Below are 110,609 nucleotides of genomic sequence, written 5' to 3'. Positions count from 1 at the left end.
CGTACCGTGCGGATCACGACCCTTGGCGCTCTTCCCCAGATGCTGCCACCCCGCCCCGAAATGCGAGAGCCGTGGCTCATCACCTTCGCCGCGCCCGAAGAACGAAGCCTGCAGATCACACCGGAAGGGCCGGTCGCAAGCGTTGTCTGGCAATGGCACCTGCGACCCAAGACCGGCGAGCCGGGCGTGCTACCGGAAATCCGGATCCCCTGGTTCGATACGCGGGCGCGCGAGATGCGTGAGGCGGTGATCCCGGCAGTCCCCTTCGGTTATGCGAGCTTTGGACGGGCCATTGGTGGCGCGGTCTGGTTTGAGGATCGTTCGGTCGCAATCTTGGCAACGGCCGCCGCTCTGGGCTTGTTGATCGGGCTTGCCTTCATCATCGGCGCTGACTGCTTGCCAAGTGCCGTCGCGCTCCTCGCCAGCCCCAAGACGAGACGCGACATCCCCGCTGCCGGAGCGGACGCCGCCGACCCGCTGCATCCGAAGCCGCGCGGCAAGGCGCTGACAGACTAGTTCGAACCGGTCTCGGCGCGGACAGTGACGCTCTCGTTCGTGCCGAGGCGAGCTGACGCCAGTCTGCGAGAGCCGCGATGCGGTGTTGGCCTCGATGTGAGCTCTGCTGGAGAGGCTGCGTTCCTGGTTGAAGTGGTTGTGGACCTGGAAATGGGAGGTGGCGAAGGTCTGCAGACGTCGCATCCACCTAAACGGAGCATCGCGCGCTCCCGCCTGCGCAGTCATAGGTGCGAATTCTGAGCCCGGTTGTTAAGCCATCGCCCCGCCGACTGAAGCTCCGATTGCCCACGATCTGTCCGGCTGCGCGATCCCGGTGGACGGATGGACCGCCCCGTGACGAGGCTCGGTTGAAGTCCAATGTCGGGTAGCTCGTCGGGCGAGCCTGGCTGTTGTTGCCGATTGTGGCATGATGCCGAGGTGAATGCCGCGACGTCGTTCCGAAGTAGGGAGATCATCCATGCCCGCTGCTCGTCGTCTTCTCCTTTCCGCCATCTTGCTGATGCCGTTTCCAGCGACCGCGCAGTCGGGGTTGGAACTGGTTGAGAGCACCTGTTCCGCATGCCACTCGACCGATCTGATCGAGCGCAGCATGGGTTATACCAAGGATGGCTGGCGGGCGCTGATCGACACGATGATCGAACTGGATCCCGAGAACTCCGCGACCATAGTCGCCTATCTGGCCGAGGTCCGGCCGCCGCGCGACGACCGCGCCCCGACGCTGATCGAGGGCCCGGTCCAGCTCGATTGGCAGGCCTGGTCAGGGCCGATGCTCGGCCAGCGCGCGCGCGACCCGGTCGAGGCTCCCGATGGCACGATCTGGTGGACAGGGCAATGGGCGGACGTGGTGTCCCGTCTCGACCCGGCAAGCGGCGAGATCATCGAGTTTCCGCTGCCTTCGGGCGCGCGCGCCCACACCGTGACCGCCGACGCCAGCGGGCGCATCTGGTACACAGGCAACGGCAACGGCACGATGGGCGTGGTCGATCCGACGACGGGCGAGATCACCGAGTATCGGATGCCGGATCCTTCCGCGCGTGATCCGCACTCGGCCATTGTTGCTGCCGATGGCCGCGTTTTCTTCACGCTCCAACATTCGAACATGGCGGGCCGTCTCGACCCGGCAAGCGGCGAGGTTGACCTCGTGACCATGCCGGTCGCCCAGTCGCGGCCCTATGGCATTAAGCTCGCGCCCGACGGCGGCGTCTGGATCGCTGCGAACGGCGCACCGCGCCTTTACCGACTCGATCCCGACACGCTGTCGGTCGAGGAGCACCCGGTTTCCGACGAGGGCACCACCATCCGCCGTCTCGTCGTCGCCGAAGACGGAACGATCTGGTACGTCAATTCGTCGCTCGGCCGGATCGGCCACTACGACCCGGCTACCGGCGAGAACCGCGAATGGCCAAGCCCTTCGGGACCCGACAGCCACCCATACGCGATCGCGTTGATCGACGGTGTCGTCTGGTACAACGAGTCCGGCAAGCGGCCCGACACGCTGGTGAGGTTCGATCCGGCCACCGAAACCTTCCAGTCCTGGGCGATCCCGTCAGGCAATTTGGCGACCGCGCCCGTCTACGCTGGAATCGTGCGCCATATGCGTCCGACCAGCGACGGCGGCCTCCTGATCCACCAGAGTGCGACCAACACGGTTCTCAAGGTAAGGGTCCGCCCAGAAAGCTGACGGAGAGCAGATGATCGTTGTGAGATGATCGTCCCGGCGCCGACCTTGCGGCAATGCTGGGCGCGTGCAGAAAAAGTGAGAGCAGGCAACGGCGAACGCGGTCCCTCCGTTGTGCGTCAGACCGCGTTTTCAGGCGAAGACCGACCAGCCGGTGCGCTCGGAGAGCCGTTCCAGCGCGCGGGTGCCCTGTTTCGAGTTGCCGAAGTCGTTTAGTCCCGGCGACCAGACCGCGATCGAGGCGACATTCGGAACCACCGCGAGAATGCCGCCGCCAACTCCGCTTTTGCCAGGGAAGCCGACACGGTAGGCGAACTCGCCCGAGCCGTCATAATGCCCGCAGGTCATCATCAGCGCGTTGATGCTGCGGACCCTCTCGGTGGGGATCAGCCGCTGGTCGCCGAAGGCACTGCACAGGAACCGCCCCGCCCGGGCAAGCTGGACGCAGGTCATCTCGATCGCGCAGTGGTGGAAATATGTCCCAAGCACGAGCGCGCACTCGCCCCGCAGGTTGCCGCAGGATCGCAGGAAATGCGCGATCGCGTAGTTGCGATCGCCCGTCCGCTCCTCAGAGCGCGCGACGCGGTCGTTGATCCAGATATCGTCATCCTCCGCGGCCGATCGGATGAAGCGCAGGATTTCAGCGAGCGTGTCGCGCGGTTTGCGGCCCTCGAGGATCGCATCGGTGGTGACGATCGCACCCGCATTGACGAACGGGTTGCGAGGGGTGCCGTTCTCGACCTCGAGCTGAATGATCGAGTTGAAGGGGTTGCCCGAAGGTTCCTTTCCTACCCGCCGCCACAACAGGTCGCCATGGCGGCCGAGCGCGAGCGCCAGCGTGAAGACCTTCGAGACGCTCTGGATCGAGAAGCGGGTCATCGCATCGCCGGTTGAGACAGTTTCTCCGGCCGCAGTGCAGACGGACATCGCAAACTGGTTGGGCCGGATATCGGCGAGCTCGGGGATATAGCTTGCGACGTTGCCCCAGTCGTTCTCGGCGCGGACTTCGGCCTCGATGTCGGCGAGTATCGCGCCGATGTCCTTGGCGGCTGAGCGGGTACGGCCCATGGCGAAATCTCCGCTGTCTGGCGTCGGGCCAATCGGTCCGGTTGAACCTGAGCGAGACCACGCCGCTCGCTTGGCCGCAACCGGAAAGTTGACGCATCTGCGCGCGATATTCGGGGTAAAGGCGCACAACCGATCAATGCGCTTGCGCAGGCATTCGGCCGTGAACATGGGACCGAAACTGTTCCACTAGAAGCGCACATCCTCATGACCGCCAGGCAGATAATCTCGGGCTGGTTTTGAAATAGCGGAGAGGATTGGGAGGTCGCGATTCCGCCGCGAGCGGGGTTGCTCTGACAGAACCCTCGGGGAAACTAGCCCTGCATTTTGCATCCTCGACTGAGTTCTGCTGGATGTGCCCGGCTGCATGAAGCCAGAAAGCGCGCTAGATGTCATTTCATTGGGGTCTGTGGATCCTGGCTCGATTCTCCCCGCGGGCGCCGGGCCACTGAAGGAGGGACACCCGCGGAATCCCTAAGGGCGGAGGACGACATGAAAGCGCGGACCGTAGGCGGCGAGAGGCCGCAACGCCTAACGCCAGAGGATCGTCGACGCCTGATCATCGAGACGACGATCGCCGGCCTTGCGCGAGGTGGACCTGAGCACTGGACTCTGCGCCAGGTCTCGCGCGACCTTGGCGTCGCGCCCAGCTTGATCACCTATTTCTTTTCCACCTGGAGCGATCTTCTCGTCGGCGCCTACCAGGAGCTTGCCGAACGGTTCGAGGCGCAGTTCTCCGAGATCGCGAATCGATCTGGCCTTTCGGCGCGAGACCGCCTCGATCTCTACATCGACGCCTTCTTTTCCGATGCCTGGATGGGCGAGGACATCGCCGGCGTCTACGTCGCCTTCTGGGCGCTCGGCCGGAGCGAAACGCGATTGCGGGCAGAGATGGAGCGTTTTTCCGACATGACCCGCCGCGACCTCTTCCCGCTGATCCAGGAGCACGCGGCGGACTGCGGCTTCGAGGGCGACATCGCGACCGTGGCCGAGACCTTCCTCTTCCTGATTTCCGGCCTCTGGTACGAAGCCGCGGTCAATCCCGGGTCGGTCCGGAATCCGGGGCCCGGCGACCGCGCGCGGAGCTTCATCGACTTCGCGTTTCGGCACACCTGAAGGGCGCATTCGACGAGCCGCTTGCCCGCCTCCTTGGTTAACTGTACAACTGTTCAATAGAAGGGGCCGCATCCGGCAATCTTCCCTTCGTCGGAACGCATGGCTGCGTCCGATTCCGAGGAAGCGCGCCATGAGTGACCGACGGCGAGCGCGGCGACGCAACGAGATGACAACCGGAGCCCACCGGCCGTCGAAGCCGGTCTTCCGCCAGCCTCGTCTATCCTACCGCCCGGTCGAGATCCTGCCCGCCGACCGGATCGAGGCGATCCACGAAGCCTCGCTTCGGATCCTGCGCGACATCGGCATCCGCATCCTCTCGGACGAGGCGCGGCGCATCCTGCGCGAGGCCGGGGCCATGGTCGACGAGGCGAGCATGATCGCCCGTCTCGACCCGGGCCTCGTAATGGAAAGGGTCGCGCTGGCGCCGGAACGCTTCACACTCGAGGCGCGCAACCCTGCGAAGTCGCTCAAGGTCGGGGGCGAGCATCTCGTGTTCACCTCGGTCGCGGGACCTGCGTTCACGGCCGATCTCGACAGGGGGCGGCGGGCCGGCACGCTGGCCGAGATGCGCGACTACCTGCGACTGATCCAGGGGTTCGACGCGATCCACCAGGAGGGCGGTGGTCCGTTCGAGGCGCTGGATGTCCCCGAGCAGGTCCGCCACCTCGATCTCCAGGTCGCGCAGATCACGCTGATGGACAAGAACTGGGCGCCATGGACGCTGGGTCGCGTCCGTGTCCGCGACGCCGTCGAGATGGCGGCGAGGGCACTCGGGACGACCCGCGACGGGCTGGCGGATCGGGTCGTCCTCGCGGGGGTCATCAATACGAACTCGCCTCTCATGCTCGACGTGCCGATGGCCGAGGCGCTGATCGAGCTCGCGCGGCACGGGCAGGCCGCCATCGTCACGCCGTTCACGCTGGCCGGGGCGATGGCGCCCGTCACGCTCACAGGTGCGCTTGCGCTGCAGAACGCCGAGGCGCTGGCCGGGATCGTCCTCGCGCAATGCGTCCGGCCGGGCGTGCCGGTCGGCTACGGCGCCTTCACGACCAATGTCGACATGCGAACGGGCTCGCCCGCCTTCGGGACGCCCGAATACGCGCAGGCGGCGCAGATCTCGGGTCAGCTCGCGAGGCGCTACCGCATCCCCTTCCGCTCCTCCGGCGGCACCGCATCCAACAGCTGCGACGCGCAGGCCGCCTACGAAAGCCAGATGTCCCTCTGGGGCGCGGTCATGGGCGGATCGCACATGATCAAGCACGCAGCCGGATGGCTGAACGGAGGGCTCACCGCCTCGTTCGAGAAGCTCGTGCTCGACGCCGAGACGCTGGCGATGATGGCGGCCTATCTCGACCCGCCCGAGGCGGGTGACGACGCCCTGGCGCTCGACGCGATCGCAACTGTCGGCCATGGCGGGCACTTCTTCGGTGCGCCCCATACGCTCGAGCGCTACCGGACCGCCTTCTATGCGCCGCTCGTCTCGGACTGGAGCAATTTCGAGACCTGGTCCGAGCGTGGCGCCGAGAGCGCGACGCTCCGGGCGAACCGGATCTGGAAACAGCGCCTCGCCGACTACGAGGAGCCGCCGCTCGATGCCGCGATCCGAGACGCGGTGCTCGACTACGCGGCGCGGCGCAAACGCGAGATCGGCGCGGGACAAGACGTGCCGGATTGTTGAGAGGAGGAGCGCAAATGGATGGTGTGACGCACGCCGAGGTGCTGAGCGATGAACTGGCCGTGCCGCTGCGCCGGGCGCTCGAGGCCGATTACGAGCACGCTATCGCGATGCCGGGTGCCTTCTACCTGTCAGAGGACCTGCTCGCGATCGAGCGCGCGCAGCTCTTCGGCCGGGAATGGATCTGCGTCGGGCGAGCCGACGAGATCCCCGAGCCGGGCGACTTCATGACCTACGACATCCTCGGCGAGCCGGTCGTGGCGATCCGCGGCGAGGACGGCGCGATCCGCGCGCTCTCGAATGTCTGCCGGCATCGTGCCATGCCGATCCTCGAGGGCAAGGGCCGGGCGCGCCGCATGGTCTGCCCCTACCATGCCTGGACCTACGACGCGCAGGGGCAGCTGATCGGGGCGCCGCACCTCCAGCACCGCACCGATTTCGACAAGCGCGCCTGCCGCCTGCCGGAGTTTCGCTGCGAGGTCTGGCAGGGCTTCGTCTTCGTGACGCTCGATCCCGACACTCCGCCGCTCGCGCCGCGGCTCGCGCCGCTCGACGCGATCATCCGGAACTATCACTTCGAGGCGATGAAGACCCTCTACGTCACCTGGGAGACATGGTCGACGAACTGGAAGTCGCTGATCGAGAACTTCATGGAGGGCTACCATCTCTCGCCGCTGCACAAGGAGACGCTGCATCCGGTGAACCCGACCCGCCTCTGCCGGCACTTTCCCGAAGGCGACGCGCATTTCGGCTACTTCGTGGGATTTTCGCCCGAGATGGAGCGCGTGAGAAGGGGGCATCCAGACCTCTCGGAGGATGAGCTTGATACTTGCGTGATGTTCTCGGTCCCGCCCAACCTCGTGGTCGGTGGGGCGTCCGACTACAGCTCGTTCCTCTGCATCGAACCGGTGACGACGAACAGCTGCCGCGTCCGCCTCGGGCTGTTCTTCCATGGCGACGACTGGCCCGAGGATGCTGTCGAGAAGGCGACCCGCCTCTTCCATGACACGATGGATGAAGACAAGCTCGTCCTCGACCAGCTCGCGCGGGGGCTCGGCTCGGCGCACTACACGCCGGGCCCGCTTGCGCCCGCCGCCTACGAGGGCTGCGTCCACGATCTCCATCGCTATGTGGCGCGCCGTCTGCTCGGCGTGCTCGAGGGGCTTCGCGAGGATGCCTGAGGATTGCCAATGGCTGGCCGCCCGGGCGGGGCGCAATCTGCGCCTCGCGAGACGCTCGTCAGGGTTTTCGCCGGTCGGGCGCGGACCGCCGCCGCTCCGATCCTGCGACAACGCATCCGGCCGAAGGCCGTAACCGCCCGAGGGGCGCCCATGAACAAACGAGGTGGCCGCGCGGGAAGACCGAGAAATCGATCCGAGACAGAGAGGATTCCCATGACCAAGCAGATGATGACGGACCGTCCGCTGCACCCGCTTGCGCGGACATTCGCCGAGGCGTTCCGCGGGGGCCGCATGGACAGGCGCGAATATCTCGCCTCGATGATGACACTCGGCGTGACGGCGGCCGGCGCCTTTTCGCTCGGCGGCCTCGCGCTGCCGACGCCGGCACGCTCCGAGACGCCGAAGAAGGGCGGCACGCTCCGCATCGCGACGCCTGTGCGCGCAGCCGGGCTCAAGGATCCGCGGACCTTCGACTGGGACGCCCATGTCTCGCGCCAGTCCTGCGAGTATCTCGTACGGTGGGAGCGCGATGCGACCTTCACGCCCTGGCTGCTCGAGAGCTGGGAGGTGAACGACGACGCCACCGAATACACGCTTTCGCTCCGCAAGGGGATCAAGTGGTCGAACGGCGACGACTTCACCTCGGAGGACGTGGTCTTCAACATCACCCGCTGGTGCGACAAGACCGTCGAGGGCAACTCCATGGCCGCGCGGATGGCCACCCTCGTCGACGACGCGACGGGGCAGGCTCGCGAGGGCGCGATAGAGGCAGTCGACGCCCAGACGGTCCGGCTCCGCCCCTCGACCTCGGACATCACGCTGATCGCCGGGTTCACGGATTACCCCGCTCTGATCCTGCACCGGAGCTTCGACCCTGAGGGCGACCTGATCGCACAGTTCAACCTCGGAACCGGTCCCTTCCATATCGAGGAGTACGAACCCACCGTCCGTGCCCGCGTCGTTCGGCGCGAGGGCTACTGGCGGGGTGACGCCTATCTCGACGCGGTCGAGTTCATCGACTACGGCACCGATCCCGTCGCGATGATCTCGGCTTTCGAGGCCGGCGAGATCGATGCGAACGAGATCAGCCATGCCGACCAGTACGCCGTGCTCGAGGATCTCGGCCTCATTCGCAGCGAGATCGCGACCGGCTCGACCATCGTCTGCCGGTTCAACAACACGACGCCGCCCTACGACGACCCGCGCGTCCGACGGGCCTGCCAGCTCGCGGTCGACAACGCGATCGTGCTGCGCCTCGGCATCGACGACGCGGGCGTCGTCGCCGAGAACCACCATGTCGGCCCCATGCATATCGAATACTTCCCGCTCCCGCCCTTCGAGCACGACCCAGAGCAGGCCCGCGCCCTGCTGGCCGACGCCGGGATGTCCGACCACGAGTTCGAGCTCATCTCGATCGACGACGACTGGCGACGCAACACGACCGACGCAATCGCCGCGCAGATGCGCGGTGCAGGCCTGAAGGTGAAGCGCACGGTGATCCCCGGCGATACGTTCTGGAACGACTGGACGAAATACCCGGCCTCGACGACCGACTGGACGCCGCGCCCGCTCGGTGTGCAGGTGCTCGCGCTCGCCTACCGCTCGGGCGAGGCGTGGAACGAGTCAGGGTTCTCGAACCCCGAGTTCGACGCGGCGCTGGCCGAGGCGCTGGGCCTTCCCGATCCCGACAAGCGCCGCGTGGTGATGGAGCGGGTCGAGCGGATCCTGCAGGACTCGGGCACCCTCGTTCAGCCGTTCTGGCGCAACATCGCGCGCCATATGACGCCCAAGGTCCGTGACTTCGAGGCTCACCAGGCCGAAGAGTTCCATCTCGAGCGCGTCTGGCTCGACGCCTGAGCCGAACGCTCCGGGTGGTGCGCACGGCGCCACCCGGCCAGCTTCGGAGGGTTTCCCGCTCCAGCCTGCGTCCCGTCAAACCGGTGCCTCGCATGACATCCCACTTCACCGGGCGCACGATCGCCGTCATCCTGCTCAGCACCGGGCTGATCTTCGTCGGGAACGGCATGTTCCAGACGATGCTCCCGATGCGGGCCGAGCGCGAGGGCTTTTCGACCGGGCTGATCGGCTTTCTCGGCAGCGCCTATTTCGCGGGCTTCATCGCGGGCTGCGTGATCGGCCCGCCGCTGATCCGGGCGGTCGGGCATATCCGCGCCTATGCCGGGATCGTGGCGATCCTCGCGGCGATCGTGCTGCTCTTCCCGGTCTGGGTCGCGGCGCTGCCCTGGCTCGCGCTGCGTTTCCTGACCGGCATCTGCCTCGCCATTGCCGTGATGGTCGTCGAGAGCTGGCTCAACGACCAGACAACGAACGCAATGCGCGGGCGCATCCTTTCAGTCTACATCATCGTTACCAATGTCGGCTGGATCTCGGGTCAGCTTGGCGTGAACCTCGCCGACCTGCTCGGCGCGACGCTCTTCATCCTGGTCGCCGTGGCGGTCTGCCTGTCGGTCGCCCCCGTGGCGCTGACGCCGACCCGCGAGCCCGAGCCGGTGCCGCGTGCCGGGCTCGACATTCGCGCGCTCTTCGGCCTCTCGCCGGTCGGGACGATCGGCTGCTTCCTCGTCGGGATGATCGAGGGGGCGTTCTGGACGCTCGGGCCGCTCTTCGGTCAGCTGCGCGGCTTCGGCGTCTTCGAGATCACGCTCTTGATGGGTGTCTTCGTGCTCGGGGGCACGTTGACGCAATGGCCGATCGGGTTGCTCTCGGATCGCTTTGACCGGCGGCTCGTCATCCTGCCCGTCGTGATCGCGACGGCCATTTCAGGGCTCGCGCTCGCGTCGGTGGAGGAGGTCGGGCTCTGGGCGATGCTCGCGCTCGGCCTCGCGCATGGCGGGCTGATGATCCCGATCTACTCGCTCTGCGTGGCCCATGTGAACGACGGCGCGGCGGCCGACCGCTTCGTGCAGGTGAGCGGGGGGCTCCTGCTAATCTACTCGATCGGCGCGGCGCTCGGCCCGGTGCTTGCCGCGCCCCTGATGGATCGCCTCGGAGCGGGCTGGCTCTTCGTCTTCATCTCCATCGTGCTCGGCTGTTTCGCCGCCGTGGTCCTCTGGCGGCTTGGTGTCGCCCGTCGCCGCATCCTTCCGCATCGCGGCCGCTTCGCGCCCGTGCCGCGGACGACGCAGTCTATCTACGAGTTCGAGAGCCCGCTTGTCGGCGACGAGCGCGGTCGGGACGGGACGCCCTGACGGGTCCCGCCCGGCGCCTCTCAGGCGGCTCGGCCGTAGAAGCCGATGCGTTCCTCGTCCGAGAAGCGCACGCCCGGCTTCTCGTAATAGGAGAAGACCGCGATCACCCGGTCCACCGGCCCCTCGACCGGCGTGACCCGGTGGGCCGTGTTCTTGCCCCGGAAGACATTGAGTGTGCCCGCCGAGGCGAGCATCGACTGCACCTCGTCGTCCTCGCCCTGCAGCATCCGGGCGACGCCCTTGTAGTTCGGATCGTCGTCGCTCCTGAGCGCGTTTCGGTACTCGAAGACGCCACCCTTCGTCGGCGCCTGCAGAAGCAGCGTCGTCGTGAACTCCGAGCGGTCGAAATGCCAGTTGAGCGCTTCGCCCTCGGAATAGCGCATCACGTTCGCGCAGGCGATCCGGTCGTCCATCGGGTAGAGCGCGGACTTGTCCATCGTCGCCGCGAGGAAGGCCGCCATTGCTGGCCAGTCGTAGACGGCCACTGGCAGGCTGCCCTCGATCTGGTCGGCGCAGATCGTCTGGTTCGACGTCTCGAAGAGACGGAGCGCGGGGTGGTCCGGCGAGAGCCCCGGAATCTCCTTCCGGAAGTAGATGTTGTGTGAGCGCTTGTGCCGGAAGGCCGAGGCATCAAGCACGGGTACGATCTGGCTGAGCGCCCGCGCGACCGCCTCCGGCCGCATGAAGCCTTCGAGGTTGAACATACCCTCCTGCGCGAGCTCCTGCCGGCAGCGCTCGACGAGCGCCGTCCATTCCGGGCTGCCGGGCCGGTCGAGCGGATAGCGGTCGAGATCCAGTATATCGTGCATGGCCGTCACCTCCCTGCCTTGGCTGCACAGACAAGCGTAGGGCGAGAAAAACTACCTGCAATCTAGAATTATCGACAGTAGGATTAGAAAATCTAAGCAATGCGGCTACCATGAAGCTCCCACCGCTGAATGCCCTCAGAGCTTTCGAGGCTGCCTCACGCAACGGCACCTATGTGGCCGCCGCGGCCGAGCTCGGCGTCTCACCCGCGGCCGTGAGCCAGCAGGTCCGCAACCTCGAGCGATTTTTCGGCAAGCGCCTCTTCGAGCGCCACCACAACCGTGTTGCCCTGACCGAGGCCGGCCGCGAGGTCCAGGCGGGCGCGTCTGACGCCTTTCGTCGGATCGCCGATCTGAACGAACAGGTCCTCTCCGGCCGAATGCCAAGCCGGGAGGCCCGCATCGTGATAAGCGCGCCACCGTCGCTGGTCGAGCGCTGGTTGGCGGGTCGCATCGCGCGGTTTGTCGAGCACGAGCCGGCGGTCCGGATCGAGATCCGCGTCGAGGAGGATCCGGTCGACTTCCGCACCCGCGGTCTCGATCTCAGGATCTGCTACGGCATGCGGCTCTATCCCGAGCTAGACGTCCGCCCGCTCTTCGAGGACCACGTGGCGCCCGTCGCGAGCCCCGGCTTCCTCGCCCGGCACGGCATCGCGCCGGGCGAGGATCTCTCCGGGCTTCGTGACTCGCACTTCATCCTCACCGACTGGGGTCCGAGCTTCGCGACGCACCCGACCTGGCGGGACTGGTTCCGCGCGACAGGCACCGAGAGGCGCGAAGTCGCCCCGGCGCATTTCGCCGGCTCGTCGAGCTTGGCGCTGGAGATGGCGAGCCGCGGGATGGGTATAGCGCTTGGTCAGCTTGGTCTCGCGGGGAGGGAGCTCGACGCAGGATCGCTGCTGCGGCTCGACGAGCGCTCGCTCGCGCTGGGACATCCATACTGTACCGTTACCCGACCCGGACGGAGTAAGGGCGAGCGTCTTGGGAAGCTGTTGACGATGCTCGAGGCCTGACCGGTCCCGGATGCCGTCGATGTGCTGTCAGACGAATGCGAGCCAGTCTCAGTTTGCCGGGGGCAGGGGCGTTTCGGGCCGCGCGGAGAGCGTGCCACTCGGCAAGAGCGGCAATGCGGCTGGCCTCAAGGTATTCTCTGCTGGAGGGGCTGCGGTCCTGGTTAAGCTGGTTGGTGACGCCAGCGTGGACGGTGCTGAACTTCCTCAGACGTCGCATGCGCCGCAGCCGGAGCATCGCGCCCGCCATTCGGAATGGTAATTGCGAGTTTTCTGCGCGTTCATCGAGCCAGCGGCCTGTGTCCTGCCGTGCGTCGGCACGGATCTCATTCAGTGCGGCACCATAGGACCGGAGTTTGTCCGTAACGATGGCCTCGGGCCGACCATGCTTTCGCGTGGTTTTCCTGAGGGGTTGGAGCGCTGCCTTCTTGTCCCGGGTTTTTGTGAAGAATCGTTCGAGCGCGTCGCCTTCATGGTCGACGGCCCGCCAGAGGTAGTCCCGCTTGCCGTTGGTCTTCACGAAGATCTCGTCGAGATGCCAACGCCAGCGGCTGAACTTCATCCCCTCGATCCGGGGGCTGGTCTTGAAGTCATTTACGGAATGCGTCTCGTCATGCCCGGACTCTAGCGAGCACCAGGCTCCGTCTCAAGTCGCGTACGCCCGACAAAATCGTTGGGTTTGGCCATCCCGCGAGGGTAGGGGGGCAAGTTTGCTCTGACGGACCCTTCAACGTCTTTCCAAGATCCGCACAGCGCGCTCAGCCGTCATCGCCTCCCACGGAGCTTTCGGAAGCGAGAAGGCGAAAGCCCTTCGGGGGGCGCCGCCGTTCAGATGGGTCGGCAATGGGAGCAGAGGCAGCTGACCTGTGAACCATGTCACATCGCCGCGACGCGAAAATGGTTACGGTCAAGATCAACAGTGATGCGCCCCGCCAAACTTCAGAGATGGGAGCGCCGGCGATGCAATACGCAATCTTCCCGACCATAATCCTCGCCGTCTTCGCGGTGATGATCGGATTCTTCGTGTAGCGCTTGTGTCGTGATTGCCTTGTCTCGTCGCCTCGGCGCCGGAATCCGAGGCGCCCGCACCGGTTCTGCCGGTGGTCGATCAGATACGTGGCATCCTCCAGGTCGGGAAGAGCGACGATTGCTGGATGAAGGCGCGCGTGTCGACCCCGGAGAAGAGGCCGTCTCTCGTGATGAACGCCGTCTTCCAGCCTCGCGCCGCGGCGCCGATGATGTCGGTGTGCAAGGTGTCGCCGCACATCACGATCCGCTCGCGGGGGACGCCCGGAAGCGACGTTTCCACCATCCGGTAGACCTCCGGGAAGGGCTTGCCGAAGAAGTGGACCGAGCCAACGCCCCGGTCGGCGAGGAGATGCCCGAAATGTCCGGGCTCGAGGGAGAAGCGGTCGCCGCGCGGGGCGACGAGATCCGCGTTGGCGATCAGCAGCGGGCGCGGCCGGTCGAGAAGCGTTCGCTCGAGGATTGCTTGGCGGGCCGGAGTCCAGGTCGCCGTCGAGAGGAACAGGATGCCGTCGCAGCGATCGTAGTCGGCGCTGTCATCGGCGAGACGGCACGAAGCGGAGGGAACGTCCGACAGGTCGTCCGACGGCGCGGCGATGCAGCCCCAGAGGCCGCCGGTGACGTGGGCGAGCGCCGCATCGCGGCTGGTTACGATCTCATCGGCCGGGACGGCGATGCCGAGCTTCCGGAACTTCACCTCCGTCAGCGCCCTGCCGAAGCTCGCGGCGTTGGTGAGGATCCTGATGCTGCATCCCTTCGCCCGAAGCTCGTCGAGCCGTGATGCAGCGCCAGCGATTGGCGTGTCGCCCACGTTCAGCACGCCGAACGCGTCGAAGACGAACGCGTCGGCTTCGTCCGCGATCTCGAGCAGCGACCCGACATCTCTCGTGTCCGAGGCGAGATGGACTTCCGGCAGCCTGTGTCGGATTTCCTCGTAGCGGCCGAAGATGCTGGTGACGTCGTCCATCGATGGGGGGCTCCGCTTCGGCGATCCGTACGGGTTCGCCTAGTCCCGATCCTACCTGTCGACTCATAAAATGGAAGAAAAAACGACAAAAATACAAAACTTCCGTGACGTCCGGATCGAGCGCGCAGGCGCAACTATCCGATTTAACAAATTAAATCGAAATCTCCGCCTCTGGGGTCATGATTCGCGGTGTGTCAGGCCGGGCAAAAATGTTGTTTTGTGGCTTTTGCCGCGATACCGTTCGTTCAAGCGCGGAGGAATCATGGCGTCCAAGAAGATCAGGCGTCGCGACCTCATTCAGCAGGTCGTCCAGGAACGCGGGGGGGTCAGCGTGGGGGCGCTCGCGGACATGCTCGGGGTGTCGACGCAGACGATCCGGCGCGATCTCGACCGGCTCTGCGACGGCAAGAACCTTCTGCGCGCCCATGGGCGGATCGAACTCGCCGCCGACCGTCTCAACACGCCCTTCGACCAGCGCGCCGGCACGAACCTCGTCGGCAAGCGGGCGATCGCGGAGGTGGCCGCTTCACGCATCCCCAACGGCGCCACGCTCTTCATCTCGATCGGCTCGACCGCCCTCAGCGTCGCCCGCGCGCTGCGTGGCAGGAAGGAACTGACCGTCATCACCAACAATCTCAGCGCAGCAATGGCGCTGAGCGAGGAGGTGTCGAACCGTATCATTCTGCCCGGCGGCGAACTGCGCCTGCCGGACCGCGACATCATCGGCGAGGACGTGATCGAATTCTTTGGCCGCTTCCGCGCGGAATACGCGATCTTCGGTGCCGCTGGCGTAGCAGGCGACGGCGGGCTGCTCGAGTTTCACCCGGCCGAAGTGCGCGCCTGCGACAGGCTGCGTGATAACGCCCGGACCTCGATCCTCGTGATCGACCGCACGAAATTCGGACGCCTTGCACCCGCCCTCGGCGGGAACATCGCCGATGTCGACCTCGTCGTCTGCGATCGCCCGCCGCCCGAGCCCTATGACGCGCTCACCGAGGCGCTCGCGGACCGGATCGTCTTTGCCGAGGAGGGAGAGTGACCGTGACCGCACCGTTCGTTCTCGTCGAGGGTGTCGCGAAGAGCTGGAACGGACAGCTCGGCGTCGAGGGCGTCTCCCTCTCGATACCGCGCGGCGCCTTCGTCGCGCTGCTCGGTCCGTCGGGCTGCGGGAAGTCGACCACGCTCCGCCTTCTCTCAGGGCTCGAACTGCCCGACGCGGGTCGCATCAGCATCGACGGGCGCGACGTGACGACGGCAGCGCCATCCGAGCGAAACCTTTCGATGGTCTTCCAGTCCTACGCGCTCTTTCCGCATCTGAGCGTGGCAGAGAACGTTGTCTTCGGGCTCAAGGTCCGCCGCGTGCCGCGCGCCGAGCGGGCCGAGAAACTGAGGCGTGCGCTCGAGATCACCGGGCTTCTCGGCTACGAGGCGCGCAAGCCGGGCGAGCTTTCGGGCGGCCAGCGCCAGCGCGTCGCGCTCGCACGGGCGATCGTGGCGGGGCAGCCGCTCTGCCTGATGGACGAACCGCTCTCGAACCTCGACGCCAAGCTGCGGGCCTCGGTCCGCAAGGACATCAAGAAGCTCCAGGTCGATCTCGGCATCACCGTCGTCTACGTCACCCACGATCAGACCGAGGCCATGAGCATGGCTGACATGGTCGTGCTGATGAAGGACGGGCACATCCAGCAGACCGGTGCGCCAGAAGATCTCTACTATCGGCCGGCCAACACCTTCGTGGCCGAGTTCGTTGGCGCGCCACCGATGGCGCTGATAGACGCCGCGGTCCTTCCGGGTTTCGGGCGGGCCGAGCGGATCGGCCTCAGGGCCGAGAACGTCGTCCTCGCAGATCCCGGGCAGGGCCGGCTGACCTGCCGCGTCTCGGAGTGCGAGTTCCTCGGCTCCGAGACGTTCATCGGCCTGAGTCACCCCGCCGCGACCGGCCTCACCGTAAGCCTGCCTGGATTGCGGCACATCCCCGCCGGCCAGGAGCTCGAGATCGGCTTCAGGGACGAGGATCTGCACTTCTTCGACGCTGAGGGCCGCAGGATCGGATCGACAGAGAATGCCGATGCCGAATGAGGCGGGGCCGAAACCACGACTGAAACAAGGGAGGATCACATGACACTGATGAAGAGGCTTGCCGCCGGGTGTGCCGTCGCGACGATGCTCGCTGCGCCTGCCGCCGCCGAAACGGAGTTGACGATGTATTACCCGATCGCCGTCGGCGGTGCGCTGACGGAGGTTGTGAACGGCATCGTCGCCGAGTTCGAGGCGGCGAACCCCGATATCAAGGTCAACGCCATCTATTCGGGGAACTACGATGACACGCGCGTCAGGGCGCTTTCGGCGCTGGCCTCGGGCGAGCCCGCGCAGCTTGCGGTCATGTTCTCGATCGATGCCTACGACCTGATCGAGCAGGACATCGTGATGCCCTTCGAGGAGATCGAGGGGGCGGACGCCGCGTGGCTCGACAGCTTCTATCCCGCGCTGATGGCGAACGGTCGGGTTGAGGGCAAGACCTGGGGCATCCCGTTCCAGCGCTCGACCATCGTCGCATACTACAACAAGGACAAATTCCGGGAGGCTGGCCTCGACCCAGAGAGTCCGCCCAAGACCTGGGATGACCTCGTCACCATGGGCAAGGCGCTCACCAAGGACGGCACCTCGGGCCTGATGATCCCCTCGACCGGGTATCCCTACTGGATGTTCCAGGCGCTCGCGATCCAGAACGGCAAGGAGCTCATGTCTAACGACGGGCTCACGACCTACTTCGACGACCCGGCGGTGATCGAGGCGCTGGAGTTCTGGAGATCGCTATCGACCGAGCACGGCATCATGCCGGAAGGGACCGTCGAATGGGGCACGCTGCGGCAGGCCTTCCTCGAGGGCCAGACCGCGATGATGTGGCACTCGACCGGCAACCTGACGGCGGTCAAGAACGCCGCCTCCTTCGACTTCGGCGTGGCCGAGCTTCCGGCCAATGTCCGGCCCGGATCGCCGACCGGGGGCGGCAATTTCTACGTCTTCAAGGACACGACGGACGAGGAGCGCCAGGCGGCCCTCAAGTTGATCAAGTTCATGACCTCGCCCGAGCAGGCCGCCGCCTGGTCGATCGCGACCGGCTACATGGGCGTGTCGCCGGCTGCCTACGAGACCGAGGCGCTCAAGGCATATACGACCGAGTTCCCGCCCGCGCTGGTCGCCCGCAACCAACTCGAGAACGCGGTCGCCGAGTTCTCGACCTTCGAGACGGCGCGGGTTCGCGAGGGGCTGAACAACGCCATCCAGGCCGCGCTGACCGGGACGAAGACCCCCGCCGAGGCGCTCGCCGAGGCGCAAGAGGCTGCCGTGCGCCTTCTGCGCGACTACCAGTAACCATCCCGCGGGCGCCGGATGCCTCCGGCGCCCGCGTTCCCATCCGAGACAGGACCATGGCGCATCATGTGAACCTTGAACGGCGACGGCAGGCCATCTACGGCTGGATCCTGCTCTCACCGGCCGCGATCCTGCTCACGACCTTCGCCTTCTATCCCTCGCTCGCGACATTCTGGGCGAGCCTGATGAGTCGAGGCACCCGGCGCAAGCCTCCGGAGTTCGTCGGCGGGCGGAACTACAGTGATCTGTTCGCCGACCCGACCTTCTGGGTCGTGGTCAAGAACAACCTGATCTATGCCGGCGCGACGATCCCGATCTCGATCTCGATCGCGCTCGCCATGGCGCTCTGGGCCAATTCGAAGATCCCCGCGCGCGGCTTCGTGCGCACCGCCTATTTCACGCCGACGGTCCTGCCGATGATCGCTGCCGCGAACCTCTGGCTCTTCTTCTACACGCCCGGGCTCGGCGTGCTCGACCAGATCGGCTCGCTCTTCGGGCTGCCTTCGGTCAACTGGCTCGGCCAGCCCGAGACTGCGCTCTGGGCCATCATCATCGTCACGATCTGGAAGGAGGCGGGGTTCTTCATGATCTTCTACCTCGCCGCCCTGCAGACGATCCCCGAGGATCTCAAGGAGGCCGCCGACATCGAGGGGGCGAGCCGCTGGACCTACACGCGCCGGATCGTGTTGCCGCTCCTGATGCCGACGACGCTCTTCATCGTCGTCAACGCGCTCATCAATTCGGTGAAGCTGATCGACCACCTCTTCATCCTGACGAAAGGGGGGCCGAACGACGCATCGAAGCTGATCCTCTACTACATCTGGGAAATGGCCTTCGCCTTCTTCGACGCGCCGCAGGCGGCCGCGATGACGATCCTCGTCCTAGCCGTCCTCGGCATCGTCGCCGCGATCAAGTTCACCTATCTCGACAAGCGGACGCATTACCAATGAAGGCGCTCTCGCAGCATATCGAGGCATTCGGCGCGATGGTCCTGGCGCTGGTCTGGATCTCGCCGCTTCTATTCGCCTTCTGGGCGGCGTTTCACACCACCTCGGACGCGGTGAACTTCAACCTGTCCGCGGCCTGGACGCTCGACAACTTCCGCACCGCTTGGGCCGGCGCGCCTTGGCTGCGCTATTTCCTCAACACCTTCCTGCTCGTGAGCGTCGTGCTGATCGGGCAGTTCGTGATCACGACGCTCGCGGGCTTCGCGTTCGCGAAGGTGGCCTTTACGGGAAAGGACATCGTGTTCATCCTCGTCCTGATGCAGCTCTTCATCCTGCCCGAGGTGCTGATCGTCGAGAACTACGCCATGGTCTCGCGGATCGGTCTCTTTGACACGATCCTCGGCGTCGGGATGCCCTACATGGCCTCGGCCTTCGGGATCTTCCTGATGCGCCAGGCCTTCAAGTCTGTCCCGATCGAGCTGCACGAAGCCGCGCGGGTCGAGGGGTGCGGTTGGTTCGGCATTCTACTGCGCGTCTATGTGCCTCTCGCCCGTCCGACCTACCTCGCTTATGCGCTGGTGTCGGTCTCGACGCACTGGAACAACTTCCTCTGGCCGTTGATCGTGACGAACTCGCCCGATACGCGGCCGCTGACCGTCGGTCTCTCGATCTTCGGTGCGCCCGAGAACGGCGTCGACATCTCGGTGATCTCGGCCGCGACGATGATGTCAGTGGCGCCGCTCCTCGTGGCTTTCCTCGTCTTCCAGCGCCAGTTCGTGCAGGCCTTCCTCAGGGCCGGGATCAAGTAAGCGATGGCCCGGCTCCTCCAGCTTTCGGATCTGCATGTGGTCGCGCCGGGCGCGCGGGCCTCGGACGTGCTCGACACGCGGGCACTGCTGCGCTCGGCGATCGACCGCCTTCTCGGCAGCCTCGATGCGATCGGCCCGCTCGATGCCGTCCTGGTGACGGGGGATGTCAGCGACGACGGCAGCGCCGCGAGCTACGATTTCGCGCGCGCCGAACTCGGGCGGCTCGACCTGCCGCTCCTCGTCGTGCCCGGCAACCACGACCAGCGTGACGCGCTCCGCGACGCCTTCGCGGACGCTGCCCCTATGCCACGCGAGGGTCTGATCGACTGGGTCGCGGACCTGCCGGGATGTCGGATCGTCGGGCTCGACACGCTGGTGGAGGGGCAGGGCGGCGGCCGGCTGCGCGTCGAGACCCTCGACCTCCTCGGCGAGGCCGTCCGTGGCTCGCCGCACGAGGCACTGGTCGTTGCACTTCACCATCCGCCGTTGCGGACCGGGATCCGCTTCATGGATGCGATCGGGCTCGAGAACTCCGGGGCGCTCGCCGGATGTCTCGACGGCGCGTCCTGCTTCGTCCAGGTGGTCGCGGGGCATGTTCATGGCGTCTATCATGGCCGGGTCGGCCGCTGGCCGGTGTCGACGGCGCCCGCGCTTTGCAGCGCTTTCGCGCTCGACCGGCGGGTGGAGGCGCCGGTGGGTTTCTGGACCGGGCCGAAGGGCTGTGCGGTGATCGATACCGGACCAGATGGGATCTGGACGGCGATCTTGCTCGAGGATGCCGATGGCCCCTATGCCTTCTAGCTGTAGGCGCGGACTGGCCTGTCTCGCCGAGCGGGAGCGGCGCTGATGGAAAGCGCACCAACCCTCTTCGTCCTGAACATGGCGGCGGCCGCGGCCCTGCTGATCTGGGCAGTGCGCCTCGTACGGACCGGGTTCGAGCGGGCGTTCGGCGGGGAACTGCGGCTCTGGCTGCGCCGGTCTACCGCCAACCGCCTCGCGGCCGCGGTCTCCGGCGGGCTTGCGGCAATCCTGATGCAGAGCTCTACGGCCGTCACCATGCTGATGGCGGGCTTCGTCTCGTCCGGTGCGATCGGGGGCGTGTCGGGCCTCGCCATCGTCCTTGGCGCCGATGTGGGCTCGGCCGTCGTTGCCATGGTGCTGAACTCGCGTCTCGCCGCGGTGACCCCGCTCCTCATGCTGACCGGCGTCCTGATCTTCCTCCGAAGCTCGCGCCGGCAACTTAGGCAGATAGGGCGCATCTTCATCGGCCTCGCGCTCGTATTCCTCTCGCTCGATCTCATCAGGGCCTCCAGCCTGCCCCTCGTCGAGAGCGAAGGCGCGCGGACGGCGATGCTCTATCTTGCGGGCGATCCTGTCACCGCCTTCGTGTTGGCGGCGTGCTTCGCCTGGCTCGTGCATTCGAGCGTGGCAGCCGTCCTCCTGTTCGCGACACTTGCGAGCGAAGGCCTTCTCCCGACCGAGGCTGCGCTCGCGATGGTTCTCGGCGCCAACCTCGGTGGGTCTTTCATCGCTGTCGTGCTGACACTCAAGGCCGATGCGATTGTGCGCCGGGTGGTCTGGGTCAATCTCGCCCTGCGCGGCGGTGGTGCCGCGATCGCGCTCATCCTGGTCGCCAGGTCCGTCATCCCGACCGATATCTTCGGCGACGATCCGGGCCATAGGGCGCTCCTCCTGCATCTCGCGTTCAACGCGGCGCTCCTTCTCGTCTGCCTGCCGCTCGTCGGCGTGCTCATGCGCGTGGCAACCGCGGTGATCCCCGCGCCGCGCGACGCCAGGTCGGGTGGGGTCAGCCGCACGGCGCTCGACACGTCGCTCCAGGACCAGCCGAAGCGCGCCTTTGCCTGCGCCGTTCGGGAACTCGTCCATATGGGGAACCGGACCGAGATCATGCTGCGCCAGGCGATCGAACTCTTCGTGCGTTACGATGACGTCGCGGCGCAGGCGATCCAGGACGAGTTCAGGACCGTCGCCAGGATGTCGCTCGATCTCAGGATCTATCTCGCCGGAGTTCGCAGCCGCGACGGAGAAGGAGATTTCGGAACGCGGGCCTTCGATCTCTCCGGCATGGCAATGAACCTTGAGGCGGCCGCCGATACGATTGCGCGGAAGATCGTCGATCTCGCCTACCGGATGCAAGACGAGAAACTCAGGTTCTCCGACGACGGCTGGCGCGAGCTCTGCGACTTCCACGACCGGGTGCTGAGGAACGTTCAGCACGGGATCGCCGTCCTCATGTCCGAGGATGTCGGGCTGGCGCGGGAACTCGTCGAACAGAAGGAGGGGATCCGCGAGGCGGCCCAGACGCTCGAGCATAAGCATCTCCAGAGGTTGCAGCAGGGCCTCGCACCGTCGATCGAGACGAGCGCGATCCATCTCGACCTCCTCAGGTCGCTGAAGGCCGTCAACGCATCCTTCGCGATGATCGCCTACCCGCTCCTCGAGGAGAGCGGCGCACTTCTGGAGAGCCGTCTCGCCCGATCATGACGGGGTCGTGCAACCACCGTCGGGTCCTGTCGGAAGAATGCGAGCCAGTCTCAGTTTGCCTGGGGCAGGGGCGTTTCAGGCCGTGCCGAGCACCGCTACTCCGCAACTGCGGCGGTGCGGGCCTCTTGAAGATGTCCTTGCTGGAGAGGATGCGTTCCTGATTGAAGTGATTGTGGACGGAGGAACGGAGGGTGACGAAGGTCTGCAGGCCTCGCATCCGCCTGAACCGGAGCATTGCCCGCTCCCGCTGTGGCAATGGCAGGTGTGAGTTCTCGACACGGTTGTTCAGCCATCGCCCCGTCGATTGCACACCCGCGCTGCCGTGCTCGCGCAGTGCAACGCAGTACGACGGAACGCGATCGGTGACGATTTGCTGCGGCTAGCCGTGGCGAAGCATCAATTGTCGGAGGAATTTCAATGCCGCCTTCTTGTTCCGTCGCTTGGTGACGACGGCCTCGAGGACTTGTCGAATCGTGATCGACGGCCCGCCAGAGATCATGCCGCTCGACGTTGATCTGCACGAACAACTCGTCGACGTGCCAGCGCCAGCCGGAGAAGGCCCTCAACTTGTCGATCCGCTTGCGCCGGATCTCGGCGGCGAACATCGGCCCGAACCGATGCCACCAGAACCGGACCGTTTCGTGACTGACGTCGATTCCGCGTTCGTGCAGCAGGTCCTCGACGTTCCTAAGCGAGAGAGGAAACCGGATGTACATCATTCACGGCTAGGCGAAGACCTCGGGGCTGGTCTTGAAATACCGAAAGGGGCTGCGTTTGCTCATGCCGCGAGGGTAGGGAGGTGGCTTTCCCCGCTCAAGCTAGTTTGGTCTGACAGTGCCATTCAGCATATTGCTCTCCATCCATCTCTCTTTGGTGGAAGCAATAGCGGGTCTCGGCGTTTGGAAATTAGACTTAACGTTTTATATCAATCACTTGCGCCAAGACTAGTGGCGGAGTGGATGGGATTCGAACCCACGAGACCCTTTTGAGGTCTACTCCCTTAGCAGGGGAGCGCCTTCGACCACTCGGCCACCACTCCGCCGCCGGGAATAGCCGTTGGGTCAGAGCGTTGTCAATGAACGATCGGGCGAAATCCCAGGCCCGCCCGGCCGTTCGGGAGATTTCCTTCGATGTGTCATTTCGAGCGCACCTTGGCGCATGACCGAGGGTGTGCCGAAGGAGGCAGTTTTGCGCATGTCGCGAGCGCGCGAAGGCAGGTTGCGCAATGACGCCGGGGCCACCGGAGGGGCGGGCGCCCCGATTGGCCACTGGCGCGCGCTACAGTAATCTGAGTGGCGAAAGCGGGGGATCATGGCCCGACGCGCTCGGGCCGTGGGAAGGGCGCTGAACGATGACGACGCGTGCACTGCGAATTCACGGACGCGTTCAGGGCGTCGGATACCGCGCCTGGGCGGCCGGGCAAGCCGAGCGTCTCGGTCTCTCGGGCTGGGTGAGGAACGAACCGGACGGCACGGTCTCGGCGCTGGTCGAGGGCGCGCCTGCATCCATCGAAGCCATGATCGACGCCTGCCGGGAGGGGCCGTATGCCGCTCGGGTCACGCGGGTGGATGCGCAGGATGCGGCGCCGGAGGGCGCTGCCGGATTTCGCATCCTCGGCTGATCCGATGACGCCTGCGCGGGAAAGACATTACGGGAGCGCGATCGGCTGACCGCGCTCCCGATGCAATTGCTCTCAGTTGCTCTGGGCGCCCGAGCCGTGGTCCATCTTGTGCGTGCCGCCATGGTGCATCATGCCGTCGGCGCCCTCCATTCCCTCCGGCGGGCGCTTCTGAATCATGACCTCGACCGCCACTTCGCCCGCGTTCTCGAACACAAGCGTCAACGGGAAATGCGCGCCCTCGGCGAATTGCTCGCTGGCGCCGAACAGCATGAGGTGGTTGCCACCGGGCGCAAGCATGGCATCGCCGCCGGCCGGGACCTCGACTGCTTCGATGGGCTGCATCTTCATCACGTCGCCATCCTTGACGACGGTGTGTAGCTCGACCGCCTCGAAGCCGGGGGCCTCGGCGGCGACGAGGCGGTCGGCGGCGTCCCCGGTGTTCGCGAGCTTCATGTAGACCGCCACGGGCCGGTTGGGCACGTTCGGGCGTGCCCAGGGGTGGTCGATCTTCATCGCGCCCGCAGAGAAGTCGTGGGCATCGGCCTGGCTTGCGCCAAGCAAGGCTCCGCAAGCGAGAGCAGCGGCGGCCGCAGTATAGAAAATCTTGTTCATGTCTTTGTTTCCGTTCCGGTTTTAATGGCACTCCCGCACGCCATATGCGCGTTCGGGATGCTGCCCCATGTGGTGTTCATCCCGGTGTTCGTGCCGGGGCGGGCCCCGAGGGCCACGGCAATATCAGGCGCGTTCCGGAAGCGGCGGTGCGCGCGGCGCCTGTGGTGCAAAGAACTTCGCAAGACTGTGGGACTCGGCCGCTATGAACACCTGCCGTGCCGGCAATGGCACCGGCACATGGGCGGGAAGGAGCGCGCCGGGTGCTTCCGGTAAAGCGCTGAGCCCGAGCCACGGGCAGGGGATGCGCGGGCTGGTGTCGTCAGTGGGCGCGACCCCCTCGGCCGCAACCCAGACAACCTCGCCGCCTGCGCAGAGCGAGACGAAGCCCGTGGAATAGTCCACCGCGAGGCTCGGCAGGAGCAGCATCCGCGCGAGCAGCAACGCCGAGAGAGCCACGCCGAGCATACGGCGCGCTGTTTGGCTCTCACGTCTCCATACCGATCGCAACATCACGCGCAAAATGACTGCCCGACGTCGCGGCCGCAAGCGGCGGAGTGTCGCCGCTGGCGATCCGAACGCCAGGGCCCTGCGAGGCGCCGCTGCAACGCCTCAGACGCGCCGCATCCGGTCGAGACCTGCCGCGAGGTCGTCGATCAAGTCGCCGGTGTCCTCGAGCCCGATATGGATGCGCAGGGACTGCCCCTTCGGTCGCCCCTGTTTCGGCCATGGCGTCGCTGTGCGCAGGCGCGACGGATAGATCGGGATGAGCAAGCTCTCGTACCCGCCCCAGGAGAAGCCCATGCCGAAATGCTCGAGGTTGTCGAGCAGGGCGGCAAGATGCGCCTCGGTCGAGAACTCCTCGTGGAGCGTGAACGCGAAGAGCGACGCGGCTCCGAGGAAGTCACGCTTCCATAATGCGTGCCCGGGATCGTGTTCCATCGCCGGGTGCATCACCTCGGCGATCTCCGGGCGCTCCATCAGCCAGTGGCCGACCTTGAGCCCGGCTTCCCAGTGCCGGGGCATGCGCACATGCAATGACCGCAGCCCACGCATTGCCAGGAACACATCGTCGGGGCTGCCGCACAATCCGAGTTCCTGCCATCCCTGCCGAACCTTGGGATAGACGGTTTCGTTCGAGGTGACCGCACCCATGACGAGATCGGAATGACCGCCGATGTATTTGGTAATCGCCTGGATCGAGACGTCCACGCCGTGCTCGAACGGCTTGAAGTACAGAGGCGATGCCCAGGTGTTGTCCATCATCACGATCGCGCCGGCCTTGTGCGCCTCCTCGGCGATTGCCGGGACATCCTGCACCTCGAAGGTCCATGACCCGGGGCTCTCGAGAAAGACGACGCGCGTGTTCGGGCGGATCAGTTCCCGGATCCCGCCACCGACGAGCGGATCGTAATAGGTCGTCTCGACGCCGAGGCGCCGCAGCATGCCGTCGCAGAACGTGCGCGTCGGGCCATATGCCGTGTCGACCATGAGAAGGTGATCCCCCGCCGACAGGCAGGCGAGAAGCGGCATCGTAACCGCCTGAAGTCCCGAGTTGCACAGCCGCGTCCGGAATCCGCCCTCGAGGGCCCGGATCGCTTCCTCGCACGCATAGGTTCCCGGCGTGCCGTGGACGCCATAGGTCACGCCGTCTCCGGAGGTGATCTGGCGGCTCGCCTTGAGGGCGTCGAATGTCGGAAACAGGATCGTGGAACAATGATAGACAGGTGGATTGACAGCGCCGGAATGCGCGCCCGGATTGCGTCCGGCCGTCACAGCGCGGGTGGCGTCTTTCATGGGGTCCTCGGTTCGGCCAGGTCAAGCCTGATGCAGACACCGCTTTTCCCGCCGGCGTGCTCGGCGGTCAAGTCTACATGCGGGGTCGGGCGGTTCCGTCGCGGGGATAGCTGGGCCTCCAGTGTTGACGTTTGGTAAATCCGAAAACCGTTGGCGATTCGTTCCAGTTGACTGATTTTCTCGCACATTGCGCCCTATCGCCGACTTCCGGCGCCTGGCCATGCAATCTTGCGAAAAGTTGCCTCCTCGCGAAAATTTGTGCGCAATCCGCGCGCATGGATGCCTCGCCTTTGGACGGATACCTTGCAAACGCGGCCATATCGCCGTGATCTGCCAAATGAATCGGCAGGATTTCCGGGTCTCCGCTTGACGCCGCTTGTGCCGGTCGTTCAATTTCCGTGACGGGGACGATCCCCAAAACCGATGACTGGCTCCCCCGGGCCGGTCCCGCGTCAGACGGACGCGGACAAGCGACAGGGTAAGAGGTAAAGAAATGAAAACTTCGGTATTCCTCGGCGCGCTCGCCGCGGCCAGCCTCACCGCTGGCCTCGCTGGCGCAGCGACGCTCGACGACGTGAAGGCGAAGGGCTTCGTGCAGTGCGGCGTCGCCACCGGCGTGCCCGGCTTCGCCTTCACCGACGCGAGCGGCGAGTGGGACGGCTTCGACGCCACCATGTGCCGTGCCGTGGCGGCCGCCATCTTCGGCGATCCGAAGGCGATCAAATTTACGCCCACGACCGGCAAGACGCGTTTCACGGCGCTCGCCTCGGGCGAGGTCGATCTGCTGTTCCGCAACACGACGTGGACGCTCTCGCGCGACACCGATCTCAAGCTCGATTTCGTGGGCGTGAACTACTATGACGGCCAGGGCTTCATGGTTCCCAAGGCGCTGGGCGTGAGCTCGGCCAAGGAGCTCGACGGCGCCACCGTGTGCATCCAGACGGGCACCACCACCGAGCTGAACCTCGCCGACTTCTTCCGTGCGAACAACATCAGCTACGAGCCGGTCCCGATCGAGACGAACGCCGAAGCCACGCAGAAGTACCTGGCCGGTGCGTGCGACGTGTACACCACCGACGCCTCGGGCCTCGCCGCGACGCGCTCGACCTTCGAAGCGCCGGCGGACCACGTGATCCTTCCCGAGATCATCTCGAAAGAGCCCCTCGGGCCGGCCGTGCGTCATGGTGACAGCGAGTGGGCCGACGTCGTGCGCTGGACGCTCAACGCGCTCATCGCGGCCGAAGAGCTTGGCGTGAACTCGGGCAATGTCGAGCAGCTTGGCTCGGCCGCGACCGACAATCCCGAGCTGAACCGCCTGCTTGGTACGGAAGGCGAGTATGGCGCGATGCTGGGGCTGCCGAAGGACTGGGCCGTCAACGTCATCAAGTCGACGGGCAACTATGGCGAGATCTTCGACCGCACCATCGGTCCCGACACCCAGATCGGGCTCGCGCGTGGTCTGAATGCGCTGTGGACGCAGGGCGGCATTCTCTACACGCCGCCGTTCCGCTGATCGAAAGTCATTGGGCGCGCTCGGATCGAGCGCGCCCTCTCTTTCGATAACCGTCCCGAGGCGCCCTGTTCGGGCGCGCGGGGGCGCACCGCATCAGATGCCACGGGGGTGAGATCGCATGTCGGACACCGCTCAACCGTCAGGACCGTCCTTCCGCATAGATATGCTGTGGAACGACAGTCGGTACCGGTCCACCTTCATACAAATCGTTGCACTCGTTCTCGTCATCCTCGCGGTGATGTATCTTTTCCAGAACGTGGTCGAGAACCTGGCCGCGCTGGGCAAGACCTTCGGCTTCGACTTCATGACGCAGCCGGCCAGCTATGACATCAACCAGCGCCTGATCGAGTACAACTCGCGATCCACCCATTCGACCGCCGCCGTCGTGGGCATCCTCAACACGCTCGTCGTCGCCATTGTCGGCTGCGTGCTCGCAACTATCTTCGGCGTGCTCGCCGGCGTGGCGCGGCTGTCCAAGAACTGGATCATCGCGCGCCTGATGACCGTCTACATCGAGGGCGTGCGCAACGTTCCGGTTCTCATCCAGATCCTTCTGTTCGCCGCGATCTTCGACGAGGCGCTGCCAGCGCCGAGCGCCTTCCGCGGCGAGGACGCGACCGCCAGCATGTGGCTGGGCGATTCCGTTGCCGCGACCAACCGCGGCTTCTACTTCCCGATGCCGGTGTGGCTCGAGGGCTCCTTCTGGGTCGTGGTGGCCTTCTTCGTGCTTCTCGTTGGCGCAGTCTGGTTCGGGCGCTGGGCCAAGGAGCGGCAGCAGGCAACCGGCGAGGCGCTTCCGGTTCTGCCGATCCAGGCGGGTGGGGTCATCATCGGGACCTTTCTCGTTTTCCTCGTGATGGGAATGCCGATCACACTCGATTTTCCCGCGCTGAAGGGGTTCAACTTCCAGGGCGGTATCTATGTGCGCAACTCGTACATGGCGCTGACCCTCGCGCTCTCGATCTACACCGGAGCTTTCATCGCCGAGAACGTGCGCGCTGGCATTCAGGCGGTGTCGAAGGGCCAGACCGAGGCGGCGTTCGCGCTGGGGCTGCGCCCGAACCGCACGATGAATCTCGTCATCCTGCCCCAGGCGCTTCGCGTGATCATTCCGCCGCTGATCTCGCAGTACCTCAATCTGACCAAGAACTCGTCGCTCGCCCTGCTGGTTGGTTACATGGACGTGACCGGCACGCTCATGGGGATCACCCTCAACCAGACGGGCAAGGAGTTCGAGACCCTCTTCCTGGGAATGGCGTTCTATCTCGCCGTCTCGCTCTCGGTCGCGGCGATCATGAACCTGTATAACGAGCAGGTGAAGCTGGTCGAGCGGACCTCGGCCGTCGGCATGGGCTTCTCGGTGATCGACCTCTTCTCGTCGGTGAGCGGCAAGTGGGAGGTCCTCAAGAAGGGCGATGCCAAGATGCAGCCGCTCTACGGGATCCGCGGCCTGCTCAACCTCTTCGTCATCTTCTATGCCGTCTCGCTCCTGCTCCTGCTCGACTACACCTTCCTGGCCGAGATCACCGAGACGAGGCCAAGCTATTTCGACTGGCCGGGCGGAAAGCAGATCGCGACGCTGCTCATGCTTCTGACGCTGTTCTCGACGCTGGCGACGTGCCTGTTCAAGAACCCGCGGTTCATCGACCTCGCCGTCTTTGACCTCCTGGTCTTCATCTTCGCGGTCGCGGTCGGTTGGCCTTTCGGGCAGCTCGTCGAGGGCGTCAGCGGTCCGGTCATCGTGCTGGTCGGCATCGCAGCGCGGCTTGCGATCATCGGCTACACGATCGTTGGCGAGCGTCCGAACCTCACCTTCTTCCATCGCGTGCGGAGGGCCTGAGCCATGAGCGACACTGACGCACGGGACCTCGCCTACGTCGCCAGCGGAACGATCCCGCCCTCGCCGCCGCCATCGAGCGAGGTGGGCGTCGTACACTGGCTGCGCGAGAACCTCTTCTCTGGCTGGTTCAATAGCCTGCTGACACTGGCCGCCATCGCGATCGTGGTCATGATGGTGCCGCCGATCATCGAGTGGGCCCTGATCGACAGCGTCTGGACCGCCTCGAGCCTCGCCGAGTGCCGCGAGAAGGGGTCAGGCGCCTGCTGGGCGGTGATCATCGAGCGCTTCAACCAGTTCATGTTCGGCTTCTATCCGCCCGAATTCTACTGGCGCCCGATCCTGGCATTCCTGCTCATGTTCGTGGCTCTGGCCCCGGTGCTGTTCGCCTCCGTGCCTCGCCAGTTGCTGTGGTTCTCGCTGGCCTATCCCGTCGTTGCCTACTTCCTGATCTGGGGTGGCATCGGGCTTGAGCCGGTGGAGAGCCGCAAGCTCGGCGGCTTCCTGCTTGCCCTCATCATCGGCGTGGCAGGCATCGTCCTGTCGTTGCCGATCGGCATCCTGCTGGCGCTGGGGCGCAAGTCGCATCTCATCTTCATCAAGACGCTCTGCGTGGTATTCATCGAGTTCATCCGCGGCGTGCCGCTGATCACGCTGCTTTTCGTTGCCAACAACGTGCTCAACTACTTCTTCCCTCCGGGATCGAACATCGACCTGATCCTGCGCGTCGTGATCATGGTTACGCTCTTCGCCTCGGCCTACATGGCTGAGGTAATCAGGGGCGGCCTCGCGGCGCTGCCGCAGGGCCAGTACGAGGCGGCCGACGCCCTCGGGCTCAACTATTCAAAGTCGATGCGCCTGATCGTCCTGCCGCAGGCCCTGAAGATCTCGATCCCGGGGATCGTGAACACCTTTATCGGCCTGTTCAAGGACACCACGCTTGTCGTTGTCATCGGCCTTCTCGACCCGATCGGGCTGATCAACAACATTCGGGCGGACAGCGCGTGGAACGGCATCATCTGGGAGTTCTACGCCTTCGTCGGGTTCTTCTTCTTCATCGCCTGCTTCAGCATGTCTCGATACTCGATGTACCTCGAGAACAAGCTGAAGACCGACCACCGGTGACGGCCGGGTTCACAGGGAGATAACAACAATGACCGAAGTTGCCACGGAACGGACCGCCGACCGCACGAAGATGTCGATCTCTGACGAGGTCGCCATCCAGATCACCAACATGAACAAGTGGTACGGCGACTTCCACGTGCTGCGCGACATCAACCTGACCGTCTATCGCGGCGAGCGCATCGTGATCTGCGGGCCGTCGGGGTCCGGCAAATCGACGATGATCCGCTGCATCAACCGGCTGGAGGAACACCAGAAAGGCGACATCATCGTCGATGGCATCGAGCTGAACTCGGATCTAAAGAACATCGACAAGATCCGGGCCGAAGTCGGCATGGTGTTCCAGCACTTCAACCTGTTTCCGCATCTCACGATCCTCGAGAACTGCACTCTCGCGCCGATCTGGGTGCGCAAGACTCCTCGGCGCCAGGCCGAGGAAATCGCGATGCATTTCCTGACCAAGGTCAAGATCCCCGACCAGGCGCACAAGTATCCCGGTCAGCTCTCCGGTGGCCAGCAGCAGCGCGTCGCGATCGCCCGGGCCCTGTGCATGAAGCCACGCATCATGCTGTTCGACGAGCCCACCTCGGCCCTTGACCCCGAGATGATCAAGGAAGTGCTCGACACGATGATTGAGCTTGCCGAGGAGGGCATGACGATGCTCTGCGTGACCCACGAGATGGGCTTCGCGCGCCAGGTGGCGAACCGCGTGATCTTCATGGATCAGGGCCAGATCGTGGAGCAGAACGAGCCTGAAGAGTTCTTCCTCAATCCCAAGTCGGACCGCACCAAGCTGTTCCTCAGCCAGATCCTCGGCCACTGACCCGAGCGCGCCACGCGCGATCCGAAGGCATGAAGCGCCCATCCCCGAGCGGGGGTGGGCGTTTCTCATTCCTGCGCTGACGTGATTGTCGTCACAGTTTCCTGCGTCATTTTGGGACATACCGGCGCATGTAGCGGGCGCGACTCGGCCAGTTGCGCCAGTAGCGTTACCGCGCGTTGGAGAAACTGGAATGAACTACGTGCTCTATCCGCTTGCGATCGCGGCGATGTTCGGCCTTGCGCTGGGCGCGATGAGCATCTCGTGATGCTCGCCGGTCCATACGCAAATTCGGATGCTTTGGCGCCCGATCCGGCGTCAGCCTTCCTGCACCTCGCGTGGCGTCGCGAAGGCGACAAACCGCGCCGCGCGCGCGCCAAAGCTGATCCAGCCGTCATCGACCTCGAACACCGCGGCCGCGGCAGTCGGAAAATGAGCGAAGGCGCGTGCGCAGCCCGGCCGGGGCTGGCCGTCGTCGATATGTGCGGCGAGCGTGGAGAGTCCTGGCTCATGGGCGACGAGCATCACCCGCGAAGCTGCGTCCGGCAGGGAGCGGACGAGTTGCAGCATTGTCGGCGGCTCGGCGTGATAGAGTGCTGGCAGGATCTCGGGCTCCGGCAGACCTGCGACCTCCGTTGCCATCCTTTGCACCGTCTCCCTCGTCCGCGCGGCGGATGAGCATATGATCCGCTCGGGGATAAGGCCTTGGGCGGCCAGCCAGCGTGCCATCACGGGCACCGCGGCCCTGCCGCGCTTGTTCAGTGGCCGGTCGTGATCCGACAGGCTCGCGTCATCCCAGCTCGATTTCGCATGGCGCAGCAGGATCAGGGTTTTCATGGCGATCATTGGACTCTGCTCTGAAGGGAGGGTCAACCTGGCCGCGAATGCCGCGCCAGGAAGGACGCCATGTGGAAGGCGCATTGCGAGGCAGGGGGCGCGGCCTCTCGACCGGCTGGACAGACCCGGCGAACCTGGCAGCCCCGGTCGCGGCACTCGGTGCCTTCGGCGGCCTTGATATAGGCAACGCATGCGGGGACGTCGTAAGCCTGTCCTGCGCCCATTGCGCCGACCGGGCAGGCACTGAGGCACGGCGCATCGCAGCCGATGCAGGGATCCCGCGCGTCCGGGGCGTCGAGATCCTCTCTTCCCGGGAGCGCGATCGCGCCGCGCCACGAGATCCAGAGGCCGCGCGATGGGCTGACCAGCATGCCCACGGGCGATGGCCGCGCGCTCTCGGCGCGCTGGCCCCAGTTCAGGAATGGCGCATAGGGCGGGCCACCAAAGGGGAACAGGGCGCGCGCGTCGAGGCCGGTTGCAACCGCCTCGAGAACCCGCCGGGACCAGCGGTCGAGGGGGTCGGCTTCTCCGTCGCGGGCCTCGGGCGACGCCGCGAAGGCCGACCACATCGCATCGCCGCGCGCCCCGACCAGGCAAAGGGTGCCGCAGCCGTCCGGTGCGCCGTCCTCCGGGCCGGGGTGGAATGCTCCCGTGACCGCGAGCCCGTGCGGTGCGAGGGCGGCGCTCAGATCATCGAGCACGGTTCATCTCCGGAATGGATAGCCGAGCGACCATCCGAGCCGGGTGGGCGCGTCGTCCTGATGGTCGGCCAGACCGATGGTCATGCCCTGATGCCCGGCGCCGGGCTGCGCGATGTAGGTGCCGAACAGCCGGTCCCAGACCGAGAGGTTGAAGCCGTAATTGGCGTCATGCTCGGAGCGCAGGACCGAGTGGTGCACACGGTGCATGTCGGGCGTCACCACTACCAGTCTGAGCCATGCATCGACCTTGGGCGGTATACGGATATTCGCGTGGTTGAACATCGCCGCGCCGTTCAGCACCACCTCGAACAGGATCACGGCCACCACCGGGACGCCCAGGCTGTAGACCAGCCCGATCTTGATCGCCATCGACAGGGCAATCTCGATCGGGTGGAAGCGGATCGCGGTCGTCACGTCGATGTCTCGGTCGACATGGTGGACGCGGTGCAGTCGCCACAGCAGCGGCACCTTGTGCGTGATCAGGTGCTGGAGCCAGATGGCGAAATCGAGGATCACGAAGCAGATCGCAACCTCGGCCCATGCCGGGAGCTCGAGCCGGTTGAACAGCCCGGTTCCGGCGGCCGACGCGTCGAGCGCCGCGCCGACCGCGGCGGCGCCGAAGATCAGCCGAACCGTTGCCGCGTCGATCACCGAGATCGACCAGTTGGTGATCCACCGGCGCGGGCGGGAGGCCACGAGCCGGCGCATCGGGGCGCCGCGCTCCCATCCCGCCATCGCGAGGAACACGCCCAGGAAAACGGCCAGTCGGATCGCGAGCTCACCGCTCATTCGGGTCCTCTCTTCCGGTGAACGTCATCTTGGTGCGCCACCGGGACCGGTCAAGGGAAGACCCTTGATCCGCGCGGGCACGCGGCGGGCTGTGCGAGATCAGGCGTGGATGAGGGTGCCGGCACCATGGGCGGTGAAGAGCTCGAGCAGAACCGCATGCGGCGCGCGCCCGTCGAGGATCACCGCCGCCTCGACGCCCTGGTCGATGGCGTCGAGCGAGGTTTCCACCTTCGGGATCATGCCGCCCTTGATCGTGCCCTCGGAGAGCATCGCGTGGATGTCCGAGCGGCTGAGATCGGTAATGACCTCGCCGTCGCGGTTCTTGACGCCCTGGACGTCGGTCATCAGCAGCAGGCGCTTGGCGCTGATCGCGCCCGCGATGGCGCCGGCGGCGGTGTCGCCGTTGACGTTGAAGGTCTCGGTCGGCGTGGAGCCCGCGCCGACGGGCGCGATCACCGGGATGAAGTCGGACTCGAGGAAGGTCTTCAGCACGCCGGGGTTCACCTTCACGGGCTCGCCGACATAGCCGAGGTCGAGCACGCGCTCGATATTGCTGTCGGGGTCCTTCTCGGTCTTGGTCGCCTTGCGGCAGATCATCAGGTTCGCATCCTTGCCCGAGAGGCCCACGGCGCGGCCGCCCTGGGCGTTGATCGCGGCCACGATCCGCTTGTTGATGACCCCGGCGAGGACCATCTCCACGACCTCGACCATCTCGGCCGTGGTGACCCGCAGGCCGCCGCGGAACTCGGACTGGATCTGGAGGCGCTCGAGCATCTGGTTGATCTGTGGCCCCCCGCCGTGAACAATGATCGGCTGCACGCCGCACTGCTTCATCAGCACGATGTCGCGCGCGAAGCTGTCCATGGCGTCGGCCTCGCCCATCGCGTGGCCACCGAACTTAACGACGACGACCTCTCCGTCATAGCGCTGGAGATAGGGCAGAGCCTCGCTGAGCGTGCGGGCGGTCGCGAGCCAGTCGCGCTTCATGGCTTTCTGGAGCTCCATCTCTTCTGTCCCCCGATTTGTCGTGGCTTCTTAGCGCGTTCGGAAGCCGACTGCCAGCGGTCTGCGTGCGGGTGTCGAGCGCGTTTCGGATATGCGGCTGGGCGGCCGGGCGGTGCGCGCGGCAGGGGCTTTCACGCGTGAAACACGGTTTAACATATTGATTTAAAAATAAAACACGCGTGGCGGCGTTTCGCCGCTGCACGACGGATGCGCGTGCACGCGGCCGCGACTCCGGCGCCGGTCAACCGGGCGTGATCATTCCGGCATGAGCCGCGCGATGGCCGAACGCAGGAGGGGGATGCCGTCCCCGGTCTCGGACGAGGTCACGATAATCTCGGGGTAGGCCGCTGGGTGGCGTGCCAAATCGGTCCTGACCGACTCGATGACGTGGCCGAGTCCGCCGCCGCGGGGCTTGTCGGCCTTGGTCAGCACGCACTGGAACGAGACCGCCGAGCGGTCCAGCAGCTCCATGATCTCGTGGTCGACCTTCTTGATTCCGTGGCGCGCGTCGATCAGAACGAAGGCGCGCGCAAGCGTCACGCGCCCCGCGAGGTAGGCGCGCAGCAGCGCCTGCCACCGCTCGACCTTGGCGATCGGCGCTTCGGCGAAACCGTAGCCCGGCAGGTCGACGAGGTAGCCGCGCGCGCCGAGCGCGAAGTAGTTGATCTCCTGCGTCCGGCCGGGCGTGTTCGAGGCGCGCGCGATCCCCTTGCGTCCGGTGAGAGCGTTGATCAGCGACGACTTGCCGACGTTCGAGCGGCCCGCGAAGCAGACCTCGGGGCGGTCCGCGTCGGGCAGGCCGTCGAGCGCCACGACGCCTTTCAGGAAATCGCAGGGGCCGGCGAAGAACCGGCGCGCGGCCTCGATCTCGTCCTCCGCGGGCGGCTCCATCACGGTGAAGGGGACGGACGGCGTGCTCATGCGAGGGTCACCTCGGCGTTCTGGGCAATCTCGCCGCCCGCGACGACTTCGGCATAGAGCCCGAAACGGGTGTGTCCGCGCGTCTCGCGCAGTGTCTCGAACACGGGCGCGCCGCGTCGGCCGGTGACGGGGTCGGCATCGATGGCCCGGCAACGGCCGATCGGCTCGACGATGCGCAGCCGAACGGGTCCGATCGCAAGCGTGCGCCCGACCCAGTCTTCCTCGTCCCACGCATCCGCGCCATCGATCCAGAAATTGCCGCGGAAGCGGCGCGGATCTGGCGCGACGCCGGCGTGCTGGCCGAGCGCGCGGAGCGAAGCCATCGAGAGGATCGAGACGAAGGGCTCGGCCATGTCCGTCATCGCCGCGCCCGGCGCCGTCGCGATCCGGTAGGGGCCGGGCCGCGCGCCGTCCGTCAGGGGCAGCAGCCACTCGGTCAGCCGCGCCTCGTCGACCTGGTCGGCTGGCGCCACTGTGATCGGGTCACGCGCGGGATGGGTCAGCGTGAGGGTGCCGGCATCGGCGTCGAGCCGCGCCGAGACGGCCGCGAGCGCGGGGGCGTGGGTCACGCGCAGGAAGTTGCCGCAGGGCACCCAGGCGGGCGCCGACGCGTCCCAGGCGCTGGCGCCATGCGCCACGGCCCAGGCCCGGTCGAAGGGCAGGGCGCGCCCCGCTTCGAGCGTGACCGAGGCGAGCTGCTCGGTCCCGAGGCTCTTGACCGGGTGGCGCCAGATCGAGGCGAGGCCGAGGCTCATCGCGTGCGCCGCCCCCGCCGCTCAGGCATCCCCGCCGCCACCGCTACCACCGCCGGGCGCGGTGTCGCCGCCTGCCTCGCCGCCCGAGGGGGGGCTATCGTCGCTGGCATCGGCGCGCTTGGTGCCTTGCTTGCCGTCACCGTGTGGCGCGCCCGACGCGCCACCGGCCGCGGCCTTCTGGCGGCGCTTGCCGCGCGCGCTGGTCGGGCGGGGCGGGTTGGCAGGCTTCACCTCGAGCTCTTCGGCGTCCTCGGCCTTGGCGGTGTCGCCCTTCGCCTTTCGCGCGGTCTGGGCTGGGTGAGCCTTGCCTTCGGGCTTGCGTTTGAAGCTGCGCTTGATGTTGCCGAAGATGTCGACCTCGACACCCTGGCTGCGCATGATGATGTACTGCTGCGTGAAGGTCAGGATGTTGTTCGCGGTCCAGTAGATCACGAGGCCCGAGGCGAAGCTGCCCAGCATGAACATGAAGACCCAGGGCATCCAGGCGAAGATCATCGCCTGGGTGGGGTCGGCCGGGGCCGGGTTCAGCTTCTGCTGGAGCCACATCGTGACGCCCATCAGGATCGGGAAGACGCCGATCGAGATGAAGACGGGCGCCCAGCTGACGTCGTAGGGCAGCAGGCCGAAGAGGTTGATCCACGAGGTCGGATCGGGTGCCGAGAGATCCTTGATCCAGCCGATGAAGGGCGCGTGGCGCATCTCGATGGTGACGAAGAGCACCTTGTAGAGCGAGAAGAAGATCGGGATCTGCAGAAGGATCGGCAGACAGCCCGAGGCCGGGTTGACCTTCTCCTTCTTGTAGAGCGCCATCATCTCCATCTGGAGTTTCTGGCGGTCGTCGCCGGCGCGCTCCTTGATCTTCTCCATCTCGGGCTGGAGCTTCTTCATCTTCGACATCGCCACGAAGGACTTGTAGGCGAGCGGGAAGAGTGCCGACTTGATGATCAGCGTCAGCACGATGATCGAGAAGCCCATGTTGCCGACCACGCCCTGCACGGCGTTGAGGAGCCATGCGATCGGCTTGGTGAGGAAGTAGAACCAGCCCCAGTCGACCGAGTCGTAGAACCGGTCGATGCCGAGGGTTTCCTCGTAGCGGGCGATGGTCTTGAGCTCCTTGGCGCCGGCGAAGAGGTTGGTCTCGATCTCGGCGAATTCGCCGGCGGGGATCGTGATCGCCGGCAGGCGCATCTCGGTGCGGAACTCGGGCACGGCGCCGGGGACAACCTTGTAGACGGCGCTGAAGGCCTGGCCCGGGCGGGGCGCCAGCGTCGTCATCCAGTAGTGATCCGTGAAGCCGAGCCAGCCGTCGGCCGTGACGGTGTGTGCCTCGGCCAAGCCGCCCTCGAGCGGGTTCTGCGGCATGTCCTGCATGTCGGAGTAGTCGACTTCCGAGAGCTCGCCATCGAACATGCCGATCGCGCCCTCGTGCAGGATGAAGAAGCCCATGCCGTCGGGCTCGCCGCGCCGGGCGATGTAGCCGTAGGGCGCGATCGAGACGGGCGCGTCGGTCGTGTTCTGGACCGACTGGGTGACCGTGAACATGTAGCGCTCGTCGAGGGAGATCGTCTTGCGGAAGATCAGCCCCTCGCCGTTGTCCCAGCGCAGCGTCACGGGGGTCTCGGGCGTCAGCTTCTCGCCCGACTCGACCGTCCATTCGGTATTGGCGCCGGGCAGGGGGCCGGGATTGCCCTCGACCGTGCGCAGCCAGCCATGCACGGCGTAATAGGGATGCGAGCTGCCCGTCGGGTTGAGCAGGACCACGGTGTCCGAGTCGGGATCGAGCGTCTCGCGGTAATCCGAGAGGTGCAGGTCGTCGAGCCGTGCGCCGCGCAGCGAGATCGAGCCCGTGACGGCGTTCGAGCCGATGGCGATGCGCTCGCTGCGCTCGAGCGCGGCCTCACGGTTGATCGTGCCCGCGGGCGCGTCGGCGGTGGCGCCGGCGGCCCCGGCGACCGGAGCGCCCGTGGTCGCCGCGTCGGTGCCGGGCGTGCCCGCGCCCTGTTCCGCGGTCACCTCGGGTTCCACCTCGGGCGGAGGCGCAAAGAACGCCTGCCAGGTGAAGATCACCGCCATCGACAGCACCGCCGCCAGCAAGAGGTTGCGGGTATCGCTCTTGTCGCCGCCCATCAGGGACTCCGTCTCATATCACCGGGGCGGTTCAACAGGGACCGGCGCGGAAGGTCAAGGGGTTTCCGGGTCGCGCGGGTCTGCGCTGGCCGGCGCGAGGCCCGCGAAGTCGAACAGCGTGGGGTCCGCGAGGTGGCTTGGCCTGACATTCGTCAGGGCCTTGAACATCACCTGCCGGCGGCCGGGGGTGCGTGCCTCCCACTGGTCGAGCAGTGCCTTGACCTGCGCGCGCTGCAGCCCCTCCTGGCTGCCGCAGAGATCGCAGGGAATGATCGGGAACGACATCGCCCGCGCGAAACGGTCGCAGTCGGCCTCGGCGACATGGGCGAGCGGGCGCAGGACCATCAGGTCGCCGTCCTCGTTCACGAGCTTCGGCGGCATCGCCGCAAGCCGGCCGCCGTGGAAGAGATTGAGCATGAAAGTCTCGAGGATGTCGTCGCGATGGTGGCCGAGCACGATTGCCTCGCAGCCCTCCTCGCGCGCGATGCGGTAGAGATGGCCCCGACGCAGGCGCGAGCAGAGCGCGCAGTAGGTCTTGGTCGAGGGCACCTTCTCGGTGATGATGGAATAGGTGTCGCGATACTCGATCCGGTGGGGGATCGCGTGCGAGGCCAGGAATTCCGGCAGCACGGTCGCGGGAAAGCCGGGCTGGCCCTGGTCGAGATTGCAGGCGAGCAACTCGACCGGCAGGAGGCCGCGCCACTGCAACTCTATCAGCGCGGCGAGCAGCGTGTAGCTGTCCTTGCCGCCCGAGAGACACACGAGCCAGCGAGCCCCCGGCGTGACCATGCCATAGGCATCGATCGCCTCGCGCGTCTGGCGGATGATGCGTTTCCTGAGCTTGCGGAACTCGAGCCCGTCGGGCGCGCCGCGCAGGATCGAGGGCAGATCGTCCCCAGCCGGGTCGTTCCCGATGGGTTCGAACGCGTCCGTGCCTGTCATGTCCTGCATCGCGCTGCGCTCCGCGCTTGGGTTCCCGGGCGCGCGAACCTATCACGTCCCGCGCCGCAGGGAAGCCTTGTCGGCAGAGGCCGCCGGGTTTCAGGCGCAGACGAGGCGGATTTCGGGGCCGCTGTGGTCGAGGCCCGTGATCTTGAGGGACCGCGCATCGGGGCGGTCGAAAAGCGCGTGGGCAAGCGGGTTGACGAAGACCGTCTCGACCCGGTTGCCGATGCCGCGGCCGCCGTCGAAGAGGTCGTAGGTGCAGAGCTCTTCAATCTCGGAGAGCGCCTTTTCGGTGAAGTCGATGGCGACGCCATGCTCCTCGCGCACGGCGATCAGCACGCGCTTCATGATGCTCTCGAAGATCATCAGCGCCGTGCTGGCCCGTATGAATTCGAAGATGATGATGTTCTGGCCGATGCGGTTGATGAGCTCGGGTCGCTTGAGGTGGATGCGGAAATGGTCGCGGATCGCGGTCACGATCTTGTGCTCCATCTCCTCGTAGCTGTCCGAGGGCAGCACGTTCATCGCCATGTTGTTGGTCCGGTCGTCGCCCACGATCCCCATGTTCGAGGTGAAGATGATGAGCGACTCGGAGAAGGTGACCGTCTCGCCGCGCTGGTCGGTGAGGCGGCCCTCGTCGACGATCTGCAGGAACTTGTCGAGGATACGCGGGTGCGCCTTCTCGATCTCGTCGAAGAGGAAGACGCTGAAGGGGCGCGAGCGCGCCGCGTTCACGAGCTCGCCCCCCGCCTGGTAGCCCGCATAGCCCGGTGGCGCGCCGATCAGGCGGCTTTCCGAGTTCTCGGAGCTGAACTCGGACATGTCGAAGCGGTGATAGGCGGTCTCGTCGCCGAACAGGAGCTCGGTCACCGACTTGGCGAGCTCGGTCTTGCCCACGCCGGTGGGGCCCGCGAAGAAGAGCACGCCCCGTGGCCGGTTGTGGCGGCTCGAGGTCTGCGCGCCGCTGAGGCCCATCACCGAGCGCGTCAGGATGTCGATGGTCTTGCGCAGGGCGTTGGGCTGGCCCTTGACGCGCCGGCCCAGGATCTCGGCCCCCTCGCCGATGCGCCTGCGCACGATGCCGGAGCTCCACGGGTTGCGCGGCGTGCCGACGCGGTAGGCGCGCACGGCGTCGGAGACCTGCGCGAGCCCAATCCCTTCGGCGCGCGCAAGTTCGCTGATCGCGTGGACGGCTCGCAGCGTCATGCCCTCGGTCTCGAGCGCATATTGCTCGAGCGCCTTCGAGACATCGGCCGACGAGAGGCTGCGGTAGTCACGGAACTGCGCGGCGCGCGTGGCCGCCATCAGGTAGCGCTCCTCGATGTCCGGCAGGTCGGCGGTCACGCGGCTGATGGCCTCGTTGCCGATGACGAACCAGTCGGGCAGATCGTGCGGGCCCTTGAGCAGCCAGATGATCGGGTTGCGGGCCGGCGGCCTGCCGTCGGCGCGCTGCTCGCGCGGGGCGCCGAGGGCATGGGACATCTTGTCGAGCGCGATGAAGAAATCCTCGCGGGCGGTGCCTGCTTGCGGCTCGCCGGCGCAGAGATGCGAGGCATAGTCGAGCAGGACGGCCACCGGCGGCGTTGCAAGTTCGGCGATCCTGAGAAGGTCGTGGGCGAGCCGCCCAAGATCGCGGCCGGGTCCGCCAAGCTCGACACCCGCCGTGCCTAGCGCGCCGGCGACCGCGCAGCTGGCACCGGGATGAAGCTGCATGCCCACCAGCGGATCGTGCACCAAGAGCCCCGCGAAGCCGCGCGGTTCGAGCATTGACCACAGCGCATCGGCGGCGGGCAGGAACTGCGGACCGCGGGGTCCGTCGACCGCGAAAAGGTCTCGGATATTGCCCGAGACGGCGAACTGCGAGCGCACCGCCAGATCGAGCTCGATCCGTCTGAGCCACAACGGGGCGGGAAACGGCTTTCCGCCCTGCGCCGGGGCGATCCCGGTCTCTTCACGCCGCATCGGCTGATACGCTCCACCCTCGTCGGACCCGTGCGGGGCCCTTTCCACTCTCGCAAGGACTATAGGCGCGGGCCCGCGTGGAAATCGTTGACGCAGGTCAAGCCGGGGTTTTTGTGCCGAAGTGGCTCATATGCAGCGTCGCGCGGCGGGTTTGGTTTTTCTGCGCTCGCGACTCGCACGGCCGGGCAAGAGCACTAGCTGGCAAACCAGCCGAAAGCGGCGGGCAGGGAGGATGCAGTGCACTACATCGTGCTTTACCTGACGACGGCAACGGTCTTTCTGGCCGTCGATGCGATCTGGCTGAAGCTGGTCATGCGCCCGCTGTTCGAGCGCGAGGTCGGCGATCTGCTTGCCGACGAAGTGCGGCTTGGGCCGGCGGCGGCGTTCTACCTGCTCTATGTTGGCGGCATTCTCTGGTTCGCATCGCTGCCGGCCTGGCGCAGCGGGGAATGGTCGACAGCGGCGCTGAACGCCGCGCTGCTGGGTTTCCTCGCCTATGGCACCTACGAGGCGACGAACTTCGCCACCCTGCGGGGCTGGACCTGGCAGATGGTTGTGGTCGACGTGGGTTGGGGGATGGTGCTGACCGCGAGCGCCGCGCTTTCGGGGCTGTGGCTGACGCGGGCTCTCACTGGCGGCTGATCCCCCGCGAGCCGCGACGGCCCACGCCCGTTGACAGTGGCCGCTCGCGGCCTGCACCCTCCGGCCAACAACACAGTCGGGAGGGAGACGCGGTGTCAGATCACATCCTTGCCATCGACCAGGGCACCACTTCGAGCCGGGCGATCGTGTTCGATCCTCGGTTGCAGCCCGTTGCCGTGGGGCAGGAGGAGTTCGCGCAGCATTTTCCGCGCTCGGGCTGGGTCGAGCACGACCCGGCCGACATCTGGTCGACGACCGCCGCGACCTGCCGCGCCGCGATCGAACGCGCCGAGGTCGCGCACCATCATATCGCAGCCATCGGCATCACCAATCAGCGCGAAACGGTCGTGGTCTGGGAGCGCGCGAGCGGGCGCCCCGTGCATCGCGCCATCGTCTGGCAGGATCGTCGGACATCGGAGTTCTGCCAGCGGCTCAAGGCCGAGGGGCACGAGCCGATGGTCACGCACAAGACGGGGCTGCTGCTGGACCCCTATTTCTCGGCGACCAAGCTCGCGTGGATCCTCGACCAAGACGACAACCGCGCGCGGGCGCGGCGGGGCGAGCTGGTTTTCGGAACGATCGACACCTATCTGATCTGGCGGCTCACGGGCGGCGCGGTGCATGCCACCGACGCCACCAATGCCGCGCGCACCATGCTCTACAACATCCGCGAGGGGCGCTGGGAAGACGACCTGTTGCAGTTGCTGGACATTCCCGCCGGCATGCTGCCCGAGGTGCGCGACAGCGCCGCCGATTTCGGCCACACGCGCGCCGACCTGTTTGGCCGGCCGATCCCGATCAGCGGCGTCGCGGGCGATCAGCAGGCGGCGACGGTGGGGCAGGCCTGTTTCCAGCCCGGCATGATGAAGTCGACCTATGGCACGGGATGCTTTGCCTTGCTCAATACCGGGGCCGAGCCGGTCGCGTCGGAGAACCGTCTGCTGACGACGATCGCCTACCAACTCGATGGTGTGCCCACCTACGCGCTTGAGGGCTCGATCTTCATCGCCGGCGCGGTGGTGCAGTGGCTTCGTGACGGCCTCAAGATGATCCGCGAGGCGGCCGAGACCCAGGCGCTGGCCGAGGCCGCGGACCCGATGCAGGCGGTCTATCTCGTTCCGGCCTTCACCGGGCTCGGGGCGCCGTACTGGGATGCCGATTGCCGGGGCGCGATCTACGGGATCACCCGCGGAACGGGGCCGGCCGAACTGGCGCGCGCCGCGCTCGAGAGCGTCGGCTACCAGACGCGCGACCTGCTCGAGGCGATGTGCCGAGACTGGGCGGGCGCGTCAGACACGGTGCTGCGGGTCGATGGCGGCATGACCGCGTCGGATTTCGCCATGCAGTTCCTGGCCGACATCCTCGGGGCGCCGGTGGACCGGCCAAAGATCCCCGAGACCACCGCGCTGGGCGCGGCCTGGCTCGCGGGGATGAAGGCCGGCGTCTATCCGGGCATGGACGAGTTCGCGGCCAACTGGGCGCTGGACCGCCGCTTCGAGCCGGCAATGGAGCCGGCGACACGCGACGCCAAGTACGCGGGATGGAAGGATGCGGTGCGCCGCACGCTGAGCCGGTGAGCGCCTGGTCATTCGCCACCGCCGGCGAGATCCGCTTCGGACCTGGTGTCGCGCGCGATGCTGTCGAGGCAGCCGCGGCGGCCGGGGGCAGGGCGCTGGTGGTCTGCGGGAGGACGCCCGGTAGGGCCGCCTGGCTGACCGAGGCGCTTGCGGCCCGCGGCCTTGGCGTCGAGGTGATCGCGACGCCGGGCGAGCCGGATCTCGGGATGCTCGATGCAGCGGTCGAGGTGGCGCGTGGCTTCGGGCCAGACGCGGTGATCGGCGTCGGTGGCGGATCCGCGATCGACGCGGCCAAGGCGGTTGCGGGCCTTGTGCACGAGCCGGGTGCCGTGCTCGATCACCTCGAGGTCGTGGGGCGGGGGTTGCCGCTTACCTCGACGCCGCCCGTCCTGATCGCCGTTCCGACGACGGCCGGCACGGGCGCCGAGGTCACGCGCAACGCGGTGATCGGCGTGCCGGAGCATGGGCGCAAGGTCTCGCTGCGCGATGCGCGGCTGTTGCCACGGCTGGCGCTGGTCGACCCGGACCTGACGCTGGGATTGTCGCGCGCGGTGACGGCGGCGACCGGGCTCGATGCGCTGACGCAGGTGATCGAGCCGTGGCTCTCGCCTTTTGCGACGCCCCTGACCGACGCGCTGTGCGAGGCCGCGATCCCCCGCGGGCTCGAGGCCTTGCCGCGGGTTCTCGAGCGCCCCGACGACCGCGAGGCGCGGCGCGAGATGGCATGGGTCAGCCTGTGCGGCGGTCTCGCGCTCGCGAACGCCAAGCTCGGTGCGGTGCATGGGCTCGCTGGCGTCATCGGCGGGCGGACCGGCGCTGCGCATGGCGCGATCTGTGGACGGCTTCTGCCCCGCGTTCTTGTCGCGAACGAGGCAGCCTTGTCGCGCCGCGCTCCGGGGGACCGGTCGCTCGCCCGGCTCGCGGATTTGCGGCGGGCGATCGCGGGAGCGCTGGGCGGTGCTGAAAGCGAGGCGTTCGCGACGCTGGAGCGCCTCGTCGACGCGGCAGGCGTGCCCGGCATCGTGGCGATGGGGATCAGGCCGGGCGATGTCGCTGCGATCGCCGAGGCGTCGGGGGCCTCGTCCTCGATGAAGGGAAATCCCGTGGCTCTGACCGTGGAGGAGTTGTCCGCAGTGCTGGCGCCCTGACGAGCACCGATCAGCGCGCGCCGAAGCCCGTGGTCACCACCATCACCGTGCGCCAGAGCACGTGGAGTTCAATTTTTGGGCTCATTTTCTGGATGTATTCAAGGTCGTACCTGACCTTCTTGAATGTCGCCTCGAGGCCCTCGGCATAGCCGAGATGCACCTGCGCGAGGCCGGTGATGCCGGGCCTCACGACATGGCGCGCCTGGTAGCCCGGCACGCTGTCGACGAAATGGACGGCATGGTCCCAGAAGTCGGGGCGAGGGCCGATCAGGCTCATGTCGCCCCTGAGGATGTTGATGAACTGCGGGATCTCGTCGATCCGGCTGCGGCGCAGGAAGCGTCCGAGCGGCGTGATGCGGTCGTGCTCGACGGGGTCGCCGGGGCCGCGCGTCGCTTTTGATGTCTCGCGCATGCTGCGGAACTTGAGCGCAGTGAAGGGGCGACAGTTCCGGCCCATCCGGGTCTGCCGGAAGAGGACCGGCCCGGGGTTCCAGAACGGGTTCGCGACGAGGAGAGCAAGTGCCGCGAGCAGCACGATCGGAAGCGCAAGAACCGCGAAGACGATGTCGCATCCACGCTTCACTGCTCGGCCCAGTGTACCGGGATGCGGGATCCGGTGCGCTTTGTCCCGGGAGAGTTCTGACTTGACGAAACCGACAGGCGCAACCGCGGCGCCAACACCATCAAACTTGGTATTCATTGACGAACTCTCAGAGACCGCAACACAACCTACACGCAGAGCAATGTTTCGAAGTGACGCATCGCCCCCTCCGACGTCACCGGACACTCCATCAAGCCGTACCGTCAATTGCCTCTACAGTCAACAAATCCTTGTGGTTTCATTAACTTCTGTCTCTAAATAAGCCAATTTCGCCTCATCTCGGACAGGAACCGGGCGGCGCGATGGCGAAACCTTGTCGGCGCGCGTGATCGGCGCCGGGCGTGCCGCGGTTGCCGTGACGAGAATGCCTGACCCGCGGCGCCCGGCTGGTCTAATGCTCCTCCTCAGGTGGGGTGAGCTTGAGGCGACCGGCCGCCTCCAGGGCGCGGATGGTGGCGACGACCTCGGACTGGGCCGCCTCGCCATCCTTTCGGCGCAGCCGGCCGATCTCTGCCAGATCCTGCCGCATCTGGTCTGCCATGCGGCTCGAGATGTTCCGGAGAAGGAAGTCGACGGTCGCTGAATCATTGTCGATCGCATGGCGCATCGCCTTCAGCAAGGTCTCAGGGTCGACCTCGCGCATCAGCATCGTGGCGTCGCGCGGCTCGATGCGCGCGGGGATGTCCTCGAACGTGAACATCTTGCGTCGCACTTCGGCGGCGAAGGTCGGCTGCGAGGTTTCGATGTACCCAAGGACGTGGTCGCGCAGTTCGGTGCTCGTATAGTCGAGGATCGATCCCACGCGCTCGGCCGGATTGCTCCGGGCGCCACCACCCAGCTGCCCACGGAGAAGCTCGCGGCTCACCGATGCGCCGATCTCCTCGATCACACTCGGGTCGAGGCTCGAGGCACGGGTGATGCCCATCACGACATCCCTGGCCCGGTCGGGGTCGAAGCGGTTGAGGATTTTCGCGGCATGATCTGCTCCCAGCTTGGAAAGAATGACGGCAGCGGTTTGCGGATGCTCGCTCATCAGGAACTCGGCGAGCGCGTCCTCACCGACCTTGGCGAGCTTCTTCCAGACATTCTCGGGGGACGGCGTCTCGGCACTGTCGATCAGCCGGCCGAGCAGCGCCTCGTTGACATGGGGCCCGAGCACCTCGCGCACCTGGCTGATCCCGCCGCGCACGGTGGTATCGTAACCACCTAGCGCGTCGAGGAACTCGGCAATCGTCTCGCGCACGTCCCGCGCATCCACCTTGCGCAGGCGCGACATGGCGGCTGTGAAAGCGTGCAGCGCGGCCTCGTCCATCAGCTCGAGCAGCGGGCCCGCGGCCTCGGCACCCAGCGCCCCGATGATCACGGCCGCCTTCTCGGGGGGCGTGAGGCCGCCGGGGCGGGCGGCCGGTGCACCTTGGCCGCTTTGCGTGTCGAGCGCCAGGCTGGCATCGGCGGCCGGTTTCATGCGCCATATCCCCGGACCAGGGCGCCTGCGACCAGCGCCCATCCATCGGCAATAACGAAGAAGGCAAGTTTCAGCGGCAAGGACACCACCACGGGAGGAACCATCATCATCCCCATCGACATCAGCACCGAGGCGACCACGAGATCGATGACCAGGAACGGCAGGAAGAGCATGAAGCCGATCTCGAAGCCGCGCTCGATCTCCGAGAGCATGAAGGCGGGCACGAGGATCGACAGGGGCGCGGGCTCGCCGGGAACGAGCGCGGCGCTGCGGCCGGGTGCGGCGGCGGCGAGTTCAGTCAGCGCGACGGCGTCGACCCGGCCTTCCATGAAGACCCGGAAGGGCGCGACGCCCTTGTCCCAGGCGTCCTCGGCCGAGATCCGCCCCTCGGCGAGCGGGCCGAGCGCGGTGTCCCACGCCTCGGTGAAGACCGGCTCCATCACGAACCAGGTGAGAAAGAGCGCGAGCGCCACCATCAGCATGTTCGGAGGCGACTGCTGCAGGCCCAGGCCCTGACGCAGGATCGCGAGCACGGTCACCATGAAGGGAAAGCAGGTGACCATCATCGCGATACCCGGCGCCATGCTGAGCACGGTGACCAGCAGGAACAGCTGGATGACCCGCCCGGTCAGGCCGGCATCCGTGCCGAGATCGAGCGACAGGGTCTGCGCGGCGACGGTGCCGGGCAGGGCAAGGGCGAGGAGCGCGATCCCTGCGGCCAGGCACCACTGCGCCGCCGAGCCGGCGCGCCCCTCAGAACAGGTCCGAGACATCGACCACCTCGGTGAGCCTCACCGCGAGGCGACCGCCATCCTCGCCCAGTTCCTCGAGCTCGCCACGCGCGATCACGCGATCGCCGACCATGATCTGGACCGGGTCGTCGATGCGGCTCGAGAGCGGCAGGATCGTGTCGCGGCGCATCGCCAGGAGCTCGCCGATCGCCGGCTGAGCATGCCCGACGGCGACAACCACGTCGATCGGAACCGAGAAGATGGCGCGGCGGTACTGGGTCGCGGCGCCGCTGTCTCGCGGCTCGGGCGCGTGCGGGGCAAGCTCGTCCCCGCGCGCGCCGGGACCGGATTGTGCCTCGGTGCTGTTGCCCTGGGGATCGCTGGACTCAGAAACGTTCATCACGGGTGTCCTTTTCCTCGAGCGAAGCAAGATGGCGCGTCAGGACTTCCCGGGCCGCGCGTTCGAGGCGGTCGCGGTCGATGACGGCACCACCGTCCTCCCAGTCCAGTTCGACGCGTCCCTCGACCATCTTCGGGTCTGCGACGATGGTGATGAGGTCGGCTCCCGCATGACCCGCGATCCGCGTGGCGATGGCCTCGTGATGGGCCGGTGCCATGGTCATCCGGATGCGGGGCTGCTGCGAGAGGCGCGCGATGGTGAGTGCAGCCTCTGAAACCTCGGCGCCGAAGCCGATTTCGGCCAGGCAGGGGACGCTGTGCTGCGCGGCCTCGCCCAGCGCGTGCGCCCAGCCCTGCGTCATCTTCCCGATGAGATCCTGCAGATCGTCGAGGGCGCCTGCCAACGCCGCACAAAGTGCGTCGGCGCGGGCTTCGGCGTCGTCGTGGATGGCAGCAGTTGCCGTTTCGTTGTCGGCAGATGTGTCTTCGGCGCCGACGGGCGCATCGGACGGAATGGAGATGTTGGCCTCGGTTGCCGGCGCAGCCTCGGAAGACGGGGGCCGGCTTCGTGCGAAGGCTCCTCGCTCGACGAATTGTTCGAAGCGCATCAGGCTGCCTCCTCGTCGCTCGTCTCGAGCCAGTCGCGCAGCATCGCCGCGCTGAGTTCAGGTCGTTCCGCGACCACGCGCAGGAGCGAGTCCCGGTCGGGGAGGGTGCGCTCACGGGCCTCGGCCTCGCGCGCATCGGGGTCGTCCTGCCGCGCCCCTCCGGCGATCGCGAGCGTCGTCTGCGCGGGGGCAAGCGCAGGAGGCGCGCCGATCTCCCGCGTGGCCGCGCCCGCGGCGAGAACCGGGCGGATCACGCTGAAGGCGAGGACCAGGACCACGCCCGCGAGCACCGCGATCTGCACCAGCTGCATCGCGTTTCGCTCGACAAAACGGCCGAGAGAGCTGGCCTCGGCCATCTCGCCGGCCTCGCCGGACGGCTGGAAGGGCAGGCTCTCGACGGTGACGGTGTCGCCGCGTGCTTCGTCGAAGCCGACCGCGGCGATCACCAGATCGCGCAGGGCCGCGAGTTCCTCGGCCGGGCGCGGCTGCCAGATCGGAGCCCCGGCCTCGCCCGCGGTCGTGACCCCGTCGACGAGGACCGCGACGCTGATCCGCTTCACGGCGCCCGGCTGACGCACCGTCTCGCGCCGCACCTCGGAGTAGTCGTAGTTTGCCTTTTCACGCGTCTCGCTGCGCGAGCTCTGGCGTTCGGAGCCCTGTGCGGCCTCGCCCGCGGGAAGGTTGCTGGCCACCGTGACCGACGGATTGCTGCCGCTGTCCGTCTCGGTCACTTCTTCGGTGTCCGAGTGGATGGTGACGCGCGTATCGGGCTGGAGGATGCGCTCGCTGACCGTTTGGGCCTCGCGCTCGGTCTCGACGGTCACGCTCACCCGGACCTTGTCGCGGCCGACCCGGGCCTCGAGAAGCTCCTCGATCTGGGTCTTGAGATATTTCTCACGGTCGATGTCCTGGGCATTGGCGTCAATCGCGAGGCCCTCGACTCCCGGTGCGAGGACCATTCCCGCACGGCTGTCGATCACGGCAACCTGTTCGGGCTCGAGTCCCGCAACCGCCAGTGCCACGAGATAGCGGAAGGCGGTCGCCTGCTGGACGCCGAGGGTGCCGCCCGACATCGTGATCGTCACCGAAGCCGTCGGACCCGCCGTCGATCGCGCGAATGGACGCCGGCTGGGCGCCGCGATGTGCACCCGGGCTGCGCGCACACCGGGCGAGGCGAGGATCGTGCGCGCAAGCTCGCCCTCGCGCGCGCGCCAGAACGCGGCGTCGAACATGTCGGTCGTCGCCGAGAAGCCCGAGATCTCGTCGAGCAGTTCGTATCCCGCCTGTCCCTGTCGCGGGATGCCGTCGCGTGCGAGCGCGAGCCGAACGCGGTCGCGCGATTCGGCGGCGACGTAGATGGCGTCGCCGCGCACTTCGGATGGCACCTGCATTTGCTCGAGCGCGCCGACGACCTCGCCTGCGGCGGCGGCGTCCAGCCCCGCGTAGAGCAGAGCCATCCCGGGCTTCGCGGCCATCTGCCCCAGCGCCAGCATCGCCGCGAGCGCCGCCACGAAGGCCCCCCCGAAGATCAGGCGCCGGCGCGTATCGAGCGCCTTCCACGCCAACCCCAGTTTTTCCATCTCGTCCTGCGCCCTTCTGAACGCGGCCTGCAACCGGCCCGTACTGGCGAGAACGAGACGCGAACAAACTTAAGATGAGTTTAAGGGAATCCGGGTTATCCGACGGTCACCCGGGCGCTGCGGAGCCTTTGGTGGCGGGAGGCAGGAATGAGTGACACGGCGGGCAAGAGAGGGCGGGGCATGTTCATCGCCTTGGCAGGTGCAAGCCTCCTGATTGGCGTCGGCGCCGGTTTCTACGGGGTGAGTTCGGGGCTTGTGCCGGCGCCGCCAATTCTTCCCGCCAGCAGCGCTGCAGGGGCTGCCGGACTCGAGTCGTGGCCCGCACCGAGCTTCGTCCTGCTGTCGCCGCTGACCGTGTCGTTGGGGCCCGAAGCGCGCGCCCGGCATCTGAGGGTCGCGCTGCAGCTGGAGGTGGCGCCGGGGTCCGAGCGCGCCGTCGCCGAGGTCGTGCCACGGGTCCTCGACGTGCTGAACATGTTCCTGCGCGCGGTCGACGAGCGGGAGTTCGAGATGCCGCGCGCCATGGCGCGCCTTCGCGCGCAGATGTTGCGACGTGTTCAGCTCGTGTCACCGCCGGGCGCCGTGCACGACGTGCTGATCCAGGAATTCGTACTGAGTTGAGGAGGGGGCGATGGAGCTCATCTCGGACGGGCTGCTGTTTCTGACGGCGCTGACCACAGGCTTCTACTGCCTGGTACTTGCGCGCCGTCTGCGGCGTTTCGGGAGCGCCGAGGACGGCATCGGCCCGCGCATCCAGTCGCTGAGCGCCGCTGTCGAGGAAATGCGCGGGGCGCTCGGACAGACGCAGGCCCGGCTCGAGGAGATGCGCCGGCAAAGCGCCGCGTCGAGCGAGCGGATGACGCGCGAGACAGCGCGCGCAAAGCGCGTCGCCGAGGAACTCGAAGCGGCAGCCTCCAGCGCCGAGCGAACCCTCGATGCTCTCTTTCGTGCGGATCGGCGGATCGCCCGAGCCGACCCCGAGCCGGAGCCGGCAGGAGGCGCAGCGCCGGGCGAGCACGAGCAGTACGAGTTCACGGTGGCGCAGCCGCATACTGCCAATGGTCCGACCGACGGCGCCTCGCGGGGTGAGGACCCCAAGAACGACGCGAGCGTGGACCGGGCAGCGCCGAAAGAGGGGCTCGAAGCGGTCCCTGTGACCCCGGCTCGCGGCGGTGTTCTTAGGGTTGAAAGGGTTTCGATATGAGCGGGCAGATCCCAGTCGCCCGGGGTGCGCTGTCGGTGCTTGCCGCCGGCTTCATGTTGTCGGCGATGCTGCGCGCCGGCGACGTCGTGGCGGGTCTGCCGGCGCTTCGCGACGACGGCTTCGGGAACGCCGTGGCCTCGCGCGGCGAGGGTGCCGACGAGCCTCGCCCAGAGGTCGACGCTCTGGCGTTGATTGCCGAGGTGCAGCGCCAGGCGGCGCGGTTGCGCGAGCGCGACGCGGAGCTCGATGCCCGGGCGCGAGAACTCGAAGACGCCGAGGTGACCCTGAAGACCCGGCTCGAGCAGCTGGAAGCCATGCGCCGCGAGCTCGAGGCCGAGGTTGCAGGTGTCCAGGATGCTGCAGCCGCGGATGTGCGCCGGCTGGCGACGGTCTACGAAACGATGAAGCCCAAGCAGGCCGGGCGGATCTTCGACGAAATGGAGCCGAGTTTCGCGGCCGGCTTTCTTGGCGAGTTGAGCGCCGAGCAGGCGGCCGAAATCCTCGCGAGCATGAAGCCGCAGCGGGCCTATGCCATCAGCATCCTGCTGGCAGGCCGCAATCTGCGCGGCACCAGTGTCGACGGGGGCGCAGAGTGACGCGCGCTGTTCGTCGCGGCGATTACCCGACGGAGGTCGAAGCATGGGAAGCCTGATCGGCGTGGCGATTACCTTCGTCATGGTGTTCGGCGGCTATGTTGCAGCCGGCGGCAAGATCGCGATCATCCTCCAGGCTTTGCCTTTCGAGCTGATGATGATCGGCGGTGCGGCGATCGGCTCGCTGATCGTGGCGAATGACGCGCATGTCCTGAAAGGGACGGCACGCGACCTTGGCAAGGCGGTCAAGGGACCCCGGTGGCAGAAGGCGGATTACGGCGACCTCTTGTGCCTTCTCTACGCGCTGATCCGCATTGGCCGACGCGATGCGGTCGCGGTCGAGACGCATATCGAGGACCCGGCCGGCTCGCCGCTCTTCCAGGCCTATCCGCGCATCCTTGCCGAGCCCGAAGCGATTGCGCTGATCAGCGACACCGTACGGATGGGAATGATGAACTACGACGATCCGCACCAGCTCGAGGCGATGCTGGACCGCCAACTCGAGGGCAAGCTGCGTCAGGAACTGCACGGCTCGCATGCGCTGCAGGTCATGGCCGACGGGCTGCCGGCGTTGGGTATTGTCGCGGCAGTGCTCGGCGTGATCAAGACGATGGCCTCGATCGACCAGCCGCCAGAGATCTTGGGCAAGATGATCGGTGGCGCATTGGTCGGGACATTCCTCGGGGTATTCCTGTCCTATGGCTTCGTCGCGCCTCTTGCGAACCGGATCCGCGGCATCGTCGAGGCAGATCACAAGTTCTACGAGCTCATTCGCGACACGATGGTCGCGAACATGCACCGGCACAGCCCGCAGATTTGCGTCGAGGTCGCCCGCCAGAACCTGCCGGGCGGGCTTCGGCTGAGCTTTGACGAGCTCGACACCCGGCTGCGCGAAACGCCGGAGGCCGCATGATGCGGTGTCGACCCTCCGCATTGCGCTTCGCCATCGCGCTCGGCCCAGCCATTTCCATTGTGAGCCTTGCCCACGCTGCCGAATTGGGCGAGGGGGTGGTTGACGTTCGGCCCACGCGCGCAGCACTTGAAGCGAATGGATCAACGCCCGGCCAGCAGGCGCTTGACGGGTCGCCAGTCGGTTCAGCATCCGGACATCCTGTAAGCGCGCCGCGCCTCGCGCCGCTGCCCGCCGTTCGCAATGATCTTTCTCGGAGCGATCATGCTGCGGTTGCCGCAAAGGAAGCCGGCGATGCGCCCGACATCGCAGCGGTCGGCGAGATTCTGCGGCAGCGAATCGCGCAAGCGGTCGAGGCGGGCATCGTGGTCTTCCGCGAGGGCGCTGGACAGCCGCGCGACGAGAATCAAGAAGCAAAGGGCGGCCATGCGGCGCCGGAGCGGGACCTGAGCGACGCCGGTAATGCAGTTCGGCCCAGCCCTGCGCCTCTGGAGGTGCCCGCGCCGCCGCGACAGATGGACGAGTTGCCGCGGATCGACCCGCACTCGCCGAGGCCCGTGATCACGGCTCCCTCACGGGTCACCCTGTTTCCCCCACCGCCCGGTGACGGTGCTTCGGATCACCATGATGGCGCTCAAGTTGCCACGGCAGGTCGTGAATCGGCCCGAGGCGCCGGTAACCTCACCGCACGCGGCGCCGCCGGACATGCATCGGATGACACGCCGGTCTGTCTTGCGGACGAGACGTTCGTGCTTCCGTCACCGCCGTCGTATCAAGGCGACGCCGCGCGTGATCGGGAAGACGGCGCCTCGATCGGATCGTTCGAGTTTAACGACCCGGTGGCCGCCGAGGCGGCAGCCCGGGAGCGGCTCGCGCTGGGGCTCGGCGCCGAGGCGGCGACCATCGCTCGCCTGCTCCTCTCGGGGCGGTCCTCGGCGCAGGTGATCGCGGTGCTGGCGCCGCTTGTCGATGGTCGTGCGCCGACCTCGCTGGGACCGCTCGAGACTGCGGGTTGTGGTGGCCTCCATGGGCTGTGGCGCGCGGAGGCTTTGGCGCTGACCGGTGACGCGGCACAGGCAATGGCCGAGGCCGGAGAGCGACCTGCTGCGCTGGAGGGCTTGCCACTCCTGCTCCGGCGGCAGGTTTCAATGGATCTCGCCACGGCGGCGCTCGATGCCGGCGAGACCGAGCGCGCCGCCTGGTATGCCGCAATGGCGCGGCGCGGTGGCGGCGGGGATCAACGGTTTGATCAGTGGAGCACGCTGGTGGAGGCGCGGATGCGTCTTGTGGACGGCAAGACGACGGATGCGATCGACATGCTCGCCGGTCTGCTGGGGGCGGGGAGCAGGGTTTCACTTGATGCCGCGCTCGAACTCGCGCGGCTTGGGCCCGCTGTCGCGCTTGCGGGCGAGGAGACCATCGTGACCGCCGCAGATCTGTTGGGCGCAGAAGCATTGGCGGCACGCGGTACGGCCGGGGGCGCCGCCGCGCTTCGTGGCGAGGCAGCACTCAGGCTGCACACGGAGGGCAAGGGGGGTGCGCTCACGGTTCTCTCCCATGGACTGGCGCGTGGCCTGATTGACGCCGAGACCTATGTCGCCGGCGTCGCCGAACTGGAGGCGGGGGACACGGGAGACAGCGATGGACGGCCGCTTGCCCTGCTCCATGCCGAGGCGCCGGGTCGCTTTCGTGATGCGCTGACCCATCGCCGGTTCAGGCAGGCGCTTGCCCTGTCCTACGCGCGCATCGGAGCCGCGATGATGGCGCGCGCCGTGCTCGAGACGGGAGACCTCGATGACACGCGCTTTCGGACCGCTTTGGCCGCTGAGGCGGCTCCGTTCGCCGATCCTGCAGTCGCGACTTGGCTGGGCGGCGCGACGATCGTCGACGACGCCCCGCTACGCGAAGAAGTGACCGGGACGGAGGCTTCTGCTCCGCCAACACGGCCCGGCAACGTTCGTGACGGGAATGGACGGGCAGAAGGCGGTGGCGGCGCCAGCTCTCCCGAAGCGCGATTGCCCGGATTGGCACGGCGTGCGCGTGCCCTTCTCGCGGAGGTCACGGACGAGATCGATCTTATCAGAAGGACGCTCGACGATGGATGACATGCTGATCCCGGTCGTGGTGAACCGCCAGCGCGGGCTTTCGACCGAGCTGTCGATCATTGCCAACAACATTGCGAACCTTGGAACCAGCGGTTTCAGGCGTGAAGGCACCGTCTTCGCGGAGTTCGTGGCCGGCACGCGCGATGGCGGCAGCGTCTCGATCGGCGACATGAGCGGTCGCTTCGTGTCGGAAAGGCCGGGTCCGCTGACGGCGACGGGGCGCCAGTTCGATCTTGCGATCGAGGGGGAGGGGTTCTTCCTGATCCGTCGTGGCGAGAGCGAGGCGCTCAGCCGTGCCGGCGCATTCCACGTCTCCCGCGACGGCACTCTGGTGACGGCATCCGGCGACCCGGTTCTCGACACGGGCGGCGCGACGATCCTGGTTCCCCCTGACAGCCCGTCGATCGTGGTTGCACAGGACGGGACCATCAGCGGGGCCAACGGCCCGATCGCGCAGATTGCAATCTTCGAACCCGCGGACGGCGCGTCGGTCCGCGCCGCCGGGGCTGCGTTCATCACCGACAAACCGCCGGAGCAGGTTGCCGATGCGCGCGTGCGTCAGGGCGCGCTGGAGGGCTCGAACGTGGAGGCCGTGTCCGAGATCGCACGGATGATCGAGGTCACGCGTGCCTACGAGCGGGCGCAGGCGCTGATCGAGGACCAGGACGAGCGCGTCAGAAACCTTCTGGAAACGCTCGGTCGGGCAGTGTGAGTCCGATCGCGTTCCGTCGAGAGGAGCAAGAATGCAAGCCCTTAAGATCGCCGCCACCGGGATGTCGGCTCAGCAGATGCGGGTCGACGTCACGGCGAACAATATCTCGAACATGAGCACGACGGGGTACAACGCCCGCCGCGCCGATTTCGCGGACCTCCATTATCAGCAGCTTCGTTCGCCGGGAGCGATCGTCGCCGGAACCGGCGAAGTACTGCCTGCAGGCGTCCAGATCGGCCTTGGTGTGCGCCCTGCGGCCGTGGCCATGGAGATCAAGCAAGGATCGATGCGGCCGACGGGCGGCGAACTCGACATCGCGATTCAGGGGAACGGGTACTTCGAGATCGAGATGCCTGACGGCACCAGCGCCTACACGCGCGACGGGGCGTTCAAGCTGACGGGCGACGGACAGATCGTGACGTCCGAGGGGTATCCACTGATGCCCGACATCACCGTGCCCGAGGAGGCGCGAGAAGTGGTGATCAACGCCGATGGCACGGTCTTCGCGCGTTTTGCAGACCAGGTGCAGGGCCAGCAGATCGGCACGATCACGCTGGCAGGCTTCATTAACGAGAAGGGGCTCGAAGCGATCGGCGACAACCTGTTCGTCGAGACCGAAGCGTCCGGCAACCCGGTGATCGGCGAGCCCGGGCTGAACGGACGCGGCACGCTGCGACAGGGTTTCCTGGAAGAGAGCTCGGTCGACGTCGTCGCCGAGATCACCGAACTGATCGAGGCGCAACGCGGATACGAGCTGAACGCACGCGTGATGACGGCGGCGGACGAGATGCTGTCGGCCACAACGAGGATCCGGTGATGCTCCGATCTTTGCTGATGTTCGCTGCGTTGGTCGGCGCTCCGGCGCTTGCCGGCGAAGTGACGGCGCGCCGGACGATTCCGGCAGGCACCGTTATCGTCGCAGCGGATCTGGCGGTTTCGGACGGCGATGCAGCGGCTCTGTCGTCCCGTGACGCCATGCTGGGGCTCGAGGCAAGGCGATCGATCTATGCCGGCCGGCCGGTGGTGCCGGTCGATCTGGGTCCACCCACTCTCGTCCGGCGCAACGACGTCGTCAGCATCCGGTTCAAGGGAGGCGGGTTGGAGATCCAAACCGAGGGACGCGCCCTCGATGCCGGCGGCGCGGGCGAGCGAATCCGCGTTCTCAACATCGACTCGCGCCAGCCGGTGAGCGCCCGGGTGACCGCGCCCGGACTGGTCGAGATCCGTCGATGAAGGCGATTCACGTCATCTGCCTGACCGGCGTGCTCGCGGGGTGCGCCGGGCAACTCGACAGCCTTGGGCGTCCCCCGACCATGACGGCGCCCGGAGCCGAGGTGAAGATGTATGCGCCCCAGCCGGCGCCCGAGCGTGTTGCGTTGTCCACCGCGCCCGCCGTTCTCGAGCGCGAGCCGACGGTTGCGTCGCTCTGGCAATCCGGGCCGAACTCGCTGTTCGGGGACCGGCGCGCCCGTGTTCGGGGCGATATCCTAACGGTGGTTGTCGAGATTGACGACGAAGCGGACCTCTCCAACGTGACCGCACGCGCGCGGAGCGGACAGGACGAGGTGGAGGTGTCGGCCCTGTTCGGCCTGCCCTCGGTGGCGGACGTCGTGCTGCCGGGCGCGAACACGCTGCAACCGGCGGTGTCGACCAGCGGGACGTCGAATTCGTCCGGGAGCGGCAGCGTCGCCCGGGACGAGGAGATCACGCTGAGGCTTGCCGCGACCGTTCAGGACATCCTTCCGAACGGGCACATGATCATCCGAGGCAGTCAGGAGGTACGCGTAAACTTCGAGTTGCGCGAGCTCCAGGTGAGCGGGATCATCCGCCCCGAGGACATCTCGCGCCGCAACGAGATCTCGTACGACAAGATCGCCGACGCCCGGATCGTCTATGGCGGCCGCGGCCAGCTCACGGATGTCCAGCAGCCGAGGATTGGGCAGCAGCTGGTCGATCTCGTCGTGCCGTTCTGAAGGGAGGCGGCCGTGATCAAGGCAGTCGGGCTGCTTGGTTTGCTCGCGATCGGCGCACTCACGGGCGCGCTGGGCGCTGCATGGTACGTTGCGCCGGCAGGCGGGTCGGCCGAGGGGGGGGGGGAGCGTGCGCGCGGATGCGGCGGCGGGTGACGCCGATGCACTGGCCATCAAGGTTGAGCAGGATCCAGGGGGCGGGCGGTCCGGCCCGGATTCAGATATCGCGGATCCGGGCAGCCATGCGAGCATCTATGACGACAAGCCCGGGGATCCGTCGGGGTCGCGGAACTTCATTGCAGTGGGGCGTCAGCTGATCATCCCGGTGGTTCGCGGCGAGACGACGCGGGCTCTGGTCCTGTTCGAGCTTGCAGTGGACGTGCCGTCGGAGATGAGTGACTTCACACACAGGATGTTGCCGCGACTGCGCGACGCCTTCCTCCGCGAGCTCTTCGCTATGTCCTATACCGGCGCCTTTGACGAGACCTACACGGATGCGCGGATCATCGAAGAGATGCGGCGGAGCCTGCGGGTCGCTGCGCGCCGGATCCTTGGCAACGAAGTGGCGGATGTGCTCGTGCTCGACGTCATGCGCCAGGAACTGTGATACGCCACGCTGATCGATACAGTCAGGGCGAGGGGGCTGGCGCGCCATCCGGGGTGTGAGTTGCTGCGCGCCAACCGGTCACTCGATCTGGCTGACATGTCTTCACCGTCGCTGGCGTTTCCGTTCCGCGCATCCCGGTCTAAACAGTCGAAGGGCGAGCCTGATCCCGGCTCCCACACAAACCAGCGGACGAGACCAGCGCGTGACTCAGCGAGTAGGGGAACATCAGGGCGCGAGAGCGGGCGGCAACGACCGCCAGTTTGCCCGCGCATCGCTCGCTCCGCTGCCGGGGGCGTGGCCGCCCGAGCTTGCACTGATCGCGCGATCACTTTCGGTGGGCGCCGCCCGCGAGGCTGCGATGCGAGAAGTCGACGAGATTGCCCAGCGTCTGACGCCACGCGCATGGGGTCGCTTCATCGATCTCGCGGTGAAGCGCCACCGGGTCGCGCCAATCTTGTCCGGTGCGCTCAGGGGCGTCTCGATCCCTGGTGAGGTACTTGAGGCGCTTCAAGGGGCGGCGCGAGATGCGGGGATCGCAGCTCTCAGGCAGAAGGCCGAGACCCTTCGGATCGTCGATGCCCTGGGCTCTGTGGGCATCCGCCCCGCCTTGCTCAAGGGCTGGGCGCTGGCCGAGCGTCTCTATGGCTCGGCGGGAATGCGCCAGAGCCGGGATCTCGATCTGCTTGTCACCGATGCAGAATTCGACGAGGCCGCCCGAGAACTCGGCCGGATCGGGTATGTCGCAGATTTCGAACCTTGCTCGGACGAGATGGCGCTGCCGCCGAGCGCGCGCGTCTCGAAGGATATCGAGCTTCGCCTGCCCGGCGCGGACTTCACAGTCGAACTTCATGCGCGGAGCATCGCCTATCGCGGGTGGCCGGGTCTTGATGCCCTCGACGGCGGAATGCTGGTGCAGCGGATCGATCAGACCGGGCGCACGATCATGGTGCCGAGCCCGCGGGGTGACCTCGTCTTCCTCTCGGTGCATGGGCTTCAACATGTCTTCAGCAGATTGCGCTGGTTGCACGACATCGCGACGCTGATCGAGGGGCGGAGCGATGCGAAACTGGCTGAAGACCTTGCCGCGGCCATCTCGATCGATGCCGGGCACTTCGTCCGCATCTCGGCGCTGCTTGCGGTGCTCGTGTTCGGGAGCAGATGGCCGTCTTCGTGGCGCCGCCCCGCACTCGCCGAGCGCGTTGCCGCGAGGCTGATCCTGGGCGCAATTCCAGGGGAGGGGTTCGCCGAGTCAGGAGGGATCGACGCATGGCGGCGCGTCGCTCTGAAGTTCCTCGTCGCCGGGACGCTTTCGCAGCGGCTCTCGCTGCTTTCGCGGTCGAAGAGGATGCTCTTCGACCGCGAATAGTCCGACATGAGAGGCCGAGGCCCGAAGAGTGGAACGGACTGACGTGACGACCGCGTTCAGACCGCGTGATACTCGCGATACCAGCGAACGAAACGCGCGATCCCTTCGGCGAGGGGCGTCGACGGGCGAAATCCGGTGACGGCTTCGAGCTCGGTGGTGTCGGCCGAAGTCTCGAGCACCTCTCCGGGTGGGAGCGGCCGCATCTGCACGATCGCCTCTCGCCCGATCTCGCGCTCGATCAGCGCAATGAGGTCCATGAGTGCCTCGGGCCGGCGATTGCCGATGTTGTAGACGCGGTGCGGTGCCCAGCTCGACCCCGGATCCGGTGCCATTCGGTCGAATGCGGGCTCGGGACTGGCTGGCAGGTCGAGCAGGCGGATGACCGCCTCGGCGATGTCGTCGATATAGGTAAAGTCGCGCCACATCTTGCCGTGGTTGTTCACCGTGATCGGCTCCCCTGCGAGGATCGCGCGGGTGAATTTCCAGACCGCCATGTCGGGCCGGCCCCACGGGCCATAGACTGTGAAGAATCGCAGGCCCGTCATCGGTAGGCCATAGAGCGCGGCATAGCTGTGGGCCATGAGCTCGTTGGCCTTCTTCGTTGCCGCGTAAAGGCTGACCGGGTGATCGACGCTGTCGTGGACGCTGAACGGCACGCGGGCATTGCCGCCATAGACCGAGCTTGACGATGCGTAGACGAGGTGACGTGTCGTCACCGCCCGGCACCCTTCGAGGATGTTGAGGAAGCCCGTCAGGTTCGAGGCGCCATAGGCGTGCGGGTTCTCGATCGAGTAGCTGACCCCGGCCTGGGCCGCCATATGGGCGACGATCCGGGGCCTGATGCGCGCGAAGAGATCCTCGACATCGCGCGTATCCGAGATGTCGATCCGCTCGAACGCGAAGCCGGGATGCTGGCGCAGGCGGTCGAGCCGCGCTTCCTTGAGCGCGGGGTCGTAATAGTCGTTGAGGTTGTCGATCCCGACGACGCGGCGCCCGGACTGCAGGAGACGCTCGGCAATGAAGGCGCCGATGAAACCCGCGGCGCCCGTCACCAGGATGGGCGGTTCGCGCGACCCGGAGGCTTCGGTCTGCGCGCCGGATACTCTCGTGGCTCCCGTCACGCCCGTCCCACCGAGCTGTAGCGGAAGCCTGCCGCGCGCGCGTCTTGCGGGTGATAGACATTGCGCAGGTCGATCATCACCTCTCCGCGCATCGAGCCGCGCAGCCGCGCGAGATCAAGGGCGCGGAACTCGTTCCATTCAGTCAGGATGAGCAGTGCGTCGGCATCGCGCGCCGCCTCGTAGGCGTTCGCGTGCCAGCTTACCCCGGGCAGGAGGGCCTCGCCCTCCTTGCGGCCCTGGGGATCGGTGACACGGACCTCCGCGCCGGATCCGATCAGGGCCGGCACGATGGTCAGCGCCGGGGCGTCGCGCATGTCGTCGGTGTTGGGCTTGAAGGTGACACCAAGAACCGCGATCCTCTTGCCCGCAAGCCGGTCGTCGAGCGCCTCGGCGACGCGGTCCACCATCTTGCGCTTCCGCGCGTCGTTCACCTCGATCACGGTCTCGACGATCCGCATCGGTGACGCGAACTCGCGGCCGGTCTGGGCCAGGGCCGAGGTATCCTTGGGAAAGCAGGAGCCGCCATACCCCGGTCCGGGGTGCAGAAATTTCGACCCGATGCGCCCGTCGAGACCGATCCCCTTTGCCACCTGCTGCACGTCGGCGCCGGCCTTCTCGCAAAGATCGGCGATCTCGTTGATGAAGGTGATCTTTGTCGCGAGGAAGGCGTTGGCCGCGTACTTGATCATCTCGGCCGATTCGGGGGTGGTCCAGACCATCGGCGTTTCCCGCAGGAAGAGCGGGCGGTAGATCTCGGCCATGACCGCCCGGGCCTTCTCGGACGTGACGCCTACGACGACCCGGTCGGGTCGCATGAAATCCTCGATCGCGGCACCTTCGCGGAGGAATTCCGGGTTCGAGGCGATGTCGAAGGGCGCGTCGGGTGCGGTCGCCCGGATGCGTCGCGCGACCTCGGCATTGGTGCCGACGGGTACGGTCGATTTGGTGACGACGACGGTATAGTGCTCGATCAGCGGCGCGAGTTCCTCGGCGGCGCCGAAGACATAGCTGAGGTCGGCATGCCCATCGCCGCGGCGGGTTGGCGTGCCCACCGCGATGAACACCGCGTCGGCACCCTTCATCGCCTCGGGAAGGTCGGTCGTGAAACGCAGCCGCCCTGCTTCGACGTTGCGCGCAAGAAGGTCGTCGAGCCCCGGCTCAAAGATCGGCACCTCGCCAGCTTCGAGCCGCGTGATCTTGGACTGGTCGCGGTCAACGCAGACGACCTCGTGGCCGAAGTCGGAGAAGCAGACGCCCGACACCAGGCCGACATAGCCCGTCCCGATCATCGCAATACGCATGGCATCCCTCGTCGCACAATAAAATGGGCGCTCGACAGAGCCGGATGCGCCCTTCTACTCATGGTTCATCAACGTGCCGCGCCTTGAGCGCGCGAGGGTAACTTTCCGACGGGAGCGATTGCGGTGCAATAAGAAAGACGCGGTGGGTGCATCCGCCGCGGACAGCGGCCGCGGACCGTTGCGGCGTGCCAACGGCGCTCAAGCACACGACCTCGAGCGCCGCGCGAGGGTTCGGATCGGCGCGATCCCGTCTCGCCGGCAGCATCTCACTCGATCGTCAGGAAGCCAATGGCGGCTCGGGCGCGTCCGGATCGCGCAGCTGCCCGATCCGGGATGCATCGAGCGTTCCGCCGTCCGCGAGGTCGAGCACGATGCCTTCAGCCGTCCCGCGGATCGCGACAACCTTCCGAAAGACGCTTGCCGGCTGCTGCGCGATCACGGTGCCGCCAACGCTGTAATCGAGCACGATTTTCACGTCTTGATCCTGCACGAACGCACCATTCGCGGCCCTGCCGTCCCAGACCCCGCTGCGCAGGTTCGGTCCTTCAAGCGGGAAGCGCGCGATTTCGTCGCCGGAGGCGTTCAGAACACGTGCCGTTATTCCATCGGCTGCCGAGTTGACGGGCACCCCGAATGCCATGGGTCCGCCGAGAGCGCGGAAGCTGCCATCGGTCGCGGCGATTTCCTTGCCGATCCAAGCGCCCAGGGCCGCGATCTCGGACGCAGCGCCCTGGACCTGCAAGCCATCGAGCCGCTCATTGACGCCCACAAGCTGCTCCGCCGTCGTGAAGCTGGCAAGCTGGGCAACGAACTCGGTCGAATCGATCGGTTGCATCGGGTCCTGGTTGCGGAGCTGGGCCGTCAGGAGCGTCAGAAACGTCTCGAAATCGGACGTCGCCTCGCTGTCGTCCGTGGCATCGCGTCCGGGCCAGTCGCCGATGTTCGATGGAAAAAGCGCATGCGTTGTCGTCACGTTCATGGTGGGACCCGTTCTGCTTCAGACCTTGACGTCGAGCGCCTGGTCGGTGGTGGTGCGGCGCTGGTCGTGAAAGCCGCGCTCGCTTGACTCCATCGTTCTGGTCGCCGCGGCGTCGCGGCTTCGCTCCCGCGGAGAGAAGTCCGAGCCGGCCCGGCTCCGGTGGCGCTCGCCTTCACCATGCGCAAATTGGCCGAAGCTGAGATCGACGCCAGAAAAACCTGCGTCGCGAAGTTGCTGGATCAGGGTTTCAACATGGCGCTTGAGGAGATCGGCGGTTGCCGTACGTTCTGCAGACACGACGGCACGGAGAGACTCATTGCCGAAGTCGAAGTGGATCTCGACCTGGCCGAGTTCCGGCGGATCAAGGCGCAGCTCGATGTGTTGGCTGTCCGTGTTCGCCGAAATCGCAGCGCTGATTTGCCTCGCAGCTTCTGCCGCTAGAGCCGACGGGGCCGGGAACGGGGTGGATGAGGTGAAGGTGGCCGGGCTGCCAATCTGTGGCAGAGTCGTCGTCGACGGAACGAAGCCCGAGAGATCGGCACGCTCCGAGTGCAATGTGGCTGCACTTCCGACGAGGCGATCGGCGCCTCCGCGCAAAGGTGATGCGGCAGGCTCCGCCCGAGCCAACGAGAGCGGGGGCCGTGCCGGTTCCGCTTTCGGGTTCTCAGCCGACGGTCGATCCTGATCCGAGGCTGCAGGTGTTCCGGAGGATGGAGTTGCTTCGCGCGTCAGTCGCTGAGACGCCTCTCCGGGAAGCGCGTTCCCAGCAACGGCATCCCTTGAGGCAGCGGCAAGCTCGGCGCGCAACGACATCGAGCCGACCGGGGGCACCTCGCCCGTCAGGCCTGACTGGGGCGACGAACTGCCGGACCGGCCGGACGTGGGTTCAGCCGAGGTGATTCCCGGGCGCCCTGCCATGTGTGCTCCGACCCGGGGCAGGGTCGCTCCCGTCGCGGCGCGGGGCGTGGAAGGCACGAAAGCCCCGATGGGTTCTGTGTCCGAATTGCGCGGTGCTTCGGTCTGCGAACCCTCACCTTGCGCGGGGATGGCGCCGCTCGGCGGGCTTGTCACGGTCGTGAATGGCTTCGCCCGCTTCGCCGCCACCTCCACCTCGGTAGGGCTCGAGCCGCCGGCTGCCCCTTGATCGTCGCTGTTCATCGGAGCAGGCGCTGTGGCGGTCGCAGCGAGCGGCGCCGGGGCGCCCGCGGCGTTGGGCCGGAAGATGTGCCCCATGGCCCTGGCGGACGACGATTGTCGTTCTGCCGTTGCATCGGGCACACTAGGGGCAAGCAAGCCCATCGTGGCGTCCTCGTCGCCCATCTGGGATCTCGCCCGGGACGCATCTGGTCGAGCACTTGTCTCGTCAGAACCACGTGACCACGCCGGCCCGTCCGGTCGTGCGCTGACCATGGCATCGGAGAAATCCCGCTGGCCGCCGGCTTGCGGGTCACGTGGCCGACGGTCGGTCGTGGACCCTTGTGCCCGGCCCGTGACGTCCGCCTTTCGCGGGGTGACGCGCAACGGCTCGTCGATGGATGGGATCTGGCTGTTCATGAGTGGCCCCGCAGGTTCTGTCCCACGGACGGTCATAGACCGGATAGCTTACCGATTCTTTACGCGCATCACGTCCATTGGATCCCGACAATAAGTCGGGGAGCATATGGAGGCGAGAAATGCCAGACGCGGTGTCGAGAGCTGTTCCGGAGGCGCGTATGCAAGGAGCGGGCGCAGTCCGTGATCGCAATCCGGAAAATGCGTTGCCGGAGGGCCTCGCGGGCGCGCCGTGCATTTCCCCTCAGGTCGCGGTGGAGTTCGAAGCGGCCTTTCTCGCTGAAATGCTCAAGCAATTGGGGCTGACGCGCGCGCTCGGCTCGCGCGCGGGCGATGCCGGAGACACCGGGTTCTCCGATCTCCTCACGCGCGAGATCGCGAAGGATATCGCGCGCAGCCGGCCGATCGGCATTGCCGAGGCGCTGGTCGGACGCCTCGCGAGCGGGGAGTGAGAATGGACGACGCCAAGACGCTGCTGGCCGAGGGGCACGCTCTGCTGGCGCGCGAGCGGGTGCTGCTGACTGCCGGAGAGCTCACGAATCTCGAAGGACTCGCACTTGAGAAGGCCGCTTATGTCGAGCGGCTCGAGGCCGCATGGCCGGGCATGGAGCGCGCCGCCGCGATGCGCGAAGGCCTTTCGGCGCTCATCGCGGATGCGCGCGCGAACGAGCGTCTGATCCATGCCGTGCGCGACGGGCTGGGCGCGGCGCGTCGGCGAATCGCGGCGCTCGAGGCCACGCGCGCTGGTGCGGTTGCGTATGCGCGTGACGGGTCGCGCATCGCGAGCCGCGCCGATGCCTGCGGAACAACGAAATGCGCGTGATGCGCTTTACCCGGCCTTAGGGTTTTTCGTGTTCTGCTTTCCCTCACGCGGATGAAGACGCCGCGCGCCACACAAGGTGGCTCCTCCTGTCAGAAGACACGTCATCGGCCCGGGCGGCGCTCGGGCCAGGGTCCCGCGGGCGATTGCCCCGGGAGAGTGTTCGGCGGCGTGAACCACGCCGCGCTTCCAAGGGAATGAAAAGATGGCTGCCAGCATCCTGACCAATACCAGCGCCATGATCGCGCTGCAGAACCTGCGCAACACCAACCAGAACCTGGCCGAGGTCAACGGCCAGATCTCGACCGGCAAGAAGGTCGCAAGCGCCAAGGACAACGCCGCGGTCTTTGCCATCTCGTCGGTGATGGAGTCCGATGTCGCGGGCTTCAAGGCGATCTCGGAATCGCTTTCGCTCGGCGGGTCGACGGTCGCGGTGGCGTCGAACGGCGCGAAGCAGGTCGGCGAGCTCCTCAACGAGATCAAGGGCAAGATCGTCGCCGCGAACGAGGAGAACATCGATCGCCAGAAGCTGCAGGACGAGGTCGCCTCGCTGCGCAGCCAGATCGAGGGCATCGTGAATGCCGCGCAGTTCAACGGGCTCAACCTGCTGAGCAACACCGAGAAGGCGGACGGTTCCGGCAGGGTGGACATCCTTGCGTCGCTGGACCGCGCGTCCGACGGGACGGTGACGGCGCGCAGCATTTCGGTGAGCAAGCAGGACCTCTCGACGCAGCAGTCTGCCATCGGCACGACGATCACCGCCGCCGCCTCGGACGACCTGACCGGGACGGCGAACGGCACGTCGACCGCCCTGACCGGGGCCGCCACCCCGCCGACGCAGACGGTGACCGTCGATGCGGTGTCGGCCGGCGAGGGCTTCACGGTGCAGATCACCGGCGGCGCCGGCAATCTCGCCGGGCTGAACACCGGCGGCACCGGCGACATCAGCTATGTCGCGCGCGACGGCGACACGGTCGAGGATGTCGCGAGGGGCCTCGCAGCCGCGTTCAACAGCTACATCGAGGAGAACGCCGGAGCCGATGCCTCGACGGTCGCGGCGACCGTATCGGGCGGCACGATCACCTTCACGGGCTCCAGCGCGACCGGCGACAACTTCTCGATCAACGTCGGGCAGGTTGGTGCGGCCGAGAACACGATCGGCGGCGGCCTGGAGGCGCTCGCCACGATCGACGTGTCGACCGAAGCTGGCGCCGATGCAGCGCTTGAGGCGATCGAGGGGTTGATCCAGACGACGATCAACGCGCAGGCCGCTTTTGGCACCACGGAAAAACGCGTCGAGCTTCAGAACGACTTCATGTCGTCCCTGGTCGACAGCTTCAAGTCGGGCATCGGTGCGCTCGTGGATGCCGATCTCGAGGAGGCATCGGCGCGGTTGCAGGCCCTTCAGGTGCAGCAGCAGCTGGGTGTGCAGGCGCTCTCGATCGCGAACCAGGCACCGCAGAACATCCTCGCGCTGTTCAGGTAATCCGGCAGAGGGGCCGGGCGCGATCGCGTTCCGGCCCCATTCACCGCCGGTCGAATACCGGCGCTTCACACGCCCAGCTCGAAAGGATGAGGCATGACCGCGATGACCGTGCCGGTTTCCGGATACGCGCAGGCAGCGCGTGCGTTGGAGACGCCGCGATCGATCGAATACCGCGTGTTCAGCGCGATCACCGGCCGGATGAGGCGCGCGTCCGAGGCTGCCGATGCGTTTCCCGCGCTGGTCGCCGCGCTGCACGAGAACCTCTCGCTCTGGACCACGATCATGGCCGATGCCGCGGACAGCCGGAACGGACTGCCGGCGCAGTTGCGCGCGCAGCTCGTCTATCTCGGCGACTTCACACGAGCGCATACCCAGAAGGTCTTGCGTCGCGAAGCAAATGTCGCGCCGCTGATCGATATCAACACCTCTGTCATGCGCGGCCTTCGCGCGCGGACCGCGCCTTGAAAGGATCGAGAAGATGGCTGGACTGATCCTGAAACTGCGTGCGCATGAGCAGATCCTCGTGAATGGCGTTGTCATGCAGAATGGCGAGCGGAACACGCGGCTGATCGTCAAGACACCCGATGCGAATATCCTTCGTCTGCGGGACGCTATTCACCCCGACGAGGTCGATACACCGGTCAAGCGGGTCTGCTACATTGCCCAGCTTGCCGTTGCCGGCGAAGCCGAACCGCGCGAGGCCCGGCGCGAGCTTGATGTGGCGATCGACCAGTTGCACGATGCGCTCGGTGGCATCGAGCTTTGCGACACGGCCCTCGACGAGGCGCGGCAGGCCCTTGGAGATGATAATTTCTATTGTGTTCTCAGGGCACTTCGAAAAATTCTTCCAGTCGAGGATCGCCTCCTCGCGATGCGACCGCGTGAGGCTGCGGGTTGTGCTGACGGAGTGCATGCCTGATGCCGTTCCTGGCGGCCATTCCCACGGGCGGCCTGACCGGGTTCCGCTTCCTGACCAGGACCTACGAGGCGCAGCTCGAGCAGTTTTCGCGCAGCCCCGATGTCGAGCGCGATGTCGAGGACTTCATCGAGCGGGCGGCAGCTGTCACGAGCGCCGCGGAACTGGTCCAGGACACGCGCCTGCTCCGGGTGGCCCTCGGCGCCTTCGGTCTGGAGGACGAGATCGGGAAACGTGCCTTCATCCGCAGAATACTCGAGGAGGGGGCGATCGATCCCGACGCCTTTGCGAATCGTCTGGCGGACCCCGTCTGGCGCGAGTTCAGCGCGGCGCTCGGTTTCGGGGATCTCGGTTCGGCATTGACCAGCGAGACGACGCGCAGGGAGCTTGCGGAGCGGTTCCGGGAAAGGCAGTTCGAACGTGCGGTCGGGGAGGTCGACGTGGATTTGCGGCTCGCCCTCAATTTCCAGCGCGAGATCGGGAGCATTGCCGCGGCTGGCGGATCGGACAAGGCCGCCTGGTTCCGGATCCTGGGCTCACCGCCCTTGCGGCAAGTGATCGAGGGCATGTTTTCGCTGCCCTCGAGCTTCGGACAGCTCGATCTCGACAAGCAGGTCGAGACGCTGGAAGCACGGAGTAGAAGCATGTTCGGCAGCGCGTCGCCGGCCGTCTTCAGGGATGCCGAAGTGGTGGAAAAGGCGGTATCCCGTTTCCTTCTGAATGCTCAGCTCTCTGCTTCAGCCCAGGGGATTGGTCCTGCGACCACGGCGCTGACGCTTCTGAGATCGGGCGGCCTTGGCGCCGGTGCGCGCGTGAGCCTGATCATCTCAGGGCTTTGAATACGCCGGCGTGATTGCGTCCGCGTTTGTCGAAGGTACCGCGCACCCACACTCGCCCCATGTCGGCAGCGCGCCTTACCCGTGCGCAGCCCGAAGAGCGACCTGAGGCATCCGTTTGTCATCTTGCGGGATCGCCCCCGAGGATGGCCGCAAGTTCGCGGAATGCCTCGGCGCGGGGGCGCGCAAGACTTGTCGTGCCAAGGAACGCATCGACCTCGGGGTAGAGCCGGACGGCCTCGTCGAGGGCGGCATCGCTTCCCGGGCTGTACAGGCCGGAACGGATCAGCGGAGCAGCATCCTCGTAGGTCGCGATGATCGAGCGCGCCCGGCGGCATAGGGCGCCTTCGGCGTCATTCCACGCGCCCGGTGCCGAACGCGAAACGGAGCGACGGACATCGATGGCAGGAAACCGGCCGCGCTCGGCGATCGCGCGGTCGAGGATCACGTGACCGTCCAACACGCCGCGCAACATGTCGGCGACCGGCTCTTCCATGTCCGATCCTGCGACCAGCACCGTGAAGACGGCCGTCACGTCGCCGCCCTGGTCACCAACGATCCCGGGGCCGGCGCGCTCGCACAACTGCGCGACAGCCGCGGTCGTCGATGGCGGAAACGCGCGCAGCGATGCCATCTCGCCTGCTGCGAGCGCGATCTCGCGATGCGCCTCGGCAAAGCGCGTGACCGAATCGAACAGCAAGAGCACATGCTTGCCCTGGTCGCGAAAGTGCTCGGCGCAGGCCATCGCGAGAAGGGCAGCCCGGCGTTTCAAGAGCGCTGGCTGATCGGAGGTCGCCGCGACGATGACGGTCCGGTCTCCGTTCGGGCCATCGAGCAGCCCGCGTGCGAAGCCCGCAACCTCTCGTCCGCGCTCGCCGATCAGGCCGACCACGATGACATCGGCATCCGCGCCGCGCGCAATGGCATCGAGCAGCATCGACTTGCCGACACCGCTCCCGGCAAAGATGCCGATCCGCTGTCCGCGGCACAGCGGCAGCACGGTGTCGAGCGCGGCGACGCCGGTTGACATGGCTGCCGTGAGCGGGCGCCGAAGGTCGCCCGGCGGCGGCGCGACGCGAAGTGTCGACCCGCGCGGAGCGCCCGTGGGCCAGGTGGCTGGCGCGGCCGTGCCTTCCGCCGATCTTGCCCGGCCGAAGGCGTCGACGACATGGCCGAGCCATGCCGCGGAAGGAACCGGGTCTGCCATCGGCTCGAGACATGCGCGCTGACCCGCCGCCAATCCGTTCGCGGGGCCCATCAGCATGCCGACCGCAATCGCGCGATCGAGCGCGACGATCTCGGCCATGGCCTCGCGATCGCCATCCAGCTGGATCCGCAATTGATCGCCGATCCTTGCGAGCTGCGCGAGGCCGCTCACCCGCACGCGGGCACCGTCCGAGCCGCACACCCGCCCCCAGATGACCGCCGATGCAGGAACCCCTGGGAGATCGCTGCTCTGGTGGATCATGTGACCTCGCGACGTCGGGTTGCCGCGAACCCTCTGTTAAGCGGATTCGGGCTAGGCAGTTGGGAGCGGCACCAAGAAGTGGTGGGAATCGTCATGTTAAATGGCCTTGCAGTGCTCGATCTTGCGTCCTCGATGGCGCGCCATGCAGCCGAGCGGCACAAGCTGATCGCCGAGAACGTCGCCAACGCGGATACACCGGGCTACCGCGCCCGCGACGTGCAAGATTTCTCAACATTGGTTAACGACACGTTTACGCCACGCGTGACGCGGCCGGGCCATGCTGAAACCGGCGTCGCGCCTATACGACCGGCCGGGATCTTCGAGCCGGAACTTCCGGTGGAGCCCAATGGCAGTACCGTCAACATCGAGGACCAGACGCTTCGGGCAGTGGAAAGCCAGAGCCAGTACCGGATGGCGATGACGGTCTACGACAAGACCCTCGATCTGCTTCGGCTCGGTCTCGGCCGCGTTCGTTGAGAGGGTGGCCATGCACGACCTAAAGCGCGCGATGATGTCCGCAGCGAGCGGGATGAGCGCACAAAGCCACCGGTTGCGCCTGATCGGCGAGAACGTCGCCAATGCCGATACGCCCGGCTACCACCGCAAGACCGTTTCGTTCGAGACCCAGCTCGATCGCGTGTCGCGCGCGGCGCAGGTTTCGCCTGGACCAGTCAGGCTCGATGGTACCGCCCCGCGGCAGGTCTTCGAGCCGGGACACCCGCTCGCCGATCAGGACGGGATGCTAACCCTCTCGAATGTCGATCCGCTGATCGAGCTGGCTGATGCGCGCGAGGCGCAACGCTCCTATGAGGCCAATCTCAACATCTTCGACCAGGCGCGACGGATGGCGGGCAGCATGCTCGACCTCCTTCGCCGCTGACATGTTCGTGCGCCGCGCCTTGGGCGTACAGACCCCCAGAAAGCAGGGAGAACCCGATGAAAGCCGATGCAAGCATCGCGACGCAGCTCTATGGAAACAGCAGAAAAATCACCCTCGATAACACGCCTGGCCCCGGGGTCCAGGGGGGGCTGAGCTTCTCCGACGCGCTGACCGAGGCTGCGCGGATGATGGAGCAGAGCCTGCGCCAGGGCGAGTCGGCCGCAACGGCAACGGTTTCGGGGTCGGGCGACGTGCAGACGCTGGTGGAAGCGCTGTCGGCGGCGGAAATGGCGCTCGAGACGGCGGTAACCGTCCGTGATCGGGTCGTCGAGGCGTACCAGGAAATCCTGCGGATGCCGGTCTGAGGCGCGTGCCATGACAGAAGCCATGCTGATTGGCCTGATGCGCGAGGCAGCATGGGTCGGGTTGGTGATAGCCGCGCCGATCCTGGGCGTCGCACTCGTGGTGGGGCTCTTGATTGGCCTCGTGCAGGCACTGACCTCGATTCAGGAACTGACGCTCACCTTCGTGCCGAAGATGCTCGCAATCATGGTGATGTTCTGGGCGACCCTGGGTTTCATGGCCCAGGGCCTCGTCGGTTTCTTTCAGAACACCATCATCGGCCTTGTCGCGGGCGGGTGATGCGGGCGCGAGCCATCAGGGCGGTGGCAGCCGTGGTCGCCGTCGGCCTGTTCGTTCCGCGTGCGGATGCGGCGACTGCCGTACCATCGCCGGGCGAAGCCTGTCTTGCCGCGGCCGAGGCAGCGGGTCGTGCCCGCGGAGTGCCGGCAGGTCTGCTTTCGGCAATCGCGCTGACGGAGAGCGGGCTGACGCGTGGCGGGCGTTTCCTGCCCTGGCCCTGGACGCTCAACGTCGAGGGCAAGGGGCTGCGCTTCGATGGCGCCGAGGATGCTCTTGCGCACGCAAGGCTGGCGATTTCAGAGGGCGCGCGTTCGATAGATTTCGGGTGCTTCCAGATCAATCTCCGTTGGCATGGCGGGGCCTTTCGCTCGCTCGATGCCATGCTCGATCCGCGCATCGGAGCCGAATATGCCGCGGACTTCCTGCGCCGGCTCTACGAGGAGAGCGGCTCGTGGATGGAAGCCGCAGGTCACTACCACTCGCGCAACGCCGGAAACGCCGATCGCTACCGGGCCCGCGTCGTGGCGTTGATGAATGGCCTCGGTTCCCGGTCTGCACCGGTGCACGACGTCGCGATTGCGGGCGGTGGGTCGACGCAAGCGCATGGGCAGATGGTCGCGTCGCGCAATACGGCCACCGGTTTCAGCGCTTCTTCGGTGCCACTGATTGCGGCGCGGGCGCGGGAGGGGGCATTTCTGCCGGGCACCACGCGCCTCGCGCGACGGGACAGAGCTCCAGGCCCGGGCGCGTCGCGCCGGAATGGCTCGCTCTTCGCCCCCACGGGGTTCGCCGCAGGAAGTGGCAGCGTGACCACGCTCACGGCGGGCCGAGGTTTTCTTAACGCCGCCGCCCGTTCCCTGTTCGGTGGCGGTTCCTGAGGGGTGATGATGTTCTCGATTCGCCAGCTTTATCAGCCGACGGTCCTGCTTTCGCTCGTGCTGATGGCGGTCATCTGCATGATGATCCTGCCGATGCCCGCCTGGCTGCTCGACGCTGGGCTGGCGGTTTCCTTCGGCCTAGCCATCCTGATCTTCACCATCACGCTGTTCATCGAGAGGCCGCTCGATTTCTCGGCCTTCCCGACGGTGCTCCTCGCCTCGCTGATGCTGCGGCTGTCGCTCAACGTGTCCTCGACCAAGCTGATCATCGGCCAGGGGCACACCGGAACCGACGCGGCGGGCGGTGTGATCGAGGGCTTCGCCATGTTCATCATGGGCGGCAGCCTGTTCCTGGGCCTCGTCGTCTTCGCAGTGCTGCTGATCGTGAACTTCATTGTCATCACCAAGGGCGCCGGCAGGATGGCCGAAGTCGGCGCCCGTTTCGCGCTGGACGGAATGCCCGGCAAACAACTCGCGATCGATGCCGATGTCGCTTCGGGAGCCATCAGCCATGCCGAGGCCAAGGAACGGCGCCGGATCGAGCAGGAGGAGACGACCTTCTTCGGGTCGCTCGACGGCGCGTCGAAGTTCGTGAAGGGCGACGCCATCGCGGGCCTTCTGATCACATTGCTCAACATCGTGATGGGCCTCGGGATGGGGGTCGCCGCTCATGGCATGTCCTTCGGCCTGGCGCTCGAGACTTACGCCATCCTCACGGTCGGGGATGGGCTGGTCAGCCAGATCCCGTCGGTGATCACATCGATCGCGGCGGCGCTGCTGCTCTCGAAGGGCGGCGTTGCGGGCTCGGCCGATCGTGCGTTGCTGGGGCAGCTTGGCGGTCACCCGGCGGCGCTCGGCACGGTCGGCGGGCTGATGGCCGTGTTTGCCTTCCTTCCGGGGCTGCCCTTCCTTCCCTTCATTCTCGGGGCTGCGGGCCTTGGCGTCGCGGGCTGGATGGCGGCGCGGGCCCGCCTGCGGCGCGAATATGCGTTAGATGAGCCGGAGGCCGAGGCCGGGGACGATGCCGCGCCCTCTGCCGCCCGGCCTATCGGCGATCTGCTCGACACTGACGAGGTGCATGTGCGCTTCCACCCCTCGATCATCGGCGCGGTGATGGAGCCGGGCTCGGGCCTCGACAAGCGCATCGGCAACATGCGCCGGCACATCGCCCAGGAATTCGGATTTGTCGTGCCCGAGGTCCGGTTGACGGACGATCCGCTGCTGCCGGGCAAGAGCTATGCAATCCTCGTTCAGGGGATCGAGGTCGCGAGCGCGGCGCTCGAGCCCGGCCATGTTCTGGTCCTGCTGAACCCTGACGAGCCCGTCGGGATTGCAGGCCGCGACACCTCCGAGCCGGTATACGGCGCGGCCGCACGCTGGATCGAGGAACGCGCCGCCGACGACGCGGCCGCCTTGGGTCTGCCCGTGATCACGCCGGGCGAGGTGGTCGCGACCCATCTGCTGGAGACACTGAAGGCGAACTTCGGACGGCTGCTCACGCGGCGCGCGCTTCGCAAGCTTCTCGACGAGTTCTCTCGCCCCTCGGACCCGGCGCGCGCCGATGCGAACAAGCGGCTGCTCGACGAGTTCATTCCCGACAAGGTTCCGCTCGACCTGCTCCAGGGGGTGCTTCGGGGGTTGCTGGACGAGAGGGTTCCGGTGCGCAATCTTCCGCTGATCCTCGAAGCCGCGGCCGAAGCGCGCGCGGCGGGCCTGGCGCTCGACGACGTGGTCGAGCATGTCCGCCGCCGCATCGCCTTCCTGATCGTTGCGCGTCTTTGCGACCGCGAGGGCCGTCTTCCGCTCGTCCAGCTCGGGCCCGAATGGGAGAACCTGTTCTCGACATACGAGCGGTGCGAGGGCGATGTCGCCGACGTGGTCCTGCCGCCCGACGAGTTCAACCGTCTCGCATCCGCCGTGCGCGGTGCATTGTCCGAACCGTCGCGGCGTGGGCTCGCGCCGGTCATCGCCACGTCGGGACGCCGGCGGCGCTTCTTGCGCAGCGTGCTCGAGGCCAAGGGCGTCGACGCCCCGGTGCTGTCCTTCGAGGAGATCGGCACGCGCACCAGGCTCAGTCTGGTCGGAACCGCGTGAGATGGAAGGCGCCGATGCCCCGATCCTTGCCGGACTCGCGGACCTCGTGCTTCTGCATGCCGGGGTCTTCGCGCGGATCGCGGCCGCGATCGCCGTCCTGCCCGGCATGGGCGAGCGGGTCGTGCCCCCCAAGGTGAAGCTGGGCCTCGCGCTGGGTCTCACGCTCGTTGTCGCGCCGCTCGTGCATGATGTCGCCGGGCCTCCTCCGCGAACGCCGCTCGGCCTCGCCGCGTTGCTGGCGGCGGAAGCGGCAGCGGGCCTCGTGATCGGAGTGGCGTTCAGGCTCCTCGTGATCGCATTGCAAATCGCAGGGGCGGTGGCGGCCCAGAGTGTCGGTATCGCACAGCTCTTCGGGGGCGTCACGGCGGAGTCGGAGCCGAGCATCGCGACATTCCTGATGCTGGGTGGCATTGCGCTCGCAATGGCTGCGGGCATGCATGTCGCACTGGTCGCGGGACTGGCCGAGCTCTACGTCGTGCTACCCTACGGCCTGGCGCCATCGGGGGACGATCTCGCGTCTTGGGGCGTCGCGCGGGTCGGCGGCACGTTCGCGCTGGGGCTCTCGCTCGCGCTTCCCTTCGTCGCCGTGGGGTTTGCCTACAACCTCGCGCTTGGTGCTCTCAGCCGTGCGATGCCGCAACTTCTGGTCGCCCTGGTCGGCGCGCCGCTGATCGTGGCCCTCGGTCTCGCGGTCCTGTGGCTGGCCTTGCCCGAACTTTTCGGGCGCTGGCTCGACGTTGCCGCCCTCGTGTTCGCGGCGCCATTGAGCGCGAGGCCATGAGCGCAGACGACGACAACGCCCAGGAGAAAAGCCACGACGCGAGCCAGCGCCGGATCGAGCGGGCGCGCGAGGCCGGCGATCTAGCCCAGTCGCAGGACGCCCAGGCTGCGCTGGTCTATATGGGCTTCGCGGCGGCCATGACGCTCGCGACCGGATGGGCGGCGACGGCGCTGGGCGAGACCCTGCTGCAGCTTCTCTCCGATCCCGGCGGTTTCGCCCGACGGGCTTTCGGTGGTGGAGGCGCGAACCTCGTGATGCAGCTGAGCGGCGACGTGGCCGTTGCCGCATCGCCGTTTCTGCTGCTTCCGGGCGCCCTGGTCCTGGCCGCGCTGATCGGCCTGCGCCGCATCGTGTTTGCGCCAAAGAAGATTGCGCCAAAGCTGTCGCGCATCTCTCCGCTTGCCAATGCCCGGCAGAAATACGGCGTCCACGGTCTGGTCGAGTTCGCCAAGAGCGTGGTCAAGCTGTCGGCCGTCGCCACCGTGCTCTGGCTTGCCCTCGCGGACGAGGCACGGCGGATCGCCGGCTACGCGCGCATCGAGGCGCGCCTGATGGGGCAGCTGCTCGAGGCGCAGCTGTGGTCCGTCCTCACGGGCGTGACGATCGTGGCGGTCGTGGTCGGGCTCGCCGACATGATCTGGCAGCAGCACCGGCACCTGTCGCAGCTTCGGATGACCCACGATCAGCTGAAGGAGGAGAGCAAGGAAAGCGAGGGCGATCCCCACATGCGTGGAACGCGCCGCCAGAGGGCGCGCGAGATCGCGACCAACAGGATGCTGGCCGATGTGCCCAGGGCCGATGTCGTCCTCACCAATCCCACGCACTACGCGGTGGCCCTGCACTGGTCGCGGGCGCCGGGTGCCGCGCCGGTCTGCATCGCCAAGGGCGTCGACGAGATCGCGGCGCGGATCCGCGAGCGCGCCGCGCAGGCGGGGGTGCCGATCCATCCTGATCCGCCGACTGCGAGGGCGCTCCACGCCGCGGTCGCGGTCGGGGAGGAGATCCGTCCGGAGCATTTCCGCGCCGTCGCTGCGGCCATCGTCTTCGCCGACGAGATGCGCCGCCGGCGTCGCGAGGGAGGCGCCGACGAGTGGCGACACGCGTCCGACATGGGGCAGGGCGGATGGTAGCGAACATGCAGCGGACAGGGCGGGTATGCGGTTTCGGCGCCGCAGTTTCCGAGGGGCGGCCATGAGCAGCGGGGCCGGGGATGCGCTCGGTGCCGTGATCCGGGCGCAAACGGCACGGCGCATGCGCGCAGAGGCGCGCCTGGCCGAGGCGCGCAAGGCGGTCAAGGACGCCGAGGAAGCGATTGCTGCACTCGACGCGCGGCTTTCCGCGCTCGAGCCCGCTCGCACCCCGGAGGATGCGGGAAGGCTGGCAATCTGGCAGATGGCGCTTCTTGAGCGCCGCGAAGCGGCACGCGAAGCCCGCGACGCGGCGCTGGCGCCGATCGCCGCGCTGTGCCGGGACCTCGCGATCGAGCAGGCGCGGGAGGATGCAGCGCGCGACCTTCAGACGGCACAGCAGCGCGAGGCCCGGGCGCTTGCCGATCGCCGGGCCGAGACACCGCCGGCGCCGACCGCATCAACTTTGGCATCTGACAGACTGCATGTGACGGCCGGAGAATCCTGAGCCGTGATCTGTCGCCGTGCGCCACGCGCCATATGCGGTGGGGACGAGAGGCGGCTCAGCGATCTTCCTCGCCCTCCGGGGGGGACGAGGCGATGCTGTCGCGCTCGGCGCCTTCCGTTTCGAGCGGCTCTCCGGGGATGGCGTAGCTGCCTTTCAGCCAGCGCCCGAGATCGACATCCGCGCAGCGTCTGGAGCAGAAGGGACGCCAGCGCTTTTCTGTCGCCGCGCCGCAGACGGGGCAGCGACCCGCTGTCCCTTTCGCTGCGGCCATTGACTTGTCGTTCATCTGCTCTCTTCTCCTGGCCGTGGCGGCCGCGCGACTTCGTGCCCGGTCTATCAATGTCGGGCCGATCAGGGAATACTTGGGTGTGCGGTGCCCGATGGCGCCGGAAAGCCGTTCAAGTTGCGTGCGAAGATGAAATGACACGGATCGAGCCCATCGAGATTCCGACCCAGCCCGCCGGGACACGAATTCCCTTGGCGCCTCGCGTGTCTCTGTGGCGCCGCATCCTTGCCGCTGTGCTCAAGACCGTGGTGCCTCTCGTGCTGCTCGCAGCCGCGGGTTGGGTGGCGTACCAGATCATCGACACGGCTCCGGTGGCCGATCGCCGCGATCGGCCGCGTCTCGCCCGGCTTGTCGAGGTCGTCGAGGCGGCGCCGGCGGCCGAGGGGCCCATGCTCGATGTCTGGGGCGACGTGGCGGCGCCGCGCGTGCTCAATCTGCGTCCCGAGGTCAGCGGCCTCGTCATTGACCTTAATCCCGATCTCATCACGGGCGGCGAGGTTGCCGCGGGCGAGTTGCTGGTCGGTATAGACGACCGCACGGCGCGCCAGGCGGTGGCTGGAGCCGAGGCCGCAATCAGGCAGATCGACGCCCGCATCGCGATCGAGCGGGGGCAGGGCGCCCGCGCCGCGCTCGATCTTGGGCGGCTTCCCGGCCGCGCATCCCTGACCGACGAGCAGCGGGCGCTGATCCTGCGAGAGCCCCAGATGGCCGAACTTCGTGCCGAGCGCGAGGCGGCCGAGGCGGCGCTCGAGCGCGCCGCGCTCGACCTCGCCCGCACCCGGATTACGGCCCCCTTCGATGCCCTCGTCGATTCCGCCGATGTCGCGCAGGGAAGCTACCTGACCGCGGGGACCGAGATCGCGACCCTCGTCCCGGTCGACCGCTTCGAGGTGCGGCTCGCGGTGCCGCTCTCGGCGCTTGCCTGGCTCGACCTTGCCGAGGGGGCGGAGGTCCGCTTCACCCAGCCCGGCGTCTGGCCGGAAGGCGCCTTCCGCACCGGCCGCGTCCTGCGCGTGTCGCCCCGTCTGAACCCCGCCGCGCGCATGGCCGAGGTGATCGCCGAGGTTGGCGACCCGATGGCGCGAACGCCCGAGAATGAAGGCAAGCCGCCGCTCCTTCTCGGAAGTTTCCTGCGCGCCTCGATGCAGGCGCGCGCGGTGCCTGGCGCCGTGACGCTGCCGCGGGCTGCCGTGCGCGATGGCGACACGGTCTGGGTGATGACACCGGACGACCGGCTTGACATCCGGCCGGTCGTGATCGCCTGGCGCGGCGCGCGCGAAGTGCTGATCTCGGACGGGCTGGCGCCCGGCGAGCGGGTCGTGACCACGGTTCTGGCCAGCGTCTCGAACGGCATGGCGTTGCGCCTGCCCGCCAGCGAGGCGCCAAGCACCGCCGACGCGAGCCGCTCGGGCGGGACGACGCGGTGAACACCCGGCTGCGACAGTCGGGGCCGATCGCGTGGATGGCGCGCCATGCCGTGGCGCCGAACCTGCTCATGCTGTTCCTGATCCTTGGCGGGCTCGGCTTCACGACGCTGATCCGGCAGGAGGTCTTTCCTTCGTACGAGACCGACACGATCACCATCCGCGTGCCCTTGCCGGGTGCGACTCCACAGGAGGTCGAGGAGGGGGTCATTCTCGCGATCGAGGAAGAGCTTCGCTCGATCCAGGGCATCGACACGCTCACTGCGACGGCCAGCGAGAGCCTTGCCAAGGTCGTGGCCGAGCTCGGGACCGATCGGGATCGCAGGCTGGTCTATGACGATGTTCGCCAGGCGGTGGACCGGATCACCACCTTTCCCGAAGATGCCGAGGAGCCGACCGTCAGTCTCGATATCCGAAAACGGAACGTCGTCGAGATCCAGCTCTATGGCGAGGTCGACGAGCGGTCTCTGCGGATGGCGGCCGAGATGGTGCGCAACCGCCTGCTCGACGAGCCTGAGATCAGCCAGGTCGAGCTTTCGGGTGCACGGGATCTCGAGATCGAGGTGCTGGTGCCCCGTGCCGCCCTGCGGGCCTACGGGCTTACCCTGCTTGATGTCGGGACCACCATTCGCCGCGCGGCGCTCGACCGGTCCGGCGGCACGGTCGAGACGGCAGGCGGCGATATCCTGCTGCGCGTGGCCGATCGGCGCGATCTCCCGTCGGAGTTCGCCGAGATCCCCCTGATCGCGGACCCGCGTGGGACCGTGCTGCGCCTGGGTGACGTCGCGCGCATCAGGCACGGCTTCGCGGACGCCGATCTCGCGTCGAGCTACAACGGCAAGCGCTCGATCCGGGTCGATGTATACCGCGTGGGCGAGGAGACGCCGATCGGGGTCTCGGACGCGGTCCAGCGCGCATTGCCCGAAGCGATGGCGGCGCTGCCGGCGGGGATCGACGCGGCGATCGTGGATGACGACAGCGACATCTACCGCGCGCGCATGGAGCTGCTGATCAAGAACGGCTTCATGGGGCTGCTGCTGGTGCTGCTGGTGCTGAGCCTATTCCTCGAGTTCAAGCTCGCGTTCTGGGTCGCCATGGGAATCCCCACAGCGTTTCTCGGCACGCTGATCTTCCTGCCGGTGCTCGACGTCTCGATCAACATGGTCTCGATGTTCGCCTTCATCCTGGCGCTGGGGATCGTGGTCGACGACGCGATCGTGGTGGGCGAGAACATCTTCGAGTACCTGCAACGCGGCATGAGCCGGATCGACGCGGCGATCCAGGGCGCGCGCGACATCGCGGTGCCGCTGGCCTTCTCGATCATCACCAACATCATCGCTTTCCTTCCACTCGCCCTGGTGCCGGGGGCCTTCGGGAAGTTCTGGCTGGTGATCCCGCTGGTGGTGGCCAGCGCATTCCTGCTGAGCTGGATCGAGGCGCTGTTCGTCCTGCCCGCGCATCTGGCCGGGGTGGCACGCCGCGACCCCAGCCGGCGGCCGGGGATCGGGGCGCGCATCCAGATGACCTTCTCGGGGCTGCTCGCGTCGTTCGTCGAGCGGGTCTACGGGCCACTCCTGCGCGTCGCGATGGGCTGGCGTTATACCACCGTGGCGCTGATGGCCGGCGTCCTGGCCATCGCCATCGCCTGGCCGATGTCGGGGCGCATGGGCTTCGGGCTGTTCCCCTCGGTGCCGCGGGACTATGCGAGCGCGTCGGTGACGATGCCGGTCGACGCGCCCTTCGAGACGACGCTGGCGGTGCGTGACCGCATGGTCGCGGCGGCGCACGAGGTTGTCGCGGCGCATGGCGGCGAGGATCTCGCGACGGGTATCTCGGCCCTGGTCAACGGCGCGCGGATCGATCTTCGGATCTATCTCCAGCCTCCCGGCGTTCGGCCGCTGCCAACCGCCGAGGTTGCGTCGCTCTGGCGCGAGGCCGCGGGCGAGATCCCGGCCGCCCGCTCGATGCGTTTCGAGTCGAGCTTCGGCGGTCCCGGCGGCCAGTCGGGCATCGAGTTCCAGCTGGCGCATACGGATGTCGACACGCTGGCGGGCGCGGCGGCGGCGTTCAAGGCACGGCTCGAGGAGTTCGGAGCGATTCGCGATGCCGAGGACGGATTCACGCCGGGCAAGACCGAGTTGGCCTTCCGACTGACCGAGGCCGGGCGCGCTGCGGGGTTTACCGCCGAGTCCGTGGCAGCACAGGTCCGGGCCGCCTTCCTGGGCCTCGAAGCGCTTCGCCAGCAGGATGGCCGCAACGAGATCACTGTCCGGGTCCGCCTGCCCGCCGAGGAACGACGGTCCGAGCACGACGTCGAGACCTTGATCCTGATCGGCCCCGATGGTTCGGAGGCTCCGCTCTACGAGGTTGCCACGGTCGAGCGGGGCAGGGCGGACAGCATCATCAACCGCGAGAACGGCAGGCGCGTGGTCTGGGTGAGCGCCAATGTCGAGCCGACCGAGGAGACGATCCGCATCGTCGCCGCCGCGACCACCGAGATCCTGCCGGCGCTGCAGCGCGACTTCCCGGGGCTGGGCTGGCAGCTTGCCGGGCGGCAGGACACGCAGGCGGAGGTGATGGGCAGCTTCGCGCTGTCGATGAGCGTGGCGCTGGTGATGATCTATGTCTGCCTCGCGATCCCGTTCCGGTCCTACGTCCAGCCCGCGATCGTGATGACGGCGATCCCCTTCGGCTTCGCCGGGGCCATCGCGGGGCACCTGATCATGGGGATATCGCTGTCGATCATCTCGGTCTTCGGGATCATCGCGCTGTCGGGCGTCGTCATCAACGCGGCGCTGGTGATGATCGACTACGCGAACAAGCTGCGGGCCTCGGGGGCCGAGCCCTTCGACGCGATGTGGCGCGCGGGGATGCGGCGGTTCCGGCCGATCCTGCTGACGACGCTGACGACCTTCGGAGGGCTCGCGCCGATGATCTTCGAGACCTCGCGCCAGGCGCAGTTCCTGATCCCGATGGCGGTGTCGCTGGGCTATGGCATCGTCTTTGCCACGACGATCGTGCTCTTCCTCATTCCCGCGCTCTACATGATCCTCGAGGATCTGCGCGGGCTGGTGCACCCGTCTTCGCAGCCGCGGGCGCGCGGGGCAGAGCCGGCCGAGGGCGTGTAGGATCGCCTTGGCCCGGGCACGTTTTCACGCGTGAAAGTGATCATATCAACTTGAAATTCAACGGAAATTAGAAAAGATCCGCACCGGGGCCAGGGGTGAAATCGCGCCGTTTCTGATGGCGCGTGTCATGCAGGCATCGGCCCATTCCCAGACTGCGGCGGCCGCCCGGCGCGGGGCCGGAGCGGGCGATGCGCTCAGTCCGCGACCTCGGCGAGCGGCTGGCGTTCGCGCTTGCGCTGGATCTCGAAGAGGCCCATCCCTGTCCAGCCCGCGAGCGAGGTTTCGATCGGGTCGCGACGGAAGGCGGATTTCAGCGTGTCTTCAATGCGTTTCCGGTCTTTCTTCGGCATCGGCGCGAAGTCGACGACGATCTGACCGCCGAGCCCGCGCAGGCGCAGCTGCCGGGGCAGGTCGCGCGCGGCGTCGAGATTTGCCTTGAGCCCGGCCGCCGCGCTGAAGTCGCCGCCGGTATTGATGTCGACGGCAACGAGGGCGGCGGTGGGCTCGATGGTCATCCATGCGCCCGAGGCAAGATTGGCCTGCGGCTGCAGCAGCCGGTCGATCTCGTCGAGCACGCCCTCGCGCTCGAAGAGCCCGGCGCCTTCCTCGACCCGGCCTTCCCACTCGGATAGGGCGGTCCGGCGTGCGCTGGCGGCGGTGCCGGGCACCGGCCCCTCGGCGGTCTCGGCGGCGTCGGCCGCGAGCGCACGCAGTGCCGCGATGTCGGCACGGATCGCGTCCGGCTCGGCGCCCGCGGCGAGGCTGCGCAGGATGAGCCCGGTGTCACCCGCCTCGCCCAGCGCCTCGGTTGCGACGGCCGTGAGGCGCGCGCGCTCGTCCTCGTCGCGGATCTGGCGCGAGACATTGATGCCGGGCGCGCCGGGGGTCAGGATCGCGTGGCGCGCCTTGAACAGCAGGCGCTGCGTCACCGGGGTGGCCTTGTGGGGCTCGGCGTGCCCCGTCGCCATCACCAGCAGGCGCTGGCCCTCGCGCAGGCCGCGCGCCTCGCGCAGGTAGCCCTGGCGCCCGCGGTCGAGGCGCATGAAGGCGCCGCCCGCGTTCGGCACGAGCCGGTCGACCCGGGCGCGGTAGATCTCGCCCGGGCGCGGTGCGGCGGCGTCGCCCGGCGGGTCGATCAGCAGATCCTCGAGACGGCCATCCACCACGAGCGCGGCGCGCGTGCGCCCGTCATGCGCGTGGGTCTCGATCAGGATCGTCCGGTGGCTCATGGGGCAGGGCTTTCGAGGGGCACGGGGTAGCCCGCGCCGGTCAGCATGTTCATCGTCTCGGTCAGCGGCAGGCCGACGACATTGGTGTAGCTGCCGTTGATCTCGGGGATGAGGGCGGCGGCGAGGCCCTGGATGGCATAGCCGCCGGCCTTGCCCTCCCATTCCCCCGAGCGCAGATAGGCCGAGAGCTCGACATCCGACAGGCGCTTCATCTTCACGCGCGTCTCGACCGCGCGGCAGACCGTCTGGCCCCGCGCCGCGAGGCAGATCGCGGTTGTGACGCGATGCGCGCGGCCCGACAGCATCAGCAGGAACTGCGCGGCCTCGGCCGCGTCGCGGGGCTTGCCGAGAATGCGACGCCCCACGGCGACGACGGTGTCGGCGCTGAGCACGAAGGCGTCCCGGGGCGCGGTGGAGGCGATGGTTTCGGCCTTCTGGCGCGCGAGCCGCAGCGCATGCGGACGCGGCAATTCGCCCTTGAGCGGCGACTCGTCGATATCGGCGGCGCGAATGGCATCCGGGACCACGCCGATCCGCGCCAGCAGCTCGCGTCGGCGCGGCGAGCCGGAGCCCAGGATCAGCATCGGTCGCGTGCTGGCCGCGCCCTCGGCGCCGGCCTCGTGGGTGGTCACTTGAAGCGGTAGGTAATGCGGCCCTTGGTCAGGTCGTAGGGCGTCATCTCGACCTGCACCTTGTCGCCGGCGAGGACGCGGATGCGGTTCTTGCGCATCTTGCCGGCGGTGTGGGCGATGATCTCATGGCCGTTCTCGAGCTTCACCCGGAAAGTCGCGTTGGGCAGAAGTTCGGTCACGACCCCGGGGAACTCGAGCGTTTCTTCCTTGGCCATGCAGGCTCCATGGGGCTGGGAGCCGCCGGAAGACGCCCGGCGGCGGTCGGCGCGGAACATGCCCCCTTGGTGGGAAAATTGCAAGAGCGGCCGGTTGCAGTGCCGGGGGCGCCATGCGCGGCGGCGCGACCGCCCGGCTCAGACCTCGGGGTCCTCGATCGGCGGGCCGAATTTCTGGAGGATGCGCGCGCGGATCTGGTCGCGCGTCTCGCGGTAGGCGTCGAGCCGCTGCTCGCGCCGCTCGCCCATGCCGCTGGGGTCGAGGGTCTGCCAGTAGAGCACCTCGACCGAGGCGTGGCGGGTGAGTTCCAGCGCCTGGCGCTGGGCGGCGGGCGAGAGGGCGATGATCACGTCGAAGGCGGCGATGTCGTCGCCCCATTCCAGCATCTCGGCGAAGCTCTTCGGCCGGTGACGGCTGAGGTCGACACCGATCTCGCCCGCGACCTCGACCGTGAAGGGATCGGTCTCCATCTCGTGGCGCACGCCGCAGGACTGGACGAAGACCTGCCGGCCGTAGAACTGCTTGGTCATCCCCTCGGCCATCGGCGAGCGGATGACGTTGTGGTTGCAGCAGAACAATACCGATCCCGGGAGGTCGGCCATGGTGGCCTCAGCCCCTGAACTGGAGGGCGCAGATCACGGTGAACAGGCGGCGGGCGGTGTCGTGATCGGTGCCGACCTTGCCCTCTAGGCGCTCGGAGAGGATGCGCGCGCCCTCGTCGTGGATCCCGCGCCGGCCCATGTCGATGGCCTCGATCCGCGAGGGCGGCAGGCGCTTGACCGCGTCGAAATAGCTCTCGCAGATCGCGAAGTAGTCCTTGATGACGCCCCGCAGCGGGGTCAGCGACAGGTGGATCTCGGCCACCACCTCGCCGGCGGGGTCGCGCACCTCGAGCCTCAGCATGCGCTCGGCCATGCCGATGCCCAGCCGGTAGGGACCGGGGGCGATCGTCTCGCCCTCGCGCGGGATGATGCGGAACTGGTTTTCCTCGACGAGGTCGAAGACCGCGACGTCGAGCTCCTGCTGGATCTCGGGCGTGCGGGCGCGCTGGCGGTCCTCGACCAGCTCGACGGCGGCGAGGCGGTCCGTGGCGGCGAAATCGCTCATTCGGCGGCCTCCTGCGCGTCGAGACGGCAGCGGACCGAGAGCGCGTGCGCCTCGAGGCTTTCCGACCGGGCGAGGGTTTCGGCCGCGGGGCCGATGGCGGCCAGGCCGCGGGGGCTCACGCGGGCGATCGTGGTGCGCTTCATGTAGTCGAGCACCGAGAGGCCCGAGGAAAACCGCGCCGAGCGCGCCGTCGGCAGCACGTGGTTGGGGCCGCCGACATAGTCGCCGATGGCCTCGGGCGTGTGGCGGCCGAGGAAGATCGCGCCGGCATGGCGGATCTCGCCCATCAGGTGCTCGGGATTGGCGACGCAAAGCTCGAGATGCTCGGGCGCGATGCGGTTGGCAAGCTCGGCCGCCTGGGTCAGGTCCCGCGCCACCACGACCGCACCGAAGTCGCGCCAGCTGGCGCCGGCGATGGCGGTGCGCTCGAGCCGCTGCAGCAGGCGGTCGACGGCGCGCGCGACCTCGGCGCCGAAGGCGGCGTCGGTGGTGATCAGGATCGACTGCGCGCTCTCGTCGTGCTCGGCCTGGCTGAGCAGGTCGGTGGCGACCCAGTCGGGATCGTTCGCGGCGTCGGCGATGACGAGGATCTCGGACGGCCCTGCGATCATGTCGATGCCGACGCGGCCAAACACCCGGCGCTTGGCGGCGGCGACATAGGCGTTGCCGGGGCCGGTGATCTTGTCGACCGGCCGGATCGGCCCCGCGCCATAGGCCATCGCCGCGATCGCCTGCGCGCCGCCGATGCGCCAGACCCGGCTGGCCCCGCCCAGCCGGGCGGCGGCCAGCACGAGCGGGTTGAACCGGCCGTCCGGCGTGGGGGCGCAGATCTCGATGCGGCGCACCCCGGCGACCTGCGCCGGGATCGCGTTCATCAGGACCGACGAGGGATAGCTGGCCAGCCCGCCGGGGACGTAGAGCCCGGCGGCGTCCACCGGCGTCCAGCGCCAGCCCAGGGTGACGCCGGCCGCGTCCTCCCACATGTCGTCCTCGGGAAGCTGGCGGGCGTGGTAGGCGGTGATGCGCTCGGCCGCGAGCTCGAGCGCGGCCATCTCGGCGGCGGGCACGGTGGCGATGGCGGCGTCGATCTCGGCCTCGGTGAAGGCGAGGCTGGCCTCGTCGATCTCCCAGCGGTCGAAGCGGCGCGTCAGCTCGATGACGGCGTCGAGGCCGCGCGTGGCGACGTCCTCGATGATCCCCGCGACGGTCGCGTCGACATCGGCGCTCGACTCGCGCTTCATGTCCAGAAGGGCGTCGAAGCGGCGCTCGAAGTCGGGCGCCTCATGGCTCAGCGTCACGGGCATCGGCACTCTCGCTCGGGGGTCGGTCCAAGGTCCTGCAACTCCTTACCCCGTGCGGCGGAGGGGCGGCAAGGCGCGGATCGCGCGGCGCGGCGGCGCAGGCAGGGGCGCGGCTGTTGCAAAGCCGTGCGTGATCCCGTCTATACGGGCCTCGACACGAGGCGAGGGAGACAGAACCGATGAGCGCGACGCCCGAGAGGATCGAGGCCGAGTTCCGCCGGCTGGCGCTGGAAGCGGGCAAGGCGATCATGGAGGTCTATCGCGCGCCGGATTTCGAGACGCGCGCGAAGGCCGACAGCTCGCCGGTGACCGATGCCGACCTCGCCGCCGACCGGATCATCGCCGAGGGGCTGCGGGCGGCTTTCCCGGAAATCCCGCTGGTGACCGAGGAGCAGGCCGCGACCCACGCGGCGACGGGGCATGCGCGCTTCTTCCTGGTCGACCCGCTCGACGGCACCAAGGAATTCGTGCAGCGCCGGGGCGAGTTCACCGTGAACATCGCGCTGATCGAAGGGGGGCGTCCGGTGATGGGCGTCGTCCACGCGCCGGCCGTGGGCCGGATGTTCCGCAGCCTTGCCGGTGGCGGCGCTGCCGAGGAGGCGGTCGACGAGGCGGGCACGCCGGTGCCCGGCAGCATGCGCCCGATTGCGGTCGCGACGCCGGATCCGGCGGCGCTGTCGGTCGTCGCATCGAAGTCGCATCGCGACAAGGCGACCGACGACTACATCGCGCGCTTTGCCGTGGCGGCGTTCAAGAGCGCGGGCTCGTCGCTGAAGTTTTGCCTGCTGGCGGCGGGAGAGGCCGATCTCTATCCCCGGCTTGGCCGCACCATGGAGTGGGACACCGCCGCCGGGCACGCCGTGCTGTCGGCCGCGGGCGGCGAGGTCTTGCGTTTCGACGATCAAAGCCCTCTGCTCTATGGCAAGACGGGGTACGAGAACCCGTTCTTCATCGCCCGAGTGCCCGGAGTGCAGCTGTGACGGACGCCTGGATCATCATCCCCGCGCGCTATGCCTCGACCCGTTATCCGGCCAAGCCGCTGGCCGACCTGCGCGGTGCGACGGGCGAGGCGCGCAGCCTGATCCGCCGCGCCTGGGACGCTGCGATGGCGGTAACCGGCGTGGACCGGGTGCTGGTCGCCACCGACGACGCGCGCATCGCCGATCATGCCCGCGGCTTCGGTGCCGAGGTCACGATGACGAGCCCCGACTGCGCCAACGGCACCGAGCGCTGCGCCGAGGCGATCGCGGGGCTGACCCGGCCGCCCGGGATCGTGGTGAACCTGCAAGGCGACGCGCCGCTGACGCCGCCCTGGTTCGTCGAGGCGCTGGTGGAGGCCATGCGCGCCGATCCCGCGATGGAGGTTGCGACCCCGGTCCTGCGCTGCGACGAGGAGGCGCTGGACGGCTTCGTGGCCGACCGCCGCGCCGGTCGCGTGGGCGGCACCACGGCGGTGATGGACCGGCGGGGGCGGGCGCTCTACTTCTCGAAGGAAGTGCTGCCCTATGCCGACCCGGCCAAGCGCCACGCGGTCCCGGTGTTCCACCATGTCGGCGTCTATGCCTACCGGCCGCCGGCGCTGGCGCGTTATGTCGGGCTGGATGCCGGCCAGCTCGAGACCAGCGAGGGGCTCGAGCAGCTTCGGTTCCTCGAGCACGGGATCGCGGTGCAGTGCGTTGAGGTCGAGGCGCGCGGCGCATCCTTTTGGGAACTCAACAATCCCGAGGACGTTCCGAGGATCGAGAAGGTGCTTGCGGCGCGCGGGACGGTCTAGGCCCGCGTGGCTTTGCCGCGCCCATGCCATAAGGCTCGAAGTCCACGCCGCAATCGCGGACAATCACCCGGAACCGAACATCGAGAGGTATCATGACGCGACGCGTGCGCACCGCCGTCTTTCCCGTGGCCGGGCTCGGCACCCGGTTCCTGCCGGCGACAAAGTCGATGCCGAAGGAGATGCTTCCGCTGGTCGACCGCCCGCTGATCCAGTACGCGATCGACGAGGCGCGCGAGGCGGGGATCGAGGACTTCATCTTCGTCACGGCGCGCGGCAAGTCGGCGCTGGAGGATTACTTCGACGCGGCGCCCTCGCTTCAGCGCACCCTCTCGGCGGGCGGCAAGACCGACCTGCTTGCCGAGGTCGAGCGCGCGACGATGCCGTCGGGCGCCATCGCCTACATCCGCCAGCAGGAGGCGCTGGGCCTCGGCCACGCCGTCTGGTGTGCGCGGCGACTGATCGGCGATCAGCCCTTCGCGGTGATCCTGCCCGACGACGTCATCACGGGTGCCGCGCGCGGCTGTCTCGCCCAGATGGTCGAGGCCTACGAGGCGCGCGGGCGGGGCGGGTGCATGGTCGCCGCCGTCGACGTGTCGCCTGAGCAGGTGTCGTCCTATGGCATCCTCGACGTCGCGAGCGACGACGGCCGGATCGTCGAGGCGCGCGGCATGATCGAGAAGCCCAAGCCCGCCGACGCGCCGTCGCGCGTGGCGGTGATCGGGCGCTACATCCTCTCGCCCGCGGTGATGGAGAGCCTCGAGGCGCGCAAGCGGGGCGCGGGCGGCGAGATCCAGCTGACCGACGCCATCGCCGAGCAGATCGGCGCGCCGGGGGGCGTGAGCGGGTTCCGCTTCGAGGGGACGCGCTATGACTGCGGCTCGAAGTCTGGGTTCCTGCAGGCGACCGTGGCCTTCGCGCTGGCGCGGCCCGACCTCGGGCCCGGCTTCGCCCGCTACATCCGGTCGGTCGCCGCGGATCTGGAAGGCTCCTGAGCGATGGGCGGCGTGGCCGCGCGCCGGGGCCGCTGACACGACATGACCTCCGCGCCCTTCGCCCTTGACGTGACGCGCCTGGTGCAGCGTCTGCGCCATGCCACGCCGAGCGGGATCGACCGCGTCGAGCGCGCCTACCTTGACCACGCCCTGGCGCGCGGCGGCGCGGTGATCTGCCGGGTCGGGTGGCGCAGCCACCTGATCGCCCCCGGCAACGTCGCGGCGGTGGCCGAGATCCTCGATGGCGCCGCGGTGGCGCCGGACCTGCGCGCGCGCGTGCAGCCCTGGCGCGTTGCGCGGGTGCGGGCGGCCGAGGCCGGGCTGCGGCGGCTGGCGGCCGGTTCAACGGGGCGCAAAAGGTTGGGTGCGTTCCTGCGCGCGCAACTGGCGCCCGGCGCGGCGGTGCTGAATGTCGGCCATGACAACCTCTCGGTCGAGGGGATGGCGGCGATGCGCGCCGCGGGGCTGCGGCCGGTGGCCATGCTGCACGACACCATCCCGCTGGACTGGCCCGAATTCGCCCGGGCCAATTCCGTGCCCCGGTTCCGCGAGCGGCTGGCGGCGATGGCGGGCGCGGCGCAACTGATCTTCACGACGCGCGCCGCCGAAGCCGCCGCCCGCGCGCGCGCCGCGGCCGAGGGCATCGTGCTGCCCGCGGGGACGGTGATCCCGCTGGGAGTGTCACCGGCGCGGACCGAGGTCGACGCGGAAGTTGCCGCCGGGGACGGCACCGCCGCGCCCGGCTTCGTCTGCGTCGGCACGATCGAGGGGCGCAAGAACCACCTGCTCCTGCTCAATATCTGGCGCCGCTTGTGGGAGACGCAGCCGCCCGAGGCCACGCCGCAGCTGCACGTCATCGGCCGGCGCGGCTGGGAGGCGGGGCAGGCGATCGCGATGCTCGACCGCGCGCCGATGATCGGGCGCACGGTCTTCGAGCATGCCGACCTGCCGGACGCCGAGGTCGCGCGGCTGACCGCCGGTGCCCGGGCCCTGCTGTTCCCGAGCTTCGCCGAGGGCTATGGCCTGCCCCTGGTCGAGGCGCTGGCCGCTGGCGTCCCGGTGATAGCGTCGGGCCTGGCCGTGCTGCGCGAGGTGGGCGGCGAGGTTCCCGAATGGATCGATCCGCTGGACGGGCCGGGCTGGCTGGCGGCGATCATGGACTATGCCGCCGAGCCCTCGCCGCGGCGGGCGGCACAGATCGGGCGGCTCGAAGGCTGGCGCGCGCCGACATGGGAGTCGCATTTCGCCGCACTGGACGAGGTTCTGGCGGGCGTCTGAGGCGCCGCGCCGCGTCAGAAGGTCTGGTCGTAGTCGCCCACCGACGGCTCGGTCCGGATCACGGCGTCGAGCGCCTCGAAGATCGCGCGAAGCTCATCGCGCGAGGCGGGGCTCTCGCAGACCACGACGAGGTTGGGCGTGTTCGACGAGGCGCGGACCAGCGCCCAGGCGCCGCCCTCGAGCATCACGCGCGCGCCGTTCACGGTCACGACATGCTCGATCTTCAGCGGCCCCAGATGCGCGCCCGCCGAGGCCATGCCGACGAGCTTCTGCTGGAGGCGCCCGATGACGGCGTATTTCTCCTCGTCGGGGCAGTGCGGCGACATGGTCGGCGTCGAATAGGTCTTCGGCAGCGCCTTGCGCAGGTCGGACATCGACCTGCCGGGGTTGCGGTCCATCAGCTTGCAGATCTCGACCGCCACGCGGATGCCGTCGTCGTAGCCCTTGCCGATGGGAGGGGCGAGGAAGTAGTGGCCCGATTTCTCGAACCCCGCGAGCGCCCCCAGTTCGTGCACGCGGCGCTTCATGTGGCTGTGCCCGGTCTTCCAGAAATCGGCCTTGGCGCCGCCCGCGAGCAGCTCGGGGTCCGAGGCGAAGAGCCCGGTCGACTTCACGTCGGCAACGAAGGTCGCGCCGGGGTAGAGCCGGATCAGGTCGCGCGCGAGGATCACGCCCACCTTGTCGGCGAAGATCTCCTCGCCCTCGTCGTCGACCACGCCACAGCGATCGCCGTCGCCATCGAAGCCGAGCGCGATGTCGGCCCCCGTAGCGGTCAGCGTCCGGGCCATGTCGTGCAGCATCTCCATGGCCTCGGGGTTGGGGTTGTAGTGGGGGAAGGTGAAATCGGGGGTAACGTGGCTCTCGACCACCTGGGCGCCGATGCGGCGCAGCACCTCGGGCGCGAAGGCGCCAGCGGTGCCGTTGCCGGTCGCGCAGACCACCTTGAGCGGGCGCGAGAGGCGGAAGTCGCCCACGAGGTCGTCGATGTAGCGCTTGCGCATGTCCTCGACGCGGGTATAGCGGCCGCCGTCGCGGGCGATGCCCTCGCCGTTCATCACGATGTCGCGCAGCCGGGCCATCTCGTCGGGCCCGTGGGTGAGCGGGCGGTGGAAGCCGATCTTCACCCCGGTCCAGCCGTTCGGGTTGTGGCTGGCCGTGACCATCGCCACGGCCTGGGTGTCGAGCTCGAAGGAGGCGAAGTAGCACATCGGCGTGATCGCCGGGCCGATGTCGAGCACCTCGGCTCCGCCCATCATCAGGCCGAGGCTGAGCGCCTGCTTGATGGCCAGCGAATACGAGCGGTAGTCGTTGCCGACCGCGATGACGGCGGGAAGCCCCATCTCGTGCAGCTGCGTGGCGATGCCGAGGCCCAGCGCCTGCATGCCGACGAGATTGATCTCCTGCGGATAGCGCCAGCGCGCGTCGTATTCGCGGAAGCCCGTGGGCTTGATCATGGGCACGCTGAGGCTGGCCCAGGTGTTCTCTTCGACCGCGCTCAGGGGCTTGGGCATCGCGCTCATCTTGGTCCTCGGTGTCGGGGGCGTCGGGGTCAGTTCAGCACGACGGGATCGGCCTTGGCCACGCGGTCGAAGGCGGCGAGCGTGTCGAGAAGCCCCGCCATCTGGTCGAGCGGGATCATGTTCGGCCCATCGGAGGGGGCGTTCGCCGGGTCGGGGTGGGTCTCGATGAAGAAGCCCGCGACGCCGACCGCCGCGGCGGCGCGCGCCAGCACCGGGGCGAATTCGCGCTGGCCGCCCGAGGCGCCGCCGAGCCCGCCGGGCTGCTGCACGGAATGGGTCGCGTCGAAGATCACCGGGTAGCCCGTTGCAGCCATCTGCGGCAGCCCGCGCATGTCGGTGACCAGCGTGTTGTAGCCGAAGCTGCTCCCGCGCTCGCACAGCATGATCGAGCGGTTGCCGGTCGAGGCGATCTTCTGCGCGACATTGGGCATGTCCCAGGGCGCGAGGAACTGGCCCTTCTTCACGTTCACGGGCTTGCCGGTCTCGCCCGCGGCCAGCAGGAGGTCGGTCTGGCGGCAGAGGAAGGCCGGGATCTGCAGCGCGTCCGCGACCGCGCCGGCAAGGCGGCACTGTTCCTCGGTATGCACGTCGGTCAGAACTGGCACCCCGACCTGGCGCCGGACCTCGGCCAGCACCTCGAGCCCGCGCTCGATCCCCAGTCCGCGCTTGCCTCCGAGCGAGGTGCGGTTGGCCTTGTCGAAGCTCGCCTTGAACACGTACGGGATCCCGCGCGCGCGGCAGACCTCGTGCATCGTCGCGGCGATCTCGACCGAGTGGCTCACGCCCTCGGCCTGGCAGGGGCCCGCGATCAGGGCGAAGGGACCGTCATTGGCGAAGGTCGCCGCGGCGACGTCGCCGCCGCCGATGGTCACGCGGTGGCTGGGGGCATGGGTCACGGGGCTTGCTCCGTTGGCTGCTCTGAGCCGGAGATAGCCGATCCCCGCCGCCGCGTCACGGGGCGCCGACACGAGCGCGGGAAATTCGTGCGGCGCGAAGGGCTGGCATCGCGTGTCGCGGCATGTATAGAGAGGGGCATGTTCGAGCGGCTTGCCAGTATCTTCACCGATATCCCCCGCGAACGGGCAGCGCCCGATGGGCGCGAGGCCTTCGCCGCGGTCCTGATGCGCGCGGCCTCGGCCGACGGCCAGGTCGAGGGGACCGAGCACGCGATGGTCGCCGAGCTGATCGCGCGGCGCTTCGGGATGACCCTTGCCGAGGCGAGCGAGTTGGCCGAGAGCGGCGCCGCACTGGCCGAACGCGCCTCGGACCTCGTCAGCCTCACCCGGGTGATCAAGGATACCGTGCCCTACGAGGAGCGCATCGGCGTGATCGAGGCGGTCTGGGAAGTGATCTATGCGGACGGCGTGCGCTGCGACGCCGAGGCCGCGCTGGTGCGCAAGCTGTGCGGGCTGCTCTATGTCGAGGACCGTGACGCGGGGCTTGCGCGCCAGCGGGTCACGCAGCGCCTCGACGAGACCTGATCCCGCGCCCGGACCGGGCGGCCCGAGGCGGCGCTGCCGCCGCCTCAGATGTAGGAAAAGATCAGGAAGCCGGTCAGCAGCACCGACACCCACAACGCCATCGCGCCCGAGGGGCGGGTACGCGAGAGGGGGCCGTCGGGCCCGTAGTTCTCGTAGAGCCCCTCGATCAGCACCCCGACCCGGCGCCACGAGCCCGCGACGAAGCCGCGGTAGGCGCCTACCCAGATAGCCTGGGCCTGGCGGATCACCGCACGCCCACCGCGCCGCCAGAACCAGTCGAAGTCGAGATTGGTCGAATGCAGCTCGGGCGGGTAGAGCCCGGTGCGCATCAGCACCGTGAAGGCCAGCGCCGAGAACACGAGCAGCTGGAGCTGGGTGACCACGTGCTCGACGGTGTAGGCGTGGTAGGTCACGTCATATGGCAGGATGGCGTAGAGCGGCCCCGGGAAGATCCCGATAAGGATGCACAGCGCCGCCGTGATCCCCATGGCGATCAACATGTTGAGCGGCGCCTCCTTGGGGCGCATCCCGGAGTCGTGGGCGAAGAAGGCGAAGAACGGGATCTTGATGCCCGAGTGGTGGAACACGCCCGCGCTGGCGAACAGCAGCACCATCCAGGTCCAGAAATACCCCTCCTTCATCGCGGCCGAGATGATCAGCGCCTTCGATATGAAGCCCGAGAACAGCGGGAAGGCCGAGATCGATGCCGCGCCGACGATACAGAAGGCCGTCGTCCAGGGCATCGTCTTGTACAAGCCGCCAAGCTCCGAGCCCTTGACCGTGCCGACCCTGTGCAGCACCGCGCCCATCGACATGAACAGGAGCGCCTTGTAGAGGATGTGGCAGAAGGCATGTGCCGCCGCCCCGCTGATCGACAGCTCGGTGCCGATGCCGATCCCGACCACCATGAAGCCCAACTGGTTGTTCAGGCTGTAGCTGAGCACGCGCCTGAGATCGTTCTCGATCACCGCGTAGAAGATCGGAAACGCGGTCATCGTGGCGCCGATCGGCACCAGGATCTCGGTCCCCGCGAAGCCGCGCGCGAGCGAGTAGATCGCAAGCTTGGTGGTGAAGGCCGAGAGCATCACCGTGCCGGTCACCGTCGCCTCGGGATAGGCGTCCTGAAGCCAGTTGTGCAGGAACGGGAAGGCGGCCTTGATGCCGAAGGAAATGAAGATCAGCAGGCCGGCGGTGGTCTCGATGTCGAAGCTCTCGAAGGCGATCGAGCCCGTCTGGCCGTAATGGATCATGGTGCCGGCCAGCAGCAGGACGCCCGAGCCCACCTGCACGACCAGGTAGCGCATGCCGGCGCTCAGGGCGTGCTCGGTTCCCCGCGCCCAGATCAGGAAGACCGAGGCGATGGCGGTGCCTTCCCAGAACAGGAAGAGCGTCACCAGGTCGCCGGCGAAGACCGCGCCGATGGCGCTGCCGGCATAGACGAGGCCCGCGACCTGTTCGAGCCAGCCCTTCACGTGCAGCTGGTAGATCACCCCGAGCCACAGCGCGATCGTGAAGATGTAGCCGAAGATCAGGCTGAGCCGGTCCACGCGCAGGGTGGTCAGCTCGAGATCGAAGACGGTGATCACCCCGTGCTGCCCGTGGTCGAGCGTGAGCACGTAGAAGAAGACGATGACCGGCAGCGCGAGCATCCAGATCCTGCGCATCTGGCTGCGCAGGAGCGGCACCAGCAGGGCGCCGAGGATGATGACGAGCCCGGGCGAGATCTCGATCAGATGATCACCGATCATAGTAGTCCTCCGGACGCATCACCACTTTGCGCAGTTCCTTGGCGGCGAGCACGAGGAAGACGCAGCCGACGAAGCCATAGATGCCGTAGAAGCCGATCCAGTGCTCGATGGCGAATGGGCCGTGCTTGTGGATCAGCGGATCGATCAGCAGCAGGAAGGCGCTGAAGCCGTAGACGCCGTAGACGATCTTGTTGACGTTGCGCTTGTGGTCGAACCAGCGCGCCGGCTCGCCCTTCTTGGCGCGGGGGACGTCGTTCGGGTCGAGCGTCGGCTCACTGTAGATTGACATTGGCCTCTCCTTCGACAGGGGGCTGCGCGGCGTCGACCGGCGCAATCTCGGCGAGCAGCGTCTCCAACTCGCTCGCTCCGAAGAACAGCAGGAGGCACAGGGCCGCGGTCGCGAGCAGGGCGAGCAGGCAGGCGATCGGCGCCTCCTTCAGCGCGACGGGCTCGCCCGGCTTGGCGTCCGGCGGCGCGACGAAGAAGCCTCGCGCGGCGATGGGCATGAGGTAGGCGATGTTGAGCAGCGAGCTGATCATCAGCACCGCGAGGACCCAGTACTGGTCCGCGTCCGCCCCGCCGACGCCGATCCACCACTTGCTCCAGACACCGATCAGCGGCGGCAGCCCGATGATCGAGAGCGAGCCGATCAGGAAGGTGCCCAGCGTGATCGGCATCTTGCGGCCGATGCCGTCGAGCTGGCTGACCTCGGTCAGGTGGTGGGCGGTGTAGATCGCGCCCGCGCCGAAGAAGAGCGTGATCTTCGAGACCGCATGGGCCGCGATGTGCATTGCTGCCCCGATCACCGCCGCGGGCGTGGCGATCGCCGCCGCCATGACGACGTAGGAAAGCTGGCTGACCGTCGAGTAGGCGAGGCGCGCCTTGAGGTTGTCGCGCGTCAGCGCCACCATCGAGGCCAGCACCACGGTCGCGCCGGCGATATAGGCGACCGGAAGCGATGCGCCGGTCTCGGCCAGCAGGTCGATGCCGAAGATGTAGACCGTGATCTTGAGGACCGAGAACACGCCCGCCTTGACGACCGCAACCGCGTGCAGCAGGGCCGAGACCGGCGTCGGCGCCACCATCGCGGCGGGCAGCCAGAAATGCACCGGCATCAGCGCGGCCTTGCCGATGCCGTACATGAAGATGGTGTAGAGAACCGCCAGCATCCCTGTCGTCAGTCCGGCGCCCGCCAGGACGCCGCCCGGCGTGAACTCCGTCGTGCCCGCCGCCGTCAGCACCCAGATAATGGCCGGCAGCATCAGCAGCATCGAGGTGCCCATCAGCAGGATGAGATAGACCCGGCCCTTCGCCTTGGCCTCGTCCGTGCCCTTGTGCGTGACCAGCGGGTAGGTCGAGAGCGTGAGCAGCTCGTAATACAGGAACAGCGTCAGCAGGTTGCCGGCGAACGAGACGCCGATCGCGCCGCCGATTGCGACGGCGAAGCAGATGTAGAACGGCGTCTGCCGCGGCTCGTTGTTCCCGCGCATGTAGCCGATCGAGTAGACCGAGTTCACGATCCACAGCGTCGAGGCCACGGTCGCGAACAGCATGCCCAGCGGCTCGAGCACGAAGTCGATCGAGACGCCCGGGAACAGCTGGATCGGGTGAATCTCGGGCCGCTCGCCGTCGAGCACGCGCATGAGCAGCGTGATCACGACGATGAACAGCCCGCCCGCCGTTGCCAGCGTCACCGCCTCGCGCAGGTTTGGCCAGCGCCCCGCAAGCCAGATGCCGATCGCGCCGGCGAAGGGCAGCAGCAGGGCGATGTCCATGAGTAGCGTGCTGGTCATCGCGCATACCCCTCGAGCAGAACACGCGCGGCGTCACTCGCAACTCCGGCGGAAAACTCGGTGAAGAACCCGAAGATCACGACGGCGACCGCGAGCGCCACGGCGGCGAGCACCAGCTCGGGTGGCGCGCGGCGCGGCGCGTCAGACAGCGGAGCGCGGAACCACGCCACCTCGACCACGCGGCCGATGTAGAAGACCGCCATCAGCGACGAGACGACGATCACGGCGACGATCCACCACATGCCCTGCTCGGCGGCGCCCTGGATCAGGTACCACTTCGAGATGAAGCCCGCGGTGCCCGGCACGCCGATCAGGCCGAGGCCCGCGATGACGAAGGCGCCCATGGTGACCGGCATCGTCCGGCCGAGGCCGGCCATGTCGTCGATGCGGACCGCGCCCGTCGCGAAGATCACCGCGGCAACCGCGATGAACAGCGCACCCTTGATCAGGGCGTGGTTGAACATGTGGCTGATGCCGCCGGTCAGCCCGGTCTCGCTGATCATCGCGATGCCGAGGATGATGTAGCCGATCTGGCTGACCGACGAGTAGGCCAGCATTCGCTTCACGTTGGTCTGGAAGATCGCCGAGAGCGAACCCGAGATCATCGCCACCGAGGCAAGGATCATGAAGAGCGTCGCGGCAGGGGTCTCGGGCAGCACGAAATCAACGCCGTAGACAGAAAAGGTGAAGCGCAGCAGCAGGTATACCGCAACCTTCGTGGCGGTCGACGCGACGAAGGCAGACGCCGACGACGGCGCGTAGGCATAGGCGTTCGGCAGCCACAGGTGCATCGGGAACAGGGCGAGCTTGAGTCCCAGACCGACGATGATGAAGGCCACCGCGGTGAACAGGGGCCGCGTCGCCTCGATCTGCGGCAGCCGCTGCGCCAGGTCGACCAGGTTGAGCGTGCCGGTCATCGCCAGCAGCAGGCCCACGCCGATGACGTAGAAGGTGGCGCCGACCGTGCCGATGATCAGGTACTGGTAGGCGGCGACCAGGGCGCGCCGGTCACGTCCCATCGCGATCAGGATGTAGGTCGCAAGCGACGAGACCTCCATGAACACGAAGACGTTGAAGGCGTCGCCGGTGACGATCATGCCCATCAGGCCGCACAGGCAGAGCAGGAACGCCGCGTAGTACCATGCGCGGTTCTCGGGGTTGACCTCGTCGTCGATCGAGCGCGGCGACCCCGCGAGCACCACGCCGGCCATGACCGAGACGAGGATCGCGAGATAGGCGTTGGCGAGATCCACGCGGAACTCGATCCCGACCGGCGGCGCCCAGCCGCCCAGCGCGTAGGAGATGGGTCCGGATGCCTGGACTTCCCAGAGCATCAGGATCGAGATGACGGGCAGGGCCAGGCCGACGGCCAGCGAGACGAGCCAGGCGATCGTCCCGTTGCGCACCAGCGCGGCCAGCACCGCGCCGACGAGCGGGACGACGGCGGCGAGCGCGGGCAGGTGCTCGGTCACATGGAAGGCGTGATGCTCGACGCTCATGCGGCGTGGTCTTCCCTGTCGATGACGGGCACGATCTCGTCCTCCTCGATCGAACCGAAGGCTTCGTTGATCCGCACCGCAAGCGCGAGGCCGAGCGCGAGCGTCGCGACGCCGACCACGATGGCGGTGAGGATCAGCACATGGGGCAGCGGGTTCGCGTAGACCGAATACTCGGACGCGAGGATGGGCGGGGTGCCGCCCAGGATCTTCCCGGGGCTCAGGTACAGAAGATAGACCGACGTCTGGAACACCGACAGGCCAAGCAAGCGCTTGATCATGTTGGATTTTGCCACGACGATATAGAGGCCCGAGACCATCAGGAGGATGGTCACCCAGTAGTTGTAATGCTGGGCGATCTCTTCGAAGAGCGTCATTCGCGGCCCCTCCCGGCGAAGGCGTAGAAGATCGCGAGCATGGTCGAGGACACCGTCACCAGCACGCCGATCTCGACCAGGAACACGCCCCAGTGCTGGCCGTGAACCATGTCGCCATGCATCAGGTTCGAGTAGTCGAGATAGTTGCGGCCGGTGAAGAAGCCGGCGATGCCGACGCCCGCGAAGATGGCGACGCCCAGCGGCATCATCGCCTCGACCAACCCCGGCGGGACGGCGCGCTGGGCCGCGTTGATGCCGTAGATGATGCCGTAGAGGATGATGCCGGCCGCGACGATCACGCCCGCCTGGAATCCGCCGCCCGGCCCGAAATCACCGTGCAGCTGCACATAGAGGCCGAACATCAGGATGAAGGGGATGAAGATCTTCGCGACGATGCGAAGGATCGTGTCGAGCCGCATCGATCAGTCCTCCCGCCGTTCGGCCTTGCGCCAGCGCTTGAGCAGCATCAGCACGCCAATGCCCGCGGTGAAGACGACCGTGGTCTCGCCCAGCGTATCGAAGCCGCGATACGAGGCCAGGACCGAGGTCACGACGTTGGGAATGTCGGTCTCGGCCATGTTCCGGGCGAGGTAGTCGGCGCCGACATGGGTGTTCAGCGGCGTGTCCGCGCTGCCGAAGGGCGGCAGGTCCAGCGTGCCGAAGATCAGCACCGCGCCGGTCGTGCCGGCGACGACCGCGGGCAGCAGCGGCGAGTAGCGCGGCTCGGCTTCCTCGGTCTTGGTCAGGTAGAGCGCGCCAAGCGCCAGAACCGTCGAGATCCCTGCGCCCACCGATGCCTCGGTCATCGCCACGTCGACGGCGTCCAGCACCATCATCACGCTGGCCATCAGGAAGGAATAGGCGCTGGTCAGGACGACAACGGCGAAGAGGTTGCGCACCCGGATGATGCCGAAGGTGATCAGTGCCAGCAGCGTGAGCAGCACCATGTTGATGAGCTGTTCCATCAGCGGTCCTCGCGCGTCGGGTCGGGGGCGGCGTCGGGGTTCGCCCCGGTGTTGCCTGCGGGGCCGTATCCGGGCGCCGGCTCGGCGATCGTGGCGCCGTCGTCGGGCAGGGGCGTCTCGCCTTCCTCGGGCGTCTCGGAGGCGAGCGGCTGGGCGAGCCTGACGCCAAGCTCGGGGAAGAGGTCGACGCAGTCGGTCGGCACCAGCCGTCCGTCGGGCGCGGCGAGAAGCGGCTTCGCGCCGTCATGCAGTGCGGCGCGCGCCAGCGCGTGCGTCGCGACCGCGCCGGTGGCCCAGAGCACGAGCACGACGAAGGCGATCTTCACCGCGAGCAGGCTGGGGCCCGCCTGCAGGATCATGCCGAAGCAAAGAAGGCCCACGCCCATCGTGTCCGAGACCGAGACCGAGTGCATCCGCGTGAACAGGTCGGGCATGCGCGTCATCCCGACCGCGCCGATCACGTAGAAGGCCGCGCCCGCGGTCAGGGCGATCCAGCTCAGGATATCCACCAGCACCGAGATCATTCCGGTTCGCGCTCCTTCGCCGGGTCCTGGGCGTGCCCGAGCGCGCCGTAGCGGAAGAACTTGAGCACGGCGAGGGTGCCGATCATGTTGAGCAGCGCGTAAGTGATGCCGATATCGAGAAATTCCGGGCGGCCGGTCATGAAGCCGAAAAGCGCCAGCAGCATGATGGCCGAGGTGCCGATGGCGTTCGCGGCCAGCAGCCGGTCGAAGGCCGTGGGGCCCTTGAGCGCGCGCACCACCGCGAGCGTGAGCGCGACAAGCACGCCCAGGATGGCAACGGAAAACATCATGCCTTCTCCTCTGCCGCCGGCTCCTGGTCGCCATGATCGAACCAGCCGACCCAGCGGTTCATCGGGTCGTCGGCGAAGCCCTCGGCGCCCTCGCGGGTGATCGCGTGGACCCAGATCGTCCGGCCCCGCTCGGACACTTCCACCGAGATGGTTCCGGGCGTGAGCGTGATAGAGTTGGCGTAGGTCGCGATGCCCACCGCGCTGTCGGCGTTCGAGCGGACCTTCACCATGGTCGGCGAGATCGGCAGCTTGGGATCCAGGATGATGCGCGAGACGTTGATGGCAGAGAGGGCCATCTGCCAGCCTAGCCACGGCCAGTAGAGCGCGGCCCGGGGCAGGCGCTCCATCGGGAAGGATTCGACGTCGGTGATGCCCTTGAACAGCGAGAACAGCACCACCGCCACGGCGAGTACCCCGCCCGAGACGACGAGCCATGTCTCGTAGTGCCCGGACAGCAACAGCCAGTAGCCGAAGAGCGTCAGCGTGATGAGGATCAGGCGCATTTGCGGCTCCCCCGGGTCATGCGTGTCGTCTCCCCCCTGCCAGTCGTGCCGGTTGTCTGGCCGGTCACGGCGTGGTCCGTCAAGTGCCCGGAGCATGTTATCGTCTTTTCCGCGAGCGTGCCGGCAAACTTGCGCGCAAGAAAGATTGTTTCGTCCCGGGGTGAGAATACAAATCTGGTATACCACGGATTGTCAACTGGAAGAGGCGCGGTCGGGCGGGTTGCTCGCCAGCGGCTCGCCGCGCAGCTAGAGTGCCGCCGATGGATGCGGGAGAGACGAGCCTCGCCCGGCGAATCGCCGGATGCAGACTGTGCGCGGAAGAATTTTCCGCGACGGCGACGGCACATGAGCCGCGCCCGGTTCTGCGCGCCGAAGCCTCGGCCCGGATCCTGATCGCGGGGCAGGCGCCGGGGATGCGGGTTCACAACACCGGCCTTCCGTTCAACGACCCCTCGGGCGACCGGCTCCGGGACTGGATGGGGATCGACCGCGAGACGTTTTACGACGCCAGTCGAATCGCCATCGTGCCGATGGCGTTCTGCTTTCCGGGTTACGACGCGCGCGGCGCCGATCTGCCGCCGCCGCGCCGCTGTGCCCGGACCTGGCGCGCCGAGGTGCTGGCGGGGCTGCCGCGGATCGAGCTGACACTTGTGATCGGCCAGTACGCGCAGGGCTGGCACCTGCCGGGGCCGCGGCGCGGCGTCACGCAGACCGTGGCAGACTGGCGCGCGGGCTTGCCCGGTGTCCTGCCGCTGCCGCATCCAAGCTGGCGCAACACGGGCTGGCTCAAGCGCAATCCGTGGTTCGAGGCCGAGGTCGTGCCGTGGCTGCGCGCGTCGGTCGCGAGGCTCGCGGCATGACCGGGCGCGGGATAGGGGCGCTGATGGCAGCATGCCTGCTGGTCGGTTGCAGCGCGGGCGGCCCACTCGACGCCCCTGTGGACACCGCCGACAGCGGTGCACGGGTTGCATCGCTGGGAACGCAGGAGCTGGTCTCACGCGCCGGCTATGCGGGCCCCACCGTGCCGGGCGCGGACGGCACCGGACTGCCGCTCAGCCTGTGGCAGGCCGACGAGCCGCGGGCTGTGATCCTTGCGCTGCACGGCTTCGGCGATTACGGGCCGCTGACCTTCGAGGGCGCGGCCGAAAGCTGGGCCGAGGCCGGGATCACCACCTATGCCTACGACCAGCGGGGCTTCGGGCGCGGCAGCACGCATGGGCGCTGGCCGGGCGCGCCGGCGCTGGTCGATGATCTTCAAGCGGCGGCCGCCTGGGTTCGCGCCCGCCATCCCTGCCTGCCGCTGGTGGTGGTCGGCCATTCCATGGGCGGAGGTGTCGCGATGGCGGCGGCGGGGCAGGGCCTAGACGCCGATGCGCTGGTGCTGGCCGCGCCCGCGATCTGGGGGGGCTCCGAGCTCAATCCCGCCCACCGCCTCGCCGCTTGGTTGGCGGCCACCACGGTGCCCGAGCGGCGCTTCAGCGGCGAGGGGCTGGTGCGCATCCAGGCCTCGGACAATATCGAGATGCTGCGCCGCATGGCGCGCGATCCCTATTACCTCCGGCCGCCCAGCGCCCGCGAGATGATGGGGCTGGTCCGGATCACCGACATGGCCGCGGCATCGGCCGAGGAGGTCCGGATGCCCGCGCTGCTTCTGCTGGGCGAGCGCGACCAGATCGTGCCGGAGGGCGCGGTGCGCCGAGTGTTCAAGCGGGTGTCCGGGCCGCGCGAGACCCGGGTCTATCCGGATGGCTGGCATCTGCTGTTCCGCGACCTCGAGGCAGCCAGGGTGTGGCGCGACGTCGCCAACTATGCGCTGGATCAGGCGCCCGAGCCGCGCTATGCGGGCCCGGCTTGCGGCGCGACCGACGCCGGCTGAGGGGCAGATGAGGCAGGCCATGGCGGCGACACGGCTCGACATGCTCTGGCAGGCGATCGAGGCCGACCGCGAGGGCGACCGCCCATGGCTCGACTTCTACGAGGGATTCGCCACCGCTCGGCTGCACCTGGCACTGGACGGGGCCGAGGGCGACCGGGTGCGCCCGACGCTGCTGCCGCTGGCCGAGGGGCGGGCGGCGATCGCCTTCGACAGCGAGGATCGGTTCGCCGCGGTGATCGGGCGGCCGACCGAGCATGCGGTGCTGACCGGGGCCGATCTTGCCGCGCTCATGGCTTCGCAGGGAATCGCGCTCGCGCTCAATCCCGGGATCGAGGGGGGCTGCCAGACGGTGCTGGAGCCCGATGCGCTCGACTGGATCGCGCGCCATCTGGTGGCGGGGCCCAGCGAGGAGGCCGTCGCCCGCGGGCGCCTGGGCCCGCCCGCATCGCCCGAGCCCGAGTTGCTGGACGCACTTGCGCGGCGCGTCGCCGATCTTGGGGCCGCGGTCGGCGAGGCATGGCTCGCGGGTCTGGCAGAGGCGGGCGACGAGGACGAGTTGATCCTCGTCGTGCGGCTGGAACCCGGCAGCGCGGCGCTTGCGCCCGAGATCATGGCGACGCTGACCCGGACCGGCCAGACGGCGACCGCGCGGCGCTTCGCCGTCGCGCCCGCCGAGGACGGCGCGGCGATCCTTGCCGCCGCGCGGCGCCACGGGATCGGCCTCGGCGCGTGACCGCGGCGGGAGGCGGCATTGCGCCACTGGTAGCGCCCCTTGCCGCAAGACGCGCAAATCCCTAGAAACCCGGCCAGTTCAGCCGCCATTCGCGCCCCGCATGGTGCGCGCCGCAGTCAGGAGACTTGCCGATGGAAAAGCCCAAGAAGGTCGTGCTTGCCTATTCCGGCGGCCTCGACACCTCGATCATCCTCAAGTGGCTGATGGTCGAATACGGCTGCGAGGTCGTGACCTTCACCGCCGATCTCGGCCAGGGCGAGGAGCTGGAGCCCGCGCGCAAGAAGGCCGAGATGATGGGCGCCTCGGCGATCTACATCGAGGATCTGCGCGAAGAGTTCGTGCGCGACTTCGTGATGCCGATGTTCCGCGCCAATGCCGTCTACGAGGGGCAGTACCTGCTTGGCACCTCGATCGCGCGGCCGCTGATCTCGAAGCGGCTGGTCGAGATCGCGCGCGCCGAGGGTGCCGACGCCATCGCCCATGGCGCCACGGGCAAGGGCAACGACCAGGTGCGCTTCGAGCTTTCGGCCTACGCGCTGGAGCCCGGGATCAAGGTGGTGGCGCCCTGGCGCGAATGGGACCTGACCTCGCGCACGCGGCTGATCGAATGGGCCGAGCAGCACCAGGTCCAGGTGCCCAAGGACAAGCGTGGCGAGGCGCCGTTCTCGGTCGACGCGAACCTCCTGCACACCTCGTCCGAGGGGAAGGTGCTGGAGGATCCGGCGCAGGAGGCGCCCGACTATGTCTACCAGCGCACGGTGAACCCCGAAGACGCGCCCGACCAGCCCGAATACATCGAGATCGGCTTCGAGAAGGGCGACCCCGTCTCGATCAACGGCGCGGCGATGAGCCCGGCCGAGATCCTGGCCGCGCTGAACGAGTATGGCCGCAAGCACGGCATCGGGCGGCTCGACCTCGTCGAGGGGCGCTATGTCGGCATGAAGTCGCGCGGCATCTACGAGACGCCGGGCGGCACCATCTGGCTGGCGGCGCATCGGGGCATCGAGTCGCTCTGCCTCGACCGGGGGGCGGCGCATCTCAAGGACGAGCTGATGCCGAAGTATGCCGAACTGATTTACAATGGTTATTGGTTCAGCCCCGAGCGCGAGATGCTGCAGGCGCTGATCGACAAGAGCCAGGAACATGTCCGCGGCACCGCCCGGATGAAGCTCTACAAGGGGCAGGCGTCCTGCGTCGGCCGCTGGTCGGAGGCGAGCCTCTATTCCGAGGCACATGTGACCTTCGAGGAGGACGCCGGCGCCTACGACCAGAAGGACGCCGAGGGCTTCATCAAGCTCAACGCTCTGCGGCTCCGGCTGCTGGCGATGCGCAACCGCCGCGGCCAGCCCTGATCGGCGCGCGCGGCGCCGCCGCGCGTTCAGGCTTTTCCCTAGGCTTCCTGAGGCATTAGGCTCGTTCCTGAAGGGGAGGAGTGATGTCGATTCGGGTTGAAGCCTATGTGCTGATGAAGCGTGCTTGGCGCGCGGATTTCGAGGGGGTCGCCTCGGATTTCGAATGGCGCTACCCGCAGATCGGCAAGCCGCGGCTGATGCGCAACCGCGGCAACGACCACCAGGCGGCCATCGTGGTCGAGGGCGCGCAGGTCGAGATCTCGGCGGTGTCTGCGCCCTATCCGCAGGAACAGCTGCACCCGCCGATGCGCACGCTGGGGCACGACGCGGCCGAGGTCGACAGGCTGACCGAAGGCCAGGCGGCCTATGCGGTGGTCTCGACCAGTTTCGATGGAGACGGCCTCGACATCAACCTGGCGCATGCTGCACTGGTCACGCTGATGACCGGCGTGGTGGCTCACAGGGCCAACGCGCTGGCGGTCATCTGGCCCGACAGCTGGGTCTGCCAGACGCCCAAGGCGTTCGAGGACGCGGCGGCGTCCGTGCTGCGCGGCCAGGCTCCGGTCAATCTGTGGTGCGCCTTCGCGCAGTCGAACCCGCCGCAGCTTGGCGGTGCCGAGATGACGGGCATCGTCTCGTTCGGCCTGCGAAAATTCATCGGGCGCGAGCTCGAGCTTGCGCCGACGCCCGCGGTCCCGGGTGAGGCGATCGCCTGCATGCGCGAAGCCGCCCGCCGGCTCCTGGCCGGGGAATGGGAACCGGCCGATTACGGAGAGATCGCGCTCAAGAGCTTTGCCTCGCCACTTGGCGTGCGGCTGGCGGACCAGGGGTTCCTGCGGCCGGGCATGCCCGCCGTGGTGCTGGTCGCGCCCGAGGCGGCGGTCGATCTTCGCACGCTGGCGCGCAAGACGGGCAAGGATGCGCCGGCCGCCGAGGGCGCGGGGCTGCTCAAGCGGATCTTCGGCCGTGGCTGACGATACCGCGCGGGGCGTGATCGACCATCTGGTGGTGGGCGCCGCCTCGCTCGAGGCCGGGAGGCGATGGGCCGACGCGGTGCTGGGTGTCGCGCCCGGGGGATCGGGCGCCCATCCGACCATGGGCACGGTCAACCTGCTTTGGAACCTTGGCGGCGCCTATCTCGAGGTAATCGCCGTCGATCCCGGGGCGCCGCATCCCGGACGCCCGCGCTGGTTCGGGCTGGACGACCCGGGCGTACAGGCGCGGATCGCGCAACGCCCGCGCCTACTGACCTGGGTGGCGCGGCCGAGCCAGCCGCTGGCCGAGGCGGCGGCCGCATCCCCGGTCGATCCGGGGCCTGTCGAGCGCCATCATCGGGGCGAGCTGTTCTGGCACCTGACGGTCGCGCGCGACGGTCACCCGCCATTGAGCGGCGCGATGCCATCGCTGATCGAGTGGCCCGAGGGCGTCGCTCCGCCGCCCGACCGGCTGCCGCCCTGTGGGCTTGCCCTGCGGCGCCTGACGCTGCCAGACCGGCCGGAGCTTGCGGCCGCGCTCGAGGTTCTGGGCGTGCGGGGCTGCGTGACGATCGATCCCGGCGCCTCGGGGCTTTCGGCGGTGATCGGGACGCCGGGCGGCGAGGTGACGCTCGACTGATCGGCGTCCGGCCGCCGGTCGCGGCGTTCAGCCCGCCAGCAGCGCCTCGAGCCGGGCGGCAAGATCCTCGGGCGGCCCGTCGATCCCCAGCGTCTTGAGCCGCGAGGTAGCGCCCGCCTCGATCGTCACGGCGGATTTCGGCACGCCCAGGGATTTCGCGACCATCGCGATCACGGCCGCGTTGGCCGCGCCATCAGCCGGCGGGGCGGTCACCTTCACGACCAGCAGCGCATGGCCCTCGGCGTCGCGGGCAAGCCCCTCGATGCGCGCACGGCGCGCTTTCGGCGTGACCCGCAGCCTGACCCTCAGGCCGCCCGCGACCGTCACCCACGGGAGCCCCTCGGGCATCTGCGGCTCAGCCGTAGGCGAGGGGCGCGAGATTGTTGTTTACCAGCACCTGGAGCGCGAACAGCGCGAACAGCACCAGCAGCGGCGCGAGGTCGATGCCGCCCATGTCGGGCATGAAGCGGCGCACCGGGCGGTAGAGCGGCTCGGTCAGCCGGTTGAGCGCATTCCAGACCTGCCAGACGAATTGCTGGCGCGTGTTGAGCACGTTGAAAGCGATCAGCCAGCTCATGATCGCCTGGATGATGATCACCCAGAAGACCAGGTCGACGGCGAGGTTGAAGATCGCAAGGAACGAGGCCATGAAGCCCTCCGGCACCGGTGACGGGACATTGTCTGGGGCCAGAGGTATCCCGCCCGCAGCGCCCGTGCAACCCGAACCGTTTCAAGGTGTTTTCCCCATTGACACCCGCGCGCGCCGCAATTACTTCCGTGCGCGTCGGGGCCGTAGCTCAGCTGGGAGAGCGTCGCGTTCGCAATGCGAAGGTCAGGGGTTCGATCCCCCTCGGCTCCACCAAAATCCCGCGCAATGTTGACTGATCTGGCTCCGGGCCGCGCTTGACGTGCACGGGGCGCCGCGCGTGTGTCCCCACGCCAGCCGGTTCTGGGATTGCTTTCAGATACCGCTGCAACGCCTTCCGTGACGCCGGAAATTCGACGTCACGCATGGCCGCGCGGTGTGCGCCCACACTGGGACGCGACGCGGCCCCGAGGGGCCGCGCCGGTTGCTCAGAAGCTCAGCGAGATGTCACGGTGCACGGCGCTGCAGGCCGCGACGTAGAGCGCCTGCTCGTGCGGCAGGCGCGGCTGGTTGCGCAGGCCGATCGTGTTCTTGATGGCCTCGTCGTAACGCTCGAGCGCGGGGGCGAGCTCGCTGACCGCCCGGGTGCGCCAGGCGAGATCGGCCTCGAACTCGGCCAGCGCGTCCTGGATGTACTCGGCCGCCTTCTCGGGGTCGGGTGCGCGGCCGCGCACCTCGCGGCGCGCCTTGGCCAGCAGCGAACGGATCTCGCCGGCGCCGGGCACGTTGCCGACCCGCGATTCCTCTTCCTTGAAGCGCTCCTCGGCCGCTTCGCCGTCGAGGCTGGGGAAATCGGCCGCAAGCTGCCTGAGCGGGGCCTCCAGCTCCTTGAGCGCGTCGGTGCCAGCGAGAACGTCGCGCAACTCGATCACCGGCTTGTAGGCCGCATCGACGGCGCGGCGATAGGCGTTGCGGGCGTTGCGGTCGGCCTTGGTGATCTCGTTATAGGCCTTGTGGGCCTCATCCCAGACCGACGGGATCTTGGCGAGCAGGGCGTCCCGATCGGCCTCCAGATCCTCGATGCGCTCCTTCGCGCGCTCGATGGCGGGGCTCTCCTCGCGCGCCCGCTCGACGCGCGTCTTGAGCACCTCGAGCCGCTCCTCGATGTTGAGGGCATCGCGCTCGATCGCCCGCACCGTGCGGTGAAGCGGCCGGTACTCGACCGCGCCGTCCTCGAGCCGCTTCTCGACGGCCTTGATCTCGTCCATCAGCGGGAAGCTTTCGGCGGCGCTCTCGAGCCCCTCCTTCAGATCGCGCGCGAGGTTCTTGGGCAGGTACGACACATCGATGCCCGACATCTCGTCGATCGCGGTACGGATGGCCGCGCCTTCGGCCTGGAAGCGCTCGTAGACGTAGTCCTCCATGCAGTACTGGAGCTTGGGGTTGAGCGGTGGCGGCGCGGTCTCGGCCGTCAGCGAGGCGCGGGTCGGCAGGTAGTTCACGAGCGGCGGGTAGGTGCCGACGATGAACAACGCGATCAGCTGTAGCGAGATGAAGGCGATGACGCCCTTGTACATCTGGATCGTCCGGATCGCCGCAGGGGCCACGCCGCGCAGGTAGAACAGCGCGAAGCCGAAGGGTGGCGTCAGGAACGAGGTCTGGATGTTCAGACCGATCATCACGCCCAGCCAGACGGCGGTGACGTTCGCCTCGGGGTCGGCCAGCAGGATCGGCGAGACGATGGGCACGACGACGACCGCGATCTCGATGAAGTCGAGGAAGAAGCCGAGCACGAAGATCACCGCCATGACGATGACGAACTTCATCCAGAAGCCGCCGGGCAGCCCGTTGAGGAAGTCCTTCACCAGTTCCTCGCCGCCAAAGGCGCGGAACGCGGCGGTCAGCATCGCGGCGCCGAGCAGGATGATGAAGACGAGCGAGGTGGTCTTCGCCGTATCGAGCATCACCTCGTGCAGGGTGTTCTCGATCTTGAGGGCGCGCCAGCCGCTCCAGACCAGCGCGATCAGCAGCATCACGACGCCGATCAGGGCGACGGTGAGCGCGAAGCGATCCTCGGCTGTGGCGACGTTCTTGATGTTGATCGCGTGGTGCGAGGCAGTCACCGCGATCAGCACGACCCCGGCGATGGCGATCAGGGCGGGGACGTAGGTGGTCTTGCCGCCGGGGTGGAGACGGTAGCCGGCCATGATCATGGCCCCCACGGCGCCGATGGCGCCGGCCTGGTTCACCGTCGCGACGCCGCCGATGATCGACCCCAGCACGAGGAAGATCAGCAGGAGCGGCGGCACCAGGGTCAGGATCACGTTGCCGAGGAAGCGGCCGTCATATTTGCCCTCGTACGGGACCGCCGGCGCGAGGTGCGGCCGGATCAGCGCGAAGGCGAGGATAAAGAGGATATAGAGCCCGACGAGCATCAGGCCCGGGACCAGCGCGCCCAGGAACATGTCGCCGGCGCTGGTCGAGACGACGCCGTATTCGGACGGCATCGAGATCTCGCCCGTGCTCTGCTTGTAGAGCACCTTGCGCGCGGTGTCGGCCTGGTCGACGGCGCTGGCCAGCTGGTCGGCCAGGATGATCAGCACGATCGAGGGCGGGATGATCTGCCCCAGCGTGCCCGACGCCGCGATCGCGCCGGTCGCCAGCGGCTGCGAGTAGTTGTGGCGCATCATCGCCGGCAGCGAGATCAGGCCCATGGCGACGACGGTGGCGCCGACGATGCCGGTGGTCGCGGCCAGCAGGCCACCCACGAACACCACCGAGATCCCGAGGCCGCCGGGAACCGGCCCGAAGAGCTGCGCCATGGTGACCAGAAGGTCCTCGGCGATCTTCGAGCGCTGGAGCATGATGCCCATGAAGATGAACAGCGGAATCGCGATCAGCGTGTCGCGTTCGGGCTCCCAATAGACGCCGCGCAGGTTGGTGACGCCGGCACTGAGCCATTGCGTCGGCCCGCCGCTGTGGAAATAGGCGTCCGGACTGCCGGCGAACAGGTAACCCGCACCGGCCGCCAGGCCGATGGTGATGATCGCCGAGCCGGGCAGCGCGAAGGCCACCGGGTAGCCGGATCCGAGGGCGATCACCATCACGAGGATCAGGATGAGGAGGAAGAACAGTTCCATTTGAGGGTTCCCTGGCGCCGGCTCACATCATCTCGGAATGGGTTTCGTGCCCGCCCGGCTCGCCCCGCCTGTCGGCGAAGGCGTCGAAGAGCTGCGCGACGAACTGGATCAGCATGGTGATCGCAAAGACCCCGAGGAAGCCCGCCATGAAGTATTTCACGTACATGCCGAAGCCCGCCTGCGTGACCTCGAATACGAGGATCGGGCTGGCGATGATGCTGGACTTGCCCGCGAAGCCGACGATCAGGATCGTCCAGCACAGCGACATGCCCAGCAGGATCGAGCCCCAGCCGTTCACGAGGCCCTTCGTGCGGCGCGTGAAGCCGGCGTAGAGCAGGTCGACGCGGACATGGCCGTCGTCGAGCAGGGTGAAGGCCGAGGCGAAAAGGAAG

At 67.6% G+C, this 110,609-nt stretch carries 112 protein-coding genes, 2 tRNA genes and 2 pseudogenes (2 of these 116 running past the window's edge); 63 read left to right on the top strand and 53 right to left on the bottom strand.

The annotated features are described in order from the left end of the window. Positions 1–516, top strand: the final stretch of a protein-coding gene (locus H0I76_RS03175; RefSeq protein ID WP_200606934.1) for a BatD family protein. Its footprint begins 531 nt before the window's first position; the window shows 516 of its 1,047 coding nt (coding positions 532–1,047); its start codon lies off the left edge, out of view; the stop codon is at positions 514–516. Positions 517–559: 43 nt separating this feature from the next. Here the strand turns inward: H0I76_RS03175 and H0I76_RS19830 are convergent. Beyond that, a pseudogene (locus tag H0I76_RS19830) lies at positions 560–803 on the bottom strand (DDE-type integrase/transposase/recombinase); the annotation flags it as partial. A 170-nt stretch (positions 804–973) separates the two neighbouring features. On the opposite strand from H0I76_RS19830, the gene H0I76_RS03170 reads away from it, so the two are divergent. Continuing rightward, positions 974–2,197, top strand: a complete 1,224-nt coding sequence (locus H0I76_RS03170) for a virginiamycin B lyase family protein (protein ID WP_200606925.1) — start codon at positions 974–976, stop codon at positions 2,195–2,197. A 129-nt stretch (positions 2,198–2,326) separates the two neighbouring features. Here H0I76_RS03170 and H0I76_RS03165 read toward each other — a convergent pair whose 3' ends face one another. Beyond that, a complete protein-coding gene (locus H0I76_RS03165; protein ID WP_200606923.1) occupies positions 2,327–3,262 on the bottom strand; it encodes a glutaminase in 936 nt (311 codons plus the stop codon). Between the two features lie 489 nt (positions 3,263–3,751). On the opposite strand from H0I76_RS03165, the gene H0I76_RS03160 reads away from it, so the two are divergent. From H0I76_RS03160 to H0I76_RS03140, 5 genes are all read left to right on the top strand, one after another. Further along, a complete protein-coding gene (locus tag H0I76_RS03160) occupies positions 3,752–4,375 on the top strand; it encodes a TetR/AcrR family transcriptional regulator (RefSeq protein ID WP_200606921.1) in 624 nt (207 codons plus the stop codon). 130 nt (positions 4,376–4,505) lie between these two features. After that, positions 4,506–6,053, top strand: coding sequence for a trimethylamine methyltransferase family protein (locus H0I76_RS03155; protein WP_267913245.1), 1,548 nt, complete (start codon positions 4,506–4,508; stop codon positions 6,051–6,053). Between the two features lie 14 nt (positions 6,054–6,067). Continuing rightward, complete coding sequence (locus tag H0I76_RS03150; protein ID WP_200606909.1) at positions 6,068–7,231, top strand: aromatic ring-hydroxylating oxygenase subunit alpha; 1,164 nt, start codon at positions 6,068–6,070, stop codon at positions 7,229–7,231. Between the two features lie 213 nt (positions 7,232–7,444). After that, on the top strand, positions 7,445–9,088 hold the full coding sequence (locus tag H0I76_RS03145; protein ID WP_234455062.1) for an ABC transporter substrate-binding protein: 1,644 nt from the start codon (positions 7,445–7,447) through the stop codon (positions 9,086–9,088). A 92-nt stretch (positions 9,089–9,180) separates the two neighbouring features. After that, the gene (locus H0I76_RS03140; RefSeq protein ID WP_200606907.1) at positions 9,181–10,440 is read left to right on the top strand and encodes an MFS transporter; all 1,260 of its coding nucleotides are present in this window, start codon (positions 9,181–9,183) and stop codon (positions 10,438–10,440) included. Positions 10,441–10,460: 20 nt separating this feature from the next. Here H0I76_RS03140 and H0I76_RS03135 read toward each other — a convergent pair whose 3' ends face one another. Continuing rightward, the gene (locus H0I76_RS03135) at positions 10,461–11,249 is read right to left on the bottom strand and encodes a HalD/BesD family halogenase (RefSeq protein ID WP_200606905.1); all 789 of its coding nucleotides are present in this window, start codon (positions 11,247–11,249) and stop codon (positions 10,461–10,463) included. A 110-nt stretch (positions 11,250–11,359) separates the two neighbouring features. Between H0I76_RS03135 and H0I76_RS03130 the strand changes: the two genes are divergently transcribed. Further along, on the top strand, positions 11,360–12,259 hold the full coding sequence (locus H0I76_RS03130; RefSeq protein ID WP_200606896.1) for a LysR substrate-binding domain-containing protein: 900 nt from the start codon (positions 11,360–11,362) through the stop codon (positions 12,257–12,259). On the opposite strand, the gene H0I76_RS03125 is transcribed toward H0I76_RS03130, so the two are convergent. Both H0I76_RS03125 and H0I76_RS03120 read right to left on the bottom strand, forming a co-directional pair. Beyond that, entirely contained in the window at positions 12,195–12,818 is a 624-nt protein-coding gene (locus H0I76_RS03125; RefSeq protein ID WP_200606894.1) for a DDE-type integrase/transposase/recombinase, read from the bottom strand. The genes H0I76_RS03130 and H0I76_RS03125 overlap by 65 nt on opposite strands. A 546-nt stretch (positions 12,819–13,364) precedes the next feature. After that, the gene (locus H0I76_RS03120) at positions 13,365–14,249 is read right to left on the bottom strand and encodes an HAD-IIA family hydrolase (RefSeq protein ID WP_200606893.1); all 885 of its coding nucleotides are present in this window, start codon (positions 14,247–14,249) and stop codon (positions 13,365–13,367) included. Between the two features lie 262 nt (positions 14,250–14,511). Between H0I76_RS03120 and H0I76_RS03115 the strand changes: the two genes are divergently transcribed. The 7 genes from H0I76_RS03115 to H0I76_RS03085 are packed head-to-tail and all read left to right on the top strand — an operon-like array spanning position 14,512 to position 21,885. After that, the gene (locus tag H0I76_RS03115; protein ID WP_200606892.1) at positions 14,512–15,288 is read left to right on the top strand and encodes a DeoR/GlpR family DNA-binding transcription regulator; all 777 of its coding nucleotides are present in this window, start codon (positions 14,512–14,514) and stop codon (positions 15,286–15,288) included. Between the two features lie 2 nt (positions 15,289–15,290). Further along, positions 15,291–16,328 carry an ABC transporter ATP-binding protein gene (locus tag H0I76_RS03110; protein ID WP_200606891.1) on the top strand — a complete coding sequence of 346 codons (1,038 nt, stop codon included), beginning with the start codon at positions 15,291–15,293 and terminating at the stop codon, positions 16,326–16,328. 39 nt (positions 16,329–16,367) lie between these two features. Continuing rightward, a complete protein-coding gene (locus H0I76_RS03105) occupies positions 16,368–17,624 on the top strand; it encodes an ABC transporter substrate-binding protein (protein ID WP_200606890.1) in 1,257 nt (418 codons plus the stop codon). 56 nt (positions 17,625–17,680) lie between these two features. Next, the gene (locus H0I76_RS03100; protein WP_200606889.1) at positions 17,681–18,574 is read left to right on the top strand and encodes a carbohydrate ABC transporter permease; all 894 of its coding nucleotides are present in this window, start codon (positions 17,681–17,683) and stop codon (positions 18,572–18,574) included. Continuing rightward, on the top strand, positions 18,571–19,380 hold the full coding sequence (locus tag H0I76_RS03095; protein ID WP_200606888.1) for a carbohydrate ABC transporter permease: 810 nt from the start codon (positions 18,571–18,573) through the stop codon (positions 19,378–19,380). Before H0I76_RS03100 ends, H0I76_RS03095 begins: the two co-directional genes overlap by 4 nt. 3 nt (positions 19,381–19,383) lie before the next feature. Next, positions 19,384–20,181, top strand: a complete 798-nt coding sequence (locus tag H0I76_RS03090) for a metallophosphoesterase (RefSeq protein ID WP_200606885.1) — start codon at positions 19,384–19,386, stop codon at positions 20,179–20,181. Positions 20,182–20,226: 45 nt separating this feature from the next. Further along, on the top strand, positions 20,227–21,885 hold the full coding sequence (locus tag H0I76_RS03085) for a Na/Pi cotransporter family protein (RefSeq protein ID WP_200606883.1): 1,659 nt from the start codon (positions 20,227–20,229) through the stop codon (positions 21,883–21,885). 124 nt (positions 21,886–22,009) lie between these two features. Here the strand turns inward: H0I76_RS03085 and H0I76_RS03080 are convergent. Both H0I76_RS03080 and H0I76_RS03075 read right to left on the bottom strand, forming a co-directional pair. Further along, positions 22,010–22,667 (bottom strand): annotated as a pseudogene (locus tag H0I76_RS03080) (IS6 family transposase); the annotation flags it as partial. Between the two features lie 166 nt (positions 22,668–22,833). Beyond that, positions 22,834–22,924: transfer RNA gene (locus H0I76_RS03075), tRNA-Ser, on the bottom strand. Positions 22,925–23,236: 312 nt separating this feature from the next. Between H0I76_RS03075 and H0I76_RS03070 the strand changes: the two genes are divergently transcribed. Beyond that, positions 23,237–23,506 carry an acylphosphatase gene (locus tag H0I76_RS03070; RefSeq protein WP_200606881.1) on the top strand — a complete coding sequence of 90 codons (270 nt, stop codon included), beginning with the start codon at positions 23,237–23,239 and terminating at the stop codon, positions 23,504–23,506. Between the two features lie 72 nt (positions 23,507–23,578). On the opposite strand, the gene H0I76_RS03065 is transcribed toward H0I76_RS03070, so the two are convergent. The 3 genes from H0I76_RS03065 to metC all read right to left on the bottom strand — a co-directional run bounded on the left by H0I76_RS03065 (position 23,579) and on the right by metC (position 25,912). Further along, positions 23,579–24,118: a copper chaperone PCu(A)C gene (locus H0I76_RS03065; protein ID WP_200606879.1), complete on the bottom strand. Its 540-nt coding sequence runs from the start codon at positions 24,116–24,118 to the stop codon at positions 23,579–23,581. Positions 24,119–24,241: 123 nt separating this feature from the next. Continuing rightward, positions 24,242–24,583 (bottom strand): hypothetical protein, encoded by a 342-nt coding sequence (locus tag H0I76_RS03060; RefSeq protein WP_200606877.1) that lies wholly within the window; start codon positions 24,581–24,583, stop codon positions 24,242–24,244. A gap of 144 nt (positions 24,584–24,727) precedes the next feature. Further along, positions 24,728–25,912: a cystathionine beta-lyase gene (metC, locus tag H0I76_RS03055; RefSeq protein ID WP_200606875.1), complete on the bottom strand. Its 1,185-nt coding sequence runs from the start codon at positions 25,910–25,912 to the stop codon at positions 24,728–24,730. A gap of 493 nt (positions 25,913–26,405) precedes the next feature. On the opposite strand from metC, the gene H0I76_RS03050 reads away from it, so the two are divergent. The 4 genes from H0I76_RS03050 to H0I76_RS03035 all read left to right on the top strand — a co-directional run bounded on the left by H0I76_RS03050 (position 26,406) and on the right by H0I76_RS03035 (position 31,207). Then, the gene (locus tag H0I76_RS03050) at positions 26,406–27,425 is read left to right on the top strand and encodes an amino acid ABC transporter substrate-binding protein (protein WP_200606873.1); all 1,020 of its coding nucleotides are present in this window, start codon (positions 26,406–26,408) and stop codon (positions 27,423–27,425) included. A 118-nt stretch (positions 27,426–27,543) separates the two neighbouring features. Further along, entirely contained in the window at positions 27,544–29,265 is a 1,722-nt protein-coding gene (locus tag H0I76_RS03045; protein ID WP_200606871.1) for an amino acid ABC transporter permease, read from the top strand. 3 nt (positions 29,266–29,268) lie between these two features. Continuing rightward, positions 29,269–30,387: an amino acid ABC transporter permease gene (locus H0I76_RS03040; RefSeq protein WP_200606869.1), complete on the top strand. Its 1,119-nt coding sequence runs from the start codon at positions 29,269–29,271 to the stop codon at positions 30,385–30,387. Between the two features lie 28 nt (positions 30,388–30,415). Beyond that, entirely contained in the window at positions 30,416–31,207 is a 792-nt protein-coding gene (locus H0I76_RS03035) for an amino acid ABC transporter ATP-binding protein (protein WP_325166364.1), read from the top strand. Between the two features lie 315 nt (positions 31,208–31,522). On the opposite strand, the gene H0I76_RS03030 is transcribed toward H0I76_RS03035, so the two are convergent. From H0I76_RS03030 to H0I76_RS02990, 9 genes are all read right to left on the bottom strand, one after another. Next, complete coding sequence (locus tag H0I76_RS03030) at positions 31,523–32,050, bottom strand: SixA phosphatase family protein (RefSeq protein WP_200606867.1); 528 nt, start codon at positions 32,048–32,050, stop codon at positions 31,523–31,525. A 23-nt stretch (positions 32,051–32,073) separates the two neighbouring features. Continuing rightward, entirely contained in the window at positions 32,074–32,742 is a 669-nt protein-coding gene (locus H0I76_RS03025) for a ferredoxin (RefSeq protein WP_200606865.1), read from the bottom strand. 3 nt (positions 32,743–32,745) lie between these two features. Then, positions 32,746–33,531 carry a sterol desaturase family protein gene (locus tag H0I76_RS03020; RefSeq protein WP_200606863.1) on the bottom strand — a complete coding sequence of 262 codons (786 nt, stop codon included), beginning with the start codon at positions 33,529–33,531 and terminating at the stop codon, positions 32,746–32,748. Positions 33,532–33,630: 99 nt separating this feature from the next. Then, positions 33,631–34,536, bottom strand: coding sequence for an acetylglutamate kinase (gene argB / locus H0I76_RS03015; RefSeq protein ID WP_234455061.1), 906 nt, complete (start codon positions 34,534–34,536; stop codon positions 33,631–33,633). Positions 34,537–34,791: 255 nt separating this feature from the next. Continuing rightward, positions 34,792–35,457, bottom strand: coding sequence for a ribosome biogenesis GTP-binding protein YihA/YsxC (gene yihA, locus H0I76_RS03010; RefSeq protein ID WP_200606861.1), 666 nt, complete (start codon positions 35,455–35,457; stop codon positions 34,792–34,794). Beyond that, positions 35,454–36,212, bottom strand: coding sequence for an MOSC domain-containing protein (locus tag H0I76_RS03005; protein ID WP_200606859.1), 759 nt, complete (start codon positions 36,210–36,212; stop codon positions 35,454–35,456). The genes yihA and H0I76_RS03005 overlap by 4 nt, the downstream gene beginning before the upstream one ends. 21 nt (positions 36,213–36,233) lie before the next feature. Continuing rightward, on the bottom strand, positions 36,234–38,339 hold the full coding sequence (gene yidC / locus H0I76_RS03000) for a membrane protein insertase YidC (RefSeq protein WP_200606857.1): 2,106 nt from the start codon (positions 38,337–38,339) through the stop codon (positions 36,234–36,236). A 54-nt stretch (positions 38,340–38,393) separates the two neighbouring features. Further along, positions 38,394–39,290: a tRNA 2-thiocytidine(32) synthetase TtcA gene (gene ttcA / locus H0I76_RS02995; protein ID WP_407704245.1), complete on the bottom strand. Its 897-nt coding sequence runs from the start codon at positions 39,288–39,290 to the stop codon at positions 38,394–38,396. Positions 39,291–39,380: 90 nt separating this feature from the next. Beyond that, on the bottom strand, positions 39,381–41,246 hold the full coding sequence (locus H0I76_RS02990) for an AAA family ATPase (protein WP_200606854.1): 1,866 nt from the start codon (positions 41,244–41,246) through the stop codon (positions 39,381–39,383). A gap of 237 nt (positions 41,247–41,483) precedes the next feature. On the opposite strand from H0I76_RS02990, the gene H0I76_RS02985 reads away from it, so the two are divergent. The 3 genes from H0I76_RS02985 (at position 41,484) to H0I76_RS02975 (ending at position 44,613) form a co-directional block, all read left to right on the top strand. Continuing rightward, positions 41,484–41,888, top strand: coding sequence for a DUF2177 family protein (locus H0I76_RS02985; RefSeq protein WP_200606852.1), 405 nt, complete (start codon positions 41,484–41,486; stop codon positions 41,886–41,888). Between the two features lie 92 nt (positions 41,889–41,980). Then, complete coding sequence (gene glpK, locus H0I76_RS02980) at positions 41,981–43,465, top strand: glycerol kinase GlpK (RefSeq protein WP_200606851.1); 1,485 nt, start codon at positions 41,981–41,983, stop codon at positions 43,463–43,465. Next, positions 43,462–44,613 (top strand): iron-containing alcohol dehydrogenase, encoded by a 1,152-nt coding sequence (locus H0I76_RS02975; RefSeq protein WP_325166357.1) that lies wholly within the window; start codon positions 43,462–43,464, stop codon positions 44,611–44,613. Before glpK ends, H0I76_RS02975 begins: the two co-directional genes overlap by 4 nt. A 10-nt stretch (positions 44,614–44,623) precedes the next feature. Here H0I76_RS02975 and H0I76_RS02970 read toward each other — a convergent pair whose 3' ends face one another. The 6 genes from H0I76_RS02970 to fliF form a co-directional block, all read right to left on the bottom strand. Further along, complete coding sequence (locus tag H0I76_RS02970; protein ID WP_325166355.1) at positions 44,624–45,196, bottom strand: sugar transferase; 573 nt, start codon at positions 45,194–45,196, stop codon at positions 44,624–44,626. A gap of 409 nt (positions 45,197–45,605) precedes the next feature. Then, complete coding sequence (locus H0I76_RS02965; protein ID WP_200606834.1) at positions 45,606–46,679, bottom strand: flagellar motor switch protein FliG; 1,074 nt, start codon at positions 46,677–46,679, stop codon at positions 45,606–45,608. Further along, positions 46,676–47,452 carry a flagellar type III secretion system pore protein FliP gene (gene fliP, locus H0I76_RS02960; protein ID WP_200606832.1) on the bottom strand — a complete coding sequence of 259 codons (777 nt, stop codon included), beginning with the start codon at positions 47,450–47,452 and terminating at the stop codon, positions 46,676–46,678. Before fliP ends, H0I76_RS02965 begins: the two co-directional genes overlap by 4 nt. Continuing rightward, positions 47,433–47,810, bottom strand: a complete 378-nt coding sequence (locus H0I76_RS19740) for a FliM/FliN family flagellar motor switch protein (protein WP_200606822.1) — start codon at positions 47,808–47,810, stop codon at positions 47,433–47,435. The genes fliP and H0I76_RS19740 overlap by 20 nt, the downstream gene beginning before the upstream one ends. Next, entirely contained in the window at positions 47,797–48,417 is a 621-nt protein-coding gene (locus tag H0I76_RS02950; protein ID WP_200606820.1) for a FliH/SctL family protein, read from the bottom strand. Before H0I76_RS02950 ends, H0I76_RS19740 begins: the two co-directional genes overlap by 14 nt. After that, a complete protein-coding gene (gene fliF / locus H0I76_RS02945; protein WP_200606818.1) occupies positions 48,417–49,997 on the bottom strand; it encodes a flagellar basal-body MS-ring/collar protein FliF in 1,581 nt (526 codons plus the stop codon). The genes H0I76_RS02950 and fliF overlap by 1 nt, the downstream gene beginning before the upstream one ends. 180 nt (positions 49,998–50,177) lie before the next feature. Here fliF and H0I76_RS02940 point away from each other — a divergent pair, with 180 nt between their 5' ends. From H0I76_RS02940 to H0I76_RS02890, 11 genes are all read left to right on the top strand, one after another. After that, positions 50,178–50,618 (top strand): flagellar basal body-associated FliL family protein, encoded by a 441-nt coding sequence (locus H0I76_RS02940; protein WP_234455060.1) that lies wholly within the window; start codon positions 50,178–50,180, stop codon positions 50,616–50,618. 10 nt (positions 50,619–50,628) lie between these two features. Continuing rightward, complete coding sequence (locus H0I76_RS02935) at positions 50,629–51,201, top strand: hypothetical protein (protein ID WP_200606814.1); 573 nt, start codon at positions 50,629–50,631, stop codon at positions 51,199–51,201. After that, positions 51,198–51,797: a MotE family protein gene (locus H0I76_RS02930; RefSeq protein WP_234455059.1), complete on the top strand. Its 600-nt coding sequence runs from the start codon at positions 51,198–51,200 to the stop codon at positions 51,795–51,797. Before H0I76_RS02935 ends, H0I76_RS02930 begins: the two co-directional genes overlap by 4 nt. A gap of 43 nt (positions 51,798–51,840) precedes the next feature. Then, a complete protein-coding gene (gene motA / locus H0I76_RS02925; RefSeq protein ID WP_200606812.1) occupies positions 51,841–52,707 on the top strand; it encodes a flagellar motor stator protein MotA in 867 nt (288 codons plus the stop codon). Further along, on the top strand, positions 52,707–54,809 hold the full coding sequence (locus tag H0I76_RS02920) for a hypothetical protein (RefSeq protein WP_200606800.1): 2,103 nt from the start codon (positions 52,707–52,709) through the stop codon (positions 54,807–54,809). The genes motA and H0I76_RS02920 overlap by 1 nt, the downstream gene beginning before the upstream one ends. Beyond that, positions 54,802–55,521 carry a flagellar hook-basal body complex protein gene (locus H0I76_RS02915; protein ID WP_200606798.1) on the top strand — a complete coding sequence of 240 codons (720 nt, stop codon included), beginning with the start codon at positions 54,802–54,804 and terminating at the stop codon, positions 55,519–55,521. The genes H0I76_RS02920 and H0I76_RS02915 overlap by 8 nt, the downstream gene beginning before the upstream one ends. Positions 55,522–55,552: 31 nt before the next feature. Continuing rightward, complete coding sequence (flgG, locus tag H0I76_RS02910; protein ID WP_200606796.1) at positions 55,553–56,338, top strand: flagellar basal-body rod protein FlgG; 786 nt, start codon at positions 55,553–55,555, stop codon at positions 56,336–56,338. Then, positions 56,338–56,754 (top strand): flagellar basal body P-ring formation chaperone FlgA, encoded by a 417-nt coding sequence (gene flgA, locus H0I76_RS02905; protein WP_200606794.1) that lies wholly within the window; start codon positions 56,338–56,340, stop codon positions 56,752–56,754. Before flgG ends, flgA begins: the two co-directional genes overlap by 1 nt. Next, complete coding sequence (gene flgH, locus H0I76_RS02900) at positions 56,751–57,494, top strand: flagellar basal body L-ring protein FlgH (protein ID WP_200606792.1); 744 nt, start codon at positions 56,751–56,753, stop codon at positions 57,492–57,494. Before flgA ends, flgH begins: the two co-directional genes overlap by 4 nt. 127 nt (positions 57,495–57,621) lie before the next feature. Continuing rightward, positions 57,622–58,098 carry a hypothetical protein gene (locus H0I76_RS02895; protein ID WP_200606790.1) on the top strand — a complete coding sequence of 159 codons (477 nt, stop codon included), beginning with the start codon at positions 57,622–57,624 and terminating at the stop codon, positions 58,096–58,098. 358 nt (positions 58,099–58,456) lie between these two features. Beyond that, on the top strand, positions 58,457–59,464 hold the full coding sequence (locus tag H0I76_RS02890) for a nucleotidyltransferase domain-containing protein (RefSeq protein ID WP_200606788.1): 1,008 nt from the start codon (positions 58,457–58,459) through the stop codon (positions 59,462–59,464). A gap of 56 nt (positions 59,465–59,520) precedes the next feature. Here H0I76_RS02890 and H0I76_RS02885 read toward each other — a convergent pair whose 3' ends face one another. From H0I76_RS02885 to fliK, 4 genes are all read right to left on the bottom strand, one after another. Beyond that, a complete protein-coding gene (locus H0I76_RS02885) occupies positions 59,521–60,585 on the bottom strand; it encodes an NAD-dependent epimerase (RefSeq protein WP_325166346.1) in 1,065 nt (354 codons plus the stop codon). Then, positions 60,582–61,886, bottom strand: a complete 1,305-nt coding sequence (locus tag H0I76_RS02880) for a UDP-glucose dehydrogenase family protein (RefSeq protein WP_200606786.1) — start codon at positions 61,884–61,886, stop codon at positions 60,582–60,584. The genes H0I76_RS02885 and H0I76_RS02880 overlap by 4 nt, the downstream gene beginning before the upstream one ends. 277 nt (positions 61,887–62,163) lie before the next feature. Further along, entirely contained in the window at positions 62,164–62,865 is a 702-nt protein-coding gene (locus tag H0I76_RS02875) for a flagellar hook assembly protein FlgD (protein ID WP_200606783.1), read from the bottom strand. Positions 62,866–62,883: 18 nt separating this feature from the next. Beyond that, the gene (fliK, locus tag H0I76_RS02870) at positions 62,884–63,420 is read right to left on the bottom strand and encodes a flagellar hook-length control protein FliK (protein WP_200606781.1); all 537 of its coding nucleotides are present in this window, start codon (positions 63,418–63,420) and stop codon (positions 62,884–62,886) included. Between the two features lie 1,118 nt (positions 63,421–64,538). Here fliK and H0I76_RS02865 point away from each other — a divergent pair. The 6 genes from H0I76_RS02865 to H0I76_RS02840 all read left to right on the top strand — a co-directional run bounded on the left by H0I76_RS02865 (position 64,539) and on the right by H0I76_RS02840 (position 68,477). After that, entirely contained in the window at positions 64,539–64,868 is a 330-nt protein-coding gene (locus H0I76_RS02865; RefSeq protein WP_200606779.1) for a hypothetical protein, read from the top strand. 2 nt (positions 64,869–64,870) lie between these two features. Continuing rightward, on the top strand, positions 64,871–65,239 hold the full coding sequence (locus tag H0I76_RS02860) for a hypothetical protein (RefSeq protein WP_200606778.1): 369 nt from the start codon (positions 64,871–64,873) through the stop codon (positions 65,237–65,239). Positions 65,240–65,441: 202 nt separating this feature from the next. Beyond that, positions 65,442–66,722 (top strand): flagellin N-terminal helical domain-containing protein, encoded by a 1,281-nt coding sequence (locus tag H0I76_RS02855; RefSeq protein WP_200606776.1) that lies wholly within the window; start codon positions 65,442–65,444, stop codon positions 66,720–66,722. 93 nt (positions 66,723–66,815) lie between these two features. Further along, positions 66,816–67,187 carry a flagellar biosynthesis regulator FlaF gene (gene flaF / locus H0I76_RS02850; RefSeq protein WP_200606774.1) on the top strand — a complete coding sequence of 124 codons (372 nt, stop codon included), beginning with the start codon at positions 66,816–66,818 and terminating at the stop codon, positions 67,185–67,187. A gap of 13 nt (positions 67,188–67,200) precedes the next feature. Continuing rightward, complete coding sequence (locus H0I76_RS02845; protein ID WP_200606765.1) at positions 67,201–67,641, top strand: flagellar biosynthesis repressor FlbT; 441 nt, start codon at positions 67,201–67,203, stop codon at positions 67,639–67,641. Then, entirely contained in the window at positions 67,641–68,477 is an 837-nt protein-coding gene (locus tag H0I76_RS02840) for a DUF1217 domain-containing protein (protein ID WP_200606763.1), read from the top strand. Before H0I76_RS02845 ends, H0I76_RS02840 begins: the two co-directional genes overlap by 1 nt. A gap of 118 nt (positions 68,478–68,595) precedes the next feature. On the opposite strand, the gene H0I76_RS02835 is transcribed toward H0I76_RS02840, so the two are convergent. After that, the gene (locus H0I76_RS02835; RefSeq protein WP_200606761.1) at positions 68,596–69,942 is read right to left on the bottom strand and encodes a FliI/YscN family ATPase; all 1,347 of its coding nucleotides are present in this window, start codon (positions 69,940–69,942) and stop codon (positions 68,596–68,598) included. On the opposite strand from H0I76_RS02835, the gene H0I76_RS02830 reads away from it, so the two are divergent. The 9 genes from H0I76_RS02830 (at position 69,934) to H0I76_RS02790 (ending at position 76,852) form a co-directional block, all read left to right on the top strand. Further along, positions 69,934–70,419: a FlgB family protein gene (locus tag H0I76_RS02830; protein WP_200606759.1), complete on the top strand. Its 486-nt coding sequence runs from the start codon at positions 69,934–69,936 to the stop codon at positions 70,417–70,419. The two genes, H0I76_RS02835 and H0I76_RS02830, sit on opposite strands and share 9 nt — an antisense overlap. A 10-nt stretch (positions 70,420–70,429) precedes the next feature. After that, positions 70,430–70,822: a flagellar basal body rod protein FlgC gene (gene flgC / locus H0I76_RS02825; protein WP_200606750.1), complete on the top strand. Its 393-nt coding sequence runs from the start codon at positions 70,430–70,432 to the stop codon at positions 70,820–70,822. Positions 70,823–70,878: 56 nt separating this feature from the next. Next, positions 70,879–71,187, top strand: a complete 309-nt coding sequence (locus H0I76_RS02820) for a flagellar hook-basal body complex protein FliE (RefSeq protein ID WP_200606748.1) — start codon at positions 70,879–70,881, stop codon at positions 71,185–71,187. A gap of 10 nt (positions 71,188–71,197) precedes the next feature. Beyond that, positions 71,198–71,464: a flagellar biosynthetic protein FliQ gene (locus tag H0I76_RS02815; RefSeq protein ID WP_200606745.1), complete on the top strand. Its 267-nt coding sequence runs from the start codon at positions 71,198–71,200 to the stop codon at positions 71,462–71,464. 23 nt (positions 71,465–71,487) lie between these two features. Next, positions 71,488–72,342 carry a lysozyme family protein gene (locus H0I76_RS02810; protein ID WP_200606742.1) on the top strand — a complete coding sequence of 285 codons (855 nt, stop codon included), beginning with the start codon at positions 71,488–71,490 and terminating at the stop codon, positions 72,340–72,342. 6 nt (positions 72,343–72,348) lie between these two features. Then, positions 72,349–74,436, top strand: a complete 2,088-nt coding sequence (locus H0I76_RS02805; protein WP_200606739.1) for a flagellar biosynthesis protein FlhA — start codon at positions 72,349–72,351, stop codon at positions 74,434–74,436. 1 nt (position 74,437) lies between these two features. Continuing rightward, on the top strand, positions 74,438–75,217 hold the full coding sequence (locus H0I76_RS02800) for a flagellar biosynthetic protein FliR (protein WP_200606737.1): 780 nt from the start codon (positions 74,438–74,440) through the stop codon (positions 75,215–75,217). After that, the gene (locus H0I76_RS02795; protein WP_200606732.1) at positions 75,214–76,347 is read left to right on the top strand and encodes an EscU/YscU/HrcU family type III secretion system export apparatus switch protein; all 1,134 of its coding nucleotides are present in this window, start codon (positions 75,214–75,216) and stop codon (positions 76,345–76,347) included. Before H0I76_RS02800 ends, H0I76_RS02795 begins: the two co-directional genes overlap by 4 nt. 61 nt (positions 76,348–76,408) lie before the next feature. Further along, a complete protein-coding gene (locus tag H0I76_RS02790) occupies positions 76,409–76,852 on the top strand; it encodes a hypothetical protein (RefSeq protein ID WP_200606731.1) in 444 nt (147 codons plus the stop codon). 55 nt (positions 76,853–76,907) lie between these two features. Here H0I76_RS02790 and H0I76_RS02785 read toward each other — a convergent pair whose 3' ends face one another. Then, a complete protein-coding gene (locus H0I76_RS02785; protein WP_325166332.1) occupies positions 76,908–77,138 on the bottom strand; it encodes a DNA gyrase inhibitor YacG in 231 nt (76 codons plus the stop codon). A 134-nt stretch (positions 77,139–77,272) separates the two neighbouring features. Here H0I76_RS02785 and H0I76_RS02780 point away from each other — a divergent pair, with 134 nt between their 5' ends. Both H0I76_RS02780 and H0I76_RS02775 read left to right on the top strand, forming a co-directional pair. Then, complete coding sequence (locus tag H0I76_RS02780) at positions 77,273–78,565, top strand: efflux RND transporter periplasmic adaptor subunit (RefSeq protein WP_200606730.1); 1,293 nt, start codon at positions 77,273–77,275, stop codon at positions 78,563–78,565. Then, positions 78,562–81,690, top strand: a complete 3,129-nt coding sequence (locus H0I76_RS02775; RefSeq protein WP_200606728.1) for an efflux RND transporter permease subunit — start codon at positions 78,562–78,564, stop codon at positions 81,688–81,690. The genes H0I76_RS02780 and H0I76_RS02775 overlap by 4 nt, the downstream gene beginning before the upstream one ends. A 194-nt stretch (positions 81,691–81,884) precedes the next feature. Here H0I76_RS02775 and H0I76_RS02770 read toward each other — a convergent pair whose 3' ends face one another. The 6 genes from H0I76_RS02770 to hisD all read right to left on the bottom strand — a co-directional run bounded on the left by H0I76_RS02770 (position 81,885) and on the right by hisD (position 86,178). Then, positions 81,885–82,919 (bottom strand): ribonuclease E/G, encoded by a 1,035-nt coding sequence (locus H0I76_RS02770; protein WP_200606719.1) that lies wholly within the window; start codon positions 82,917–82,919, stop codon positions 81,885–81,887. Beyond that, positions 82,916–83,503: a Maf family protein gene (locus H0I76_RS02765; protein WP_200607827.1), complete on the bottom strand. Its 588-nt coding sequence runs from the start codon at positions 83,501–83,503 to the stop codon at positions 82,916–82,918. Before H0I76_RS02765 ends, H0I76_RS02770 begins: the two co-directional genes overlap by 4 nt. A gap of 44 nt (positions 83,504–83,547) precedes the next feature. Beyond that, the gene (gene infA / locus H0I76_RS02760; RefSeq protein ID WP_200606710.1) at positions 83,548–83,766 is read right to left on the bottom strand and encodes a translation initiation factor IF-1; all 219 of its coding nucleotides are present in this window, start codon (positions 83,764–83,766) and stop codon (positions 83,548–83,550) included. Positions 83,767–83,904: 138 nt separating this feature from the next. After that, a complete protein-coding gene (locus H0I76_RS02755) occupies positions 83,905–84,369 on the bottom strand; it encodes an arsenate-mycothiol transferase ArsC (protein WP_200606708.1) in 465 nt (154 codons plus the stop codon). 7 nt (positions 84,370–84,376) lie between these two features. Beyond that, entirely contained in the window at positions 84,377–84,874 is a 498-nt protein-coding gene (locus H0I76_RS02750) for a UPF0262 family protein (protein WP_200606706.1), read from the bottom strand. After that, positions 84,871–86,178, bottom strand: a complete 1,308-nt coding sequence (gene hisD, locus H0I76_RS02745) for a histidinol dehydrogenase (protein ID WP_200606704.1) — start codon at positions 86,176–86,178, stop codon at positions 84,871–84,873. Before hisD ends, H0I76_RS02750 begins: the two co-directional genes overlap by 4 nt. Before the next feature lie 176 nt (positions 86,179–86,354). On the opposite strand from hisD, the gene cysQ reads away from it, so the two are divergent. The 4 genes from cysQ to H0I76_RS02725 all read left to right on the top strand — a co-directional run bounded on the left by cysQ (position 86,355) and on the right by H0I76_RS02725 (position 90,219). Further along, positions 86,355–87,155 carry a 3'(2'),5'-bisphosphate nucleotidase CysQ gene (gene cysQ / locus H0I76_RS02740; protein WP_200606702.1) on the top strand — a complete coding sequence of 267 codons (801 nt, stop codon included), beginning with the start codon at positions 86,355–86,357 and terminating at the stop codon, positions 87,153–87,155. Beyond that, positions 87,152–87,949 (top strand): 3-deoxy-manno-octulosonate cytidylyltransferase, encoded by a 798-nt coding sequence (locus H0I76_RS02735; RefSeq protein WP_325166327.1) that lies wholly within the window; start codon positions 87,152–87,154, stop codon positions 87,947–87,949. The genes cysQ and H0I76_RS02735 overlap by 4 nt, the downstream gene beginning before the upstream one ends. Before the next feature lie 92 nt (positions 87,950–88,041). Continuing rightward, on the top strand, positions 88,042–88,941 hold the full coding sequence (locus H0I76_RS02730; RefSeq protein WP_200606700.1) for a UTP--glucose-1-phosphate uridylyltransferase: 900 nt from the start codon (positions 88,042–88,044) through the stop codon (positions 88,939–88,941). Positions 88,942–88,983: 42 nt separating this feature from the next. Continuing rightward, entirely contained in the window at positions 88,984–90,219 is a 1,236-nt protein-coding gene (locus H0I76_RS02725; protein ID WP_200606698.1) for a glycosyltransferase, read from the top strand. A 14-nt stretch (positions 90,220–90,233) separates the two neighbouring features. On the opposite strand, the gene H0I76_RS02720 is transcribed toward H0I76_RS02725, so the two are convergent. Then, a complete protein-coding gene (locus tag H0I76_RS02720; RefSeq protein WP_200607822.1) occupies positions 90,234–91,730 on the bottom strand; it encodes a phosphomannomutase/phosphoglucomutase in 1,497 nt (498 codons plus the stop codon). 38 nt (positions 91,731–91,768) lie between these two features. Then, positions 91,769–92,605, bottom strand: coding sequence for a 3-deoxy-8-phosphooctulonate synthase (kdsA, locus tag H0I76_RS02715; protein ID WP_200607820.1), 837 nt, complete (start codon positions 92,603–92,605; stop codon positions 91,769–91,771). 168 nt (positions 92,606–92,773) lie between these two features. On the opposite strand from kdsA, the gene H0I76_RS02710 reads away from it, so the two are divergent. Continuing rightward, a complete protein-coding gene (locus H0I76_RS02710; RefSeq protein WP_200606696.1) occupies positions 92,774–93,220 on the top strand; it encodes a tellurite resistance TerB family protein in 447 nt (148 codons plus the stop codon). Positions 93,221–93,264: 44 nt separating this feature from the next. On the opposite strand, the gene H0I76_RS02705 is transcribed toward H0I76_RS02710, so the two are convergent. The 10 genes from H0I76_RS02705 to H0I76_RS02660 are packed head-to-tail and all read right to left on the bottom strand — an operon-like array spanning position 93,265 to position 100,916. Then, a complete protein-coding gene (locus tag H0I76_RS02705) occupies positions 93,265–94,968 on the bottom strand; it encodes a Na(+)/H(+) antiporter subunit D (protein WP_200606694.1) in 1,704 nt (567 codons plus the stop codon). After that, on the bottom strand, positions 94,958–95,257 hold the full coding sequence (locus tag H0I76_RS02700) for a hypothetical protein (RefSeq protein WP_200606692.1): 300 nt from the start codon (positions 95,255–95,257) through the stop codon (positions 94,958–94,960). Before H0I76_RS02700 ends, H0I76_RS02705 begins: the two co-directional genes overlap by 11 nt. Beyond that, a complete protein-coding gene (locus H0I76_RS02695; RefSeq protein ID WP_200606690.1) occupies positions 95,241–96,761 on the bottom strand; it encodes a monovalent cation/H+ antiporter subunit D family protein in 1,521 nt (506 codons plus the stop codon). Before H0I76_RS02695 ends, H0I76_RS02700 begins: the two co-directional genes overlap by 17 nt. Then, positions 96,758–98,260, bottom strand: coding sequence for a monovalent cation/H+ antiporter subunit D family protein (locus tag H0I76_RS02690; RefSeq protein WP_200606688.1), 1,503 nt, complete (start codon positions 98,258–98,260; stop codon positions 96,758–96,760). The genes H0I76_RS02695 and H0I76_RS02690 overlap by 4 nt, the downstream gene beginning before the upstream one ends. Continuing rightward, positions 98,257–98,634, bottom strand: a complete 378-nt coding sequence (locus tag H0I76_RS02685) for a cation:proton antiporter subunit C (protein WP_200606686.1) — start codon at positions 98,632–98,634, stop codon at positions 98,257–98,259. The genes H0I76_RS02690 and H0I76_RS02685 overlap by 4 nt, the downstream gene beginning before the upstream one ends. Continuing rightward, positions 98,631–99,053: a Na(+)/H(+) antiporter subunit B gene (locus tag H0I76_RS02680; protein WP_200606683.1), complete on the bottom strand. Its 423-nt coding sequence runs from the start codon at positions 99,051–99,053 to the stop codon at positions 98,631–98,633. Before H0I76_RS02680 ends, H0I76_RS02685 begins: the two co-directional genes overlap by 4 nt. Positions 99,054–99,056: 3 nt before the next feature. Continuing rightward, the gene (locus H0I76_RS02675) at positions 99,057–99,599 is read right to left on the bottom strand and encodes a DUF4040 domain-containing protein (protein WP_200606681.1); all 543 of its coding nucleotides are present in this window, start codon (positions 99,597–99,599) and stop codon (positions 99,057–99,059) included. After that, complete coding sequence (mnhG, locus tag H0I76_RS02670) at positions 99,599–100,123, bottom strand: monovalent cation/H(+) antiporter subunit G (protein WP_200606679.1); 525 nt, start codon at positions 100,121–100,123, stop codon at positions 99,599–99,601. The genes H0I76_RS02675 and mnhG overlap by 1 nt, the downstream gene beginning before the upstream one ends. Further along, positions 100,120–100,410, bottom strand: coding sequence for a monovalent cation/H+ antiporter complex subunit F (locus H0I76_RS02665; protein ID WP_200606677.1), 291 nt, complete (start codon positions 100,408–100,410; stop codon positions 100,120–100,122). Before H0I76_RS02665 ends, mnhG begins: the two co-directional genes overlap by 4 nt. Further along, positions 100,410–100,916: a Na+/H+ antiporter subunit E gene (locus H0I76_RS02660; RefSeq protein ID WP_200606675.1), complete on the bottom strand. Its 507-nt coding sequence runs from the start codon at positions 100,914–100,916 to the stop codon at positions 100,410–100,412. Before H0I76_RS02660 ends, H0I76_RS02665 begins: the two co-directional genes overlap by 1 nt. A 260-nt stretch (positions 100,917–101,176) precedes the next feature. On the opposite strand from H0I76_RS02660, the gene H0I76_RS02655 reads away from it, so the two are divergent. The 6 genes from H0I76_RS02655 (at position 101,177) to H0I76_RS02630 (ending at position 106,491) form a co-directional block, all read left to right on the top strand. Further along, positions 101,177–101,776 (top strand): uracil-DNA glycosylase family protein, encoded by a 600-nt coding sequence (locus tag H0I76_RS02655; protein WP_200606673.1) that lies wholly within the window; start codon positions 101,177–101,179, stop codon positions 101,774–101,776. Between the two features lie 23 nt (positions 101,777–101,799). Continuing rightward, positions 101,800–102,792: an alpha/beta fold hydrolase gene (locus H0I76_RS02650; RefSeq protein ID WP_200606671.1), complete on the top strand. Its 993-nt coding sequence runs from the start codon at positions 101,800–101,802 to the stop codon at positions 102,790–102,792. 7 nt (positions 102,793–102,799) lie between these two features. After that, positions 102,800–103,525, top strand: a complete 726-nt coding sequence (locus H0I76_RS02645) for an SseB family protein (protein ID WP_200606669.1) — start codon at positions 102,800–102,802, stop codon at positions 103,523–103,525. Between the two features lie 131 nt (positions 103,526–103,656). Next, complete coding sequence (locus H0I76_RS02640) at positions 103,657–104,877, top strand: argininosuccinate synthase (protein ID WP_200606659.1); 1,221 nt, start codon at positions 103,657–103,659, stop codon at positions 104,875–104,877. 83 nt (positions 104,878–104,960) lie between these two features. Continuing rightward, a complete protein-coding gene (locus H0I76_RS02635; protein WP_200606657.1) occupies positions 104,961–105,851 on the top strand; it encodes a hypothetical protein in 891 nt (296 codons plus the stop codon). After that, complete coding sequence (locus tag H0I76_RS02630; RefSeq protein ID WP_200606655.1) at positions 105,844–106,491, top strand: VOC family protein; 648 nt, start codon at positions 105,844–105,846, stop codon at positions 106,489–106,491. Before H0I76_RS02635 ends, H0I76_RS02630 begins: the two co-directional genes overlap by 8 nt. Positions 106,492–106,518: 27 nt before the next feature. On the opposite strand, the gene H0I76_RS02625 is transcribed toward H0I76_RS02630, so the two are convergent. Together H0I76_RS02625 and H0I76_RS02620 are read right to left on the bottom strand one after the other, a co-directional pair. Further along, the gene (locus tag H0I76_RS02625; protein ID WP_200606653.1) at positions 106,519–106,839 is read right to left on the bottom strand and encodes a DUF167 domain-containing protein; all 321 of its coding nucleotides are present in this window, start codon (positions 106,837–106,839) and stop codon (positions 106,519–106,521) included. Positions 106,840–106,846: 7 nt separating this feature from the next. Then, complete coding sequence (locus H0I76_RS02620; protein WP_200606651.1) at positions 106,847–107,140, bottom strand: YggT family protein; 294 nt, start codon at positions 107,138–107,140, stop codon at positions 106,847–106,849. Between the two features lie 137 nt (positions 107,141–107,277). On the opposite strand from H0I76_RS02620, the gene H0I76_RS02615 reads away from it, so the two are divergent. After that, positions 107,278–107,353, top strand: a tRNA-Ala gene (locus tag H0I76_RS02615). Between the two features lie 212 nt (positions 107,354–107,565). Here the strand turns inward: H0I76_RS02615 and H0I76_RS02610 are convergent. Together H0I76_RS02610 and H0I76_RS02605 are read right to left on the bottom strand one after the other, a co-directional pair. Then, a complete protein-coding gene (locus H0I76_RS02610; protein ID WP_200606649.1) occupies positions 107,566–110,217 on the bottom strand; it encodes a TRAP transporter large permease subunit in 2,652 nt (883 codons plus the stop codon). Positions 110,218–110,239: 22 nt separating this feature from the next. Then, positions 110,240–110,609, bottom strand: the final stretch of a protein-coding gene (locus H0I76_RS02605; RefSeq protein ID WP_200606642.1) for a TRAP transporter small permease subunit. Its footprint extends 602 nt past the window's final position; 370 of the gene's 972 nt are visible here — the last part of the coding sequence; its start codon lies off the right edge, out of view; the stop codon is at positions 110,240–110,242.

The organism is Thermohalobaculum xanthum (assembly GCF_016623495.1).
Taxonomy (GTDB): Bacteria; Pseudomonadota; Alphaproteobacteria; order Rhodobacterales; family Rhodobacteraceae; genus Thermohalobaculum; species Thermohalobaculum xanthum.
The sequence above is the reverse complement of the archived record's forward strand: the minus strand, read 5'-3'. Positions and strand labels throughout refer to the sequence as shown.

Bases quoted from the DNA above. Each gene is read 5' to 3' on its own strand.
- H0I76_RS03020 (WP_200606863.1), bottom strand. From the start codon at position 33,531: ATGAGCGGTGAGCTCGCGATCCGACTGGCCGTTTTCCTGGGCGTGTTC.
- hisD (WP_200606704.1), bottom strand. From the start codon at position 86,178: ATGCCCGTGACGCTGAGCCATGAGGCGCCCGACTTCGAGCGCCGCTTC.
- H0I76_RS03160 (WP_200606921.1), top strand. From the start codon at position 3,752: ATGAAAGCGCGGACCGTAGGCGGCGAGAGGCCGCAACGCCTAACGCCA.
- H0I76_RS02800 (WP_200606737.1), top strand. From the start codon at position 74,438: ATGGAAGGCGCCGATGCCCCGATCCTTGCCGGACTCGCGGACCTCGTG.
- H0I76_RS02795 (WP_200606732.1), top strand. From the start codon at position 75,214: ATGAGCGCAGACGACGACAACGCCCAGGAGAAAAGCCACGACGCGAGC.
- H0I76_RS02990 (WP_200606854.1), bottom strand. From the start codon at position 41,246: ATGCGGCGTGAAGAGACCGGGATCGCCCCGGCGCAGGGCGGAAAGCCG.
- flaF (WP_200606774.1), top strand. From the start codon at position 66,816: ATGACCGCGATGACCGTGCCGGTTTCCGGATACGCGCAGGCAGCGCGT.
- H0I76_RS02930 (WP_234455059.1), top strand. From the start codon at position 51,198: ATGAGCGGGCAGATCCCAGTCGCCCGGGGTGCGCTGTCGGTGCTTGCC.
- motA (WP_200606812.1), top strand. From the start codon at position 51,841: ATGGGAAGCCTGATCGGCGTGGCGATTACCTTCGTCATGGTGTTCGGC.
- H0I76_RS02835 (WP_200606761.1), bottom strand. From the start codon at position 69,942: ATGATCCACCAGAGCAGCGATCTCCCAGGGGTTCCTGCATCGGCGGTC.
- H0I76_RS02765 (WP_200607827.1), bottom strand. From the start codon at position 83,503: ATGCTGATCCTGGGCTCCGGCTCGCCGCGCCGACGCGAGCTGCTGGCG.
- H0I76_RS02675 (WP_200606681.1), bottom strand. From the start codon at position 99,599: ATGGAACAGCTCATCAACATGGTGCTGCTCACGCTGCTGGCACTGATC.
- H0I76_RS02645 (WP_200606669.1), top strand. From the start codon at position 102,800: ATGAGGCAGGCCATGGCGGCGACACGGCTCGACATGCTCTGGCAGGCG.
- H0I76_RS02710 (WP_200606696.1), top strand. From the start codon at position 92,774: ATGTTCGAGCGGCTTGCCAGTATCTTCACCGATATCCCCCGCGAACGG.
- flgA (WP_200606794.1), top strand. From the start codon at position 56,338: ATGCTCCGATCTTTGCTGATGTTCGCTGCGTTGGTCGGCGCTCCGGCG.
- H0I76_RS03045 (WP_200606871.1), top strand. From the start codon at position 27,544: ATGTCGGACACCGCTCAACCGTCAGGACCGTCCTTCCGCATAGATATG.
- H0I76_RS03035 (WP_325166364.1), top strand. From the start codon at position 30,416: ATGACCGAAGTTGCCACGGAACGGACCGCCGACCGCACGAAGATGTCG.
- H0I76_RS02860 (WP_200606778.1), top strand. From the start codon at position 64,871: ATGGACGACGCCAAGACGCTGCTGGCCGAGGGGCACGCTCTGCTGGCG.
- H0I76_RS03115 (WP_200606892.1), top strand. From the start codon at position 14,512: ATGGCGTCCAAGAAGATCAGGCGTCGCGACCTCATTCAGCAGGTCGTC.
- fliF (WP_200606818.1), bottom strand. From the start codon at position 49,997: ATGGAAAAACTGGGGTTGGCGTGGAAGGCGCTCGATACGCGCCGGCGC.
- H0I76_RS02635 (WP_200606657.1), top strand. From the start codon at position 104,961: ATGTCGATTCGGGTTGAAGCCTATGTGCTGATGAAGCGTGCTTGGCGC.
- H0I76_RS03105 (WP_200606890.1), top strand. From the start codon at position 16,368: ATGACACTGATGAAGAGGCTTGCCGCCGGGTGTGCCGTCGCGACGATG.
- yidC (WP_200606857.1), bottom strand. From the start codon at position 38,339: ATGGGCGGCGACAAGAGCGATACCCGCAACCTCTTGCTGGCGGCGGTG.
- H0I76_RS02785 (WP_325166332.1), bottom strand. From the start codon at position 77,138: ATGAACGACAAGTCAATGGCCGCAGCGAAAGGGACAGCGGGTCGCTGC.
- H0I76_RS02855 (WP_200606776.1), top strand. From the start codon at position 65,442: ATGGCTGCCAGCATCCTGACCAATACCAGCGCCATGATCGCGCTGCAG.
- H0I76_RS02725 (WP_200606698.1), top strand. From the start codon at position 88,984: ATGACCTCCGCGCCCTTCGCCCTTGACGTGACGCGCCTGGTGCAGCGT.
- yihA (WP_200606861.1), bottom strand. From the start codon at position 35,457: ATGAGCACGCCGTCCGTCCCCTTCACCGTGATGGAGCCGCCCGCGGAG.
- H0I76_RS02935 (WP_200606814.1), top strand. From the start codon at position 50,629: ATGGAGCTCATCTCGGACGGGCTGCTGTTTCTGACGGCGCTGACCACA.
- H0I76_RS02920 (WP_200606800.1), top strand. From the start codon at position 52,707: ATGCGGTGTCGACCCTCCGCATTGCGCTTCGCCATCGCGCTCGGCCCA.
- H0I76_RS02700 (WP_200606692.1), bottom strand. From the start codon at position 95,257: ATGTCAATCTACAGTGAGCCGACGCTCGACCCGAACGACGTCCCCCGC.
- H0I76_RS02950 (WP_200606820.1), bottom strand. From the start codon at position 48,417: ATGCGCTTCGAACAATTCGTCGAGCGAGGAGCCTTCGCACGAAGCCGG.
- H0I76_RS19740 (WP_200606822.1), bottom strand. From the start codon at position 47,810: ATGAACGTTTCTGAGTCCAGCGATCCCCAGGGCAACAGCACCGAGGCA.
- cysQ (WP_200606702.1), top strand. From the start codon at position 86,355: ATGAGCGCGACGCCCGAGAGGATCGAGGCCGAGTTCCGCCGGCTGGCG.
- mnhG (WP_200606679.1), bottom strand. From the start codon at position 100,123: ATGATCTCGGTGCTGGTGGATATCCTGAGCTGGATCGCCCTGACCGCG.
- H0I76_RS03040 (WP_200606869.1), top strand. From the start codon at position 29,269: ATGAGCGACACTGACGCACGGGACCTCGCCTACGTCGCCAGCGGAACG.
- H0I76_RS02915 (WP_200606798.1), top strand. From the start codon at position 54,802: ATGGATGACATGCTGATCCCGGTCGTGGTGAACCGCCAGCGCGGGCTT.
- H0I76_RS02965 (WP_200606834.1), bottom strand. From the start codon at position 46,679: ATGAAACCGGCCGCCGATGCCAGCCTGGCGCTCGACACGCAAAGCGGC.
- H0I76_RS02815 (WP_200606745.1), top strand. From the start codon at position 71,198: ATGACAGAAGCCATGCTGATTGGCCTGATGCGCGAGGCAGCATGGGTC.
- argB (WP_234455061.1), bottom strand. From the start codon at position 34,536: ATGGAGCTCCAGAAAGCCATGAAGCGCGACTGGCTCGCGACCGCCCGC.
- H0I76_RS03100 (WP_200606889.1), top strand. From the start codon at position 17,681: ATGGCGCATCATGTGAACCTTGAACGGCGACGGCAGGCCATCTACGGC.
- flgC (WP_200606750.1), top strand. From the start codon at position 70,430: ATGCACGACCTAAAGCGCGCGATGATGTCCGCAGCGAGCGGGATGAGC.
- H0I76_RS03170 (WP_200606925.1), top strand. From the start codon at position 974: ATGCCCGCTGCTCGTCGTCTTCTCCTTTCCGCCATCTTGCTGATGCCG.
- H0I76_RS02780 (WP_200606730.1), top strand. From the start codon at position 77,273: ATGACACGGATCGAGCCCATCGAGATTCCGACCCAGCCCGCCGGGACA.
- H0I76_RS02705 (WP_200606694.1), bottom strand. From the start codon at position 94,968: ATGATCGGTGATCATCTGATCGAGATCTCGCCCGGGCTCGTCATCATC.
- flgG (WP_200606796.1), top strand. From the start codon at position 55,553: ATGCAAGCCCTTAAGATCGCCGCCACCGGGATGTCGGCTCAGCAGATG.
- H0I76_RS02755 (WP_200606708.1), bottom strand. From the start codon at position 84,369: ATGGCCGACCTCCCGGGATCGGTATTGTTCTGCTGCAACCACAACGTC.
- H0I76_RS02690 (WP_200606688.1), bottom strand. From the start codon at position 98,260: ATGAGCGTCGAGCATCACGCCTTCCATGTGACCGAGCACCTGCCCGCG.
- infA (WP_200606710.1), bottom strand. From the start codon at position 83,766: ATGGCCAAGGAAGAAACGCTCGAGTTCCCCGGGGTCGTGACCGAACTT.
- H0I76_RS02890 (WP_200606788.1), top strand. From the start codon at position 58,457: ATGCGAGAAGTCGACGAGATTGCCCAGCGTCTGACGCCACGCGCATGG.
- H0I76_RS02750 (WP_200606706.1), bottom strand. From the start codon at position 84,874: ATGAGCGATTTCGCCGCCACGGACCGCCTCGCCGCCGTCGAGCTGGTC.
- H0I76_RS02880 (WP_200606786.1), bottom strand. From the start codon at position 61,886: ATGCGTATTGCGATGATCGGGACGGGCTATGTCGGCCTGGTGTCGGGC.
- H0I76_RS02655 (WP_200606673.1), top strand. From the start codon at position 101,177: ATGGATGCGGGAGAGACGAGCCTCGCCCGGCGAATCGCCGGATGCAGA.
- H0I76_RS02840 (WP_200606763.1), top strand. From the start codon at position 67,641: ATGCCGTTCCTGGCGGCCATTCCCACGGGCGGCCTGACCGGGTTCCGC.
- H0I76_RS03130 (WP_200606896.1), top strand. From the start codon at position 11,360: ATGAAGCTCCCACCGCTGAATGCCCTCAGAGCTTTCGAGGCTGCCTCA.
- H0I76_RS02820 (WP_200606748.1), top strand. From the start codon at position 70,879: ATGAAAGCCGATGCAAGCATCGCGACGCAGCTCTATGGAAACAGCAGA.
- flgH (WP_200606792.1), top strand. From the start codon at position 56,751: ATGAAGGCGATTCACGTCATCTGCCTGACCGGCGTGCTCGCGGGGTGC.
- H0I76_RS03140 (WP_200606907.1), top strand. From the start codon at position 9,181: ATGACATCCCACTTCACCGGGCGCACGATCGCCGTCATCCTGCTCAGC.
- H0I76_RS02650 (WP_200606671.1), top strand. From the start codon at position 101,800: ATGGCAGCATGCCTGCTGGTCGGTTGCAGCGCGGGCGGCCCACTCGAC.
- H0I76_RS03060 (WP_200606877.1), bottom strand. From the start codon at position 24,583: ATGCTCGGCGTGGCTCTCTCGGCGTTGCTGCTCGCGCGGATGCTGCTC.
- H0I76_RS03030 (WP_200606867.1), bottom strand. From the start codon at position 32,050: ATGATCGCCATGAAAACCCTGATCCTGCTGCGCCATGCGAAATCGAGC.
- H0I76_RS02685 (WP_200606686.1), bottom strand. From the start codon at position 98,634: ATGACGCTCTTCGAAGAGATCGCCCAGCATTACAACTACTGGGTGACC.
- metC (WP_200606875.1), bottom strand. From the start codon at position 25,912: ATGAAAGACGCCACCCGCGCTGTGACGGCCGGACGCAATCCGGGCGCG.
- H0I76_RS03155 (WP_267913245.1), top strand. From the start codon at position 4,506: ATGAGTGACCGACGGCGAGCGCGGCGACGCAACGAGATGACAACCGGA.
- H0I76_RS03050 (WP_200606873.1), top strand. From the start codon at position 26,406: ATGAAAACTTCGGTATTCCTCGGCGCGCTCGCCGCGGCCAGCCTCACC.
- fliP (WP_200606832.1), bottom strand. From the start codon at position 47,452: ATGTCTCGGACCTGTTCTGAGGGGCGCGCCGGCTCGGCGGCGCAGTGG.
- H0I76_RS02730 (WP_200606700.1), top strand. From the start codon at position 88,042: ATGACGCGACGCGTGCGCACCGCCGTCTTTCCCGTGGCCGGGCTCGGC.
- H0I76_RS02620 (WP_200606651.1), bottom strand. From the start codon at position 107,140: ATGGCCTCGTTCCTTGCGATCTTCAACCTCGCCGTCGACCTGGTCTTC.
- H0I76_RS02875 (WP_200606783.1), bottom strand. From the start codon at position 62,865: ATGAACGTGACGACAACGCATGCGCTTTTTCCATCGAACATCGGCGAC.
- H0I76_RS02695 (WP_200606690.1), bottom strand. From the start codon at position 96,761: ATGACCAGCACGCTACTCATGGACATCGCCCTGCTGCTGCCCTTCGCC.
- H0I76_RS02940 (WP_234455060.1), top strand. From the start codon at position 50,178: ATGTTCATCGCCTTGGCAGGTGCAAGCCTCCTGATTGGCGTCGGCGCC.
- H0I76_RS03005 (WP_200606859.1), bottom strand. From the start codon at position 36,212: ATGAGCCTCGGCCTCGCCTCGATCTGGCGCCACCCGGTCAAGAGCCTC.
- H0I76_RS02660 (WP_200606675.1), bottom strand. From the start codon at position 100,916: ATGCGCCTGATCCTCATCACGCTGACGCTCTTCGGCTACTGGCTGTTG.
- H0I76_RS02680 (WP_200606683.1), bottom strand. From the start codon at position 99,053: ATGCGGCTCGACACGATCCTTCGCATCGTCGCGAAGATCTTCATCCCC.
- H0I76_RS03070 (WP_200606881.1), top strand. From the start codon at position 23,237: ATGACGACGCGTGCACTGCGAATTCACGGACGCGTTCAGGGCGTCGGA.
- H0I76_RS02770 (WP_200606719.1), bottom strand. From the start codon at position 82,919: ATGAGCCACCGGACGATCCTGATCGAGACCCACGCGCATGACGGGCGC.
- H0I76_RS03150 (WP_200606909.1), top strand. From the start codon at position 6,068: ATGGATGGTGTGACGCACGCCGAGGTGCTGAGCGATGAACTGGCCGTG.
- H0I76_RS03165 (WP_200606923.1), bottom strand. From the start codon at position 3,262: ATGGGCCGTACCCGCTCAGCCGCCAAGGACATCGGCGCGATACTCGCC.
- H0I76_RS03090 (WP_200606885.1), top strand. From the start codon at position 19,384: ATGGCCCGGCTCCTCCAGCTTTCGGATCTGCATGTGGTCGCGCCGGGC.
- H0I76_RS03085 (WP_200606883.1), top strand. From the start codon at position 20,227: ATGGAAAGCGCACCAACCCTCTTCGTCCTGAACATGGCGGCGGCCGCG.
- H0I76_RS02790 (WP_200606731.1), top strand. From the start codon at position 76,409: ATGAGCAGCGGGGCCGGGGATGCGCTCGGTGCCGTGATCCGGGCGCAA.
- H0I76_RS02720 (WP_200607822.1), bottom strand. From the start codon at position 91,730: ATGCCCAAGCCCCTGAGCGCGGTCGAAGAGAACACCTGGGCCAGCCTC.
- H0I76_RS03135 (WP_200606905.1), bottom strand. From the start codon at position 11,249: ATGCACGATATACTGGATCTCGACCGCTATCCGCTCGACCGGCCCGGC.
- H0I76_RS02640 (WP_200606659.1), top strand. From the start codon at position 103,657: ATGGAAAAGCCCAAGAAGGTCGTGCTTGCCTATTCCGGCGGCCTCGAC.
- H0I76_RS03095 (WP_200606888.1), top strand. From the start codon at position 18,571: ATGAAGGCGCTCTCGCAGCATATCGAGGCATTCGGCGCGATGGTCCTG.
- H0I76_RS02610 (WP_200606649.1), bottom strand. From the start codon at position 110,217: ATGGAACTGTTCTTCCTCCTCATCCTGATCCTCGTGATGGTGATCGCC.
- H0I76_RS03125 (WP_200606894.1), bottom strand. From the start codon at position 12,818: ATGAAGTTCAGCCGCTGGCGTTGGCATCTCGACGAGATCTTCGTGAAG.
- H0I76_RS02805 (WP_200606739.1), top strand. From the start codon at position 72,349: ATGATGTTCTCGATTCGCCAGCTTTATCAGCCGACGGTCCTGCTTTCG.
- H0I76_RS03120 (WP_200606893.1), bottom strand. From the start codon at position 14,249: ATGGACGACGTCACCAGCATCTTCGGCCGCTACGAGGAAATCCGACAC.
- H0I76_RS02625 (WP_200606653.1), bottom strand. From the start codon at position 106,839: ATGCCCGAGGGGCTCCCGTGGGTGACGGTCGCGGGCGGCCTGAGGGTC.
- ttcA (WP_407704245.1), bottom strand. From the start codon at position 39,290: ATGCAGGACATGACAGGCACGGACGCGTTCGAACCCATCGGGAACGAC.
- H0I76_RS02845 (WP_200606765.1), top strand. From the start codon at position 67,201: ATGGCTGGACTGATCCTGAAACTGCGTGCGCATGAGCAGATCCTCGTG.
- H0I76_RS02665 (WP_200606677.1), bottom strand. From the start codon at position 100,410: ATGTTTTCCGTTGCCATCCTGGGCGTGCTTGTCGCGCTCACGCTCGCG.
- H0I76_RS03145 (WP_234455062.1), top strand. From the start codon at position 7,445: ATGACCAAGCAGATGATGACGGACCGTCCGCTGCACCCGCTTGCGCGG.
- H0I76_RS02865 (WP_200606779.1), top strand. From the start codon at position 64,539: ATGCCAGACGCGGTGTCGAGAGCTGTTCCGGAGGCGCGTATGCAAGGA.
- H0I76_RS03065 (WP_200606879.1), bottom strand. From the start codon at position 24,118: ATGAACAAGATTTTCTATACTGCGGCCGCCGCTGCTCTCGCTTGCGGA.